Consider the following 115,343-nt stretch of genomic DNA (forward strand, 5'->3'; position numbering starts at 1 on the left):
ACCTCTTCCGCCACATCAACGGGCGGTGGATCGACGCGTTCACGATCCCCGACGACCGCGCCGGCGACGGAGCCATGCGCGAGCTCTTCGACACCGCGGAGACGAAGGTGCGCTCGATCATCCGCTCCGTCGTCGACGACCCGCAGGAGGCCGGCGGCGAGGGGCAGAAGGTCGCGGACCTCTTCTCCTCGTTCATGGACCTCGAGCGGATCAACGAGCTCGGCATCACCCCGCTCGAGGCGACGTTCGCCGCCATCGACTCAGCCGAGTCGAAGGCGGAGCTCGCGAACCTCCTCGGGCGGCTGGAGACCGAGGGCATCGGGGGGCTGCTCGGCGGGTACGTCACCGCCGACGCCAAGGACTCCGACATCTACGCCCTCTACCTCGTCCAAGCCGGGATCTCCCTGCCCGACGAGGACTACTACTTCAACGACGACTTCGCCGAGGTGCGGGAGAAGTTCCTCGCGCATGTGCAGAGGATGTCCGGATTCGCCGGCCTCGGTGAGGCTGCGGGGATCACCGACGCCGAGGTGGCCGCGAAGGTCATGGCGTTCGAGACCGCACTCGCCCGCCACCACTGGGACCGCGTGGCCACCCGTGATGCCGAGAAGACGTACAACAAGCACACGCTCGCGCAGCTGCGCGAGCTCGGCCCCGGGTTCGACTTCGATGCGTGGTTCGCCGCGGTCGCCGCCGACATCGACGGCGAACTCGAGACCGTCGTCGTCGGCCAGCCCTCGTACGTCGCCGGCATGGCCCAGGTGTGGGAGGACACCGACCTCGAGACGCTCAAGGTGTGGCTGCGATGGTCGGTGCTCACCTCGACGGCGTCCCTGCTCACCGACGAGATCGTCGAAGAGGACTTCGACTTCAACTCCCGCACGCTCTCGGGCACTCCGGCGCTGCGGGACCGCTGGAAGCGCGGGGTCGGGCTCGTCGAGTCCCTCCTCGGCGAGGCGGTCGGCAAGCTCTACGTCGAAGCCGAGTTCCCGCCTGCCGCGAAGGACGCGATCGACCACCTCGTCGACATGCTCATCAAGGCGTACGAGAAGTCGATCACCGAACTCGACTGGATGAGCGAGGAGACGAAGCAGCGGGCGCTCGTCAAGCTCTCGAAGTTCACGCCGAAGGTCGGCTACCCGGTCAAGTGGCGCGAGTACCCGGCAGAGATGGCCGCCGACGACCTCGTCGGCAACGTCCGCCGCGCCGCCCGAGCCGAGCACGCCCGCCAGATCACGCGCATCGGCGGGGAGATCGACCGCACCGAGTGGCTGATGACCCCGCAGACGGTCAACGCCTACTACCACCCGGTGATGAACGAGATCGTCTTCCCCGCCGCGATCCTCCAGCCTCCGTTCTTCGACGCCGAGGGTTCGGTGCCGGCGAACTTCGGGGCGATCGGCGCGGTCATCGGCCACGAGATCGGACACGGCTTCGACGATCAGGGCTCGCGCTACGACGGCGACGGCAACCTCGTCGACTGGTGGACGGCCGAGGATCGGGAGCGCTTCGAGGAGCGCACGAAGGCCCTCATCGACCAGTACGACGCGCTCGTTCCCGCCGGTCTCGAGGCCGGTCAGCACGTCAACGGGGCACTCACCGTGGGAGAGAACATCGGCGACCTCGGCGGACTGTCGATCGGGTGGAAGGCGCTCGAACTCGAACTCGGCCGCACCCCCACCGAAGCGGAGGCCGCGGAGTTCTTCGCCGCATGGGCGAAGGCGTGGCGGACGAAGATGCGCACCGAGGAGCGCGTCCGCAGGCTGAGCATCGACCCGCATTCGCCGGAGGAGTTCCGGTGCAACCAGGTCGTGAAGAACATGACGGCCTTCCACGACACCTTCGGCGTGAGCGAGTCCGATGCCATGTACCTCGCGCCCGAGGCCCGCGTGACCATCTGGTAGGTCTCGTCCCGACAACCCTCCGGGCGCTGGGCAACCCTGCGCGGGGTTGCCGAGCGCCGGAGGGTTGCCGGAATCGGGGTCGCCGCGCCTCTATCGGTGCCGGCGGACCATCGTGACGACGCGGAAGTCGAACTCCTCCCAGCTGCCGATCGGCGCCTTCGCCGCCAGCGCCGCCTCGAATTCGCCGATCTCGCGGTACGTCGATTCGAGCGGCAGCGTCATGTCCGCCTCCGCGTAGATGAGTCCGGTCGAGTCGGTGCCGACGACGTCGAGTCCCACCGAGGCAGGGTCGAGTTCGTTGTTCATGACGATCGGCACCCGACCGGGTGTCGTCGCGGGCGGTTCGGGGGTCGCCTCGGTGTGGCCCTGCTGGTCGCGCAGCTCCCGCTGGGCGGTGATGACGAACTCCGCGAACGCCCCGATCCCGATGACCGGCAGCCGTGAGGTGAGCGCATCGGTGGCGACCCTGACCAACCGCGAGCGCGCCTTGCGCGTGAGCGGGGCGAGATCGCCGCCGGACATCGCGACCCCGTCGAAGCCGACGAGCGACTGGTCGATCTCATCCTCGTTGGGGTTGAGGACGGTCATGTCGAGGCCGAAACGCGCGTACCACGGTCGGGTCGCCTCGGCGCTCGCCTCGTCCCACCAGCGGTAGAAGAGGAAGGGGACATTGATGCCGGCCTCCGAGTAGAAGAACGGGGGCCGCCGTTCTCCGGCGGTGACGGCGAAGGGCACGACGTTGCCCGGCACCGGAGCCGGGCACGTGGCGAACGCGGAGAACGCGAACGGGTAGTTCACCGCGCGGTTGAAGTCGACGACGAGCGATCCGTCGGCGTTGGGGATGCCCAGATCGAGGGTCCGCCACGCCGAGGTGGTCCTCCCGTTCGTGGCATCGTGGAAGTCGAGCTGGAGTCCGGTCGCCGGGCACCCGGAGGCGATGAGCGTGACCTCGCCGTCGGGGCCGGTGAACGTGACCTCGCCGACGACCGTCGTCGTCAGCTCGAGACCCTCCTGCGCGGTGGAGACCGGTTGTGCCTGCGGCTGCTCATAGGGGGTGAAGCGACCGAGGAAGACGAACTCACGGTTGGGGTCGTAGACGGGGACCTCGACGAATTTGCTCAGCAGCGGCGACTTCGCGTCGCGGATCCGCACACCGATCCGCCCACCGCGGTCGATGAGCTCGTAGAGCACGTGCCCGACGGTGAACCAGCCGAGCGAACCGCCCGGCGGCAGCTTCGCACTGAAACCGGTGTCCTCGACCCTGACCTGGGGCGAGTCGTCGGCGGGGGCCTCCCCTGCGGTAGCTCCGTCCTCGGCGGAAGCTCCGTCCTCAGCGGTAGCTCTGTCCTCGGCGGGGCGGGAGAGGAGGTCCAAAGTCTGTGCGGCGGGGCCGGCCTTCGTGCTCGGGTCGAGCGCGAGGCGCACCCAGCCGTCGTCGTCGACGGTGAAGGTGCCGGGGGCGTCGGGCCAGGTCGACTCCTCATCGAGCCAGTGCAGGCCGACGACGCTGAGCCAGCCGAAGGGGGTCGCCAACGACGAGTTCCGCGAGTCCCGCCAGGTGTTCCATTCGGCCACGAACTGGTTCACGTCGAAGTCCCCTCGCAATCTCATTCGTCGTCCCGCGTCTGCCGCTTCGGAGCTGTGATCAAAGCACCTGTGATCAAAGCTACCGCAAAGGATAGGCTGAGAAAATGAGCACTCCTCCCACCGACCAGACAGCAAACGCGCAGGTCGCAGCCGATCTCTCGGAATTCGTCTCTGCCTCTCCCTGCTCCTATCATGCCACCGCTGCCGCCGCCGACCGTCTCGGCGCCGCCGGCTTCCACCGGCTCGACGAACGCGACTCCTGGGCGCTAGAACCCGGCCGCGGATACTTCGTCGTCCGCGACGGTGCGATCATCGCGTGGATGACCCCGACAGAGACCACCTCGGTGATCCCGCCGTTCCGCGTCCTCGGGTCGCACACCGACTCCCCCGCCTTCAAGCTCAAGCCCGGTGAGGAGTTCACGACCGCCGGGGTGCGCCAGGTCGGCGTCGAGATCTACGGCGGGCCGCTGCTCAACTCGTGGCTCGACCGGGAGCTCGCGTTCGCCGGGCGCCTCAGCCTCGCCGACGGCACCGTCGTTCTCGCGCGCACCGGGGCGATCGCGCGCATCCCGCAGCTGGCCATCCACCTCGACCGGCAGGTCAACGAGGGCCTCACCCTCGACAAGCAGCGCCACACGACCCCGATCGTCGGTCTTGCTGATCTCGCCGAGGCCGACGTCCTCGAGCTCCTCGCCGCCTCCGCCGAGGTGGACCCCGAGCTCATCGTCGGCCACGACGTCTACACGATCCCCGTCCAGGAGCCTGCGCTCTTCGGTGCCGCGGACGAGTTCTTCGCCTCGCCGAGGCTGGACAACCTCCTCTCCGTCCACGCCGGGGTCACCGCGATGGTCGGGCTCGACGCCGAGGCGCTCGACCACCTCGCCCTCTTCGCCGGGTTCGACCACGAGGAGATCGGGTCGAACTCTCGGTCCGGGGCGAGCGGACCGTTCCTCGCCGACGTCGCCGAGCGCATCGTTGCCTCCCTCTACCCCGACGCGACGCGCAGCGACCACCTCGCCGCGCTGGCCGGGTCGGTGTGCGTGTCCTCGGACGCCGGTCATGCCGTCCACCCGAACTATCAGGAGCGGCACGACCCGCAGGTGCGGCCCCGACTCGGCGGAGGACCGCTGCTCAAGCACAATGCGCAGCAGCGGTATGCGACCGACGCCGTGGGCACCGCGGTGTGGGCTAAGGCGTGCACTGCGGCCGGGGTCGAGTACCAGGACTTCGTGTCGAACAACTCCGTGCCGTGCGGGTCGACGATCGGACCGCTGACGGCGACGCGGATGGGGATGACGACCGTCGACGTGGGACCGGCGCTCTACTCGATGCACTCGGCGCGGGAGATGTGCGCGATCAGCGACGTCGTCGCCCTCGGTGCCGCCGCCAAGGCCTTCCTCCAGGGAGCGTAGGGGCCGGCGCCGGCACTCCACGCGTCGGTCCGGGCGAGATCGGCGCTCTCTGGCGTCGGTCCGGGCGGGATCGGCGCCGCCACTCCGTACGCCGATCCACGCGCAGCCGACACTTCCAGCCTCGATCCACGCTGGGCCCGAATTCCGCGTCGCCCAAGACGCGGAATTCCGGCTGCGCGTTGATCGAGAGCGACCGACTTCGCGGGAGCATCGATTTTCTCCCGCCGCGTTGATCGAGCGCGACCGGGTACGCGGTGATCGAGGGCGATCGGCAGTCGCCGGGCGGTCGACGAGGTGGCCGCCGAACCGTCGACAAGGCGGTCGACGAGGCGGCCGCCGAACAGTCGACGAGGTGGTCGCCGAACGGTCGACGGGCGGTCGACGAGACGCGCTGTTTTGTGGCGACGCGCACACTGTGATAGTCGTTGTGTGACCCCACGGGGGCCTCCGGCAGGAGGCTGAGATCGGGCTAAGGCCGCTCGAGACCGTTGAACCTGATCCGGTTGATACCGGCGGAGGAAGAGAGGATCGCAGATGACTGCGCCTACCCCTGACACACCCGAAAACACCACGCCCGCCGAGGACTACTCCCTCGAGCAGTACCCCTCGCATTCGCTCGCCTGGGTCGAGGACAGCGAGCACGGCATCCGCGTCCCGGTCACCCGCATCGACCTCGAGGACACGAACGGCCGCCCCAACGAACCCGTCCACGTCTACCGCACCGTCGGCCCCGGCGCCGTTCCCGAACACGGGCTTCCGCCGCACCGCGCGCCCTGGATCGACGACCGCGACGACACCGAGACCTACGAGGCGCGCGGACACCTCATCGAAGACGACGGCCGAGCCGCCGTCCGTCGCGGGGCGCCCTCTCAGCAGTGGCAGGGTCCGGAACGGTCACCTCGGCGAGCGAAGAACGGACGCACCGTCACGCAGATGCACTACGCCAGGAAGGGCATCATCACTCCGGAGATGCGCTACGTCGCGATCCGCGAGCAGTGCGACGTCGAACTCGTCCGCTCCGAGGTCGCCGCAGGCCGGGCGATCATCCCGTCGAACATCAACCATCCCGAGTCCGAACCGATGATCATCGGCAAGGCGTTCCTCGTCAAGATCAACGCGAACATCGGCAATTCTGCGGTGACGAGCTCGATCGCCGAGGAGGTGGAGAAGCTCCAGTGGGCCGCGAAGTGGGGTGCCGACACCCTCATGGACCTCTCGACGGGCAACGACATCCACACCACCCGCGAATGGATCATCCGCAACTCCCCGATCCCCATCGGCACCGTCCCCATCTACCAGGCGCTTGAGAAGGTCGACGGCGACGCCGAAGCGCTCACCTGGGAGATCTACCGCGACACCGTCATCGAACAGTGCGAGCAGGGCGTCGACTACATGACCGTGCACGCCGGCGTGCTGCTCCGCTACGTCCCGCTCACCGCGGACCGGGTCACCGGCATGGTCTCTCGCGGGGGCTCGATCATGGCCGGCTGGTGCCTGGCCCACCACGAGGAGAACTTCCTCTACACCCACTTCGACGAGCTCTGCGAGATCTTCGCGGCCTACGATGTCGCGTTCTCCCTCGGCGACGGGCTGCGCCCCGGCTCGATCGCCGACGCCAACGACGCCGCCCAGTTCGCCGAACTCGACACCCTCGCCGAGCTGACGAAGCGGGCATGGGAGCACGACGTCCAGGTCATGGTCGAGGGCCCCGGCCACATTCCGCTCCATCTCGTGCGGGAGAACGTCGAGCGCCAGCAGGAGCTCTGCGACGGCGCCCCCTTCTACACCCTGGGTCCGCTCGTCACGGACATCGCGCCCGGCTACGACCACATCACCTCGGCGATCGGGGCGACGGAGATCGCCCGGTACGGCACGGCGATGCTCTGCTACGTCACCCCGAAGGAGCACCTGGGACTGCCCGACCTCGACGACGTCAAGACGGGGGTGATCACGTACAAGATCGCCGCCCACGCCGCGGACGTCGCGAAGGGCCACCCGGGGGCGACGGCCCGGGACGATGCGCTGTCGAAGGCGCGGTTCGAGTTCCGCTGGCGCGACCAGTTCGCGCTCGGCCTCGACCCGGAGACCGCCGAGTCCTTCCACGACGAGACGCTGCCGGCGGAACCGGCGAAGACCGCGCACTTCTGCTCGATGTGCGGGCCGAAGTTCTGCTCGATGCGCATCTCCCAGGACATCCGCGACACGTACGGCAGCGCCGAGGCGCAGGCCGCGATCGCCGGCATGCAGGCCAAGAGCCGGGAGTTCCTCGCCGCCGGCGGTGAGGTCTATCTGCCCGAACCGACGATCGGTCCGCGGCAGGGCTGAGGTCCGGGCAGGGCTGAGGTCCGGGCAGGACTGAGGTCCGGGCTGGGCTGGGGTCCGGTCAGCGGGTGTCGGCGGGGTGGGGTCGGCGTGCCTCACCCCGCCGAGGCGGTTGCCGGGGTGAGATCGGAGTGCCCCACCTCGCCGCGGTGCTCCCGGGCTGGGAGCGAAGTTCCCACCTCGCCGAGGTGGTCCCGGGCAGCGTCTCGTTCCCGGACTCTCGGGTCGGTGCTCGTCCACCGCTGGTAGGGTCGCTCTGTGTCCACTCAGCCCGCCGCGCCGCATGCTCCGAACCAGTCAGCGGAGCCCTCGTTCCGGGCGTCGTTCGACTGGTTCGCCCCGTACCTCATCGTCCTCGTGACGGGGCTGATCACCGTGGGCATCTACGCGCTGGCGTGGTGGAACGCGGGGTCGATCATTCCGCTGCCCGTCTTCGTCGCACTCTTCTGCATCCCGGTGCTGCTCGGCTGGTGGGTCTCCGGGGCCGCGTTCGCCACCGTCATCGGTCTCGCCCTGCGAGTCCACTGGGCGCTGCGCAGCGCGCTCACTCTCGTGATCTGCCTGTGTGCGACGATCGTCGTCCACTTCCTCATCATCGAGATGTTCAACACCGGCTTCTACGGAGTGCCGGCGATGATCATCCCCGGATGGATCTACTGACCGGCGCTGGCGAGCGGCCGCACACACCGCCCCGCACACACCGACCCATGGACACGCACAACCTCCCGCGCGCACGCCCGTGCCCTCGCCCACGCGCGTCCGCGCACTGACGCCCGCCCCGACCGCCTGTGTCCAGCAGCCGTCCGCATCGTGGATCACGGCGGAGTGCGGATAGCGGGTGGTGCACCACCCGCTATCCGCACTCCGCCGTGATCGGGAGCTGCCCGCCCCCTCAGCACTGGCCCCTCAGCACTCGCCCCTCTGCCCGCCAACTCAGCGCCGCCCCCTCTGCGCCGGGCTCGCTGACTTGGCGCCGGGGTCGTCCGCGTGGCGCGCCTACTTGTTGAGTTCGTCGAGCGCGGTCTGCGAACCCGGGGCGAGCGGGATCGGCTCCGGCGGCATCGCCGTGTCGAGCTTGATGTCCTTCGCCGCCGCGTGGACCTTCTCGAGGTCGGCCTTCTTGTCGAAGATCAGCTTCGTCAGGGCGCACTGGGTGCCCTCATCCATGTCGTTGCGGACCATGAGGACGTTGGGCGTGATGATCGTGTTGACCGCCCCGACGCCCTTGTACGTCTCGGCGGGGATCTCGGCGACCTCGTAGACGGGGTTGATCTCCTTCATCTGCCCCTCGAGGGCGGAGATGTCGAGGAACTCGACGTCGCCGCCGTTGGAGGTGAAGAGGTCGGTGACACCCGCTGTCGGCAGACCGCCGGACCACACCATGCCGTCGAGCGTGCCGTCCTTCATTCCGTCGACGGTCTTCGCGAGGTCGAGGCGCTGCTTCGTCACGTCGGCGTCGGCGAGTCCCGCGGATTCGATGAGGCGGTTGGCGATGACCTCGGTGCCGGACTTCGGTGAGCCCGTCGAGATCGTCTTGCCCTTGAAGTCCTCGATCGTCTTGATGTTCGCATCCTTGCGGACGATGACCTGGGTGTAGTTGTCGTAGATGCGCGACAGTGCGGAGATCTCCTCAGGCTGCTCGAAGTCCGCGTTGCCGGACACCGCGTCGGCGGCGGTGTCGGCGAGCGAGAACGCGATGTCGTAGTCGCCGGCCGCCAGCTGCTGGAGGTTCTGCACCGAGGCTCCGGTCTCGGCGGCGGTCGCCTTGAGGTCCGTGTTGTCGGAGATGAGCTGGGCGAGACCGCCGCCGAGCACATAGTACACGCCCGTCGAGTTGCCGGTTGCGATCGTGATCTGCCCGGATGCGGCCGTGCAGCCGTCTCCGCCGGAGGCGGCAGGCGTGTTCTCGCGTTTGCCGCCGCACGAACTCAGCGCGAGGACCGCGGCGACGGCGGCCGCGGTGACGGTGAACATCTTCGTTCTCTTCATGGGCTCTTCCCTTTCTCAGTGGTGGTCGGTGTGGGGGTGGTCGGTCGGGAGACCGAGGTCACGGGCGGGGTCACGGCAGAGCCGCCTCGGCGGGGGTGTGGTCCGTCTGCCGGGGACGGCGGCGAAGGATGAGGTGGACGATGACGGCGAGGATCAGAGCGGTGAAGCCGACGATCATCGACAGCGGCTGGAGGTAGAGGAGGGCGCCGGCGGCGATGAAGCAGAGGATGCGCTCGGGCCAGCCTGCGCGGCGGATGATCCACCCGCCGGCGCCGGCGGCGAGCGCGGCGACGGCGAACGCGGAGACCGCGCCGGTCCACAGCGCGCCGAGGAATCCGCCCTGGGCGACGAGCGACGCGCCCTCGGGGGTGAACGTGAAGGCCAGGGGCACGAGGAAGGCGGGGATCGCGTACTTGCACGCCTGCCACATCGTCGCGATGACACGGCCTCCGGTGATCGCGGCCGAGGCGACGGCGGCGAGCGCGGTCGGCGGGGACACCTCGGAGAGGACGGCGTAGTAGAAGATGAACATCGCGGCCGCCGCCTCGGGGATGCCGAGGGAGATGAGGGCGGGTCCGACGATCACCCAGCTGATGATGAACGACGCGGTCACGGGCACGGCGAGACCGAGGATCGTCACGGCGATCGCGGCGAAGATGCAGGTGAAGACGATGACGGCGGTGGGGTTCGACGAGATCGCCTGCGCGCCCTTGACGAGGATGTCGGAGATGACCTGGCCGAGTCCGGTCTTCGTGATCGTCGAGACGATGATGCCGGCGGCCGCGCACACGCTTGTGACCGGCAGGACCGAGCGGATGCCCGTCGACAGGGCGCCGAAGATGACATCCCAGATCGCGCGGAGGATCCTCTTCGGCTGCCCGCGGTGGGCGAGGACGATCTCGATGATGCCGAACCCGATGCCCACCAGGGTCGCGTAGACGACGGCTTTGAACGGGGCCATGCCGAGGGCGAGGAAGACGACGATGATGCCGAGCGAGATGAAGTGGTAGAAGCCGCGTTTGAGGATCGGCCACGAGCGCAGGCCGGTGGGCGGGCGGTAGTCGACGTCGATCTTGCGCGAGTCGATCTCGATGGCGAGGAAGATGCCGAGGTAGTAGAGCAGGGTGGGCACGACCGCCCAGAGGAGGACGAGGCCGTAGGAGACGTTGAGGAGTTCGGCGATGATGAAGGCGGCGGCACCGAGCGTCGGCGGGGAGAGGATCGCGCCGATGCCGGAGGCGGCGAGCATGCCGCCGGCGTTCTCCTTCGGGTAGCCGGCCTTCTTGAGCACCGGCCAGGTGACCGCGCCGAGGGAGACCGCCGTCGCCGTGCCCGATCCCGAGACCGTGCCGAGGAGGAAGCCGGAGAGGGCGACGGTGCGCCCGGGGGCGGCCTTCGACTTCTTGAACAGGGAGAAGGAGAGGTCGATGAAGAAGCTCGCCGCTCCCGTCTTGTCGAGGACGGCGCCGTAGATCGTGAAGAGGACGATGTAGGTCGCGGCGACGTCGAGCGGGATCCCGTAGAAGCCGGAGGCGTCGTTGTAGAGGGCGTTGATGATCTGGTCGAAGTTCTGGCCGGCGTGGGAGCCGGGCCAGCCGACGGGGATGTAGGCGCCGTAGTAGCTGTAGAGGAAGAAGACGACGCAGAAGATCGGGAGGATGAGGCCCGTCGTCCGCCGCGTCGCCTCGAGGATGAGGAGCATGAGGATGCCGCCCATCGTCACGTCGAGCGGGTCGAGGGAGCCCTGCCGGTTGAGGAACTCGTTGAACCCGCCGGAGAAGAACGGCAGCACCGGGTAGGCGCAGGTGAGGAACGTGAGGACGACGAGGATCCAGTCGATGACCGAGGGGTTGTCCGTCGTGCGGGCAGGTTTGGCTGTCCGCGCTGTACCCGGCGCCGAGGCGGTCGCCTCCGCGGCGGCGTCCGCTGCGTGCGCGCCCGCTTCCTTCCGCCGGCCGAACCCGGGGCGGTAGCAGATGAAGACGAGAGGCAGGACGAAGGCGAGGAACCACATGAGGTAGTACTGGTTGCCCTGCCGGAGCGGGAAGAACACCTGGTTGAGGACGTAGAGGGAGATGAGGAAGCAGACGATGCTCACACCCAGGTCGAGTCGACGCGTGAGTCTGCGCTGCGGGAGTTCCTCGTCGTACTGGGCGATGAGGTCGTCGACGTTCGCTTGGGGAAGCGGACTGGTGGCAGTCGCGGACGGACGCTCGGACATCGGTGTCCCTTCGGTCTCTCTGGTGTGGCGGCGGGGTGGTGTGGTTCGGTGTGTGGGCGGTGGGGTGGTCGGGTGATGTGTGATGGTCGGTCGGCACGGGTCGGCTCACCTCCTCGTGGAGTCGACCGGCGCTGGTCACCGCACTCGATAATGTGAGTTGACTCACAGTATACCGAGAGGACCGGCCGGTTCCGGCGGATCGGGACGATCGGGACGGGATTTAGCGTGATCGTTACGCAGGGTGCCGCTATTCGGGAACGCGCGAGGCGGCAAGAGGAAGCCGGGGCGCGTGCGGGGTGCACTGGTGGCATCCGCGGGCCGCGCAAGAGATGTCTGCCGGTGGGACGTCAGCGAGATCGGCCCGCCCACGCCGGCGCCGGGCCTCGTTCAACACGTGGCGCGAAAAAGTCGTCTTCGGGGACGACTTTTTCACGCCACGTGTTGAACGAGCAGCCACTGCTCGACGCAACCCGTCGATGTTCGCGCCACGTGTTGAACGAGCAGCCACTGCTCCACGCAATCCGTCGATGTTCGCGCCAAGTGTTGAACGAGCGGGGCAGATATCAGTCAGCGCCTGTGTAGGTTGGGACCATGGCCGAATCTCAGCGGGTCTTCGACGCGCACTTCCACATCATCGACCCAGCGCACCCACTCGTCGAGAACAACGGGTATCTGCCCGACCCGTTCACGGTCGCCGACTACGTCGCGCGCGTCGGTGGACTCAGTGACAGCGGACACAGAGGCGGAGTCAGCGACGATCGACGCGGCAGCCCTGACCCCGGAACCCGTGACCCCGGCGCTCCCGCCAGTGCCGAACCCGGCCCCAGCGATCCCGCCCCCGCCGGCACCGAGCCCACCCCCGCCGACGCCGAGCCCACTCCCGGCCTCAGCGACTCCGCTTTCACCGTCGTCGGCGGCGCGATCGTCTCCGGGTCGTTCCAGGCCTTCGACCAGTGCTACCTCGTCGAGGCGCTGCGGCGGCTCGGACCGACCTTCGCCGGAGTCACGCAGCTGCCGGCTGACACGAGCGACGAGCACATCCTCGCCCTCGATGCCGCCGGCGTGCGCGCCCTGCGCTTCAATGTCGCCCGCGGCGGCTCTGCGGATGTGGGCGACCTCGATCGCTTCGCCCGTCGCGTCCATGACCTGGCCGGCTGGCACACCGAGCTCTACATCGACGCGCGCACGATCGACGACGATCTTGCCGCGCGGATCGCGGCCCTGCCGGCCGTGGGCATCGACCACCTCGGAATGCACCGGGACGGCATCGACACTCTCCTCCGCCTCGTCGAACGCGGCGTCAAGGTCAAGGCGACCGGGTTCGGGCGGGTCGACCTCGATCCCGCCGAGGTGATCCGCCGCATCGTCGACACCGACCCATCCGCGCTCATGGTCGGCACCGACCTGCCGTCGACACGGGCTCGTCGCCCGTTCGCCGACACCGACCTCGACCTCGTCCGCGAGGTGCTCACGCCCGCCGAGGTCGACGCCGTCTTCTGGTCCAACGCCGCCGACTTCTACCTCGGACGACGCGCCCGCACGAGCTGATCCGGCGCCCGTCCGAAACGGTCTGCAAGCCGCCCGGGGAAGATCCCGCCGCCGACTCGCCCTACGCGGCGGCCCGTCTTACTGGGCGGACCGTCTTACTGGCCGACTCGCCCTATGCGGCGGCCCGTCTTACTGGGCGGCCCGCCTCTCATACGCGGTCCGGGCGAGCACATAGCCGAGCACGCCGAAGCCGACGATCCAGAGCAGCGAGATCCACCAGCTGCTGCCGAGCGGCGTGCCCATGAGCAGTCCGCGGATCGTCTCGATGATCGGCGTGAAGGATTGGACGTCCGCGAAGATCTGCATCCAGCGCGGCATCGTGTCCGTGGGCACGAATCCGGAGCCGACCATCGGCAGGAGCATGAAGAGCATCGGCACATTGCTCGCGGTCTCGACCGACTTCGCCATGACGCCGAGTGCCACCGACAGCCATCCGAGGGCGACGATGAGGAGGAGGCAGAAGCCGACGAGGCCCAGCCAGTCGAGCCCGTCCGCCGCCGGTCGGAAGCCGAGGAGGAGCGCCAGACCGAGGACGATGACGACGGCAGCGACCTGCTGCAGGCCATTGCTGATGACGTGGCCGGCCATGACCGCGCCGCGCGAGATCGACATCGACCGGAACCGGGTGACGATCCCCTCGTTCATGTCCTGCGACATCGACAGCGCCGTCAGCTGCATGCCGCCGACGAAGGTGAGCACGATGATGCCCGGCATGACGTAGGCGAGGTAGTCACCGGAATCACCGCCGAGCCCCCGGCCCAGGGTTCCCCCGAAGACGTAGACGAAGAGCAGGAGGATGACGATCGGGGCACCGACGAGGAACATGAACACCGGATAGCGCACAGCGTGGACGAACTGCCGCTTGACCATCGTCGCCGTGTCCGCCCATGCCCAGCGGATCGGGTGACGCGCCGGCTCGGGGGCTGCCGCGGTCAGCGGTGTCGTGGGGGTCTGAGTCATCGTTCGGTCCTTCCGTGTCGTGTCGCGATGTCGGTCGGGTGGGTGCCGTCATGTCTCTCGCCGAGGCTGTCCACCGGATCCGCGGTCGCATCGGCCTCGTCGTCGCCAGTGGCGTTCGAGCTCACATCGGTCGTGCGTGCCCCGTGCCCGGTGAGGGCGAAGAAGACATCGTCGAGGCTGGGCGTCTCCACGGTGAGTCCGCGCGGTTCGATGCCGGCGGACTCCAATCCGCCGAGGACCTCTCGCAGGTGTGCCGCTCCCCCATCACCGGGGATAAAGAGCGCAAGCGCCTCAGCCCGACCGGCGGCCTGCGGCCAGAGGCTCTGCGCTCGATCGAGATCGGCCGCCGAGGCGAACGCGAGGTCGATGCGACCGCCGGGGATGAGTCGCTTGAGCCCGGCCGGGGTGTCGTTCGCGACGATCTTCCCATCATCGAGGACGGCGATGCGATCCGCGAGTTCATCGGCTTCGTCGAGGTACTGCGTCGTGAGGAGGATCGTCACCCCGGAGGCGACGAGTTCGCCGATGATCTCCCACATCGTGCGGCGGCTGCGCGGGTCGAGGCCGGTCGTCGGCTCGTCGAGGAAGACGAGGCTGGGCCGGGCGATGAGTGTCATGGCGAGGTCGAGTCTGCGGCGCATGCCGCCGGAGTACGTCGATGCCTGCCGTCGGCTCGCGGGACTGAGGTCGAAGCGCTCGAGCATCTCGTCGACCCGCGCCTTCTGTTCCGCCCCCGGTAGGTGGGCGAGGGCAGCGACGAGGGCGAGGTTCTCTCGGCCGGTGAGCAGACCGTCGACGGCGGAGAACTGCCCGGTCAGCCCGATGAGCGGGCGCACTTCGGCCCCTGCGGTCACGACGTCACGACCGAACACCTCGGCGCGTCCGCTGTCGGGACGCTGCAGTGTGGAGAGGATGTTCACCGTCGTCGTCTTCCCGGCCCCGTTGGGACCGAGCAGGGCGAGGACCTCACCGCGGGCGACCTCGAGGTCGATGCCTGCCAGGACGGTCTTGTCGCCGTAGGCCTTCCGCAGGTCTCTGACGCTGATGGCCGGTCTGGTCGTCGGCGTGGTTCCGGATTCGGTGACGAGATCCGACATGGGATGCTCCTTGTTCTCGTGGTGATCTGTGGGCCGGCGGCGCTGCGCTGACCGGTTTTCGGGTGCACGAAGCCACGCCGGGTCGCCTGACCAGGTGGGCTGTGATGATGTGCCGCGACAGCGGCTGATGTGTCCGACCTCGGTGAGGTCGGTGGGTTACTGGGCGCGGTCGATGATGATGTCGCCGAACTTCGTATGGGCGTGGACTTCGACGGGCAGTTCGTCGCCGAGCGGTCCGGAGTCGGTGTCGAGGTCGGTGCGCACGACTCCGTTCTTCGAATCCGCGTCGATCCACACCGGCGCACCGGCGGCGACGCCGACTTCGATCGTGCCGAACGACGATTCGAGGTCGAGGCGGCCGCTGCCGGCTCGTCGCACCCGCACGGAGCCGTGCCCCGAGGCGGCCCTGACCTCGCCGTCGACATCGTCGAGGCTGATGGTGCCGGTCGCGGTGGCGAGCTCTCCCGTGCCGGCGAACTCGCCGATACGGATCGACCCGTGGGCCGACTTGATGTGAGTCTCCCCGCCGATCCGTCCGAGCTGGGCATCTCCGGAGGAGAGTCGGACATCGACGCCCTCGGTCACCTCGTCGACTGCGAGGCTTCCGGCGCTGACTTTCGCCGTGAGTGACACCATGGTGTCACCTGTGACGTCGCCGGCGGAGGCCTTCACGCTCACGGCGCCCACGTGGTTGCGCAGCCGGACGGATCCCGCGCCGATCGCCACGTCGAGGTCGGTCCCGGTGGGGACCTCGAGTCGGACGTCGGCCGAGCCCTTGCCGCCGAGGAGGAGTCGCTTCTCCCCGGCGATGTCGAGAGTGCCGTCGCCCTCGGTCACGGAGATCCGCTCGGCGGCCTCCTGGTCGACGGCGCGGTCGGGGTTCGTCGGTTCGATCGTGACGTCGACGCCGTCGCGCTCGCTCGCGGTGACGAGGAGGGTGGCGGCCGGGATGTCGACGGTGATCGCCGGTCGTGTCATGGTCGTGTACTGAGTCATCGCATCCATCCTGAGATTCTGCTGGTTCGGGTTCGCTCGGCGCCGCGAGCGTCGAGACCTGCGGCGACGGCACGGACGAGCCACGCATTGAGCGAGATGCCCTCGGCTTTGGCCGCCTGCTCCGCGCGGGCCTTGATCGAGTCGGGCAGCCGCAGCGTCGTCCGCGAGGTGCTTGCGTCGTCGAGGTCGACGGGGACATCGGCGCGGATGTGCTCCGCTTCCGGCTGCGTGATCTCCGCATCGCCCTCGTCTCCCCGGAGGGCGGGCAGCCCGTCGACGACGAAGTCGATGTCGCGCCCGCGGAGGCGGACATCGATGACGGCCGGGGCGATCGCCGAGGTCAGTTCCGCACTGGCATCGGTGAGCGCATCGAGGATCGTCACCCGCGCCGCGGGTTCGAGGGCGGTGACGAGTCGCTCGGCGACATCGCGGGTGGTGTCATCGCCGGCTGCGGCCGCGGCGGTGAGCTGGTTCTGGAGCTGCTCGACATGTCGCGTGATGTTCATGCATTCATGATGACACCATTGTGGTGTCATTCGCAAGACCGATGACACCAGAAATTTGTCGGTGCGCAACGACAGTTGTCGCGTAGCATGGCGAAGATGAGCCCCCAACGATCGCAGCTGGCAGACACCCTCCATCGTCTCGACGGCAAGAGCTACGGCAACTACAAGCAGATCACCGGGCAGTACACGTTCGGCCCGGTCACCCTCATCGTCGATCGCGTCCAGGTCGATCCCTTCGCCTCCCCGTCGAAGGTCCGCGTGCGCGTCAGACGTGCCGATGCCGGGTTCCCCGCCGATCTCACGACCGGCCGCCTCGATCGGATCGCCGCCTCCGACTACCTCCTGCGGGTGGGCAATGGTGTCATCCGGCGCGACCACGGGCGGTCGATCAATCTCGGGCGCCCGGGCCAGGAAGTGCTCGAACGGACGAACGTCATCATCGACGATGACGGCTTCGAGGCCCGTCTGCTCGTCAATCTGCCGGCCCGCGGACGGCGCATCCTCGGTCATCAGGCCGCCGACACCGTCACCCGCGACGTCATCGATCTCGCCCGGGCGATGTTCCTCTACGACAACATCGACGGCCAGGCGCTGGCCGACCATGTGCAGCTCCTCCGCGATCAGACTGAGCTGAGGGACCGCCTCGGCGAGGACGGCCTGGTCGGTTTCGTCGGCAACGGGGCGATCCTGCCCCGCCGCTCGGGTGATTCGGATCGGCCCATGGACGCTGCGGCCGCCGTGCCCTTCCGGAGCCCAACAAGTCTCGAGCGCACGTTCGACCTGACGAGCGGACGCCGGGTCACGGGCATGGCGATCCCCCGTGGTGTCACCGTCATCGTCGGCGGCGGCTACCACGGCAAGTCGACGATTCTGCGCGCGCTTGAGCGCGGTGTCTACCCGCACGTCACCGGTGACGGACGGGAATGGGTCATCACCGAGCCGACGGCCACCGCGATCCGGGCCGAGGACGGACGCGCAGTGACCGGTGACGACATCTCACCGTTCATCAACAATCTGCCATCCGGCACGGACACGAGATTCTTCTCGACGACGAACGCCAGCGGATCGACCTCACAGGCGGCGAACCTCGTCGAAGCCGTCGAGGCGAGCGCGCATTCCCTCCTCATCGACGAGGACACCTCGGCGACGAACTTCATGATCCGCGATGAGCGGATGCGCGCGCTCATCCCCGCCGACCGGGAGCCGATCACCCCGTTCGTCGACCGGGTCCGCCCCCTGTTCGGGGAGCGCGGGGTCTCAACTGTGCTCGTCGACCCCGAGCAGACGAACGGCATCGCCGAGTCGCTCGAGTACATGGCGAGGATCTTCGACGGGAAGGTCTCCGTCGTCGAGGCGCTCGCGGAGATCGAGGCGATGCTCGACGCGCAGGGCATCGACGGCCTCACCGGCCACCGGAAGCATCCCGGTCACGTCGCCCGGCCGCGCGCGCAGGAGATGGCCGCCGCCCTCAACCGCTACCGAGGACTCAGCCTCATCCCCGATTGAGACCACAGCCGTTCCAGGATCGGACGCTCGGCGATGCCGGTTCTCTGCGATTCCGCGAGGCGACTGCCCGTCAGCACTGTGCGAGCGGTTGCTCTCAGCGCACGGCTCGGAAGAACTCGCGGATATCCGTCGCCACGTCATCCGGTCGTTCCAGGGCCGCGAAATGGCCGCCTTCGTCGAATCGGGACCAGTGGACGATGTCGGCGTTGTCCCGCTCAGCGAAGACCCTGATCGTTTGGAAATCATCCTTGAACACAGCGACGCCGGTTCGTGCGCTGCTGACCTGAGGTTCCGTCTCGGCTCGGGCATTCTCAAGATAGCTGCGGCTCATCCCCGACGCAGCATTCGCGAACCAATTGACGCTGACCTCGAGGAGAATCTGGTCGAGGGAGACGAGCGAGGTGCCGTTGCCGAAGGAGTTGAAGAGTTCGCTGTAGGCGAGCAGCCCGAGCGGGGAGTCGCTGAGACCCACTGCGACAGTCTGCGGACGCGAGGCGTTCATCGTGTTGTAGCCGCCCACGGACTGGAACCACTTCATGTGCTCGAGACCTGCGTAATCAGCCGGTTCGAGCCGTTCGAACTCCGCCGGATCGCCGGAGGGAAACGAGAACAGCTGCAGCACATGCAGACCGAGGAAGCCTTCCGGGTCGAGCAGACCGAGCTCACGAGCGATCATCGCACCGGTATCCGATCCGTGGATGCCATAGCTCTCATAGCCGAGTTCGCGCATGAGGCGATCGTAGGCGCGCGCGATCTTCGCATTCGTCCACCCCCCAAGGCGCAGGGGCTGTGAGAAGCCGAACCCAGGAGCGTCGGGCACGACGACGTCGAAGGCATCCGCGGCATCTCCGCCGTGCGCAACGGGATCGACGAGGCGGTCGATGAGGTCGAGATAGTCAACAGCTGATCCCGGGTAGGTATGTGCGAGCAGCAGCGGCACGGCATTCTTGTGAGGTGAGCGCACGTGAACGAAGTGAACGGGCTGTCCGTCGATCTCGGCCATGTAGTGCGGGTGCGTATTGAGCCGGGCCTCTGCGGCGCCCCAATCGAACTCCTTCCACGCCGTGAGCGCTGTGTCGAGGTAGCTGTTCGGTGTGCCCGCGTCCCAGTCATCGACCGGCGAGGCCAGCGGCAGGCGGGTGCGGTCGAGCCGCTCGCGCAGATCGGCGACATCAGCCTCGGGCACGGAAATGGTGAATGGACGGATGGACAGGGACTCCTCAGTGCTGTTCATACCTCGACGCTAGATCGCAATTAGGTAGGATCTGTTCCTAATAGGGCAACTTCGTTCCGGAGAGCCGTGGAGGACGATGTGGTCGACCCGACGTCGCGACTGCTGTCACTGCTTGTGATCCTGCAATCCGGTTCGAAGCGCACCGGACGCGAGCTTGCCGAGACTCTGAATGTCTCTGCCCGGACGATCCGGCACGACGTGGACCGGTTGCGCGAACTCGGCTATCCCGTCGATGCGACGCGCGGCTCCGTCGGCGGCTACCGCCTCGGCGTGGGCGGCAGGCTGCCCCCGCTCCTGCTCGATGATGACGAAGCGGTTGCCGTCGCGGTGGGGCTTCGAGCGGCCGTCGGGGTGAGTGGGATCGAGGACGCCGGAGCCCGCGCTCTGATGAAGCTCGATCAGGTGCTTCCGGCACGACTTAGGCCCACTGTCGACGCTCTGCGTTCGACGATCGACCGGGCCCCGGAGAACACGGACACGGATGCTCCCGACCCAGAGGTCGATGCCGCTGTCCTGCGCTCGGTGGCGCGGGCGATCCGCGGCACCGAGCGGCTGACCATCGATTATCAGGGAGACGCGCGAAGCGTCGAACCCTACCGGCTCCTCAGCTGGCGACGACGGTGGCATCTCGTCGCACGCGACCCCGCAACCGGCGAATGGACCACCTTTCGCATGGATCTGGCAACGGTGCGACCACCGGCCGGCCGTCGTTTCACGCCGCAGCCGCTGCCGGGCGGCGACGGCATCGCCTTCGCAATGCACTCGATCGCTGCAAGCGGATGGAAGGTGCGAGCGCGACTTCGTGTTGAGGCATCGGCCGAGGCTGTGCTCGATCGCATCAATCCGACCGTCGGCATCGTCGAGCCGATCGACGACGAGAACTGCCTTCTCCTCACCGGTGCTGACAGCCTCGACACCGTTGCCGCCTATATCGGCATGCTCATGATGGATTTCACCGTCGAATCACCGCCTGAACTCATCCCCCGCCTCGCCACGATCGCTGACCGGTACCGCCGGTCCGTCGATCACTCACCGACCGAACGATTCGAGAACGGTGACCTCCGTGTTCACCGCGAGGTTGACGATCCCACAATCCCCGAATGACGGGCGCTCCCGCAGGTCGGGCAGCGTCTGGCCATGTTCTCCTGTCCCACTCAGCTGTATCCTGAACACATGAAGCGCTATCAGCGATTTGCACACCCCCGGCCGGGAATCGGCCGCGGGGTCGTCGTCGTGCACTGACAGCGCGCGTCTCCGCAGGCACGGTCGGGGGAAGAACTCCACCACCGACCAGCCACTCTCACATCGGAGACTCCTCATGTCACTGGATACCACCACCGACCTCGATTCCGGCTACCGCTATCTCACCCCTGACCAGCTGCACCGAGCCCTGAGCATCCGCGATCTCACGGATGCACGCCAAGGACAGCACGCCATTCAGACGCTGCTCGACGATGTCATTGCCGCACTGAGCTCATCGTGGCGGTCCTCGGTGCGCCGGGTCCGCTCGTCACCCATCGTGCCCGTCCGCGAGAACTACGACCGGTTGGGCTATCTTCTCAACGACGTCACCCGAGCACAGCGCTACACCCGGTACATCAGCTCGACCGTCATGCTCCGCAGCCACACCAGTGCCGCGATTCCCGCTGAATTGGATCGCTATGGGGCGCCGGACGCCGCGGACGTCCACGTCGACGAGCTGCTGGTGGCTCCGGGACTGGTCTATCGACGCGACGTCGTCGATCGCACTCACGTGGGTGAACCGCACCAGGTCGATCTCTGGCGCGTCCGCCGTGCTCGATCGACTGACGACGATGTGCTCGACATGGCACGAACCCTCGTCGAGGCGGTGCTGCCGGGCGCCGGTTGGCGGGTCACCGACGCGATCCACCCGTACACGGTGGGCGGCAAGCAGATCGATGTCCGCCACTCCGGCGAATGGCTCGAATTGGCGGAATGCGGCCGGATCCACCCCGACGTACTCCGGCGATCGGGTCTAGACCCGCGCACTTGGTCAGGTCTTGCTCTCGGGATGGGTCTCGAACGGGCGCTGATGCTGAGGAAGGGAATTCCCGACATCCGGTATCTGCGTGCGAGTGAGCCGAGAATCGCGGCGCAGATGCGCGACCTCGAACCGTGGCAGCACGTTTCCCTCCTCCCACCGGCTCGCCGAGACATCTCGATCGTGGTCAGCGACACGGATGACGAGGAGATACTCGGCGACCGCATCCGCAATGCTCTGGGCGACGATGTCGAGATGATCGAATCCGTCGAGGTCCTCAACAGCACCGCACATGATGATCTGCCAGAGGCCGTCCGCATGCGGTTGAAGACCCGCCCAGGGCAGGCGAATGCTCTGCTGCGCATCATTCTGCGTCCCATCGACCGGACTCTGACATCAGCGGAGGCCAATGCCCTCCGGAACAGGGTCTACCTGGCAGTGCATGAAGGACCGGTCAAGGAGCTCATCTGAGACAGGGCGGCCGCGCTGGATCCGTGCCATCGCGGCCGCCGCGCGCTCACTCTTCGCCCTCACCCGTCGAGCAGCGCGGCAAGTTCCGCTGTCGTCGTCACCGGCAGCGAGCAGACCGTGCCGCGACACACGATCGCCGCCCCTTCGGGCACGGGGATCTCGTCCCCGTCGGGCCCGGGCACACCGGTCGAGTCGGTGAGGAGGGTGACCGCGGGGTGCTTCGCGGCGAGCGTGAGCAGAGCATCGTCGCGACTGGCGACTCGGACCGGGGCGAGGGCGCGTTCGGCCTGCCACAGCGCATGCCCGGCACCGCGCGGCGCCCGACCGGCCAGCGCCCGGTAGACCCCGAGCAGACGATCGCGCACGTCGATCGCCTGACTGCTCGTGAGCGTTGCCTCGGACTGACCGACGGTCGGATCCTCCTCGCCGAGGCGGCCCCGAGCTGGAGTGCCGCCGTCGACTCCCAGCTCGCCGAGGAGCAGCATCGCCTCCGCAGCGGCCGCGCGCCCCGAGGGCGTGGCGTTGTCGACGGGGTCGGATCCGCGCACGCCGAGGATGTCGTCGGCTTCAGCGTCGAAGACCTCGAGGGTCTCGACCGCGTCGCCTCCGCCGCCCGAGGCACCTGCACCGGCCGTCGAAGACGTCCTCCCGGCCCCCGCCTCGGCGTCCCAATTCGTGAACCTCCGCAGCATTTCGGTGCCGAGTTCGGCGAGCCCAGCCGGAGTGAGCAGGGTGTCGTCGAGCGCGACAGCGGTGTCGGCTCGTTTGCCGACGCCCTCGCCAAGCCCCGCATTGCGCAGCTGCAGCACGGCGGCACCGGCGACGATCATCTGCGCCCAGTCCGTCAGACCCGCCGCCCCCGGGCCCGGATCGGCCCCGGTGAAGCTGCGCCGCACCGGCAGGTCGCCAACGCCGGGGATCACGACCTCGGCGGGCTCGGCGTCGATGTCGCCGGACCCGGTGATGAACCGGTTGACCATCGACTCCCAGAAGATCGCCGCGGTGCTCCCCCACGCCGCCGACGCCGCACTCGGATGGGAGTAGAGGGCCGCCTCGGCGAGCGCGGTGATGGCGAGCGCATTCCATTCGGTGATCGTCTTCTCATCCCTGGCCGGCTGGGGCCGCGCATCGAGGAGCGTGCGCAGAGCCGTGACCTGGGCCTGCGTCGCCTCGGTCGCCCACGGGGCGGGGTGCTCGGCGTCGAAGGGCACGTCGGCCATGCCGAGCCAATCGACGATCCGCGGGGCCGCGACGACGAGGCCGGGCAGGTCAGCGCCCGCCGGGGAATCGACGAGCTGGAGCACTCCGGCGCCGCCCACCTCGGCGAATTCGTCTTGCGTGACGACGTAGGCGGCACCCTCTTCGAGCCGCCCGTCGGCGCCGGGCGAATCGGCGTCGAGAGCAGCGACGAACCGATCCCCGGCAGAGAGGTCGGCAATCATGAAATCGGCGGTGTCAGCGAGCTCCCGCTCGGCGAGCGCAAGCCATTTCGAGGCCGGGTCGAGGGCGCGTTCGACCTCGGCCCAGCGCACGACCGCCCGCAGGTAGACGGCGTTGTCGTAGAGCATCTTCTCGAAGTGCGGGACGAACCACTGACGGTCGACGCTGTAGCGGGCGATGCCGCCGCGCACCTGGTCGCGCATGCCGCCGGAGGCGATGTGGGCGAAGGTGCTGCGGGCGGCGATGAGGCAGTCGAGGGTGAGGTCGCCGGTGAGATGGCCGTCCGCGCCGAGGACAGCGATCCCATCGGTCTCCTTCGCCGAGGTGGTTCCACCGTGGCGGACGAACGTCGCGAGCAGCTGCATGAGGTTCATCGACGGCGGGAACTTCGGGGCAGTGCCGAACCCGCCCCACGCCGGATCGTAGGAGTCGAGCAGCGCCGAGGCGGCGGCGTCGAGCTCCTCGGACGTCAAGGTCTCGGCAGCCGCCTCGGCGGGGATCGCATCGGTGACGGCGGTGGCCATGTCGGCCAGGCCGCGATCCATGCGCTGGGACATCTCGGTCACCTCGGCGCGGCGGTCCGTCCACGTCTGGGACACCGCGTCGAGGACCTGCGTGAACGAGGGAACGTTGCCGCGCGGGGACGGCGGGAAGTACGTGCCGGCGTAGAACGGGCTGCCGGTCGGGGTCGCGAAGATCGTCATCGGCCAGCCGCCCTGCCCGCGCATCGCCTGGAGGGCGTTCATGTAATGGGAGTCGATGTCGGGCAGCTCTTCGCGGTCGATCTTGATGGGGAGGAAGCCGGCGTTGATGATCTCGGCGACGGCGGGGTCCTCGAAGGACTCGTGGGCCATGACGTGGCACCAGTGGCAGGTCGAGTAGCCGATCGAGATGAGGAGGGGGATGTCGCGGTCGGCCGCCTCCGCGAGGGACTCCTTCGTCCACATCCGCCAGTCGACGGGATTGTCGGCGTGGGCGCGGAGGTACGGGCTCGTCGATGCGGCAAGTTCGTTGGCCATATCTCCACCCTCTCACTTCGCGCCGGAGACCGCGAGGGGGCGACTTCGAGACTCTCAAGGTCGCATCGCGGCATGCCCTGTCGCTCGGCGCCCAACTCTTCTACACTCTGTAGAAAAGCGCGGCGATGGCGAGCGATTCCGACGTCCCGCCGCCCGCGCCCGAGGGAAGGCAACGCGATGAACGCTGATCCGAACATGGTCCTCGACGCGGACGAAGCTTGGGAGAGCCTGCGCAGCACGACGATCGGCTGCCTCGCCGTCATCGTCGGCGAGGGTGAGGACCTCCACCCGGAGATCTTCCCCGTCAACTACGCTCTCGAGCATTCGTCGATCGTCTTCCGCTCCGGGGAGGGCACGAATATCGACGCGATCCACGACCATCCGCAGGTGGCCTTCGAGGTCGACGGCTTCGACCCCGAGGCCGGGGAGGCGTGGAGCGTCGTCGTCAAGGGCACGGCGAAGCCGATCAACCGCACCGATGAGCTGCTCGACACGATCTCCCTCGACGTCACCCCGTGGCAGGCGGGGAAGAAGAATCGCTTCGTGCGCATCCTCGCCGAGGAGGTCACCGGCCGCCGCTTCCCCGTGACCGAACCCGGGACCTGGGATTCCCCGCTCACGGGCACCCAGCGCGCCCCGCGGGAGTGAGGCGCCCTCGTCTCACGCGACGAATGCCCCCGGTGTCACGCCCAGAGTCCGCCGGAAATGTCTGGTGAGATGTGACTGGTCATGGAACCCCACCGCCGTGGCCACCTCGGTGGGCGTGAGGCCGGCGAGCAGGAGCCGGCGAGCGCGGTCGACCCGGCGCCCGAGGACGTACTGGTGCGGGGCGATGCCGTAGGCGTTCGTGAAGACACGGACGAGGTGACTGCGGTTGGCTCCGAACTCGGAAGCCGCCTCGGCGATGGTGACGGTCTCAGCCAGACGGTCATCGAGCATGTCACGGAGCCGCCGGGCGAGCGGAACGTCGGCGGGCACATCGGCCGGAGACCGCAGACGACCGAGCACGAGGTCACGCAGCGCGAGCACGCCGCATTCGGCGGCGAGCGCATCCGCCGGGTGGCCCAGGGCAGCGTGAATCTCCTCGACGGCGGAGAGGATATCAGCGCCGGTCAGCGTCGGTGAGTCCGCTGCAGCACCGACCGTGTCATCCGGAAGCCAGTCCGACTCCAGGTAGAGGACGCGCTTGCGAAACGGGCGCTCCGGTATCGCCGACCTCCCGTCGTGCGGCACCTGCGGCGGCAACAGGGTGATGGCGGCCGGAGTGGCGAGGTGGTCATGGCGGTCGAGATCATAGGTCACGGCGCCGTCGTCAACGAGCAGAACCGCCCACGAATCGTGGGTGTGCGACGGGTAGGCGTGGTGCTCGAACCGGGCATGGAGGACCTCCTGCACGAGCGGCACCGGCGGGTGCCAAGCGCGGATCACCTCGGCCATGCAACAAATGTACAAGACCGGGACATCGTCGACCGTGGAGTCTGGAGGCATGGACACCACCGATACCCTGCATCCGAGACCGACCGATTCCAGCACCGAGGCGACCGCACCCGAACCGTCGAACGCCTCGGAGACGGCGGTGCGCTTCGATACGAAGGTCATCGTCGTCCTCCGTGACGACCTGCTGCCCTGGCAGGAGCTCAACGTCACGGCGTTCCTCATCTCCGGAGTCGCGACGAGCACGGACGACCTCGTCGGAGACCGCTACCGAGACGCCGACGGCAACGACTATCTGCCCATGCTGCGCCAACCCGTCATGGTCATGACCGCGGACGCTTCACGGCTCGCCTCGATCCGCACCAAGGCCGTCAACCGCGGCATTCCGCTCGCCGTCTACACGGAAGAGCTGTTCGCCACCGGCCATGACGCCGCCAACCGCGCCGCCGTCGCTTCCGTCGCCGCCGTCGACCTCAACCTCGTCGGCGTTGCCCTGCACGGACCGAAGAACGCCGTCGACCGCACGGTCAAGGGCGCCCGCATGCACCCGTGACGTCGCCGCGGCGGCCACTCCGGGATGAGTGAATGCGCCGGTCTCGTCTCGACTCAGCCGGTCCAGTTCGCCAATGTCGGAGGCTCTTTCCAGATCTTGCTCATATCCAGCCTCCGATAATGCTCAAGAACTCGTTCGGCAAAGTCTGGAACCACTGCCTCGGCGTACTTCTCCGGGAAGTTCGGCAGCTCATTGCGGCCATCCCGCTTAGCCTTGAGCACGTGATAACCGAGATTCGTCAGCAGTGCCGCCCGAATACGGTCAGGCATCGATTGGTCGCATAGCACGAGGAACTCGTCGAGGTGATAGAACTCGTAAGTCGTTCGATCCGGATCCGGCACAAGAGCTTGGCGATCCATCGTCACCACATAGTCGACGTTTCCGTGTTCTGCCGCGGCATCAAGGTGGCTGTCGAACGGGTCGGTGTCGCCGGCCTGAGACAACTGTGCTTGCCGATCGACGGGTGCGTTGTGACGCAGCCGCGAGGCGCCGACCACGGCAACGATGATTGCCGATGTGGCACGATGGGTTCATGGACAGCGCACTACAGCCACCGTCGATGTCGATACGCTTCTCTGTCCTCGTCGTCGGTTTCGTCGTCCACCTCGCCGCATGGGTGGGTTTCTCAGCGCTCTTCTTCACCGCTCCGGACTATGGAACCGGTCACCCGCTCTGGGTGGGAATCCCTCTGCTCGTACTCGCTCTGATAGCAGCGGCCGCGGTGGGAGCCATCGCGCGGAGCCAACCGAGCAGCGCTGCCGGCGTCATCGCCGCAGCACTCGTCATCGCTTGGTGTCTCTCCGGAGTCGTGGCACTCGGTCTGCGGCTGGTGCCTTCGGCGGCCCTCGCTGAACCCCTCTCGGAGTTCGTGGGAGCACTCCCGTTTCTCACCATTCTCGCGGCGCCTGCCCTCCTGACACCGGTGACGATTCGCACTCTTCGCACAATGGCCTCGGCTGAGAACTCGGCGGACAGCGGTCGGCGGAAGCCGCACGAGGCAGCCATCACCCTGTTCGGTTCGGCAGCTCTTATCGTTGCAGCGGGCTTTCTCACCTCGCCGGCCGGCACGATCGTCGAGTTCTCGACAGGTACGTGGACGTGGATCCTGTCGCTGCTGGCTGCCGTCGGTGCTGTCGCAGGCATCTTCGCACTTCGACATGCATTCGATGTCCCACGAAAGTCGCTCGGGGACTGGCTTCTCGGAGCCTCAGGCTTCTTCACTCTGATCTTCGCGATGAACACGGTGATCATCGGAGCCCTGCTTCAGATCGGTGCTGAAGAATCACTGGTCGGCGATGGCGCCGCAATCCCCATTGTCGTCATCGGCTACCTTGCTGCGGCGAGCGTCCTCACCGCCACCAGCCTCGCACCGAGGCGGAAGTCGCCGATTCGGCGTCGCCGTGAAGCTCTCATCTGAGTCGTTCCGAACTCGCCAGATCTCCCGTTCGCAGTCCGTTTCCGCCGCCCCTGTCTTTCGCCAAAGCTCTGTTCTCGGCCATGTCAGAACCGCCCGATACATTGCACTCGTGCCTGTCGCGCTTGCTCCTGATGGATCCCGTCTCCGGTACTCGATTCGCCTGGGCGCTTTCCCGTCATTGCCGCCGCTTGTCCTCGTGCAGGGACGAGCGCTCGATCATCACGGGTGGGACTCGGCGCGGAGCGATTTCTCCGAGCGGACCACCATTGTCTTCGATCATCGCGGCACCGGCGACAGCACGTCCGAGTTCCCTCCGCGGTGGTCCACCAGGGATTTTGCTCTTGACGTCATGGCGATACTCGACAACGCCGGGATCGCTCGCGCGCACTTCTACGGCCATTCGATGGGTGGTCGGATCGTCCAGTGGATCGGCGCCGACCATGCCGAGCGAGCGGTATCGATCGTCATCGGCGCCACGAGCGTGGGCGACGAGACGGGACCGCCGCGCCCGGCAGAGGGAGCGAAGGCTTTGGCGACCCTCGATACGAAGACGCTGGCTTCCCTCTTCTACCCTGACTGGTGGATTGCAGAGAACCCACGTGAGGCATGCAAGGTCTTGATCGCTCCGCAATCACCTGAGGCTATGCGCGTTCACAGTGAGGCCTCCGACCTGCGCGATGGGCCGCACCCGGAGTCCATCAGTGTCCCGGCTCTCGTCCTCCAAGGAGCCGATGATCTCCTCGTCGACCCCGGCAATGCCGCGATCTTCGGTAGCAGAGTCCCCGACGTCGAGGTCAGCATCATCCCCGACGCCCGCCACAGCTACTGGGTCGGCCGCCCCGAAGTCCACAAACGCGTCGAAGAGTTCCTGGCCCGGCACGACTAGGCACATACGCCTGGGTCAGATGCCAGCACTAAGCCGCCGGCGCAGGCGGCTCCGACCTACAAGGGCTCGCCCAGCTCGTCTTCCAATTCCATGAGGTCGTGAATGGCACGAGCGCGTTCGGCGCGAAGTGCCTTCCTGAACTCCACAACGTCCGCCCTGCGCAGCCGGGTATGCGTCCCCACCGAATGAGATGGCAGCCGCCCTTCGCGCACATGCTTCATCAGCGTCGGACGAGAAAGTCCCAACATCGACGCCGCCGTTGTGGTCGTGACCACTTCGGGCACCTGGCCAATGGAGATCTCATCACCAGCGGCCACCGCCTGAAGAACGGTTTCGATGAGACCCGCGACCCGGGGATCCAGATCGGACCGGCGGATGGTCCAGCCGGCTCCGGAATCCGCGGCTGTTCTCAGCAGCTCGGACGCAGATTCCGACGTCTCGGAGTCGAACAGCACATGGTGAGAGCGAACAGTCATGATCATTCCTTTCAGATATAAGTGTAGCGCGTTGCTGTTATATCTGAAAGTGCGTTCCTTGCCGGGCTACAGCTCCTCGACGACCTCAACGAGGACGTCAGGCACATTCGTGATGATGCCGTCGGCACCGTTCTCGATCGCCGTCTCCATGTCGGGCACCGCGTCGATCGTCCACACGAGGCTCGACATGCCGAGTTCGTGGATGAGCGTGAGGTACTCGGCGTCGGCGTCGACGTACTCGGGGTTGATCTGATCGACCCACGCGGCGAAGTCGCGCAGCTGCTCGGGAGTCGGACGGCCGAGGAGTCCGACCGGCACCTCGGGGGCGAGCTCGTGGAACTCCCGGACGAAATCCCAGTCGGCAGACTGGACGACGAGCAGCCCCGCGGCAAGCGACCGGTCGAGGTAGTCGGGCACGTTGTCGCAGGCGGCCACGATCGCCTCGGCGATCCCGGGGTAGAGCTCGGGATGCTTGACCTCGAGGAGCAGCCCGGTGCGGGTCGCATGGACGAGGGCGAGCACCTCGGCGAGCGTCGGCACCTGCAGACCGACGAAGGCCTCATGCTTCCAGCTGCCCGCGTCGAGCCGGGCGATCTCGGCGGCGGTCATCTGGGAGACGTGGGTGTCGGCGCGGTCGGGGAAGACCGTGCGCACATCGGTCGTGCGATCGAACGTGATGTCGTGGACGACGACGAGTTCACCGTCGGCGCTCATGTGGACGTCGACCTCGATCATGTCCGCGCCCTGGTCAATGCCGGCGACGAACGCCGGGATCGTGTTCTCCGGCCACCCCAGCGACGCGCCGCGGTGCGCGATGACGAGCGGCGGGACCGGGGTCCTGACGCCGCCTGCGGGAGGATGGGTGAGAACGGTGATCGGCATGGTGGGTACTCCTTATGGGGATGGTCGCCGAGGCGGTGCCGGTGGAGCCGTCAACGTGGTACCTCAAGGGCGATTGCGGATTATCCTAGGCGCTGCGGGCAATGCCTGGGTGTTGTCAGGGTTGCGTTCCGGTGAATCCGGGATCGGAGTCGGCTGATGTTTCGCGGTGCGATCCGGCACCGGCCGCCGCGGCTCGGGACCAGGTGCGGAACGGCAGCAGGGCACAGGAGGGGAACTTGAGGAATACACGACGCGAAATCGTTGCCGTCTTCAATGACAACGGCTGGTCGGTAAGTGCGGATTCTCGCCGCATCACGTTCGTCGGGGACGACCCTCCACAGGTCATCATCTGGCACGTCGATGACAGCGACCTGGCGCACATGCAGGCCGCACGAGGGTCGAGCGCAAAAGGCGCCTACGGCTCGCGGAAATCGAACTTCGGCCTTCTCGTTCATATATCTGAAGCGATCGACACGTTCACCGGCACGCGCGGGGAGATGCGAGGCGACGATCTGACAGTCATCGAGCAGTGATCCCGTCGGAACTCCCGGGAACCTCGGTGCGAACGACGCACGCGCAGAGGTACGTGGGCGCACGAATGCTGGGCCGGCGAATCCGCGGCGCTCAGGCTCGGCGGCGAGCGCACGACGAACGGTCCTCAACGAGACTCCTCCACAGGGGAACGGGCGATGTGCAGCCCAGGGAGCAGGAATCCCAGTCAGCGTCGTCGGCACGGTACAGGTCTTTCGAAGTGCGGTAGATCACAGGAATAGTACCACGTCTGAAGTGGGGTGATCGCGGTCGCGGCGAACAGCCTCGGCGATGCAATCCCTCTTGCCGCGCTGCGCATGCCCCTGCCGCGCACCCGATGATGTGAGTGGTGGCACAATGAGTTGAGAAAACGCACAACACCGCACAAGCATTGGAACGATCGGCATGTCCCTCGAAGACCTCATCGCATTCGTCAATGACCGACTCGGGTGGGTGCTCATCGTCGTCCTCATCGGCGTCGCCCTCTACCTGAGCATCCGCACCAGCATGGTCCAGCTGCGGCTGCTGCCGGAGATGTTCCGCGTCATCGGCGAGAGCCCCGGCAACAACAAGGACGGCACGAAGTCGATCTCGTCGTTCAAGGCGTTCTGGATCTCCGCCGCCTCCCGCGTGGGCACCGGCAACATCGCCGGCATCGCCCTGGCGATCTCCATCGGCGGCCCGGGAGCCGTCTTCTGGATGTGGCTCATGGCGATCTTCGGCGCCGCCACCGCCTTCGTCGAGTCGACACTCGGCCAGCTCTACAAGGTCAAGGACAAGGACTCGTTCCGCGGCGGCCCCGCCTACTACATGAGCGTGGGACTGAAGAAGCCCCTGATGGGAGCGTTCTTCGCCGTCATCATCACGGTCACCTACGGCCTCGTCTTCAACTCGCTGCAGGCGAACTCGATCGTCGACGCCACGGCCACGAGCCTCAACATCGACACCACGCAGAGCTTCTGGCTGCCCGTCGGCCTCGGCATCTTCCTCGCGCTCGTCACCGGCGCGGTCTTCCTCGGCGGTGTGCAGCGGATCTCGGCCTGGTCCTCGGTCATCGTCCCGGTCATGGCCGTCGCGTACCTCTTCCTCGGTGTGCTCGTCGTCGCGATGAACATCACCGAGGTGCCCGACATGATCATGCTCATCATCAGGAACGCGTTCGGCATCGAATCCGTCGTCGGCGGCGGCATCGGCATCGTCATCCTCCAGGGCATCCGCCGCGGCCTCTTCTCCAACGAGGCCGGCATGGGCTCGGTGCCCAACGCCGCCGCCACCTCGTCGGTCTCCCACCCCGCCAAGCAGGGTCTCGTGCAGAGCCTCGGCGTCTACTTCGACACGATCCTCGTCTGCTCGATCACGGCGTTCATCGTCCTGCTCTCCAACCCCGTCTACGACGAGGCGCAGGGTGCGTCGCTGACGCAGACCGCGCTGGCCTCCCAGCTGGGGTCCTGGGCGGTCCACTTCCTCACCGTGGCGATCTTCCTCTTCGCGTTCTCCTCGATCCTCGGCAACTACTACTACGGCGAGGCGAACATCTCCTACCTGTTCAAGAGGAACGCGCGCCCGGCGATCATCATCTACCGGATCATCGTCATGGCCGCCGTGTTCACCGGCTCGGTCATCGCCCTGCCGCTCGCCTGGTCCGCCGCCGACGTGTTCATGTCGATCATGGCACTGACGAACCTCGTCGCCGTCTTCCTCCTCGGCGGGATCGCGCTCAAGGTGCTCAAGAACTACACCGCACAGCGCAAGCAGGGTCTCGAGCCGGTGTTCAACCGCGACGACCTGCCCGGCGTCGACGGCATCGACGCGTGGGACGGCTCCGACGAGGTCACCACCCGCGCCTACTGGGACGCGAAGAAGAACGCCAAGAAGGCAGCGAAGACCCAGTGAGGTGAGGGGCCGCGGGTTCGAGCAGAGGGTTCGGGCCACGGGTTCGAGCCACGGGTTCGAGCAGGGGGTCCCTGCTTAGGGCTCACTTCAGTTTGAGGGGCTCACGCCAAAACGTGAGCCCCTCAAACTGAAGTGAGCCGTAAACGGTCGGGACGCCGGGTACGCGGCCGGGACGCCGGGTACGCGGCCGGACGCAACCGGCCCGGAGGCCAGCAGGCCGTCCAGACCGGCCGGCTGCTCAGACCGCGGCGGTCTCCTCGATGATGAGCGGGTAGACGCCGTTCTCGTCGTGGACTTCGCGGCCGGTGACCGGCGGGTTGAACACGCACGCCATGCGCAGTTCGGTGTTCGCGACGACGGTGTGCTTCTCGCGCCCGTCGAGCAGGTACATCGTCCCGTCGGTGAGCGGGTACGTCTTGCCCGTCTCCTCGTCGGTGAGCGTGCCGTCGCCCTGCACGCAGTACACGGCTTCGATGTGGTTCTGGTAATGGAACGTCGAGCGCGTGCCCGCGTAGATGACGGTGTCGTGGAAGGAGAATCCGACTCCCTCCCGGCCGAGCACCATCCGCCGACTCCGCCACGTCTCCGACTGGACGTCCCGGTCGGTTCCGTTGAGGTCATCGCGATTGACTACGTACATATCGTGTCCCTTCGTTTCGTCAGTGTGGTCGTATCCCTGAACCCTCGCCGAGGCGGTCGGGCCACCTCTCGCTGCGGCAGGCGGGGCGCAGAGAAGTCCCGGCGAGGCTCAGGCCATCGCCGGCGTCGCGGCCGGGGCGACCTTGAGCACGGCGGCTTCGAGGATGTCGAGTCCGGCGGTGAGGTCGCGCTCGGTGATCGTCAGCGGCGGCATGATCTTCACGACCTCGTCACGCGGGCCCGAGGTCTCGATGAGGAGGCCGGTGGCGAACGCCTCGGCGGCGATCTTCCCTGCCGTCTCCGGGTCATCGAAGAGCAGCCCGGCGAGCAGACCGCGGCCGCGCACGGTGGCTCCCTCGGCCTTGGCTGCAATGGCGTCGAGGCGCTGGTGAAGGTGGGCGATCGTGTCGGCGAGTTCGTTCTGGAACGCATTGTCGGCCCAGAAGTTCTTCAGTGCCGCGGTCGCGGTGACGAAGGCCGGATTGTTCCCGCGGAACGTGCCGTTGTGCTCACCCGGCTCCCACGCGTCGAGTTCGGGGCGGAAGAGGGTGAGCGCCATCGGCAGACCCGATCCGGAGATCGACTTCGACAGGCACACGATGTCCGGTTCGATGCCGGCGTCTTCGAAGCTGAAGAACGTGCCGGTGCGACCGCAGCCGGCCTGAACGTCGTCGACGATGAGGAGGATGTCGTGCTTCTTGCACAGCGCCGAGAGCTCTCGCAGCCATTCGGCCCGCGCCGCCCGCACGCCGCCTTCGCCCTGGACGGTCTCGACGATGATCGCCGCCGGCTTGTCGACACCGGAGCCCGAGTCCTCGAGGACCTTCTCGAGCCAGAGGAAGTCGGGGGTCTCCCCGTCGAAGTAGTCGTCGTAGGGGATCTTCGAGCTGTTCGTCAGCGGAATGCCCGCGCCCTCGCGCTTCATCGAATTGCCGGTCACCGACAGCGACCCGAGGGTCATGCCGTGGAACGCGTTCGTGAACGAGAGCAGGTGCTGGCGGCCGGTGACCTTGCGGGCGAGCTTGAGCGCCGCCTCGACGGTGTTCGTTCCCGTCGGTCCGGGGAACATCACCGTGTAGTCGAGTCCCCGCGGCTCGAGGATGAGCTTCTCGAACGTCTCGAGGAACTCCCGCTTGGCCGGGGTCTTCATGTCGAGCGAATGGAGCACGGCACCGGACTGGAGGTATTCGACGAGCGGGTTCATCAGCGCCGGATTGTTGTGCCCGTAGTTGAGGGCACCGGCCCCGGAGAAGAAGTCGAGGTACTCATTGCCGTCCTCGTCCCACTGCCGCGGACCCTGGGCCTTGGCGAAGGTCGCCGGCCACGAACGGGAGTAGCCGCGCACTGCGGATTCGCGGGTCTCGAAGATGTCTGGGGTGGTCGTCGTGGTGTCAGTCATCGCATGATTCCTTTCGACAGCGTGCAGTTTCGACTGCGGGTGCAGGCTGGCCTGCGGATGCAGGGTTGAGCTGGTTCCCCTGCGGGTGCGGACCCGCCCGTGCGGGCCCGCGGGAGATCGTCCGTTGAGGGCTGAAGTCGAGCAGTCGCCGAGACCGCCCACCGGGGCCGTGCCGACCCGTGCTCCGAGCACAGGAAGAGCCGATCCCGACCCGCGCTCAGAGCGGGGCGATCTCGTAGAGGTATTCGGTGTCGTGGCCGTCCGGGTAGAGGTCCGGGGTGAACAGCGGGCGCCGGTCGAATCTGGCTCCGCGCTGCTCGGCGAACGCCTGGAACAGGCGGTTCGAGGCCGCGTTGTCGTCGGTGATCGTCGTCTCCAGCCGCAGCGCTCCGGTCCGGTCGGCGAGTGCGTGGAGCATCGTCGAGGCCAGGCCGCGCCCGCGGAACGCCTCGGAGACGGCGACCTGCCAGATCATCAGGGTGTCCGGATTGTCCGGACGCGTGTAACCCGTGACGAACCCCGCGGGTTCGCCGTCTATCCAGGCGATCGCCGAGGTGTCCGCGAAGTCACGACACCACAGCAGGTACGAGTAGGAGGAGTTGAGATCGAGCACGGCCGAGTCCTTCGCCAGCCGCCACAGATGCTGTCCGTCCTCGAGCGAGGGAGGGCGGACGTCGGTTTCCGTCTTCGGTTGAGCGAGTGCGTTTCTCACGCCCACAAACCTAACGAGATGAGCATGAGCGTCAATCTCACCTCGGCGATTTCACCCCGAATCCGCGCCCGCAGCGCGGGGGTGGGGATAAGAACCTCGCCGAGGTGGTCCCGGGGTTTCCCCATGGCATCTCTGGGGATCGTCGTGCTCGCCACTACGGCTGCCTGACGGAGGACCCTTCGTTATCCGTTCGTTACATTTCCCGAGACGTGGAACACGAGTTCCAAACGATGGAGGAACGGCGACCCGCTGACCGAGACATCGCAGTCCCGTCCCCGCTCACCCCGCCGAGGCAGTCGTCCACCGTCACAGCCTGTCCTCAGCACTCGACGACGTTGACGGCCAATCCGCCGAGCGCGGTCTCCTTGTACTTCGAGGACATGTCGGCACCGGTCTGGCGCATCGTCTCGATGACCTCGTCGAGGCTGACCCGGTGCTGGCCGTCGCCCCACAGCGCCATCCGGGAGGCGTTGATCGCCTTGCCTGCGGCGATCGCGTTGCGTTCGATGCACGGCACCTGGACGAGCCCGGCGATCGGGTCGCAGGTCAATCCGAGGTTGTGCTCCATCGCGATCTCCGCGGCGTTCTCGACCTGCTCAGGGGTGCCGCCCATGACCGCGGCCAGTCCGCCGGCGGCCATCGACGAGGCGGATCCGACCTCGCCCTGGCAGCCCACCTCGGCGCCGGAGATCGAGGCCCGCTCCTTGTAGAGGACGCCGATCGCGGCGGCCGTGAGGAGGAACGTCATGATCGCGTCGTGCTTGGCGGCCTCTCCCCCGGCGGTCACCTCATCGACGTAGTTGAGCGCGTAGTGGAGCACGGCGGGGATGATGCCGGCCGCGCCGTTCGTCGGGGCGGTGACGACCCGACCGCCCGAGGCGTTCTCCTCGTTGACGGCCATCGCGACGAGGTTGACCCACTCGAGGTAGAACTTCGGATCGCGGTCGGGATCCTCGGCCTTGAGCTTGAGGTACCAGTCGTGGGCACGTCGGCGCACCTTGAGCCCACCCGGCAGGTGACCCGACCGGTCGAGCGAGTTCGACGCGCACTCCTCCATGACGGAATAGATGTGGAGGAGGCCGTGACGGATCTCGTCCTCGTCGCGCATCGTCCGCTCGTTGGCGAGCATCACCTCGGCGATCGAGAGCTCATTGGTCCGGCACTGCTCAAGGAGTTCGACGCCGGAGTGGAACGGGAAGGGCAGCTCCTCGCTCGCGGCTTCGAGTTCCGCGTCGACGACCGCCTCGGCGACGGCGAACTCCTGGTCCTCATCGGCATTCGACGGGTCATCGGGTTCGTCGTCGAACCCCTCGTCGGCGTCGTCGGCGTCCTCGACGTAGAGCGAATCGTCGGTGAGCGCCGCGACGTCCTCGTCGGCAGCCGCCTCGGCGAGCGCGGTCTCGGTGGACACGAGCGCCTCGGCGGCCTGCTCCTTCTCGACGAACTCGGTCTCCGAGGTGACGAAGCCACCGCCGACGGAGTAGTAGGTCTCCTCGGCCAGGGTCGCACCCGCCTCGTCGAAGACGGCGAGCGTGAGCGCGTTCGTGTGACGCGGCAGCACGGTCAGCGGGCGTTTGACCATGTCAGCCTCGGTGAACTCGAGTTCGACCCCATTGCCGGTCGCGTCGCCGAGGATGATCTCACCGGTCTCGGCCATGCGGGTGCGGCGGGCGGTGAGCTCGTTGCCGTCGACGGCGTCGGGGCGGCAGCCCTCAAGGCCGAGGAGGATCGCGTCGAAGGTGCCGTGGCCGGCGCCGGTCGCGGCGAGCGAGCCGAAGACGTCGACGCGCAGGCTCGCGACGGAGTCGAGGTCATCGCCGATGAGATCGAGGAAGCTCACGGCCGCGCGCATCGGGCCGACGGTGTGCGAACTCGAGGGGCCGATGCCGACGGTGAAGAGATCGAAGACGCTCAGTGGCATGGTGGGTCCACCGTTTCTTGAGGAGGGAGCATTCGTGACAGGGAAGAAGGAGCGGGATGACGGGGTGAGGGGAGGGCGTTTCGGACAGACGACAGGGTCGGTCCCATCCGGACTTCTTCGGATATGACCGACCCCGTCGGTATGTCGCACTGCTGAGCCACCAACGCCGTCACCAGCGACGACGAGGCGGCGAGAACGCGTTACAGGGAGTTGTTCTTCGCGTAGCTGTCGGCGTCCATGACGACGCCGACCTCGTCGACGTTGACCTCGAAGAGCCAGCCCTCGCCGTAGGGATCGGAGTTGACGAGACCCGGGGAGTCGAGGACCTTCTCGTTGATCGAGGTGACCTCGCCGCCGACGGGCGAGTAGAGGTCGGAGACCGACTTCGTCGACTCGACCTCACCACAGGTCTCTCCGGCCTTGACGCCGTCACCGACGCTCGGCAGGTTGAGGTAGACGACCTCGCCGAGGGCGTCGGCGGCCACCGCGGTGATGCCGATCTTCACGGTCTGTCCGGCGATCGTGTCGGGACCCTGGTTGACCCATTCGTGTTCGGCGGAGTAGGAGAAGTCCTTCGGAAGTGCTGGCAGATCAGCCATGATCTTCCCTTTCTGCTGTGGGACAGCGGTTGTGGCGAGCAGGTGTGACCAGTGTACGAGTCATCGGGACAAGTCTCACTGGTCGATAAGCATCAGTTTCCCGAACGCTTGTAGAACGGCAGTTCGACCACGGTGAAATCGTGCGACTTGCCCCGGATGTCCACGGCCACCTCGGTGCCGGGAGCACTGAGCTCACGGTCGACGAACGCGAGCGCGATGGGATGGCCGAGCGTCGGCGAGGGCTGCCCCGAGGTCACGACACCCACCTCCGCGCCGTCGGAGATGATCGCCGACCCCGACCGCGCGGCACGCCTGCCGTCTGAGACGAGCCCGACGAGGACACGGCTGGGTTCGGTCTCCCCGAGCGCGGCGAGTGCCTCGCGGGCGACGAATTCGTCCTTGGACGTGAAGCCGATCATCCGGCCGAGTTCGACGTCGAACGGCGTCGTCGTGAGCGTCAGCTCGTTGCCGTAGAGCGGCATGCCCGCTTCCAGGCGGAGCGAATCGCGGGCGGCGAGGCCCGCGGGCACGAGCCCGTGGCCGGCACCGGCGGTCATCAGTGTGTCCCACAGGCGGGTCGCGGCGATGTTCGGGACGTAGAGCTCGAACCCGTCCTCGCCGGTGTAACCGGTGCGGGCGAGCACGAGGTCGATGCCGGCGATCGTGATCGGCATCCACGCGTAGTACCCGAGTTCGGCCACGGCCTCTCCGACCGTGCGGGTCTCGGCGTCATCGGCTGCATCCGCCGAGGTGGTCCGCGGTCCGAAGGTTCCGTCGGCACCCTTGTCGAGGGCGGTGAGGATGATGTCCTGCGAATTCGGTCCCTGCACGGCGATGAGGGAGGTGTCCCCGGATTCGTCGGCCATGCGCACATCCGCGCCGGGCTCGACCTCGGTGAGGAACGTCTCGAGACGCTCGGTGAGCGCGGCGACGACGACCGGCGTGTTCGAGGCGTTGGGGACGATGAGGAACTCCTCCTCACCGATCCGGTAGGTGATGAGGTCGTCGAGGAGGTACCCCTCCGCGTTGACGATGACCCCGTACTTCGCCTTGCCGACCTTCATCGTCGAGTACTTCGCGACGAGCGCGTAGTCGAGGAAGGCCGCGGCACCGGCACCGGTGACCCGCACCTCGCCCATGTGGGAGAGGTCGAAGATGCCCGCCGCTTCGCGCACAGCGCGGTGCTCGGCGAGTTCGGAGCCGTACTTCAAGGGCATGTCCCAGCCGCCGAAGTCGGTGAAGCTCGCGCCCAGCTTCGCATGCGCATCGTGCAGCGGCGTCTCCTTGATCTGGCCGGCTGCCTGGGTGTGCGTCTCTGTCATCAGTTCTCCTCGGTGTCGGTGGTCTCGAAGGCCTCCGGCGGAGGGCAGGAGCAGACGAGGTTGCGGTCGCCGTACGCGCCGTCGATGCGGCTGACCGGCGGGAAGTACTTCGTCAGGCGCAGGCCGGGCACGGGGAAGACCGCGGTCTCGCGCGAGTACTTGCCGTCCCAGTCGTCCATGACGACGGTCGCCGGGTGCGGGGCCGCCTTGAGCGGTGACTCCGCGTACGCGTAGTCGGTGCCGATCGCGTCGATCTCGGCGCGGATCGTCCGCATCGCCTCGATGAACCGGTCGAGTTCGACCTTGTCCTCGGACTCGGTCGGTTCGACCATGAGGGTGCCGGGCACGGGGAACGCGAGGGTCGGGGCGTGGAAGCCGAAGTCGATGAGGCGCTTGGCGACATCCTCGGCGGTCACACCGGTCTTCGCGGTGATCTCCCGGAGGTCGAGGATCGTCTCGTGGCCGACGAGCCCGTTCTCGCCCGAGTAGAGGACCGGGAAGACGTCGCCGAGCTTCTTCGCGATGTAATTCGCCCCGAGGAGAGCCGCCCGAGTCGCCTCGCGCAGGCCCTCGCCGCCCATGAGCTCGAGGTACGCGAAGCTGATCGGCAGGACTCCGGCCGAGCCGTAGAGCGAAGCGGAGACCGGGAGGTCGGTCGTCGAAATGTCACCGGAGACGAGGTCGGGGTTGACCGGATTGCCGGGCAGGTGCGGGGCGAGGTGCTCGCGGACCGCGACCGGACCGACGCCGGGACCGCCGCCGCCGTGCGGGATGCAGAAGGTCTTGTGGAGGTTGAGGTGGGAGACGTCGCCGCCGAACTCGCCGGGCTTGGCCAGTCCGACGAGGGCGTTGAGGTTCGCGCCGTCGACGTAGACCTGACCGCCGGCGGCGTGGACCTTGTCGCAGACCTCGCGGACCTCGGACTCGAAGACGCCGTGCGTCGACGGGTAGGTGATCATGATCGCGGCCAGGCGGTCGCCGTTCTTCTCGATCTTCGCGTCGAGGTCATCGAGGTCGATCGACCCGTCCTCGGCGGTCGCGACGACCTGGACCTCGAGTCCGGCGAGCACCGCGGAGGCGGCGTTCGTCCCGTGGGCCGACTGCGGGATGAGGCAGACGGTGCGCTGCGGGTTGCCGCTCTCACGGTGGTAGAGGCGGATCGCGAGCAGGCCGGCGAACTCGCCCTGGGAGCCGGCGTTGGGCTGGAGGGAGACCCGGTCGTAGCCGGTGACCTCGACGAGGGAGTCCTCGAGGCGGCCGATGAGCGTGCGCCATCCCTGGGTCTGCTCGATCGGGGCGAACGGGTGGATCGTCGCGAACTCCGGCCAGGTGATCGGCTCCATCTCGATGGCCGAGTTGAGCTTCATCGTGCACGAGCCCAGCGGGATCATCGTCCGGTCGAGTGCGAGGTCGCGGTCGGCCAGGGTGCGCAGGTAGCGCATCATCGACGTCTCGGAGCCGTGCGTGTTGAAGATCGGGTGCGTGAGGAACTCGGTGTCCCGGTGGAGGTCGGAGGCGAACTGCGGTGCCGGCACCTGGTTGGCTCCGAAGGTCCCCGCCGAGGCGGCCTCGAAGTCATCGGCATCGATCCGGGCGATGATGCCGAGGGCCTCGAGCAGGCCGTTGGCATCGGCGACGGTGTGGGATTCGCCGAAGGAGACGCCGATCGTCGTCGGGTCGATGACCCGGATGTTGTATCCGGCGGCCTCGGCGACGGTGCGGGCGGCCTCGGCGTCGGCCACCCGCAGGGCGACGGTGTCGAAGAACTCCCGGGAGACCACCTCGGCGCCGGGGGCGGTGTCGGCTGCGGTCGCGAACGCCTGCGCGAGGCGGTGGATGCGGGAGGCGATGCGGGTCAGGCCGATGGGGCCGTGGTAGACGGCGTACATCGAGGCGACGTTGGCGAGCAGGGCCTGGGCGGTGCAGATGTTGCTCGTCGCCTTCTCACGGCGGATGTGCTGCTCACGGGTCTGCAGGGCCAGGCGGTAGCCGGGCTTGCCCTGGGCGTCCTTCGAAACTCCGACGAGGCGGCCGGGCAGCTGGCGCTGCAGCGAGGACTTCACGGCCATGAACGCCGCGTGCGGTCCGCCGAAGAAGAGGGGGACGCCGAAGCGCTGGGCCGAGCCGACGGAGATGTCGGCGCCCTGCGAGGCGGGGTCCTTGAGCAGGGTGAGTGCGAGCAGGTCGGAGTCGAAGGTGACGAGGGCGCCGCGCTCGTGCGCGCCCGCCACGGCGGCGGAGAAGTCGCGGATGACACCGGTCGTGCCGGGCTGGGCGCAGACGATGCCGAAGATGTCCTCGCCGACGAGGCCCTGGGAGAGGTCGGCGACGGTGACGTTGAAGTCGAGCGCGCGGGCGCGGACGTGGACGTTGGCGATGACCTGCGGGTGGAGCTCGGAGTCGAGGACGACCGTCGAGCCCTTCTTCACGGAGCGGCGCATGAGGAGGACCGCCTCGACGACGGCGGTGGCCTCGTCGAGGAGGGAGGCGTTGGCGATGTCGAGGCCGGTGAGGTCCTCGACGACCTGCTGGAAGTTGAGCAGGGCTTCGAGTCGGCCCTGGGAGATCTCCGGCTGGTACGGGGTGTACGCCGTGTACCAGGCGGGGTTCTCGACGAGGTTGCGGCGGATGACGGCGGGGGTGACGGTGTCGTAGTAGCCCTGGCCGATCATCTGGGTGCGCATGACGTTCTGGGAGGCGAGGTCGCGGAGGTCGGCGAGCACCTCGGTCTCGGTCCTGCCGCCGGGCAGGTCGAGACCGTCGATCTGGATGGAGGCGGGGACGGCTGCCTCGGAGAGTGCTTCGAGGGAGTCATAGCCGAGTTCGGCGAGCATCTCCGCGGTGTCGTCGGCGCGGGGTCCGATGTGACGGTCGGAGAACGGACGCGCCGTGTCTCCGGTGGCCTGCGTGGTGTGGGCGAGTGAACTGGTCATGGCCGTTCTGGTCCTTCGGTCCGGCGCCCTCCGGTGGGAGGACGCACTCAGCGGTGCAGAGTCCTCCCCGATCTGTCGGATCTCCTCTGCAGCGACGCGCTCGCGGGGTGCGCGGCAGCGTGCGGCAGTCCTCCAGATATGCCTGCATTCGGTGGTACTGGGCCTGAGAGTTTCCCGGGGAGGGAATTGCACCTACGGCGCTGCCCTGGCGAGTTCCTTGCGGACCTCCGGCAGCTCTCCCACGTCATGTCGTAACGGCGTATGAAATTGTCCGCACCCATTGTATGACCCGGAGCACGCGGCGACAACCGGGGTGCGTGCTCGTGGCAGCGCCCACCCGCCCCAGCCGTCCCCCACGCCCGCCCATCCGCACGACGGCGTAGGCCCCTGGCAACCCGCAGGGTGCTCTGAGCCGCCGTGCCGGCACGCAGACCACCCCGCAGATGGACGGGTCAGACCTCGCCGAGGTCCTTGCCCTTCGTCTCGGGCAGGAGCGCGACCGCGATGATCGTGGCCAGGCACAGGAGGATGACCCAGCCGCTCGAGAGCCACCGGAGGTCGAGGGAGTTGAAGAGCCCGTTGAGGTAGGGTGCGGTGCCCCCGAAGACGGCGACGGACACGGAGTACGCGAAGCCGATCCCCTGCGTGCGGACCTTCGTCGGGAACGCTTCGGACAGCACCGCTGAGAGCAGGGCTCCGGCCATCGACACGATGAGCAGGGCGATCGCCGAAGCGGCGAAGAGCGTCCATCCCGCCGAGGTGATCATGCCCATGAGCGGGTACTGGAGGACCGCCATGAGGACTCCGAATCCGATGAGCACCGGACGCCTGCCGATCCGGTCGGACAGCGAACCCCAGAACGGCAGTGAGACGAGCGCGATGGCCTGCGCCCCGACCGTCGCCCAATAGGCCGCCTGCGGATCCATGCCGCGCTCGGTGATCGCGAGCGTCGAGGCGTAGGACGACCATGTGTAGTGGGCGGCGGTGATGCCGGAGGTCATGAGGACGACGAGGATGATCGCCCGGGTCACGCGCCCGCGATCGAGCGGAGCCGCCTCGGTGACGGAATGACCGGCGGCCCCCTCACCGGCACCCGCCTCGCCGGCATCTGCGGCCGCGAAGACGTCGCTTTCGATCATGCCGCGCCGCATGTAGAGGGCGACGAGGGCGAGCAGCGCGCCGAGGGCGAAGGGGATCCGCCACGCCCACTCGGACACGGCCGCCTCGGTGAAGAGGTTGGTCACGGCTCCGCCGACGGTGTAGGCGAGGACGGAGCCGCCGAAGATCGCGATGAACACGATGCTGCCCCAGCGGCCGCGGCGGTGGGCCGGGGCGATCTCGGCGATGTAGGAGTTCGCCGTCGCCGACTCCCCGCCGTGGGCGAAGCCCTGGGCGACGCGCACGAGGAGGAGGACGAAGGAGGCTGCGGCGCCGATCTGCGCGTACCCGGGCATGACGGCGATGATGAGCGATCCCGCGGCCATGATGAGCATCGTCGTGATGAGGACGAACTTGCGCCCCTTGCGGTCGGCGATGCGTCCGAAGACGATCCCGCCGAGGGGGCGCATGAGGAAGCCGACGGCGAAGACGCCGAGGGTCGCGAGCACCGCCGAGACGCTGTCCTCGCTGTTGAACATCGCGGCGGCGATGAACGGCGTGAAGACCGCGTAGGCGCTCCACTCGTACCATTCGAGGATGTTGCCGACGGTGCTCGCCGCCACGGATTTCCTCTTCTCGCGCAGGGACACCGTCGTCCCCGCCATCTGTGCGGTCATGTCTGTCCTTCCAATGGGTGTTCGGGCGCGAAGGGTCGCCGAGGTGGCACTCCGCAGATCTGGTGCGGGGGGGCGTCGGAATGGTGAGGCTGCGGTGGGGCGCGGGCTACGTCAGCGTCGCCGCCACCTCCGATGCCGCGTCGAGGAGGGCGGGCACCCCGTGTTCGAGCGTGCCCGTGAAGTCACCGGCGGCCGGGGCCTCACCGGCGAGCCAGCGCGTGTAGATCGCCTCGGAGAAGATCGCCGCCTTCCACAGGGCGAGTGCCTGGTACCACGGCAGGCTCGTGAGATCGAGACCCGTGAGGTCCCGATAGCGCGCCGTGAGGTCGGCCCGCGAGGGGAATCCGGGCTGCCCGGTCACCGGGGTGAGGTCCATGACCGTGCGCGGATGCCGCCCGTCGGAGTACGTTGCGAGGAAGTACCCGAGATCGGCGAGCGGGTCGCCGAGCGTCGACATCTCCCAGTCGAGGATCGCCGCGACGGCGACCGGCGCCTGGGCCGCGATCATCGCGTTGCCCGCCCGGTAGTCGCCGTGGACGACGGAATGACGCTGCGTGTCCGGTCGGTTCGCCTCGAGCCAGGCGCCGAGGCGGCCGACCGCGGGCAGCGACCGCCGGGTGTTCTTCTCCCACAGGGAGGAGAAGAGCGCGACCTGTCTCTCGAGGTAGCCCTCGGGTCGGCCGAGGGCGGCGACCGCGGGGACCGTGACATCGACGTCGTGGAGGGCCGCCAGCTGGTCGATGAGCGCCTCGCCGAATCGGCGGCGCTGGTCCGGGTTCTCGAGCACCGCCGGCCGGGTGTCGGTGACGACGGTCCCGGGCACGAAGTCCATGAGGTAGAACGGCACGCCGAGGACGGATTCGTCCTCACAGACGTCGACGATCGTCGGCACCGCGATCCCCTGCCCGCCGAGCACGGTCTGGATCCTCGCCTCGCGGACCATGTCATGGGTCGAGCGCGGGATCGGCGGCCGCGGTCCACGGCGGAGCACGATGTCGACGTCGTCGCGGCGGATCCGGAACGTCACGTTCGACTGGCCCTCCCCGATTCGCTCCCACCGCACGGGCCCGGTGCCGATGCCGCGCGCATCGAGGTGGTCGGTGACCGAGTCGAGAACGAGCAGCGGCGGGACGTCGAGTGCGGCGGCCTGGGCCGAGGTCTCGACGACATCGACGAGCTGCGCGGTCATCGTGCGACCTCCGGACCGGCGACGAGGTCCTGGCGCGGGGCGCCGGCGGCGACCTCCCGGCGCCGCCGTGAGGAGGCGCGGCGGGAGATCGCGAACTTGTGCGTCTCGGTCGACCCGTCGTAGATCCGGAACGGGCGCACCTCATTGAGGTATTGGATGAGCGGGAGTTCGTCGGAGACCCCGTCCCCGCCGGTCAGCTGCACAGCCCGGTCGATGACCCGGTAGACGGCTTCGGAGCAGTAGACCTTCGCGATCGACGACAGCGAGTTCGCCTCGGCCTGGTCGCCCTCGAGGACGAGGGCGGTCTTCGAGATCATCGCGTCCGCGGTCTCGATGTCGATGACCGACTGTGCGATGAGCTCCTGGGCGAGCCCCTGGCGGGCGAGGATGTCGCCGAACACCTCCCGGTGCTCCGCCCGGTCGAGGGCGATGTCGAGGGCGCGCCTTGCCAGGCCAAGCCAGCGCATGCAGTGGGTCAGACGCGCCGGGGCGAGGCGGACCTGCGCATACGCGAAGCCCTTGCCCGGTTCGCCGAGGACGGCGGAGGACGGCACCCGCACACCCTCGAAGCGGACATAGGGGTGCCCGCCGGCGATCGTGCGATCGACGGTGCGGATCGACCGTCCGACCTCGACGCCGGGGGTGTCGCGGTCGACGAGGAACATCGTCGCCGCCTGCCCGCGCCGCTCCTGGGCGGAACCGGACCCGGCGACTGCCTCGGCGGGGGTGCCTCCAGTCGGCGAATCGGGGTCGGTGACGGCCATGACGATGAAGAAGCCGGACACCTCGGCCCCGGAGATGAACCGCTTGTCGCCGGTGATCACCCAGTCGTCACCGTCTCTCACCGCCCGGGTCGACAGGGCCGAGGGATCGGACCCGGCACCGGGATGGGGTTCGGTCATCGCGAAACTCGAACGGATGTCTCCGGTCGCGAGCGGGCGCAGGTACCGCTCCTTCTGCGCGGACGTGCCGATGCGGGCGAGCATGTGCATGTTGCCCTCGTCGGGGGCCATGCAGCCGAGCACGGCGGGACCGATCGGCGAGTACCCGGCTTCCTGGAAGATCGGCGACCAGTGCTCGATCGGCACTCCCTGGCCGCCCCATTCGGTCGGCACATGCGGGGCGAAGACCCCGGCGGCCTTGGCCTGTGCCTGCAGGTCGGAAAGCACCTCCTCGGCGAGGTAGACGCCGGGTCGCGGTTCGGCGGGGATGACGACGTCGCGGATGAAGTCCCGTGTGCGCACCCGCAGCTCTTCGACGTCCGGGGGCAGCGCGCTCATGCCGTTCCCCCTGCCGTGACGAGTCCGCCGTCGGCGGTGAGCACCTGGGCGGTGATCCAGTTGGCGTCGGCGGAGGCGAGATAGGCGACGGCTGCGCCGATGTCCTCGGGTGTGCCGAGGCGACCGGCGGGATAGGTCTGGGCGACCTCGGCTTCGCGGCCTTCGTAGAGGGCGGCAGCGAACTGGGTCTTGACGACGGCCGGGGCCACGGCGTTGACGCGGATGTCGGGACCGAGTTCGACGGCGAGAGTCTGGGTGAGATGGGAGACCGCGGCCTTCGAGACCCCGTAGAACCCGATGCCGGGGCTCGGGACGATTCCGGCGACCGATGAGATGCTGACGATCCGGCCCCTGTTCTCCCGGAAGTGCAGTGCGGGGTGGTGGACGGCGCCCTGCACCCAGGCCAGGGTGCCGATGACGTTGACGTCGAGGATCTTCCGCGCCGCGTCGAGGTCGATGTCGATCGTCGGCCCGTAGACGGGGTTGATGCCGACGTTGGTGACGAGGACGTCGAGGCGGCCGAAGCGCTCGGCGATCGTGTCGAAGACCTCCGCCCGGTGGGCCGGGTCGTCGGACTTCCCGGCGATGCCGACCGCAGTGCCTTCCGGGAAGGCGGCGACCGCCTCGGCGAGGGGGTCCGGTTTGCGGGCGGTGAGGACGACGGTTGCGCCTTCGGCGGCCAGGCGCTGCGCGATGCCGAGTCCGATGCCGCGGCTGGCTCCGGTGACGAGCGCGACCTCACCGTCGAATCGGCGGCCGCTCGTGGGTTCGGTCATGATGTCTCCTCTGTCGTGGCGGTCGATGTCGGTGTGCTGGCTGGGTCGGCGGCCGGGTCCGATGGTGGGGCCGCCTCGGTGCCGGAATCGCGGAGCAGGCGCCGCTGGATCTTGCCGGTGTGGGTCTTCGGCAGGTCGCCGATGATGTGGACGCGGCGCGGATACTTGTAGGCGGCCAGGCGCTCCTTGGCGAAGGCGATGAGGTCGGCCGGGGTCGCCGTCTCCCCGGCCCGCAGCGAGACGAACGCGACGACGGTCTCGCCGCGGTAGTCGTCGGGCTGGCCGACGACGGCGGCTTCGAGCACGGCGGGATGTTCGTAGAGGACGTCCTCGACCTCGCGCGGCCACACCTTGTACCCGGACACGTTGATCTGGTCCTTGATCCGGTCGACGAGGTAGATCCACCCGGCGTCATCGATGACGGCGACGTCGCCGGTGCGCAGCCAGCCGTCGTCGAACGCCCGCGCGTTCGCTTCGGGGTTGTCCAGGTAGCCGGGGGTGACCTGGGGTCCGCGGAGTTCGAGTTCGCCGGCGGTCCCATCGGTGATGACGGCGCCGGTGGCGACGTCGACGACGCGGGCGCTCAGGCCCGGGAACGGCACCCCGATCGCGAGCGTGTCCGTGGCCGGGTCGACCGGCGCCGCGGTGTCGGGCGGGACCCCGATGACCGCCGAGGCGGTCTCCGTCATCCCGTAGATGTTGTGGATGTAGTGCCCGAACCGCTCCCGGAACCGCTCGACCGTCGCCGGTGGGACGGGTGCCCCGCCGGAGTAGAGGTACCGGACGGAGCCGAAATCGGCCGCGGTGGCATCCGGGTGTTCGAGGAGCGCGTTGAAGACGGTGATCGATCCGATCGTCACGGTGACGCCGTCGTCGCGGATGGCGGTGACGATCGATTCGGCGTCGGGACGGCCGATGAAGTCGAGGGCGACGGGGAAGACGAGCGAGGTCGCCGCGCACGCGACGGCGCCGGTGATGTGGAAGAGGGGTGCGACGGCGAGCATGACGTCACCGTCGGCAAGCCCCAGCCACTGCCCGTACCCGAGGGCGACGGAGAGGACGTTCCAGTGCGTGGCGACCGATCCCTTCGCCGGGCCCGTCGTCCCGGAGGTGTAGGTGAGCAGCGCGGGATCGTCGAGTCCGGGAAGAGCATCGGCCCGGTGTTCGGGTGGGGTCGCAGTGCTGGTCGACGAGGTGGTGGCAGAGTTGGCAACTCTGCCCGCCGAGGTGGTGGCAGGGTCGCCCGTGCCGCCCGTCGAGGCGGGGCGGTGGCGGTCGAGGAGGTCCGCCCAGGCGAGCACGGTGATCGCTGCCTCGCTCACTGCCGCGGCCGGCGGTGCGACTTCGGCCTGGGAAGCCTGTGCATACTCGTCATCGGTCGTCGTGAGCATCCACGACACGGAGCTGTCTGACAGGGTCGTCGTGACCGCCTCGGCGTCGGAGGCGTCGCAGATGAGACCGGCGGCACCGGAGTCGTCGATGAGCGCGCGCAGCTCACGTCCGCGGTACATCGGGTTGAGGACGAGGGGAACGGCGCCGATCTTCCACGCCGCGAGCAGCGCGATCGCGAACTGCGGAACGTTCTGCAGGTAGAGGCCGACGATCGTCCCGGCCCGGCAGCCGAGGTCGAACAGGCCTGCGGCGAGCGCCTCGGCGTCGGTGTCGATCTCCGTCGTCGTCATGGCCCGCCCCCGGTAGAGGACGGCAGTCTGGGCGGGAGCGGCGACGACCCGGGCGTTCCACGCGTGGGCCACCGACTCCCAGGGGACGTCGAGGTCGACGTCGACACGATCCGGGTAGAGCTGCGTCCACACGGGAGCGCTGAGGGCTGATCCGCTGTGCTGACTCGTCATAGAACTTCCACTTCGCCGTCTCGGGCATCTGCCCGACCGAGCGCTCGCTCGGTTACTGATGTAGCTTAGGTCACATTCCGGCACAGCACAAGGGTCGTTCTCGGATCCGTCGTCCCGCCTCGGCGACATTCCTGCTCCCCTGCCCTGCCGACCGGGCCGCGGGGACGTAGATTGGTGTCGGAGGCAGCACCGGCTTCGGGCTGCTTCGCGCACGCTCGCCGGCGCCCCACCCGCCGGCTCAAGACAAGGATGACGACGTGGCCGCCTGGAGAACCTACGACACTCCCCTCTTCCCGCCCCTCCTCACCGCTGCCCTCGACTGCTTCGTCCGCGGCGGCTTCCACGGCACCTCGATCCGCCAGGTCGCGCAGGCCGCGGGCCTCTCGGTGCCCGGGCTCTACCATCACTTCGCGTCGAAGCAGGCGATCCTCACGGAGATCGACCGCCTGGCGATGTCCGACCTGTGGGCGCGGAGCACTGCGGCGCTCGAGGACGGTCCGCAGGATCCGCTCGCGCGGTTCGATCGCCTCGTCGAGAATCTCCTCCTCTTCCACGCCCACCAGGCCGACATCGCGTTCATCGCATTCAGTGAGATCCGCAGCCTGCCCGCCGACGCGAGGGAGACCCACATCGCCGCCCGCGACCGCCAGCAGAAGCTCCTCGACGACGCCGTCGCCGACTGTGTGAGCGCGGGCGTGTTCACGACGCCGTTTCCGCGGGATGCCGCGCGGGCGATCACGACGATCTGCACGGGTGTGGCGCAGTGGTATCGCCCCGGCGGCGAGCTCGACGCCGAGGGGGTCGCCGCGCGCTACGGCGATATCTGCCGGGACGCGGCCGGGGTGGCGCCGTGAACGCGCTCGAGCACATCCGCGACATCGGTCCGGCCGCAGGCTTCCCCATCGCGCGCGAGGCGATCCTCTCGTGGCAGCTGCAGGCCGGGGCCGGGGTCATCGTCCGCCCCCAGCGGCCCGTCCGGCAGGGGATGATCGTCGACCTCTGGCTCAATCCGCTCTGGCCCGCCCCGCCGAGGCGGCTGCGCGGCGAGGACCTCATCGTGCCGGTCGGCTCGTGCATCGTTGAGGACGTCATCGACACCGACCGGCAGGCGGGTTTCGTCTACCGCACGCTGCCCGGACACCTCGAGACGGGCGTGCAGACGTTCCTCGTCTCGATCGATGACGACGAGCGTCTCATCGCGTCGATCACCTCACGGTCGGTGCCCGGCAACCCGCTGCTCCAGGCGGCCGAGCCCCTGTCCGTGGCCTCCCAGAAGATGATGGCCGCCCGCTACGCCGCCGGCCTCGAGCGACTGGTGGAGCGGGCGGCGGAGTGAGCGGGGGGTGGCGTCCACTGACGAACGTTCCGTTGTCCTCTCGCACGCGGAGCCGACTGTGAGTTCGGTGGACGTGCGTCAACCTCTGACAGAGGCAGTCGCCTCGGCAGAAGAGCTTCTCAACAGGCGCCTTGAGCTCGTGCGCGTGCTCGACGGCGGCCAGCATGCGAGCACCGCACGCGTCACCGACGGCAACGAGGATTACATCATTCGCGCTTTTCCGCGCGGCCATGATGCGGCCTTGCGTGAAGCCGAGGTGCTGCCTCGACTGTCAGCGCTCGGCGGATTCGTCCCGCAGCTTGTCACGGCGAGCACCTCGCCGGACAATCCGCTGGTCGTCACGACAGTCGTCCCGGGTGGACTTCCCAGCCCCGAGCTGCCTGTCGAGGTCATCGCTCGCCAGATGGCCGCTGCTCTCGTGCGGATCCATGCGCTTGACGGGGTTGGACTGCCTCCAGCGCCAGAGGCCCCACCTTCCGGAACAGCGCCGATCGCATTGCGAGCTCAGCGCGAATGGGCAGATCTCGATCGCACCGATCTGGTGCTCACCCATTTCGACTTCTGGGCGGGAAATGCTGTCTGGACAGGAGAGCGCCTCACCGGGGTCGTCGACTGGGCGGGAGCTCGTCGGGGTCCGCGAGGCATCGACCTGGCCTGGTGCCGTCAGGACCTCGCACTGCTGGGATCGACCTCGGCGCCCGATGTCTTTCTCGCCGAGTACGAACGGCTCCTCGGTCGTTCGGTATCCGACATCAACGCGTGGGACGTCCAGGCGGGCGCAATCGCCGACCGCCGTGTCGAAACGTGGCTGCCGAACTATCACGGCATCGGCCGCACTGATATCACCGCATCAGACCTGCGGCAGCGCCTGGACTCCTTGAACGCGCGACTGTAGCCGGCATTCGCCCGGCTTCCCGAGCGGCAGCGCGACGCGACACGCGGTGCCTGTCGGCCAGAAGTACACATGCGCCCAACCAGTCAGCGGGCAGTTTCACTTCTGGCCGACACGGGCCGGCGTGTCGCTCGTATAGCGCCCGTAGCGTCCCCGCGTCGCGTGTGCCGCCCCCGCGGTGCCCGAACCGCGGGCAACGCCGCCTCACGCGGAGTATTTGACCTCGCCGCCGACGACGGTGAGGGCGACACGGGTGTCGCGGATCGCCTCGGCGTGGGCGAAGAGCGCCGCCTCCGAGGCGTAGCCGAGCAGCCCGACGGGACCGGCCGGCGCCTCGGCGTCGATGAGGCCGTCGGCGACATACGGATCGGTGTCGACGACGATGAAGTCGGCGTCCATGCCCGGGGCCAGCCGGCCCCGTCGCTCGCCCAGGCCGGCGGCGACCGCCGGTGCCCGGCTGTGCAGGCGCAGCGCTTCGACAGCCGACATCCGGCGTTCGGGCTGGAACGTCGTCGTCGGATCACCGGCGATGTCGGCGCGCGTCATCGCCGCGTAGATCGCCGCGAACGGATTCGCGTGCTCGACCGGCCCGTCGGAGCCGAAGACCACCGCGGCATCGGCCCGCACGAGATCCGGCCACGCATACGCGGCGAGCTGCGCGGACTCGTCGATGAGATGGAGGAGATGGAGGTCGGAGATGCAGTGGCGCGGCTGCATCGACGCGGTGACGTCGAGAGCGGCGAACCGCGCGACATCGCTCGGCTGGATGAACTGCGCATGCTCGACCCGGTGCCGCAGGCGCCTGCCCAGACGCGCCTCGACTGAGAGCGTGATCGGTCGCAGCCGCTCGAAGACCCCGAGCACATGATGGTTCGCCTGATCGCCGATCGCATGGATCGCCACGGAGATCCCCGCCTCCGTCGCGATCCGCGCCTGTTCGAAGAGCTCGTCCTCGCTCATCTGCGCGATGCCGTAGTTGAGGTGGGTCTCGGCCACCGGTGCCGCGGACCCCGCACCCGATGACGCGACGGCCGCATCGGCTGCCGCCTCCCTCGCCTCGGCGCCGTGGACGCCCACCCCGGCCGGCTCCGGCGCGGGAAACGGTGAGGACATGTGACTCGTGTGCGAGCCGAGCGCCCCATCGGCGAAGAGCTTGAGCCCGCCGTGCTGCAGCCAGTCGTCCCCGCCGCCGGTCTGCCATCCGGTCTCGATCGCCCACGGCACCTCGGGCCCGCGGAGGAACTTCGTCACCCGCATGTCCTGCCGGCCGGCCTCCCGCAGATCGTTCCACCCCAGCGTCGAGGCGATGCCGTCGAAGTCGTGGATCCCGGTGAGACCGAGGGAGAGGAAGAGCCTCTGCGTTCGGTCGAGCATCTCGACCTGCTCCTCCCGGGAGACTTCCGGGATGAAGCGAATGAGCAGATCCGCCGCATCCTCCCTGATGAGACCCGTGGCAACACCCTCGGCGTCGCGGACGATCTCACCTCCGGACGGGTCGGGGGTCGCCTCGTCGATGCCGGCGATCTCGAGCGCATGCCCGTTCGCCCACACCGTGTGGAGGTCGATCGACCACATCGCCACGGGATGGTCGGGCACCTCGGCGTCGAGCAGCGCACGGTCGGGATACCGCGGGTCCGCCCAGCGGTTGAGATCCCAGCCGGAGCCGACCACCCAGGTGCCCACCGGCAGGGTCTGCGCGCGCTCGCGGATCGCTGCGACCGCCTCGGCCAGCGAGGTCGTCCCCGACAGATCGAGGTCGACGAGCGAGGCCGCGTAGGAGACGGAGTGCATGTGCGCGTCGACGAGTCCGGGGAGGATGACCCGTCCCCCGCAGTCGATCTCCTCGACCCCCGCAGCCGTCCCCGCCGAGGCGGTCGCGAGGGCGAGCAGCTCGTCCCTCGTCCCGACCGCGACGATCGTCTCCCCGTCGACGAGGATCGCGTCAGCCGGAGTCGGCGCCGGAGGGTCGAGAGTGCGCACGACGGCGTGGGAGAACAGACGCATGCGCTCAGTCTATGATGGGCCGATGACCGCACCTCCCCTCCCCATCCCCGCGGCCGCCTCCGATGCTCGGATCCCCCGCCGCGTGCTCGGCGTCACCGAGATCCTCATCATCGCCGCCGCCCTCTCCGTCTTCGGCTTCGCCTTCAATGCGATCGGCCTCATCCCCTTCCTCGCCGCCGGGGTCGTCGACCCGCTGCCGTGGTCGCTCACCGACGCCTCCGCCCGTGCGATCGGCTATCTCGTCGGCGTGCTCGGCACCGTCGCCGTCATCGCGATCTATCTGCGAGCGCGCCTGGGCGTCGGGCTCGCCTCGATCGGTCTGAGCCGACCGCGCTGGGGCGCTTTCGCCATCGGCCTCATTCTTGGGGCCGCGATCAGCGGACTCGGCACCGCGATCGCCTGGTCGAGCGGCCTCGTCCGGTCCACGCAGCCGGCGGTGATGCCCAGCGGCATCGTCCTCGCCCTCGTCGCCGTCCTCTACCTGCTCACCTACGTCCTCCAGGGCGCCGGCGAGGAGATCGTCTCCCGCGGCTTCCTCCTGCGCGGCACGTCGTGGTGGATCGGACTGTGGCCCGCCGTCGCCGTCCAGGCGCTCTTCTTCGTCGCCATCCACCTCGGCAACCCGACGATGACCCCGCTCTATGCGCTCTTCGTCATCGTCTTCGCGCTCTTCGCCGCCCTCCTCGTCATCGTCCAGGGGCACCTGTGGGGCGTGATCGGCGTGCACGGCGGCTACAACGTCGTCTTCTTCGCCGTCGGCCAGCGCGGCTTCGGCCTCCGCGACGTCGCCGACCCTGAGAACCTCTCGGTCCCCGATCTCGCGTCGACCCCGTTCTTCGCCCTCGGTGCCGTGATCCTCGGCGTCATCCTCTGGCGGCGCCGAGGCGGTTCGCCGACCGCTGCCGCCTGACCGTCCGCGCGCCGCTGAGACACCAGCGCGCCGCCGAGACACCAGCCGGCCTGTTTTCTACGCGGAGTAGAATCCTCTGCATGGTCAATGTTCTCGGTCCCCAGGATTCGCGGCTGTCCGCGGGTGCCCGCATCGTGCTGCCGGCCGTGTGGCTCGGCCTCATCATCGGCATCTCGCTCATCGAGGCGCCGCTGAAGTTCCAGGCACCGGGGATGACGATCCCGCTCGGGCTCGGCATCGGCCGCCTCGTCTTCACGGCGATGAACTGGGTGGAGATCGTCATCGCCGCCGTCCTGCTCTGGGCGATCCTCAAAGACGGCGTCGGCACCGTGTTCCGCGCGCTCACCTGCACCGTCATCGGCGTCCTCATCGTCAAGGTCGCGGCCGTCCGACCGCTGCTCAACGACCGCACCGATGCCGTCCTCGCCGGTGTCGACGACGGCGGGTCGGGGCTCCACCTCGCCTACATCGCCGCCGACGGACTCCTCATCGCCGGTCTCATCGCCCTCATCATCATCGCCGTGCGGAGATGGATCCGCATCCCCGCCGAGGCGACCGCACCGTCCCCGACCGCCGACCGCTGACCCAGCTGCGCTGAGTCAGAAGTACACGGCGAGCGGCCCTCGCGGACCGTCGACGACCTCGACGGGGGTGTCGAAGACGCGGCTGAGCACCTCGGTGGTCATGATCTCCTCCGGCGTCCCGAACTCGACGACCGCGCCGTTCTTCACCGCGCAGATGTGGTCGGCGTAGTGGCCGGCGAAGTTGATGTCGTGGATGACGATGACGATCGTGCGCCCCATCTCCGTGGCCGCCCGGCGCAGGTGCTGCATCATCTGCACCGAGTGCTTCATATCGAGGTTGTTGAGCGGTTCGTCGAGGAGGACGTAGTCGGTGTCCTGGGCGAGCACCATCGCGACGTAGGCCCGCTGCCGCTGCCCGCCGGAGAGCTCGTCGATGAACCGGTCCTCGAGGTCACCGAGCTCGAGGAAGTCGATCGCCCGGGACACGATCTCCTCGTCGGCGACGGTGAGCCTGCCCTTCGAGTACGGGAAGCGGCCGAAGCCGACGAGCTGGCGGATCGTCAGCCGGGTGATGAAGTGGTTCTCCTGGCGCAGGATCGAGACGATCTTCGCGAGGTCCTTCGACTTCGTCGCCGCGACGTCGAAGCCGGCGACCTCGATGGCTCCGGCGTCGAGGCCGAGGAGGCGCCCGATCATCGTCAGCAGCGTCGACTTCCCCGCCCCGTTCGGCCCGACGAGGGCGGTCACCCCGCCCGCGGGGATGTGCAGGTCGACGGGGCCGATCTGCGTGGCTTCGCTGTAGTTCTTGGCAACGCCGGACAGTGTGATCACAGTCGACCCTTCCGCATGATGACGAAGAGGAACACGCCTCCGCCGATGACTTCGATGATGATGGACACGACGCCCTCGGCGTAGAAGATGTTCTTGAGGATGAAGTACGCGCCGCCGAGGATGACGAACCCGAGCAGGGCCGCCATCGGCAGGACGTACCGGTGGTCGTAGGTGTCGGAGAACTGGTAGGCGAGCATCGCGACGAGGAACCCGAGGAAGATCATCGGCCCGATCATCGACACGGACACGGCCATGAGGATCGAGACGAAGAAGAGGATCGTGATGGTCTCGCGCGAATGGTTGAGCCCGAGATTGCCCGTCACGGACTTCCCGAGGGCGAGGACGTTGAGGCGCGGGGAGCGGAGATAGATCGCCGCGCACGCGAGCAGGCACAGCGGGACCGCGACCGGCAGGTACGAGGCATCGGAGTTCGCGATCGACCCGAAGAGGCGGGCGGAGAGGACGTCGAACTCGCTCGGTGTCAGGGTCCGCTGCATGAACGTCGCCACCGATCCCAGGCCGCCGCCGATGACGACCCCGACGAGGAGCATGACCTCGACGTTCGCGTACTTGCCCGAGAGCAGCCAGCCGTAGAGGGCGAGCGAGAGCCCGATCATGATGACGAGCTGGACGGTGAAGGGCACGAGGCCGCGGAGTTCGACGATGGCCGTGACCCCGAAGAAGTACATCGCCGCGGTCTGGATCGCGACGTAAAGCGACTCGAAGCCCATGATCGAGGGCGTGATGATCCGGTTGTTCGTCACCGTCTGGAAGGCGACGGTGGCGAAGGCCTGGCAGAGGGCGACGATGACGAGGACGACGAGGCTGCGCCCCCGCAGGCCTGCGATGAGCCAGAATCCCTCGTCGGTGATCGGCAGCGGGTTGTCCCACGCGAGGAGTCCGAAGGCGATCGCGACCGCGGCGACGGCGAGGACTGTGACGATCGTCCAGTACCGGCGGCGGGCCCGCGGGGTCGTCAGCGCACCGGAGTGCCGGGGTGTCGTCCTGGGCGCCGAGGCGGGACCCAGGGCCGTCGCACCGCGCAGCCGCGGACGGGGTTCGGGGGCGTTCATGCTCGTGTCTCTCATATCAGCCGCGCCTCCTCTGACGCAGGAGGAGGGCGATGAAGACGGCCGCGCCGACGATGCCGAGGATGAGCGAGACCGGAACCTCGAACGGGGCGATGATGATCCGGCCGATGAGGTCGCAGACGGTGACGATCGCGATGCCGAGGAGGCACACCCACGGCAGGTTCGAGCGCAGATCGTCGCCGCGGACCATCGAGACGACGTTGGGGACGATGAGCCCGAGGAACGGCAGGTAGCCGACGACGACGGTGACGACGCCGGTGGCGATCGCGACGAGGATCGTGCCGATGAGGATGACCTGGTTGTACTTGAGCCCGATGCTCGTCGAGATGTCCTTGCCGAGGCCGGCGACGGTGAAGCGGTCAGCGGTGATGAAGACGGCGACGACGACGAGGGCGACGACCCAGAGGACTTCGTACTGGCCGCGCAGGATCGAGGTGAAGCTGCCGGCGAACCAGATGCCGAGGCTCTGGAGCATATCGGTGCGCACGGCGATGAACGTCGAGACCGCCCCGACGACCGCGCCGAGCATGATCCCGACGATCGGGACGATGAGGGAGGACTTGAGCGAGACGCGGCGGAGGAAGAGGAAGAAGACGAGCGTGCCGATGAATGCGGCGAGGATCGCGCCGATCATCCGCTGCACGATCGACGCATCGGGGTAGATGATGACGGTGAGCATGAGGCCGAGGCCCGCCCACTCGGTCGTGCCGGTCGTCGTCGGTTCGACGAAGCGGTTCTGCGTGAGCAGCTGCATGACGAGGCCGCACATCGCCATCGCCGCGCCCGCGAGGATGAGGGCGATCGTGCGCGGCACCCGGGTGATCTGGAACATCTCCGCACCGTCGGCGGCGCCGAAGATGTCGTAGACCCCGGTGAGCAGGGACGCAGCGATGAGCCCGAGCACCCCGATCGTCGCAAGCGCGAGCTTCCAGCTCAGCAGCCGGTACCCGCCCGCGGTGCCGGTGGACCCGGCCGCGCGGCGAGCACGTGGACCGTCGGCGACGGCGACCGCCTCGGCGGGGGAATCCCCCTTCGCCGAGGCGGTCGCCGTCTCCCGTGGTCGGGAGGTGTTCTCTGGTGTCGTCATTCTGCCGATTTCCCGTTGTGCCGCAGCGGCTGACCTGCTTACTTCGCGGCTTCGAGCTTGTCGGCGAAGGAGTTGAAGAACTCGGTGTAGGTCTGGATGCCCTCGTTGAGGTAGGTGTCCTGCGGGAAGTAGACGATCTTGTCGTCCTTGATCGCCGGCACGTCCTTGAGCGCCTCGGACTTCTCGAGCACCTCGGCCGCCGGCGCCGAGCCCTTCTCGCGCTCGTCGGGGGCGAAGGAGGCGTCGCGGTCCATGACGAGCATGAGGTCGGGCTGCGACTTCGCGATCGCCTCGACGGAGATGTCGTCTCCCTGGTGATCCTCGCTGCCGTTCTCGACCTCGAGGGCCGGCTGGAGATCGAGGATGTCGAAGACCGGGCCGACGGTGCGTCCGACGGTCGGGGCGACGTAGCCGATGTCACCCGCCGAGGTGATGACGCCCATGGTCTTGTCGCTGCCGTTGTAGGCGGCCTTCGCGCGCTCGATCGAGGCGTCGAAGTCCTCGACGAGCTTGGTCGCTTCGTCCTGCTTGCCGAAGACCTCGCCGAGGGTCGTCGTCTGGCGGCGCAGCTCCTCGTCGAAGGGCTGGTCGTCACGCGGATCGAGTTCGAGGACGACGGCGTCGGGAGCGAGCTTCTGGAGGTCGTCGTGGAACTGCGCGAAGCGCTGTCCGTTGACGATGAGGTCGGGCTTCGCGGCCGCGACCTGCTCGAGGTCGGGTTCGCGGTGGCTGCCGAGGTTCTTGATGGTCTCGTTCGTCGTGTACGAGAGGCCTTCGGGCATGAGGCTGACGGCGGCGCCGCTGAGTTCGACGCCCCACGAGTCGAGGGTCTCGAACGTGCGGTTGTCCGTGGCCACGACCGAGGTCGGCGGGGTCGTCACGGTCTGTGTGCCGTTGTTATCCTCGACCTCGACGGTTCCAGCGGCACCCGAGGTGCTCTGTTCGCTGGACTCGGCGCTGGCAGCGCAACCGGACAGGGCCAGGGCCAGGGCGCCGACGGCGGCACCGAGGCGGAGGCGGGTCGAGATCATCGTGTTCTACTTCCTTCAGGGGACTGCGTATGTCGTCAGATGTGAACCATCTGCGCATTAGCTTAGCCTAAGCTTCAAGAAATAGACGACATCGATATTGCGTTATTCAGGTCACAGTTTCCCGCGCAGCGATCCTCAGAGCACGGCGAGGAGGCGGTCGAGCTCGGCGGGCGAATCCGCGGCGGCGGTCGCGCCCCGACTGCCGCCTCGGCGCACGGCAGCGCCGGACTCCTCGGCGATGAGCGCTCCCCCGGCGTAGTCGTAGATCCCGAGTCCGCGCTCGGCGTAGCTCGTCACCTTGCCTTCGGCGACCATGCAGAGGTCGATCGCCGCCGATCCGCACCTGCGGATGTCGTTGTAGCCGGCGAGGAGTTCGGGCAGCTTCGCCAGCTGCGCCGCCCGCCCCTCCTCCGTGTAGGCGAATCCCGTCGCGAGCAGTCTCCCGCTCAGTCCCGCAGGCTCACCGGTCAGACGGGTCGCGGGAATCGCGGCTGCCGAGTCGCCGAGTTCTGAAAGCCGATCGACGAGACGACCGTCGACTCGGTAGGCCCCGTGCCCGCGGCCGGCCAGCCAGGTCACCCCGAGACCCGGAGACGCCACCAGCCCGATCAGCCAGCCCTCGTCCTCACCTCCGGGCACAGCGGCTCCAGGGCCAGCGCCCTCGGAGTCGGTGCCCTCAGAGCCAGTGTCCTCAGAGTCGGCGCCCTCGAAGATCGCGTCGACACTCTGGCGCACCCCGACGGAGAACGCGAAGTGCTCGATACCGCGGACGAAGTTGACCGTGCCGTCGATGGGGTCGACATGCCACTCGAGCCGCTGACCGCCATCGAGGTCGGTGACATCGAGGTCAGCCGCCGCGACGAGCGCGCCCGCCCCGGGATCGAAGAGGCTCAGTCGCCCGAGCAGGGCGCGGTCGAAGAAGTCGACAGGGTCGATCGCCTCGGCGCCCTCCTCGCCGATCATCAGGTCACCCGGCCGCACGGCGCGCAGATATCCGCGCACGAGCGCTTCGATCTGGGCATCGGCGGCCGTGACGAGATCGTTCGGAGACGATTTCGTATCGACGACCGAGGCATCGAGATCGGCGCCGAGGACGGCACGCCACTGGGACATCTGTTCCCAGGCGATGATGGAGAGATCTGCCGCGATGCGGACGAGCGGGTGATCGGAGAGGCTGCGCGGCAGCGAACCGGATGCTGTCATGCGGCCACCTTAACGCGCGGTCGCACGCGCATGCCGGGCCGCCCGAGCCCGCCGAATGTCACACGATCATCACAATCGGAAATTCTCGGACGCGCGGAATCTCCACGACGGTATCGTTCACCTGCCGTGGATCGAACGCTCAGCTTCCGTCCACTGAAAGTCCAGCGGAACGGGTTAGTTTAACGCCGAGAATTAATCCCGCTTTACCGTGTAAATATCAATTCAAAACCCGCGGCGAGATTAGCCTCGGAAAATGCAATGGAACTGTCGATTTCCGAATCCCGCGGTGTCGCTCCCGCGCCGCACCGGGCGTCTGAGAGCGCGCGTGAGCGCAGGGCCACTTCCGGCGGCCCTGCGCTTCACACGGTCAGATGACTCACTCGGCGGCGACGGCCGATGTCTCAGCAGCCGGGACCGAGGCACCGGAGCCAGCCGCTCCGGCCTGCGATCCGGCCTTCTCACCAGAGTTCTCTGCGCGTTTGACGCGTCCATGGCGGCGGACGATCTCCTGCACCGCCTGAGACGAGGTGCCGGCGGCCTCGGCGATGGCGCCGAAGGTCGCCCCCTCCTCGCGAGCGCGGAGGATCGACATGACGTAATTCGTGTTGATCTTGGTCCGCTGTCGGGAAATTCTTCTCACAGCCGCAACCAGGGCTGTCTGATCTACTGTTAATTCACGAGCGCGACGTGACATTGTTCTTTCCTTGCCTGCACATGTGGCCCACCGCCACAGGAAAATGTCCTTCCATTAAATACCACGACGCCTATGCGACGCCAATTTTTCCCGAATACTGGAAGCGGGGGAGCTTATGCTCCACCGAATAGTTACAAAACGGTAACGGAGTGCAATTGCACTCTTTGGCAACGTTAATTGCCCATTCGGTGCACTCGATCGCCTGCGCTGACGGTGGCAGAATGCACACCATGACGACTTCGGAGCGCCCCCTCACCGGGCAGTCTGACGCTCTGCCCGCCGTCGCGGACATCGTCGCCGAGCTCGCCCAGGCCGGTCTCGAGGTCACCGCGGATCCCGCCGACCGGGCGGCCTACTCCTCCGACGCCTCGCTCTTCCGACTCGTGCCGGCGGCCATCGTCTTCCCGCGCGGCGCCGACGACGTCGCGGCGGTCCTCGCAGTGTCCCGCCGCCTCGGCGTGCCCGTGACGAGTCGCGGTGCCGGCACGTCGATCGCCGGCAATGCGATCGGCACCGGGATCGTCCTCGACTTCTCCCGCCATATGACAGCGGTCCTCGACCTCGATCCGGCCGCGCAGACGGCCTGGGTCGAGCCCGGCTGCGTCCACGCCACCCTGCAGGCCGCAGCCCGGGTCCACGGCCTGCGCTTCGGACCCGACCCCTCGACGCACACGCGCTGCACGATCGGCGGCATGATCGGCAACAATGCGTGCGGCCCGCGCGCGCTCGGCTACGGCCGGACGGGTGCGAACCTCCTCGCACTCACGGTCATGCTCGTCGACGGGACGATCGTCGACCTCGACGAGACGAACCCGGCAGCGCTCTTCCCGCGCCTCCACGCGCTCGTCGCCGACCACCTCGGCGTCATCCGCACCCATCTCGGCACGTTCTCCCGGCAGGTCTCCGGCTACGGACTCGAAGCCCTGCTGCCGGAGAACGGCTTCGACGTCCGCCGCGCCTTCGCCGGCTCCGAGGGCACGTGGGGCATCGTGCTCGCCGCGAAGATGCAGCTGGTCCAGGAGCCGGCCCACACCGCAGCGGTCGTCCTCGGGTACCCGGACATGGTCGTCGCCGCCCACGACGCGCCGCTGCTGAGCGACTTCCCCGTCGCCGCGTGCGAGGGGCTCGATTCGCGGATGCTCGATCGCGTCGTCGCGGCCAAGGGCGCCGAGGCGGTCCCCGCGCTGCCGGCCGGCGCAGGCTGGCTCGTCGTCGAGCTCACCGGCGACGACGAGGCCGTGCTCGCCGGTCAGACGCAGCGGCTCATCGCCGAGGCGCGCGCCGGCGATGCCGCGGTCCTCGATGCCGGCGCAGCCGCCGAGGTGTGGGCGATCCGCGCCGACGGCGCCGGACTCGTCTCCCGCACCCCCGACGGCCGGGACGCCCACGCGGGATGGGAGGATTCCGCGGTTCCGGTCGAGCACCTCGGCGACTATCTCCGGGATCTCATGGATCTGCTCGACGAGCACGGTCTGTGGGGCATCCCCTACGGGCACTTCGGCGACGGGTGCCTGCACATGCGCGTCGACTTCCCGCTCGATGCGGAGCGCGGGACGAGCGTGATGCGGGACTTCCTCGTTGCCGCGACACGGCTCGTCGCCCGCTACGGCGGGTCGGTCTCCGGCGAGCACGGCGACGGACGGGCCCGGTCGGAGCTGCTGCCGCTCCTCTATCCGCCCGAGGTCATGGACCTCTTTCGCGCGGTCAAGGAGCTCTTCGACCCGCGGCATCTCCTCGGCCCCGGCGTCATCGTCGATCCCGATCCGCTCGACGCATCGATCCGACTCGCGCAGCTGCCGGCCCGGGCACCGCTGTCCGCGGAGCTCGCGTTCGCCTATCCCGGGGACGCCGAGGGCTTCGCCTCCGCCGTCCACCGATGCACCGGGGTGGGCAAATGCCGCGCGGACTCCGCTGCGACCGGCGGGACCATGTGCCCGTCGTTCCAGGCCACACGGGATGAGAAGCATTCGACGCGCGGCCGGGCGCGAGTGCTCCAGGAGATGGTCTCCGGCGATCTGCTCGCCACCGCGTGGGACTCCCCCGCCGTCGCCGAGGCGCTCGACCTGTGCCTCTCATGCAAGGCGTGCGGCAGCGAATGCCCGACCGGCACGGACATGGCGACGTACAAGGCCGAGGTCCTCCACCAGTCCTACCGGGGACGACTGCGGCCGCGCTCGCACTACTCGCTCGGCTTCCTGCCGCAGCTCGCGCGGGCCGTGACCCCGCTCGCCTCGCTCGTCAACCGGGTGGCACGGCTGCCCGGGATCGGCACGGTCGGCAAGCGGCTGGCCGGCATCGACTCCCGCCGGACGATTCCCGTGTTCGCGCCGACGACGTTCCGTTCCTGGTGGTCACACCGCGACACGGCTCGTGCGGGCACCGCCGCGAGATCCCGCGCAGACCGCCTCGGCGAGGTCGTCCTCTTCGCGGACACATGGTCGAATCACTTCGCGCCGCGCATCCTCAGCGCCGCCGTCGCCGTCCTCGAGCACGCCGGCGTCACGGTCCGTATCGTCGAGCAGACGGTGTGCTGCGGTCTGCCGCTCATCTCCACCGGTCAGCTCGATGCCGCTCGGACCAACCTCGGTGAGACCGTTGCGGCCCTCGAGGCGACGGGCGACGTCCCCATCGTCGGGGTCGAGCCCTCGTGTCTGGCCACGCTGAGAGACGATGCGCAGAAGCTCCTCGGCGGGGAGGCCGCCGCCCGGGTCGGATCACGTGTGCAGACGCTCGCACAGTTCCTGCTCTCCGTCGGCGCCGAACTGCCGGATCTGCGCGGGGTGAGTGCGACCGTGCAGCCGCACTGCCACCAGTCGGCGGTGCTCGGCACCGCCGCCGATCGCGAGCTGCTCTCCCGGGCCGGGGCCACGGCGCGCTTCCTCGGCGGGTGCTGCGGGCTGGCCGGGAACTTCGGGGTCGAGGAGGGCCATTACGAGACCTCGGTCGCCGTCGCCGAGGTGGCCCTGCTTCCGGCGCTGCGTGACGTGCGTGGCGATGGAGCAGACCCCGAGCTGAGCGTCGTCCTCGCCGACGGCTATTCGTGCCGGACGCAGATCGCCGATCTCAGCGACGCCCGGGGAGTTTCGCTCGCCGAACTCCTCGCGTGGGGCCACGGCCTCGACACACCCCGCCCGTGAGAAGTGCCGGGCTGAGGCCTTCGCAGCCGGGCTCAGGCCTTCGCGGTGAGGACGGGGACTTCGGCTTCGAGGAGGATGCGCTGAGCCTGTGAGCCGAGGATGAACTTCCCGATCGCCGAGCGCTTCCGCAGTCCGATGACGATGAGCTGGGCGTCGTGTTCGGCGGCGAGGTCGTTGAGGGTGCCCGGCACGTCGTCCTCGTGGTCGGGCTGGAGGACGCTGACGGCAACACCCGACTCCTCGCCGAGGGCGACGATGCGATCGATGTCGTCCTGGTCGATCTCGGTGGGAGCGCCGCTGGCCCCGCGTCGCTGGGAGTTGACGACGACCGCGCTCGAGGAGCGCAGTGCCGCCTCCGCGAATCCCGCACGCAGTGCCGCTTCGCCCTCCGGGGCAGGAAGATAGCCGATGAGTATCGTCATGGGTTCAAGTATATGGATGACCGCACGGGCGGTTCACCGTGCGGTCACTTCCCGGACACCTCGGCGTTGCAGATCGCGTCGACGCGGCTCCGCAGTGCGCGCAGTTCGGCGATGAGCTCACCGGGGGCGATGACTCGGCAGGGAGCGGGGATGCGCGCGGTCACCGCGGCCGCCCACCGCAGGTCGGTGACCCCGAACTCGATGCGCACCCCACCGGGCACCTCGGTGATCGTCGCCGCCCGGGTCGTGAACCAGGACTCGGCCTCGCTCTTGACGGCATCGACGTCGAGGACGACCGTGTGCTCGTACGCGGCGGTGGTGACCGCGCGCCGGACGGCCGCCTCGGCGTCGGGGGCCGTGCGGGCCGGGATCGGGAACGTCGTCTCATGGACCGCGCTCATCCGGTCGAGCCGGAAGACGCGCCAGTCCTCGCGGTCGAGGTCCCAGCCGAAGAGGTACCAGTGGGCTCCGAGCACGACGAGCTGGACGGGTTCGACGGCACGCCGCTCCGCCTCGGCGTCGGTCCACGGCTTCGCATGCGCGAACGTCACGCGGCGGCGGGAGGAGATCGCCGAGGCGATCGCCACGACCGTCTCATGATCGACGTCGGGTTCGTGGCCGGGGGCGACGGTGACCGCGGTCTCGACGGCACGGACCGTCGCGGCCATCGTCGGCGGCAGCATCGTCGTCAGCTTCCGCCCGGCCGACTCGGCGGTCGCCGTGCTCAGCCCGGCCCCGCGCAGAAGGGCGAGCCCGATTCCGGTGGCCATCGCCTCCCCTGCCGCCAATTGCAGCGGCGGGAGCAGGGTCCGGCTGTGCGCGCGATAGCCGCCGGCGACGCCGGGGGCCGCGTCGATCCCGTACCCGAGGTCGCGCAGCGCCGTGATGTCCCGGCGCACCGTGCGTGTGGTGACGCCGAATTCGGCCGCGAGCTCGGCCGCGGTGAGACCGCGCCCCGAGCTCAGCAGGGCGAGCATCCGCAGCAGTCGGACCTCGGTTCTCATGCGGACATCATATGTCCGCAAGACCGCAGACGATTGTGGTGTCCCACCAGCACCACCCGCTCAACCGCCAAGGAGTCAGCCATGCCGTTCTTCGCCCCCTCCGTCACCACCGAAGCCGATGCCCTCTTCTCGTTCCTCGAGCAGCAGTGCGGGCAGCTGCGTCTCACCGCCCTCGACCTCACCGAGGAGCAGGCGCGCAGCACACCGACGGTCAGCGCCCTGTCGATCATCGGGCTGCTCGCCCACAGCGCCCAGGTCGTCTACAGCTGGCTGCAGCAGGTCCGCCACCCGGATCTCGTCCCCACCGAGGCCGACTATGCTGCCTTCAACGCGGAGCTCGGGCTCTCCGGCTCGTTCGACGGCGGGACTCTGCCGGACCAGACGCTCACCGAGGTGCTCGCCGCCTTCGACCGCGCCGTCGCCGAGATCGCCGCCGCCCGCGCCGACCTCGCGGACTCCGACATCGACCTTGCCACGCCGGTGACCGTGGCCAATCCGTGGATGCCGCCGGATTTCGACATGAGTCTGCGCTGGATCCTCAACCACCTGACGACGGAGATCGCCCGGCATGCCGGTCATGCCGACATCATCCGCGAATCCCTCGACGGCGCGGTCTCCTACCAGCTCAACGCCCAGGCCGAGGGCCTGCCGTGGCCGCCGGAGGGCTGGGGCGAGGACGGCAGCTGAGAACTGCCCGGCGATGCCTGAGCCCCGACGCACATCGGCACCCGCGCCCCGCCGACTCGCTGTGCAGGACGAGTCGGACGGGTTCAGGGTGCCGATGCGGATCGGGGCTGAGCTGTTCAGTTGTGCTGCGCCGGTTGAGCTGCGTCGTGCCGGTTGAGCTGCGCCGTCGTGCTCAGGCGGCGTGGACGGCGCCCTTGGCCACCCGGTCGACGAGGTGCTCGGTGTAGGCCGGGACCGTGAGGTACTCGGGGAACTCGTCAGTCAGGGCACTGGCACGGAAGATCTCGACCGCCTCGGCGAGGTGGTCAGCGGGCTGCTGCTCGAGGACGGCGAGCTCCTCACCGAGGTAGCGCTCGACGAGCTCACGGGTCACCTGCTGACCGTTGTCGAGGGTCACCTCGTGGTGGATCCACTGCCAGATCTGCGAACGGGAGATCTCCGCGGTCGAGACGTCCTCGAGGAGGTTCTCGAGCGCGACGTTGCCGTTGCCGCCGAGCCACTCGTTGAGGTAGCCGATGGCGACGCGGATGTTGACCCGCACCCCCTCCTCGGTGACGATCGGCTCGAGACCGGTGATGTCGAGGAGGTGCTCGGCGCACGCGCGGACGTCGGGTCGCAGGTTGTCCAGCTGGTGCGGACGCTCACCGAGGGCGGCATCGTAGACGGCGAGCGCGGCGGGCACGAGACCCGGATCGGCCACCCATGTGCCGTCGAATCCCTGCCAGGCCTCCCGGGCCTTGTCCTCGCGCATCCGCGCGAACTCGGAGGCGACGAAGGCCTCGTCCGGGTGGTCGGTCATGAGGTTGCTCATCGTGCCGATCGCGTGGGCTCCGCGGCGGTGGCACGTCCACACGAGGCGATCGGTGAACGCCTTCATCAGCGGCAGCGCGTTCGTCAGGCGCTCACGGTCGGGGAGGACGAACTCCGGGGAGTGGCGGAGGTTCTTGACGACGGAGAAGAGGTAGTCCCAGCCGGCGGCCTGGAGGCCGGCGCAGTGGTCGCGCAGCTCCCAGAGGATCTCCTCCATGTGGAACGCGGCGTCGATCGTCTCGATGTGGACGGTCGCGCGGATCGTGCCCTGGTCGATGCCGAGCGCGTCCTGGGCGAAGACGAAGATCTGGTTCCACAGGCGGGCCTCGAGCGAGGACTCGAGCTTCGGCAGGTTGAAGTACGGTCCCGATCCGGAGTCGATGAGCTGCTTCGCGTTGTGGAAGAAGTAGAGGCCGAAGTCGACGAGCGCCCCGATCGCCGGCGACTGCTCGCCGTTCTCAGCGGTGACGATGAGGTGCTTCTCCGGCAGGTGCCAGCCGCGGGGGCGCATGCCGATCGTCGGCTGGTTGCGGTTGCTCACCCCGGGCAGTCGGTCACGGATCGCGAGGTGGAGGGCGCGCTGGCCGCCGATCATGTTCGCCCACGTCGGGGACGTCGAGTCCTCGAAGTCCGCGAGCCACACCTTGGCCTGGGAGTTGAGCGCTGCGACGACCTCGGGTTCGGTGACCGGGCCGACGAGTTCGACGCGACGGTCCTCGAGTCCCGGGGCGCTCGTCGACCCGGCGACCTGCCAGGTGCGGTCGGCGCGGACGGCTGCGTAGTCCGGGGTGAACCGGGGCAGCGTGCCGTCGTTCATCACGGCGGCGCGGTTGTCGCGCTTGGCGAGCAGAGCGCCGAGGCGGTCACCGAACTTCTCGTGCAGGTCGGCGACGAAGTCGAGGGCGTCTGCGGTGAGGATGGTGTCGAAACCGGAGTCGAGAGGGGCGTTGATCGTGATGCGTGACATGGGACTTCTCCTCACTCGTCGTGAGTGCTGTGCGGGCCTGATGAGATGGTCATGGTGCGGGGCTGGGGAAGAGGGAGGTGCCGGCGCGGATCGGCGGTGCAAACCCCGTGAAAACACCGTCGATCCGCGCCGAGTCTGTGGGCCGGATCGGCTCAGTGGAACTGAGCCTCTTCGGTCGACCCGGACAGGGCCAGCGTCGAGCCCTCCGGGTTGACGGCGGTCGAGACGAGGTCGAAGTAGCCGGTGCCGACCTCGCGCTGGTGCTTGGTGGCGGTGTAGCCGCGGTCCTCGGCGGCGAACTCGCGCTCCTGCAGCTCGACGTAGGCCTTCATCTGCTCACGGGCGTAGCCGTGGGCGAGGTCGAACATCGAGTAGTTGAGGGCGTGGAAGCCGGCGAGGGTGATGAACTGGAACTTGTAGCCCATTGCGCCGAGTTCGCGCTGGAACTTCGCGATCGTGTCGTCGTCGAGGTGCTTCTTCCAGTTGAACGACGGCGAGCAGTTGTACGCGAGCATCTGGTCCGGGTGCTCGGCATGGATCGCCTCGGCGAACTGCTTCGCGATCTCGAGATCCGGCAGGGACGTCTCCATCCACAGCAGATCCGAGTACGGAGCGTAGGCGTTGCCGCGGGCGATGCAGGCCTCGAGGCCGTTGCGGACCTTGTAGTAGCCCTCCGCGGTGCGCTCCCCGGTGAGGAAGGGCTTGTCGCGCTCGTCGACATCGGTGGTGATCAGGGTCGCGGCGTCGGCGTCGGTGCGGGCGATGATGACCGAGGGGACGTTCTCGACGTCGGCGGCCAGGCGGGCCGACTGGAGGGTGCGGATGTGCTGCGAGGTCGGGATGAGGACCTTGCCGCCGAGGTGGCCGCACTTCTTCTCGCTCGCGAGCTGATCCTCCCAGTGGACACCGGCCGCACCCGCGTTGATCATGCCCTTCATCAGCTCGAAGGCGTTGAGCGGGCCGCCGAAGCCGGCCTCGGCGTCGGCGACGATCGGGACCATCCAGTCCTCGACGGTCTGCACGCCCTCGGCATGCTCGATCTGGTCGGCGCGCATCAGGGCGTTGTTGATGCGGCGGACGACTGCGGGCACCGAGTTCGCCGGGTAGATCGACTGGTCCGGGTAGGTGTGGCCGGAGAGGTTCGCGTCGGCGGCGACCTGCCAGCCGGAGAGGTAGATGGCCTTGAGCCCGGCCTTGACCTGCTGGACGGCCTGGTTGCCGGTGAGCGCGCCGAGGGCGTTGACGAAGTCGAGGTCATGGAGTTCCTCCCAGAGCTTCTCGGCTCCGCGACGAGCCAGCGTGTGCTCCTCGATGACGGATCCGCGCAGCTTGACGACATCCTCGGGCGAGTACTCGCGGGCGACTCCCTGCCAGCGGGGGTTGGTCGCCCAGTCGCGGCGGATCGCTTCGATGTCGTGCAGTTCGTTGGCGCTCATTGTTCTCACTCCTGGTTGCTTGCCGAGGTGGTTCGTGTCATCCATCTTGGTGGGGCCGCAAGGGGTGCGACAGAGGAAAGTGGCAAGAATATTCCGCGCTTTTCCCATTGGTGAAAATTCCCGGTTCTGTCATACTGGTCACACTCGCGCACCACCCGCCGATTCGACGCCTCGGAGGCCGTTGTGACAAGCACACAGACGCAGGGAACCGATCTCGACCAGCCCGTCGACAGCCTCAGCATCGGCAGAAGAATCCGATTTTTTCGCAAACAGGCGGGGATGACGCTGAGCGAGCTCGGGGAGAAGGTGGGGCGTGCGGCCTCGCAGATCTCGACGATCGAGAACGGCAAGCGAGAAACTTCTGTCACGCTCCTCGCCGCGATCGCCGCGGCGCTCGGCACCGAGGTCGCCGAACTCATCGACCCCACTCCCGTCGACGGTCGGCAGGCCCTCGAGCTCGAGGCCGAACGCAATCAGGCCTCGCCGATGTACTCCTCGCTCGGTCTGCCGCAGGTGCGCATCAAGTCGCTGCCGCAGGATGCGCTCGAGGCGATCGTCGGACTCCAGCGGCAGCTCGCCGAGGTGCTCACCCGCAGAGCGGCGACCCCGGAGGAGGCCCGGCGGGCCAACCGGGAGCTGCGGGAGATGATGCGCGAGAAGAACAACTACTTCGCCGATCTCGAGAAGCAGGCCGCCGAGCTGCTCAGTCTCGCCGGATACGAATCGGGGACGGTGTCGCAGCGGGAGACGGCGACGATCGCCGAGAAGCTCGGCTTCAGCCTCCACTACGTCTCGGACCTGCCGAGTTCGACCCGGTCGATCTCCGACACGGCCAACCGCCGCATCTATCTGCCCAACGCCGATGCCGCGTTCGATCCGCGCACGCACCTGCTCACGAGCCTCGCCCCGCATGTGCTCGGCCATGATTCGCCGAAGGACTTCCATGAGTTCCTCCAGCAGCGCGTCGAGGCGAACTACCTCGCCGCGGCGGTGCTGCTGCCGGAGAGTGCAGCCGTGCCCGTGCTCACCGAGGCCAAGCGCAAGCGGCAGCTGTCCGTCGAATACCTCCGCGACATGTTCGGCGTCGGCTACGAGACCGCGGCGCACCGGTTCACGAACCTCGCGACCGAGCACCTCGACCTGCCCGTCCACTTCATGAAGGTCCACACCTCGGGGACGATCCACAAGGCGTACTCGAACGACGGGCTGCCGTTCCCGACCGATCCGCTCGGGGCGATCGAAGGGCAGTTCGCGTGCAAGCGCTTCACCTCGCGCACGGTGTTCCGCGTCGCCGACCGCTTCAGCCCGTACTACCAGTACACCGACACCCCGCAGGGCTCGTTCTGGTGCACCGCGCGGGTGCTGCCCGGCGGTGACTTCGCGATCAGCGTCGGCGTCCCCTTCGCCCACGTCAAGTGGTTCGAGGGCCGGGAGTCGCCGATCCGCTCGCAGTCACGCTGCCCGGACCCCTCATGCTGCCGGACGGCCCCGGACGACCTCGCCGCGAAGTGGGAGGACAACTCGCTGCCGTCGGCGAAGATGCACGCCTCGCTGCTCGCCGCCGTCCCGCCCGGCGCGGTCCCCGGCGTCGACGACACCGAGGTCTTCGAGTTCCTCGAACGCCACTCGGGCTGAGCCACTCAGCGCCCGGCAGTGGCCTGCGCGCGCTCTGCGAGATCCTTGATCAGCCTCTGACCTGCAACTACACTGGTTGGCCCGAGCATTGAGGAGGTTGAGCGGTGTCCTCGCCCGAGAAAGGCGCGCTGCGCCGGTTCTTCACCGCACGGCCCGAACGCCCCATCGACTTCGTCCTCACCTGGATCGGGATCTGCCTGGTCCCCGTCGTGGCGTGGCCGATCATCGGCATGCTGACGGGCAGCATGAGCGAAGGCTTTCAGCGGGTTCTTCCCACGCTGATCGGCGCGCCGATCGGTTCCGGGATCGCCCTCGCCGGAATCTGGGCCCTGCGGTCGGCGAAGAAGCGCGATTCCGAGGGCTGAGCCCCCTCAGCGCCCGGCGGCCTGCGCCCGCTCGACGATGTGCTCGGCGATCGCGAGCGCCATCGTCGCTCCCGATGCGGGAACGCTGCGGACCTGGGTGAGTCGGCCGCGGGTGGTCACGGTCAGCCCGGTGACGAGGTCGCCCTTGGCATCGATCGTCGCAGCGCGGATCCCGCGGGGTCCTGCCGTCATCTCCGTCGTGTCGAGGTCGGGAGCGAAGCGTTTGATCCGCTCGACGAACGCCGAGGTGCTCGTCGCCGACCGCACCCCCTCGGCCGCGGAGCGCACATTGCGCTTCGCGAACTTCCAGAACCCGGAGAACCCGAACGAGGCACCGAGGTCACCGAAGTCGATGTCACGGGCCGACCCGGCATTGCGACCGAGCGCGATGTGCGTAGTCGGACCCAACAGCAGCGCGCCGTCGACGGTGCGCACGAGCATCGTCTCCTCGAGCGGATCAACCGGGTCGGGCACGGAGCCGATGATCCCGTGGACCGCCTCGGCGGCGGGCGGCACCAGCTGCGAATAGCTGCTGGCGAACGGCACGACCCGGGGTTCGGGGTCGAGCCCGGCCGCGGCGGCGAGCCGATCCGACTGCAGCCCGACGGCGACGAACACGAGGTCGAAGACACCGGCGTCGAACTCCGCGGGCGGGGTCGGCCGATTCCGGTCGACGGGCTTGGTGCCGGTCCATTCGTCGATCTTGTCCTCGGCGCTGCGGAACCAGTCCCGGTCGCCGAACCGGCGGTGCAGCTCCTCCCCGAGCCGGCCGCCGCGGCCGCCCCTGCCGGGCTCGACCTGCGGCTCCCCGTCGTCACCGCGATAGGTCCGCGGCCGGTCGACGACCTGATCATCGTCGGTGTGCGGCCGTTCGCCGGGCATGGTCTCGAGATCCGTCGAGTAGCCGGTCTCGCTCGACTCGGAGCCGTCCTCGTCGGTCGGGGCGTTGCGGGCGCGCACCCGCACCTCGTTGCTCATGACGTCGAGGCCGGTGACCTCCGTGCCGAAGCGGAAGCGGCCCCCGGCCTCGCGGACGTCGGCGGCGAGCGCCTCGGCGAGGGCGGAGTAGTCGGTGATCGCGGTATGGGGTGAGTAGAGGGCCTGCACGCCCCTGGCCTGCGGTTCGATCTCGCGCATCTCGGCCCGATCGACCATCCGCACCCCGGGCACGCCGGTCTTCTCGGCGCGGGTGAGGAGATCCTCGAGGCGGTCGACCTCATCGGTGTCCTGAGCGACGACGAGCTGCCCGCATTCGCGCAGCGCGATCCCCTGCCCGGCGGCGTACGGGATGAGGAGTTCGAGCCCGCGGCGGGCGAGCTTCGCCTCGAGCGTGCCCGGCTCCTCCGTCAGTCCCGCATGGACGATGCCCGCGGTGTGCCCGCTCTGGGCGGCCGCGACACGGTCGGCACGATCGAGGACCGTCACCTCGGCGTCCGGGAACCGGCGGGTGATCTCACGGGCGAGAGCCACACCGATGAGGCCTGCGCCGACGACTGCCACTCGTGAAATACTCATACAGCCATCTTGGCACCGTCGAGACGATCAAGCGAGGTGAAGACGACAGTGACCGCCCTGACCTGGCCCGGCAAAGAGGAGTCGTTCGCACTCGGTCGCCACCTCAGCCGCACGCCGGGGGCAGGGTTCACGGTTCCCAGCGGCCGCCTCGGCGAGGGACTGCCGAGGACCCCGCGCGCCCACGTGCCCGATGCGCACGAGAACCTCCTCGTCGTCGGGGACAATCTGCCGGCCCTGCAGTCGCTGCTCGCCACGCATCGGGGACAGGTCAAGGTCGTCTACATCGATCCGCCGTACAACACGGGCAACGCGCACGCGTACAAGGACGACGGCTACGATCACGGCAGCTGGCTCGACTTCATGGCGCCGCGGCTCATCCTCGCCCGTGAGCTGATGCGCGATGACGGTGTGCTCTACCTCCACCTCGACGACGGGGAGAGCGCGTGGGCGCAGCTGCTCGGGCACGAGGTCTTCGGGGAGGCGAACTCGCTCGGCACCCTCATCCACCAGCGCGCGAAGGGCGGCGGCAACTCCCCGTCGTTCGTCCGCGGGCACGACTACATCCACGTGTGGGGCAAGGACGCGCGCGCGGCGGGGGCGTTCCTTACGGAGAAGAAGGCCCCGGCGAAGGTCGAGGTCATCGACGGACGGAAGATGCTCGTCGAGACCGACGTGCTGCGGGCGAGCTTCGGCCGGTACGCGCGCGGGTCGGAGCGGCGGCTGATGTACGAGGACATCCGCGCGGTCAAGGGTGAGCGGAAGCTCGCCGAGGTGGACGCGAAGCTGGCCTCGGGCGAGTACATCCTCCGTCCCTGGGGTCCAGGCAAGCACGCGGTGGTCCGGGTGACGCCGTACGAGCTCGCGAGCTCGAAGCTCTACTCGATCATCAAGGCCCTCGGCGGGCAGAACGATCTCGAGGACCTCGGCCTGGGCGGGGTGTTCGGGTATCCGAAGCCCGTCGAACTCGTCAAGACGCTCATCACCGCGCAGACGTTCTTCGACCCCGAGGCGATCGTCCTCGACTTCTTCGCCGGTTCCGGGACGACGGCGCAGGCGGTCATGGAGGCCAACCGGCGCGACGAGGGACGACGGACATTCGTCCTCGTCCAGCTCCCGGAGAAGCTGCGCGGCAAATGCGGCGGCCGCGGCGTGCGCGCGGCGGGTGAGGTGGGTGCCGGTGCGGGAGATACCGAGGCGAAGGCTGCGAGCTCCGGGGCTGCGGGCGCCGGTGCCGGTGCTCCCGCGGGCGCCGGTGCCGGTGGTCCCGCGGGTGCTGGTGCCGGTGGCGGTGGGGCTGACGCCGGAGATGCAGTGGGGAAGGCTGCACGCGCGGGCAGATTCGCGACGATCAGCGACCTCACCGCTGAGCGCATCCGCCGCGCCGCCGACGAACTCGCCCCCGGCCTGACCTTCACCGAGGTCACCGTCGCCGACTCCTGACCTCCCGCCGCCTCTCGCACCGCTCCCGAGCCACGTTAGGATCTGAGCCAGATTGAAGGATCTGCGCCAGTTTGAGGGTGACCCTGAACATTCTGCGCCAAGTTGAGGGTGAAATCTGCGCGAAAATCGCCATGAACGTGGCGCACACTCGCTGTGGAGGTGGCGCAGATGCCTCCGCGCCCAGCCCCAGCCCCCGTCCCCGTCCCCGGACCCGGCACACGAGCGCCCGGGTCCTCCGCGCGAGAGTTCAGGTCGCGGAGTGTCGATTCGAGGCGCTGCCATCGACACTCTGCGTCCTCGACTTCAGCGAAACCGGTGAGCGTGTGTGCCGAGGCGGCCGCTCTCCCGCGCCGAGGCGGTCGCCCACTCGCGCTGCGAATGTCCCAACAGGGCTTCCCAGGCTCTCTCCCCGCTGTCAGAATGCTTGTACGGTCCGACAGCAGGCCCTCCACCAGCGAAGTCAGGGGTGATGCAGTGCCTACATACGTCTACCGCTGCGATGCGTGCGGCGACACCGAGCAGACCTTCCCCATGCTCGAGAAGCCGTCGACGATCGCCTGCCCCCGGTGCGCTGGGAGGGCACGGTCGGTGGTGAGTTCGCCCCACCTCGGCGCGGGGAACACCCCAGCCCACCGCCTCCTCGATGCGACCGCGGCCACCGCGGACGCCCCTCCCGTCGTCACCCGTCTGCCCGGTTCACCACGCGCGCCGAGGCGGGTGAGCCGAGATCCACGGCACCAGAGGCTCCCGCGCGCCTGACACCGCGCGCAACTCGCCGCTCTTCGCCTTACTGCTCCGCCGTCCTGCACCGCACAGCTGCTCCATCTGCACCGCCGCCAGTCACCGTCGACTCCACGCAAAGGACACGCCATGCCAGACGTCATCTTTCCCCTCGATTCGACCAAGCCGTTCACCGACCAGAAGATCACCGGACACAACCGCTGGCATCCGGACATTCCCGCGGCCGTCCACGTCAAGCCCGGGGAATCGTTCCGGCTCGACTGCCGGGAATGGTTCGACGGGTTCATCAAGAACGACGACAGCGCCGACGACGTCCGCGATGCGCCGGTCGACATCGTCCATGCCCTCTCCGGACCGGTCGGCGTCGAAGGGGCGAAGCCCGGTGACCTGCTCATCGTCGACATCCTCGACGTCGGACCGATCCCGCAGGAGGAGGGTCCGCTCGCCGGGCAGGGCTGGGGGTACACGGGGATCTTCGCGAAGGAGAACGGCGGCTCGTTCCTCGTCGACCAGTTCCCCGATGCCTACAAGGCGTGCTGGGACTTCTCCGGCGGCACGGCGACATCGCGCCACGTCCCGCACGTGTCCTTCACCGGAATCGTCCACCCGGGCCTCATGGGCACGGCCCCGAGCGCCGACCTGCTGGGGACCTGGAACACCCGCGAGGCCGCGCTCATCGCCACCGACCCCGATCGGGAACCACCGCTGGCCCTGCCGCCAGAGCCCAACGGCGCGATCCTCGGGTCGCTGACCGGGGAGGACTTCGACCGCGTCGCCGGCGAGGGCGCCCGCACGGCTCCGCCTCGGGAGAACGGCGGCAACCAGGACATCAAGAACCTCACGAAGGGCACCCGGGTGTTCTATCCGGTCTTCGTCGACGGTGCGAACTTCTCCGTCGGCGACCTCCACTTCAGTCAGGGCGACGGTGAGATCACGTTCTGCGGCGCCATCGAGATGGGCGGGTTCATCGACCTGCGCGTCGACCTCATCAAGGGCGGCATGGACACCTATGGGGTGAGTGAGAACGCGATCTTCCAGCCCGGCAACTCCGACCCGCAGTACTCGGAGTGGCTGGCGTTCTCCGGCACCTCGGTCACCCTCGACGGCGAGCAGCGCTACCTCGACTCGCAGCTGGCCTACCAGCGGGCCTGCCTCCACGCGATCGACTACCTCACGAAGTTCGGCTACAGCCCCGAGCAGGCGTATCTGCTGCTCGGCGCCGCCCCGATCGAGGGACGCTTCTCCGGCGTCGTCGACATCCCGAACTCGTGCGCCACGGTCTATCTGCCGACCACGATCTTCGACTTCGACGTCTCACCGAACTCCGTCGGCCCCGTGCAGATCGACCCGGGCATCGGAGCCGCGCGCACGACCCCGTGAAGTGTGGGTGTGCGGTGCGTCTCGCGGAGTCGCCGCGAGACGCGCCGCGACCGCATCCGGACAGCCCAGCGCCAGCCCAGGGTGCGGTCGTAGGGTCGGGAGGACAGCCACTCATCGTCGACCATCGAGGAGCAGATATGTCCGTCGTCGCCATCAACACCCTCACGGTTCCCGAGAACGCGGGACCTGAGCTCGAGAAGCGCTTCGCCGCCCGCAAGCACTCCGTCGACAGCGCGCCCGGCTTCGAGGGCTTCCAGCTGCTGCGTCCCACATCCGGCGGCGACCGCTACTTCGTCTACACGCAGTGGGCGACGAAGGAGGACTTCGAAAACTGGAAGGCCAACCGCTCCTCGGCCCACGAGTCGAACGGGCAGGCGCCCGTCTCGAGCGCAGCCGAGCTCCTCGAATTCGAGGTCGTCGACCTCGGCGACTGAGTTAATTCGGCTCAGTCCACCGCCGAGGCGGTGGCGATGCCGGCGATCTCGCGGTCGAGGAGCTCGTAGGCCGCCTCCGGGGTCCGCACCTCGAGCATGACGTCCTGAGCCAGCCCTTTCGCGAGCGCCACGAGCCGCACCGCCGCCTCGGCGGCCGACTCTGCCGACTCAGCGCCCGAAGCGACCTCGCCGGCCCAGGTCCCCTGCGCGAGCACCCGCGCCACCCGCCGGGTCGCCGCCTCCGCCGTCCGCCGATCGTTGTCGACGACGATCTCGGCGATGAGCGGGTCGCCCACGGCCTTCGCGACATACGTGAACCACACCGACGCCCCCACCCGCATCGCCTCACCAGCGGGGATGAAGGCGCGCACGAACGTCCGCAGGGCCTCGACCGGACCGGTCCCCAAGCCGACCTCGGCCTCGTCCTCGAGCTCAGCCCCGGCGACGAGCTGCCGGCACCCCTCGAGGACGAGCGCCTCCCGCGACGGGAAGTAGTGCTGGACGCGACCGATCGAGATCCCCGCGGCATCGGCGACGGCCCTGAAGGTCACCGCATCGATCCCCCGGGTGTAGATGACGAGCCACAGCGCATGGACGATCTCGGTGCGGCGGGCGGCATGATCGACGATCTTCGGCATCCCGCCACTTTACAATACGATCAACTTGTATCACTATTGCGGTATGAACGTATTGCAAAACGACGATGCGGGCGTCAGCGTCCGCGGTCTGACGAAGCGCTTCGGGACGGCGACCGCCGTCGACGATCTCAGCTTCGACGTCATGCCCGGCCACGTCACCGGCTTCCTCGGCCCCAACGGCGCCGGGAAGTCGACGACCCTGCAGATGATCCTCGGGCTGACGACTCCCGACGCGGGGACCGCGCTCGTCGCCGGTGCACCCTTGAGCGACCACCCCAACCTCGCCGCCGTCGTCGGCTCGCTGCTCGGCACCGAACGCCTCCTGCCCGGCCTCACCGTCCACGCGCACCTCGAGTGGGCGGCGCGGCTCTCGGGCCTCAACCCCGACGAGCGCACGACGAGAATCGCCGCCGTCCTCGCCGAGGTGGACCTCGAGTCCGCAGCGACCCGTCGCATCTCCGCGCTCTCGCTCGGCATGCGCCAGCGCCTCGGCCTCGCCGCCGCGATCCTCACCGACCCGCAGGTGCTCCTCCTCGACGAGCCGCTCAACGGCCTCGACCCCGAGGGGATCACATGGATGCGGACGTTCCTCAAGCGCTTCGCCGCCTCGGGGCGCACCGTCCTCTTCTCCAGCCACCTGCTCACCGAGATGGCGCTCACGGCCGACCACGTCGTCATCATCCGCGCTGGTCGCCTCGTCGCCGACCTCCCGCTCGCCGACCTCGTCTCCCATGCGCAGGCCGGGGTGGTCGTCCGCGGTCCCGATCTCTCTGCCCTGCTGGCGAGCCAGGCGGCGGCGGGCCGGCCGAGCACGCCGACCCCGGACGGGACCGGCGCGGTCATCGCCGACGCCGAACCGCGCGAGATCTTCCGCGACAGCGTCCGCCTCGGCGTCGACCTCGATGAGCTCCGCCTCGACGAACCCGGCCTCGAAGAGGTCTTCCTCCGTCTCACCACCTCCCGGAAGGCACGCTGAATGTCGACAACCCCTCACATCCGCGCCGCATCGGCAGAATGGGCCAAGCTGCGGTCCCTGCGCGCCCCGCGCATGCTCGGCGGCACGGCCGTCGTGCTCGCTGCGCTCTCCTCCGCCGTCTTCATCCTCAGCTTCCCCGTCACGCAGAGGACCGCGCTCGACCGTGCCCCACTGACCGATGTCCTCACCGCAAGCGTCCTCGGTGTCGATGTCGCGGCGATCGTCCTCGTCGTCTTCGCCGCGTGGTTCGTCGGCATCGAGTTCCGCACCGGCGCGATCACCGAGGCGCTCCTGCGCCTGCCCCGTCGCTCCGCGGTCATCACCGCCAAGGCCCTCGTCATCGCCGCAGTCACCGTGCTCACCGCGGTGGTCGCGGCGGTCGCCCTCACCGTCGTCGCCGTCGCCCTCGCGGCAGCGCTGACCGGGACGAGCTGGTCGGCGGCCCTGACTGCGGCCGTCTCACCCGAGCACCTCCGGCTGCTCTTCGGCAGTGCGCTCATGCCCGTGGTCTTCGCGTTGCTCGCCGCGTTCGCCGCGTTCGCCTTCGGGTCGATGGCGGCGGGCGTCCTCGGCGCGCTCGGCCTCATCGTCGCCTCGATGCTCGCCGGCTGGCTGCCCGCGGGTGCTGCCGCGGTCGTTGCGCCCGTGCTGCCATTGGCCGCCGTCCACACGATCAGCGGTGCCGCCGAGGCGGGGTCGACGGAGTTCCTCGGCATCGTCCCAGCGGTGATCGTCCTCGCGGCCTGGGTGGCGATCGGCTGGATCCTCGCCGCGTGGCGGCTGCGGCGACGGGACTTCTAACCACCGCACGCCAAATTTCAGCTGTCCGTGTCCTTGTCGAGTTCGCTGAACCGCTCGACCTCGCGGGGGTGGCCGGCGATGAGGATCTCGTCGTCGGCGTAGAGGGTCATGTCGCGGTCGGCGATGTCCCACTGCCTGCTGCCGGACCGTTTGACCGCGACGATCGTCACCCCGTACGTGGCCCGGACGCCGAGGCTCGCAAGCGGCACATCGGCGACGCGCACCGGCGGAGTGGTGCGGGCGAGGACGAAGTCGTCGTCGATGGGCAGGAAGTCGGAGATGTGGCCGCGGATGAGGTGCGCGAGCCGGCGCCCCATGTCGTTCTCGGGGCGGATGACGTTCTTGATCCCGAGCTGGTGGAGGATCTCGCCATGGGTCTCGCTGATCGCCTTGGCCCAGATGTGCTGGCAGCCGATCTTGAGGATGCGGGAGGCGGCGAGGATGCTCGCCTCGAGGTCGCTGCCGATCGCGATGACGACCCGGCTGACCTCGTCGATGCCGAGCTGACGGAGGACCACCTCGTCGGTGGCATCGGCTCGCGTCGCGAACGCGAGCTTGTCCGCGTACTCGGCGACGACCGCCTCGTCGTTGTCGATGCCGATGACGTCGACTCCGTGCTTGGCGAGCTCGAGGGCGAGCGAGCCGCCGAAGCGACCGAGGCCGATGACGGCGACAGCCCCGGCCTCGGCCATCGGCTCGGCGTCGCCGGCGAAGAAGGCGGCGGAGCGGGCCAGCCAGGATTTCTCATTCATTGCGGTGTCCTTTCCTTGCGATGCGGACGTGCCAGTGGCGGCGTCTCAGCGGAGACGAGCGCGCTCAGCCGATGAGCGGGCGCTCCTTCGGCAGTTCGTAGCGGATGGGGCGGTTGCGCAGGGCCAGCGCCGAGGCGACCGTGACGGGCCCGAGGCGACCGAAGATCATCGTGACGATGAGGACGGCCTGGCTGAACGGCGGCAGCTGTGCCGTGATCCCGGTCGACAGCCCCACGGTGCCGAACGCCGAGACGACCTCGAAGAGGATCCGGTCGAACCCGAGCTCCTGCGCATCGAGCATGACCGCCATCGTCGAGACGACGATGAGGCCGAGACCGAGGACGATGACGGTCGTGGCCTGGCGGTGGACCGAGCGGGAGACCCGGCGGCCGAAGAGGTTGACGGCGCGCCCGCCGCTGATCTCCGTCCACGTCATCGCCGCGAGCACGACGAAGTCGTGATCTTCACACCACCCGCGGTGCCGGCAGGACCGCCGCCGATGAACATGAGGATGTCCATCCCGAACCACGTCGCCGGGTGCATCTGCCCGATGTCGATGGTGTTGAAGCCTGCGGTGCGGGTGATCGTCGACTGGAAGGCCGCGGCCTGGATCTTGCCCCACCAGTCGAGGGGGCCGAGCGTGCCGGGGTTGTTCCACTCGATCGCGCCGATGAAGATCGTGCCGGAGATGAGCAGGATGGGGGTGACGACGACGACCGCGCGCGTCGTCATGCTCCACGTCAGCGGGAAGCGGTACTTGCGGAAGAGTTCGATGAGCACGGGGTAGCCCAGGCCACCGAGGATGACGGACAGCGCGATGGGACCGGTGATGAAGGGATCGGCGACGTAGGCCATGAGGTTGTCGCGGTTGAGTCCGAAGCCGGCGTTGTTGAACGCGGAGACGGCGTGGAAGATCGCGTTCCACACCGCGTCGCCGTTCGCCTCGCCGTAGAAGAACCGCAGCCGGAGGTAGAGGAGGACGGCGACGACGAACTCGGTGCTCAGCGTCAGCCCGGTGATGCGCAGGACCATCGGCATGATGCCGCCGATGTCGGCGCTCTTCGTCTCCGAGGCCACCGACTGGCGCAGCTTGAGTCCCGCGCGCCCGGCGACGACGAGGGCGAGCAGCGTGGTGAGCAGGATGACGCCGAGCCCACCGGCCTGGATGAGGATGAGGATGACGAGCTGGCCGAAGAAGGTGAAGTCCTGTCCGGTGTCGAGGACGACGAGGCCGGTGACGCTGAGCGCCGAGGTGGCCGTGAAGAGTCCGGACAGCAGGGAGATCCCGCCCGGCGCCACGGTCGCGGCGGGAGTCATGAGGAGACCGGCCCCGACGATCAGCGCGGACAGGTACCCCGTGACCACTCGGACGATCGCATTTCGATGTGTGCTGTGCACAGAGGAAATCTAGCACCCGCCTCGGCGGGCGTGGGAAATCCCTGTCATACCGCCGGGTAAACGCTCCCTGTCCTGTTACTGTGCAGATACCCACGGGATCGGCGCTGCTGCCGGCCACCTCGGTGGGACAGTGATCGACGATGAGGAAGGCCAGTCATGAGCACTCAGCACACAGAGACCGAGGACCGGGGGCACGGCTTCGTCAAGGCGCTGGGCACGGTGGATGCGCTGTTCATCGGGTTCGGGGCGATGATCGGGTTCGGCTGGGTCGTCCTCACCGGCGAATGGCTGACCGGCGCGGGCACCCTGGGGGCGATCCTCGCGTTCGCCGTCGGCGGCATCATCATGTGCTTCGTCGGCACCGTCTACTCCGAGCTCGTCGCCGCGATGCCCCATGCCGGCGGTGAGCACAACTACCTCATCCGGGCGATGGGTCCGAAGATCTCGCTGTTCGGGTCGTGGGCGATCACCGGCGGCTACATCAGCGTCGTCATGTTCGAGGCCGTCGCCGTCCCGCGGACCGCGCTCTATCTCTTCCCCGACCTCGAGCACATCAAGCTGTGGACGATCGCCGACACCGACGTCTACCTCACGTGGGCGCTCGTCGGCACGGTCACGGCGATCATCATCGCGTGGATCAACATCCGCGGCGTCCGCCTGGCCTCCCTCGTCCAGACGTTCGTCGTCTCGTTCCTCATCATCGTCGCCCTCCTTCTGCTCACCGGCGGCATCGTCGGCGGGGATCCGGCGAACACGGAACCGCTGTTCACCGGTGGGGCGGCCGGGTTCATCGGCGTCGTCGCCGTCGTCCCGTTCCTCTTCGTCGGCTTCGACGTCATCCCCCAGTCGGCCGAGGAGATCAAGCTGCCGGCGGCGAAGATCGGCAAGCTCGTCGTCATCTCCGTGCTCATGGCGATCGTCTTCTACATCGTCATCATCTGGATGACGTCGCTGGCGATCCCCGCCTCCGAGCTGACCGCCCACGACCTCGTCACCGCCGATGCGCTCTCGGCGATGTTCGGATCCCCGGTCTGGGGCAAGATCGTCATCGCCGGCGGCCTGGCCGGGATCATCACCTCGTGGAACGCGTTCCTCATGGGCTCCTCGCGACTGATGTGGGCGATGGCCGTGGCGGGGATGATCCCCGCCTGGTTCGGTCGGCTCCACCCGAAGTACCGGACCCCGGTCAACGCGATCATCTTCATCGGCGTCCTCTCCGCCCTTGCCCCGTTCCTCGGGGCGGCGGCGCTCGGCTGGATCGTCGACGCCGGTTCCCCGGCGATCGTCATCGCCTATTTCCTCGTCAGCCTCGCCTTCATCGTGCTGCGGCGCAACGAACCAGAGATGGCCCGACCACTGCGCATCGGCGGGCGCGGCAGCGGCGGCATGGTCATCGGGGTGATCTCGGCGATCCTCACCCTCGTCCTCTTCGTCCTCTACCTCCCGATCACCCCGTTCTCCGCGCAGCTGGCCTGGCAGTCGTGGGTGATGTTCGCCGCGTGGCTCATCGTCGGCGTCTTCTACATGTTCCGTCTGCCCGGCGGGGTCAAGGCCGGGCCCAACGCCGAGGCGGAGCTGCTGTCGAAGGTCAAGGCGCGGATGCGGCGGTGACTCCGTTCGCCCGGACGATGCGCCGGCTCAACGACCGGTTCCCGTGGAGCCACAACGACCACTTCCACCCGTGGATCGTTGCCGGCCTGCCTGCTCGCAGACGCGGTGCGATCGAGGTCGGCTGCGGTCAGGGCGCACTCCTGGCCCGACTCGCCGGTGAGTTCCGGCACGTCCACGGCACCGACACCTCGGCGGCGATGCGCGCTGATTCGCGCAGGCGCTGCGCCGGCCTGGGCAACGTCACCATCGACGCCGCTCAGCTGCGCGACCTCGAGCCCGACACCGAACCGGAGCCGATCGATCTCATCACGATGGTCGCCGCGCTCCATCACCTCGACGTCGAGGAGACCTTCGCCGAGGCGGCCCGCCTCCTCTCCCCCGGCGGTCGGCTCCTCGTCGTCGGACTCGCGCTCTCGGCGACTCCGCGGGACTTCCTCTGGGAGGGGATCTCGGTCGTGACGAACCCGCTCATTGGGATGATGAAGAACGCCCCACCTCGGCGAGGGGGCGAGCGGGTCGGCGGACCGGACGTGGACCCTCCCCCGTCCGAGCGTCCACGCGACCCGTTCCCGGTAACGGATCCGACGATGACGTTCGATGAGATCGCCGAGGCGGCCCGCCGTCACCTGCCCGGCGCGCGGCTCCGGCACAGAGTCGGGTTCAGGTACACGCTCGAGTGGACCAAGCCGGGCCGGTGAGCGCCTCCGCCGCGTCCCACAGGTGCGCCCCTGCCGTCCGGACGTGCGAACGCGGCCACCGGCTTCTCGCACAGTGACCGCGCCCGGATCGGTGGGACAGCCTTCCGGACTGTCCGGGTGCGCCGGCTCAGATCGCGGCGTCGAGTCCCCTGACCTTGAGGCGTTCGCGCTGGTTGGGGTTGACGCTCGGACGGAACGGCATCTCGACCACCTCGGCGCGCACCGGCACTCCGGGGGTGTCCGCATACGGTTCGGGCAGGTGCACCCAGAATTCGGTGCCCAGCTCCGCCTTGCCGACGGGCACGTGGGCCATCGCGATGTTCGACTCGAGCTCCGGCGAGTACCACGGCGAGGTCACGTAGCCGACGGGATCGGACTCGGGGTCCTCGCTGACGAGCCAGAAGTCCGGGGCGTAGTCCGTGATCGGGTTGCCGCCGAGGACGAGTCCGACGAGCTGCGTCCGATACGGCGGGTTGCCCGCCTCGATCTGCTCACGGACCTCTTCGAGGCGTGCCTTGCCGATGTAGTCGGCTTCCTTCTTCCGCGGCACCTGGTAGCCGAGGTTGACCTGGAACGGCAGCGTCTCGAAGTCCATGTCCTGGCCCCACGAGAGGATGCCCGCGGCGATCCGCCGGTGGTGGCTGGGGGCGACGACGCGGAGGTTGTAGGGGACACCCGCGGCGAGCACGGCATTCCACATGTCCTCGGCGTACTTCGTCGCGTCCTTGAGGTAGATCTCGTACCCCTTCTCCCCGGTGAACCCCGTCTGGGAGATGATGACGTCGTGGCCGCCGACCTGGGCCTCCATGAGGCCGTAGCTCGGCAGGTCGCGCCCCTCCTCGCCGACGAGATCGGCGATGACGTCGACGGACTTCGGACCTTGGACCTGCACGGGCGCGACGTCGATCTCCTGGATCGTGACGTCGAACTTCTTCCCGACGTTGACGCCCTGGAGCCAGAGCATGAGGTCGGTGTCGGAGAGGCTGAACCAGAACTCGTCGATCGCCACGCGGAGGAGGATCGGGTCGTTGAGGATGCCGCCCTCCTCATTGCAGAGGATGACGTAGCGGGCCCGCATCACCGGGATCTTCGTCGCGTCGCGGGTGATGACGTAGTTGACGAACGCCTCGGCGTCGGGACCCTTGACTTGGATCTGCCGTTCCACGGCGACGTTCCACAGGGTGACGTCGTTGACGAGGGGCTGGTACTCGGCCATCATCCCGCCGTCCTCACGGGAGATGTAGCCGCGCGGGTGGTACATGCGGTTGTAGATCGATGCCCGCCAGCACCCCTGCTCCATCGACAGCTCCCAGTACGGGGACTTCCGCACGCGGGTGTCGATGAGCATCTCCACTGGGGTCGGGCCGGACTGCCTCAGGTTGATCGGGACGCCTCTGTCGCTCTGATCAACGGTCGGAACATTGTTGTCCATGGGTTTCCCCCTGCTTCCACAGTTTTATATTATGGAACTCAATTCCCATATTATGGGTGGTTTGAGTGTAGAATCGTCGGCACAGCAGAAGCAAGGACTTCCGACCGGTAATTTGGCCGGCGCGTGAGACGGCGTATCGGCTGCAGCCGCGATCGGGTCCCTGCCCCCGCCGGAAGGAGACAATGGTGTCCGTGTCCGCTCTTCGCACACTTCTCAAGTCCGCCCGCTACGAGGTCCTCCCCACTGCCGGGATCGTCGATCGCATCAGCGACCACGTCGCCCCAGGTCGGACGATCACGGTGACCGCCTCGACGGGAATGGGCCTTGAGGCGACCCTGTCCACCGCCGAGGCGCTCCAGGCCCGCGGCTACACCGCCGTGCCGCACATCGCCGCCCGCATGGTCCAGGGCCGGACCGAACTCGAGGAGATCATCGACCGCCTCGGGCGCGCCGGGATCGCCACGATCTTCGTTCCCGCCGGTGACGCCACGCCGCCGGCCGGGGGCTATGCGAGCGCACTCGACCTCCTCGTCGACCTCACGAGCCTCGCCCCGCCGATCACGCAGATCGGAGTGGCCGCCTACCCCGAGTCGCATCCGCTCATCCCCGACGACGTCACCGTCCAGGCGATGTGGGACAAACGCGACTACGCCACGCACATCGTCTCGAACCTCTGCTTCGACCCCGGCATCGTCAGCACGTGGCTGGCCCGCGTCCGGGCGCGCGGGATCGAGATGCCCCTCATCCTCGGCATCGCCGGCAAGGTCGAGCTCGCGAAGCTCGCCAAGGTCGCGACGAAGATCGGCGTCGGCGAATCGACGCGGTTCCTGCGCAAGAACACGGCGACGTTCACGCGGATGGCCAAGCCCGGCGGCTACAACCCGCGGAGGTTCCTCGACCGCCTCTCCCCCGTCCTCGCCGACCCGTATATGGGGGTCTCGGGACTGCACATCTACACGTTCAACCAGGTCAAGGACACCGAGGCGTGGCGACGCAGGCAGCTCGAGCTCCTCGGCGACCCCGATCCCGCCTCGGTGACGTCCTGAGTCGACTCGCTCACGCGCCGGTGTCACACTTCCCTCCGCCCATCCGACATCACTGTTGACGGGCGCTGCGGTGCGCCCGTCTCCAGACGGGGTTCGGGACACGAACCGGAGAGAGGGGAACACCCATGACACGCATGAGCATCGGCGAGATCAACAGGACGGCCTACGCCAACGTCGCCCGCATGGACACGTACTGCCGGGAGGCGCTCGGCGCCGAACTCTACGACCTCATCAAGCTGCGCGCCTCGATCGTCAACGGCTGCGGATTCTGCGTCGACATGCACTCGACCGATCTCGCCGCCATGGGCATGCCGTGGCGGAAGATCATCGCCGTCTCGGCCTGGCAGCATGCGGGCGCGCTCTTCGACGACCGCGAACGCAGCGTCTTCGCCCTCACCGATGCGGTGACGCGGATCGGACCCGACAGCGTCACCGATGAGATCTGGGACGCCGTCGCCGCCCACTTCGACGCCGAGGCGATCGGGGACCTGCTCGTGGCGATCTCGACGATCAATGTGTGGAACCGGCTGGCGATCTCCACCGAGACCGTGCCGGTCGTCGACGGCTCCGGGGATGCGGGAGAGTCGGGGGATTCCGGGGGCGCCCCCGCGACACCCGCTCCGTGATCTGGAGTGGGAACTGTGATCTAGATTGGGGACTGTGGATGTCACGCACTCCGAGTCACCGGCGGCCCGCGCCTGGGACGAGAGCCGGGGCCGGCTCTTCGGCATCGCGTATCGGATGCTCGGGGACGTCGGGCACGCCGAGGATGTCGTCTCCGAGGTCGGCATCGCCGCGGTCGTCGCCGAACGGGAGGCGGCCTCCGAGATTCGGTCGTGGCCGGCGTGGCTGACGACGGTCGGCACCCGGAAGGCGATCGATCGCGCCCGGCACCTCGCGAGCATCAAGGAGGACTACCCGGGCCCGTGGCTGCCCGAGCCGATCGCCACCGAGGCGCTGCCCGAGGAGGCCCTGGCCAACCGTGAGCTCCTCTCACTCACCCTCCTCCACCTCGCCGATCAGCTCAGCCCCGAATCCCGCGCTGCGCTCGTCCTCTCCCGCGCCTTCGACCTGCCCGCCGAGGAGATCGGCGAGATCCTCGGCAAGTCAGCGGCCGCGGTGCGGCAGCTCGTCTCGCGTGCCGCTCGCCGGCTCGACCTCGACCGGGACGTCTCCCGGCCCGCTGACCCGGCCGCGTTGGGCCGCCTCGCCGAGGCGATCCACAGCGGCGACCTCGCAGCCGCCCTGCCGCTCCTGCTCGCCGAGGACGCCGTCTACTGGAGCGACGGCGGCGGAAAGGTGAGAAGTGCCGTCAACCCGGTCTTCGGGTCAGCGCGGATCGCCCGCTTCTTCGCCGGCGTGCTCACCCCTGTCGACCTCGACGGCGCGCACATCGGGGCGATCCTCGAGATCAACGGGGGTCTGGCCATGGCGATCCGCCGCGACGGCGACACCCGAGTGCTCGAGATCGACCTCGGCGCCGACGGACTCATCCACGGGCTGCGGCAGGTCAACAATCCGGACAAGCTCACCCGCCTCGGTGGGGGAGGACGCCGACCTACCGGTGGCTGACCTTGCGTTTGAGGCTGCGGGACAGCAGCCCCGCCTCGGCGATGAGGAGCTCACCGAACCGGTCATGGTGCTCAGCGATGCGCATCGTCGGGCCGGAGATGCCGACGGCGGCGATGACCTGGTCATCGGTGCCGAGCACGGGGGCGGCGAGGGCGTCGAGGCCCGGCTCGAACTCCTCGTGAACGATCGCGAACCCGCGGTCGCGCACCTCGGCGAGGTCGGCCAGCAGCTCCTTCCGCGATCCGAGCGTGCGCGGGGTGAGGCGTTCGAGACGCCCGGTCGGCACGGGGATCGCGCGGAACGCGAACATCACCTTCCCCAGCGCCGAGGCGTGGGAGGGCACCTTGACGTCGACCCAGTTCGTCGCCCCGAGGACGTACGTCGAGTCGACCTGCGCGATCTGGACGACGGCGTTCGAGCTGGGCACCGCGAGGTTGACGGTCTCGCCGGTCTCCTCGCTCAGGCGCTGGAGGATGGGGTCGGCGGCGGCGACGAGCGTCTCGACCCGGTCGAAGCGGGAGGCGTACGTCGCGAAGAGGGAGCCGCCGCGGAAGTGACCCTCGGCGTTGCGTTCGACGAGGCCGTTGCGCTCGAGCGCGGAGAGCAGGCGGGAGACTGTCGATCGGGCGAGATCCGTGGCCTCGACCACCTCGGTGAACGAGATCGGATCGTCGGCCTTGACGACCAGCGACAAGATCTCTGCGGCTCGATCGATCGACTGGGTCCCATTGCTCATACTGCTTCGCTCCGTCGGGGAAAGGGGCGCCGGGCGGTTCTCGACCCTCCGGCGCCATTCACACTACCGCACCCGATTTGGACCGCAGGTCACGATTGGCACACGGTTGCGTTGCAGGTCACGTGCGGTCTGCGCTGAGTTCCGCAACGACCGCGGCGGTGTCGTCCCCGATCTGCGGAGCGCGCCGAGGCGGCTCCGGGGCACCCGTGCCACCGAACCTCGGCGCGGGGCTGGGCTGGTCGACACCGGCGGCATCGGCGGCGGCGTCGGTGGCGGTGGCGAAGAGGCCGCGGGCCCGGTTGTGCTCGTCGCGTTTCGCCTCGGCCATCGTCAGCACGGGTTCGACGCATGCGTCGACGCCGGCGAAGAGGCCGTCGAGCTCGGCGAGGGTGCGGGCGGCGATCGCTGGGGCGATGAGGGCGCGCAGGGCCGGCCAGTGCTGCGGGTTCCAATGGTCGAGGGTGCCCAGCGGCTCGGGGAGATCATCCTCGAGATCGAGGGCGCGGACGAACGCGGCGAAGAACGGCGGCTCGATGCAGGCGATGGCGAGGTGTCGGCCGTCGGCAGTCGGGTAGACGTCGTAGAACGGCGCCCCGGAGTCGAGGAGGTTGCGGCCGCGGGCGTCGTGGCGCCACAGGCCCATCGCGGCGAACCCGTGCATCATCGCGTAGAGGAGGTTGGCGCCGTCGACCATCGCGGCGTCGACGACGGTGCCCTCGCCGGTGGCGCGGGCATGCGTGAGGCCGGCGAGTACGCCGACGACGAGGAGCATGCCCCCTCCCCCGAAGTCGCCGAGGAGGTTGGCCGGGAACTGCGGCGGTCCGTCGGCGCGGCCGAGTTGGCTAAGGAGTCCCGTCGAAGCAATGTAGCCGAGGTCGTGGCCGGCCTTCTGGGACTTCGGGCCGTCCTGTCCGTAGCCGGTGATCCGGCCGTAGACGAGGGCGGGATTGAGAGCGCGCAGGTCGTCGGGCCCGAGTCCGAGCCGCTCGGCAGCGCCGGGGCGGAAGCCTTCGACGACGATGTCGCTGCCGGCGGCGATCGCCTTGGCCAGGGCGATTCCTTCGGCGGTCTTGAAGTCCGCGGTCACCGAGCGCTTGCCCCGGTCGAGGACGGGATTCATCGGCTGACCGGTGCTCGTCGGCGGGTCGAGACGGATCACCTCGGCGCCGAGGTCGGCGAGCATCATCGTCGCGAACGGACCCGGCCCGATGCCGCCGAGGTCGAGGACGCGCACCCCGTCGAGCATGCCGGGGGCTGAGGCAGTGGGGGCAGACTCCATTGATCTCCCTTTCGTCGATTTCACCTTCGCCGACAGATCCTGATTTACTGTAGAACGTTCGATCAGTTTCGACAATGACGCCCAGCTGGCGGAATCGTCGTACCCGACAGACGAAGTTTCGTGCCCGACAGACGAAGTGTCGTGCCTGACAGGCGAAGTGTCGTGCCCGACAGACGGAGTCCGGGAATGGAAGGAGTGGCCGTGAAGACGTTCGAGTACTCTCCCGAGGTGCGCTGGTCCGATCAGGATCTGCTCGGCCACGTCAACAATGCCCGGATGATCACGCTCATCGAGGAGTGCCGGGTCCGCTGGATGCATCACGTCAGGGCGTCGCACATCACCTCGGGCGGACTGCTCGTCGCCCACCAGTCGATCGACTACCTCGTGCCCGTCATGTACGGACCGGAGCTCAAACTCACCGCCGTGGTCACGAAGATCGGAAACTCGTCGTTCACGATCAACACGCGCGGCGACCAGAGCGGGCGGAAGGTCTTCGACTCCGACGTCGTCCTCGTCCACATCGACCGCGAGACCGGCCGGCCCACCCCCCTCACCGACGAGGTCCGCGCCGTCTTCGAGCCCTACCTCGCGGAGTAGGGCAGCGCGGCACGGCACGGCAAGTGCGCGGAGCTGAACTACGCAGGCGCGGAGCGGTGAAGCGGCCGCGCGGAGCAGAGCTGCGGCTTTGTCGAGCGGCTCCGCGCCCGCGCGGAGCAGCAGACCAGAACTGCTGCCGCGAGGGACCGATAGGCTCGGCCGTCGACAAGCTGACGCGAAGCACCGCGTGCGGAGTGACCACGAGCAGGGCGCCCGAATCGAGTGCGCACCTTCGGCCGGCGCATTGAGGGATCCCCTGCTCCAGGAGGAGTCCGCCGCCCTTGGTCACCCCCGCCCGCATTCTCATCAGGCGCGACTGTGAGGCCTCGCAATTGCGGCACAGCCCCCGGACCGGCTCGCACGCCCCCACACCCTCACGTCGCCACACGCGACCGCTGAGCACACCCTCGCAGCACCTCACCACGCCGATCCCTCATCCATCGATAATCACTGAGCACGACGAAACGAATGAATCTTCCGTTCGAACAAATTTCGAAATATTCATTGACATCGAATGTGACGTGAACTACACTGTTGTCATCAGCCACGCTGACGTGGGAAGACAGGTGAAACCCAGTGACCGACACAATCGCATCCGCTCCTTCCGGGGACACACCTGGCGCTCTTCCGGCCCGTGTCGACATCGACGCCTCCTCTCCCTACGCCGCGGCGTTCACCGTCTACGCCGCCTGCGACCAGGCTCAACTCGCCGCGCTCGAGACCACTGCCGGCCTCTTCCTCTCCGACACGATCACCCACCTCAATCTCCTCAATCCCCGCCCCGGCACCCCCTACCAACACGCCACCTTCACCGAGACCGTCCGCCGCTTCGCCCGAGCCCAGGGCTGCACCGCCGACTGGGTCACCGACGGCGAGACCGACAGCGACACTGGCACCGGTATCGGGGGAGCCGCTCTCGGTGGTGGGGTTGATGCTCCCGACGACGCCTCCGAGTCCTCCAGCGGCCTACCCGGCGCTGACGACCGGTTCGCAACCGACGCTCCCTCTGTCGCCGGCGCACCTTCTGACCCCGATGCGCCCGCGACGTCCAGCCCCGATGACGCGGCCGAGCTCGGCTTCGATTGCGCAGGTGAGGCCGGCACCGGCAGCACGGGCCAGGCCGGCAGTGATTCAGAGTTCGGTTCGACAAACGACTCAGCCCCGGACCCGCAGGCCAAACAGCCCGCATCGCCGGCGCTGCCCGGGTTCCCCCGCTTCTCCCCCGACCGCACCTTCAACGCCTGGGTCCACACTTACTCCCACGCCGAAGACATCGCCGAACTCACCGCGATACGCGGCACCACCATCGCGCACACCTACTCCCATGTCATCGACGCCATGACCCTCATCCACGGCCTCCCGAAATTCCACGCTCGATGCCAAGCCGGAGACTTCACCATCGAACACGCCCTGGCAGCCACCCGCCTCTGCAGTAACGTCGCGTTCCGCCACCTGCCTCTCATCGACGACTACCTGTGCCACCGCCGCCCCGATGTGACCATCCAAACGTTCAAGAAGTCACTGGCCTTGAAGATCAACGTCATAGAACCGGCAGACGACCGCACCCACACCGCCCACGAACGCCGACGGGTATCACTGACCACCCACGACGACGGCTCCGCATGCCTGATGCTCACCGGATCCGCCCTTGAACTCCACGCCTGCTACCTGCGCATCGAAGCCTTCGCCAAAGCTATCCGCGCTGGCAACACCGCGGCCTTCGCCGACCAACTCCCCGCAGATGCCGTCATCGAGGACGTCCGCAGCATCGATGCCCTCATGTTCGACATCCTCACCAGCACCACCCCTCGCCTGACTCTGACCATCCGCGCCCATGACACCGACACCGGCGCCACCGCGGACCGCAGCATTCCCCTCGACCTCGACACTTCCGCCACGATGGACGACATCGCCACCGCCATCACCACGGCCGCCGACACTGCAGGCCCTCCCCACCACGAGGCACGCCCCGCCGACGCCGGCCCGACGGACGACACCACCGCCGAGGCTGTCACCGCCGACGCGGTCGCCGCCGACGCTGAGACAGCGCCCACCGACGATGCAGAGACCGGATCGAGTCACTCGGACGAGTCCGCAGCCGCATCAGCACCAACAATCCCCGCGATAGCCGGCAACGACGACAGCGAATCCAAAGACGAGGAGTCGCCACTCCCACCGCCACGGTCACCGGGTGCCGCGCTGCGGGCGGTTCTGACCCGCATCGCCGACGCCGGACTCGACGACCAGGGCCGATCCCAGTACTCCCTTACCCTCGAAGCGCCGACCAGCCCCTACTGGATGGCCATGCAAGCACGGATGCTCATCACCGTGCCCTGTACCACCCTCACCGGCCACAGCAACCTGCCCGGCACCCTTCCCGACGGCACCCCTCTGCCCGCTGACCAAGCCCGGCTCATCGCCGGGAGCTGCCGCACCTGGACCAGGATCCTCACCGATCCCGCCACCGGCACCCCCATCGATGCGAAAGCCAAGACTTACCACATCCCCACACCAGTGAGAACCACACTGGCCGCGCAGTGGCAATGGTGCACTGTGCCCGGATGCCGCCGCCGGGCCGCGACCGCGGAAATCGACCACATCGACCCGTTCAATCACGACAACCCCGACTTCGGGGGCTTGACCGTCTTCGGCAATCTCCACCCCCTCTGCAAGCAGCACCACCAGCAGAAGACCGACCGCCTCCTCACCGTGAGAATGAGAACTCCGGGGATCGCCGAATACACTTTCGCCCACGGCACCCGCGTCACCACACACCCCGGGGACAACCCTGTCAACGTCGAGAACGCACGCCTCATCAACGCCCGCACCGTCAGCGGCACCGACGACGATTCCGACGAGAACAGCCCCGCCCCAGTCTCCGTCAGCAGCACCGATGATTCCGACCCGGGCAGCCGTGCCCCCGACGCGGACGAGCCATTCACAAGCAGTCCCCGCACGAGCAGTCCCAGCACAAGCAACCCGGATGACGATCTTGATGCTCCCGGCATTCCACCACTGGTCGCTGAACCACCCGATTCGACGCCGGCCCCTGGCCCAGTGCGCACCGGACCCGAATGTCCAGGACCGGCCTGCGGGGAGACCGGAACCCCGGGGTGGATGCCACGGGCAGGCGGCATCCGATGGAAGAACCCCGCACAACAGGAATGGGTCTGGGACAACGGCGAGCCCCCACCCTTCTGAACCGCTGCCCTGAACCTGGTTCACCCCCGAACATGGCCGAATCATTCATGCCCGGCCAGACGCCTCGGCCCTAGCGTTGACGGTATGAAAGTTGACGGTATGAAACTCGACGCCATCTCCATCGTGACAGCAGACATGGCCAAGGCACTGGCCTTCTATCAGGCTCTCGGCCTCAACCTGGTCGACGGAAGTCCGGAAGCACCGCACTCCGAGCTCTCGACTGGCGGCCTCCGAGTCCTCCTCGACACCGAAGAGGTCATGCTCGGAATCGACCCCCAGTGGACGTGGCCCACCGGCGGCCACAAGATGTCACTCGCCTTCGACTGCTCCACCGCCGAGGCCGTCGATGCGACATTCGCCCAGCTCACCGAGGGCAGCGACGACGACGACCCCGTGGCCGCAGTCGTCAAGGGACCCTGGGATGCCTTCTGGGGACAGCGCTACGCCGTGATCTCCGACCCCGACGGGAACACCATCGACCTCTTCGCAGCGCAGAACTGAATCCCACGCACTGACCTGAACTCAGGCTCTCACCGACCCAGCAGCGAGCGCTCATCCCGCCAGAAGTGGGAGGCATCGGCATAACCGGCACGGGCCGCCGCGCTCGTGCGAGTGTGGCCCGCATCCAGGAGTTTGCGGGCAGTCCTCCACCGCAGGATCTTCGCGAGATGCTTCGGCCCATACCCGAACCACGCTCCTGAGAGCCGCCGCAGCTGCCGCGGGGAATAGGCGAAGTCGGCGGCCACCTCGGCGATCGTCGATGCCGGCGACTCCGGAGCGAAGGCGAGGGCACTCGCCAACTCGAGTGGGCGCCGATCGATCTCCGTGCCGCGGACGAGTGCTTCGCCTATTCGGACGAGCCTCTCCACGCTCTCTCCGAACACCGCAGCCTGCGTGCCCCCGTCGCCACCCGGCAACCCGCGGTCATCCCAGAGACCTGACGCACCGTCGACCCACGTTCGAACCACCTCGGCGAGAGTGCTCGACGTGGGCGCGGCGGACATCATCGGACCGGCACCGTGCGATCCCGATATCAACGGCCGCAGACGGACGACGTCTCCGAGCGGGGTGACGCGGTCGGCGAGTTCCGCGGCCGACGTCGTCAGCAGCTGCGGCAGAATGCCGGAATCGAAGCGCAGACCAACCGCGGGGTTCAGCGCAGGAGCGATTCGGCGAGCGGTGGAATCAGCACCTGCGATGACGACTCCGGAGTCGAGGACGATGAGATCCATGCACCCATCGGGGACGATGACATCAGCAGTGGCGCCGTCCTCGCCGTGGTCCGACGCCGTTGTCCCGGCAGCCACCACCGATCGGTGAATCCCACCGGACGTCGAAAGTCGCCTTCCCACGTCAGGGACGGACACCCACAGCGCAGCACGGAGTCGCGGGATCCTCACCTCGCGATACATGCCAACGCCTCTCGGTGCATGACGCCCCGACTTCCTCAGTCCTCAGCTTCGAACGGTATTCTGAAACACATCACAGACCTGCCGCCAGGCTACCGGGTCGCCCTCGACACAGGAAGGAACGATGGCAGCTGCATCATCGTCGCCGGTCTCGGCGCGTCGGCAGGCCCGCCACGTCACCGTTTTCCTCGATGTCGACGGAGTACTCAACTCCTACCCCGTTCCGGCGCTGCGTCTCATGACCGAAGGGCGCAAGAAGCTCCAAGCGTGGCACTACGAACTCCACTACCGACCGTCGGTCATCGCCTTCTTCGATCGCCTCGTCGAGACCCACGAGGTCGACATCGTCTGGCTCTCGACGTGGTCACAGCGGTGCAAGACCGAGCTCGAACCGAAGTTCGGAATGCGCAACTCCTTCGACGTCATCGAGATGCCCGACGACACCCACAACCGCTATGCCAACGACCCGCAGCTGTGGTGGAAGGCGCGGGCGATGGAGGACTGGCTCGACACCCACGAACCGCAGAAGGCCGTGTGGGTCGACGACGATCTCGCCGCCCCGACGACGCGGCAGTACTTCGTCGACCGCTACTCCTCCGACCGCCTGAAGATCATCGCTCCCGAGTTCGCCCACGGGCTCACCCGCGCCCACCTCAAGGAGATCAAGGACTTCGCGCACCCCCGCTCGCAGCCGATCGTCCGCGAGGACTCGGACGTCCGCGACGATCAGTGCGAGGACGACAACGCCGCCGAGGCGAACGCTCCCTTCCGCAGCGATGTCCCCACTGGTCCCGCCGCGAACGAGGAATCATGACGCGCATCGGACTGCTCGACTCAGGTCTCGGACTCCTCGGAACCGCTGACGCCCTCTTCAGCCTCGCCCCGCAGGCCGACCTCGTCCTCGCCATGGACCCCGATTTCACCCCCTACGGCAGCCTCAGCCGGCAGGACCTCGAGGAGCGGGCCCTCGCCTCGGCGGCGGTGCTCGCCGACTGGGAACCCGACGCGATCGTCATCGCCTGCAACACCGCCTCGGTGCAGGCCCTCGACGCGGTCCGGGCCCGCTACGAACCGACGATTCCCGTCATCGGAACCGTGCCCGCCGTGAAGATGGCGGCCGGCACCGGCGAGGACTTCGCCATCTGGGCGACCCCGGCCACGACCGGCAGCGCCTATCAGCAGGACCTCATCGACTCGTTCGCCGGCGACCTCACGGTGGCGAAGATCGCCTGCCCCGGACTCGCCGAGGCGATCAACGACGCGGACATGCCGACGATCGACGCCGCCATCGACGCGGCTCTGGCCCAGATGGACCCCGGCACCGAGGCGGTCGTCCTCGGGTGCACGCACTACGGACTCGTCGCCGACCGGATCATGGCCGCCCGCGCCGGCATCACCCTCTTCGACTCCCCCGTGCCCGTGGCCAAGCAGACGCTGCGCCGCCTCGGCGTCGAGACCGCCACGGCACAGATCCCCATCGTCACCGCCGACGGTCAGGTGGGCGCGGAAGCCGAGGACCACCTCGGCGAGATCATCGCCACCTACGCCTCGGGACGGCGCATCCGCCTCCCCGACACCCTGGCCGCCTACCCCGCAGGGCGTCGTCTCCTCGCCCGCGAAGCCGATGACTGACACCATCCCCGCACGCTGACACCTTCCCCGCTGCGCGTCACCGCCGAATCTTCGCACCTGTCGACAATCCGCCGGGCATTATAGATGAGATGGGTTCATCTGACCAGAGCGGTGCTACCGTTGAAAGGACCAGCAAGCGTCGCAAGGGGGCGATGACGATGTTGTTCCTCTACATCCTTCTCGGACTGGTCGCCGTCGGAGCCATCACGCTCGGCAACAGCCTCAAGATCGTCAAACAGTACGAACGCGGCGTGGTCTTCCGCTTCGGCCGCGTCACCAGCGATGCGCGGGATCCCGGGCTCACCGCGATCATCCCGTTCGTCGATCATCTGCAGAAGGTCAGCCTGCAGATCATCACGATGCCGATCCCCGCGCAGGACGGCATCACCCGCGACAACGTCACCGTCCGCGTCGACGCCGTCATCTACTTCAAAGTGGTCGACCCGCGCCGCGCGATCGTCGACGTCGAGGACTACCGGCTCGCCGTCGGTCAGGTCGCCCAGACCTCGCTGCGGTCGATCATCGGCCAGAGCGAACTCGACGACCTGCTGACGAACCGCGAACGCCTCAACCAGGGTCTGGCGATCATGATCGACAGCCCCGCCGTCGATTGGGGCATCCACATCGATCGCGTCGAGATCAAGGACGTCGCTCTGCCCGAGGCGATGAAGCGCTCGATGTCCCGGCAGGCCGAAGCCGAACGCGAACGCCGCTCGCGCATCATCGTCGCCGACGGCGAACTCCAGGCGTCGAACAAGCTCGCCCAGGCCGCGAGCGCGATGTCGGAGACGCCCTCAGCCCTCCAGCTGCGGCTCCTGCAGACGATCGTCGAAGTCGCCTCGGAGCGGAACTCGACACTCGTCCTGCCATTCCCCGTCGAACTGCTCCGCTTCCTCGAGTCGAACTCGCCGAAGTCAGGCGGCGACGACCGCCGCAGCCGTGCCGACGACAGCGCGGACGGCTCGGACCACTCGGACGACGCGGACGCACCGGTCGTTGAGCGCGTCCGCGAGGCGATCGACACCGCAGCGGGCGGCCACGACCAGCTCACCGGCACCCGCGACATCACCATCGCCGAGTTCATGAAGACGACCGGCTACTCGCTCGAGGAGCTCGACAGCATGGTCCGCGCACTGTCGCAGTCGGTGCGCTCCGACGACGGCGACGTGGACAGGCAGGATCGCGCAGCACAGAGCGCGGACAAGGCCGTCACCTCGGCGGACACACCCGCACCTCCCGCCCAGTCACCGTGCTTCGGTCCGGCCTTCGGCTCCGAACCCACACCGCCGCCCGTCGTCGGCTGGGACTCGGTGACGAGGGATCACCGCCAGCCGACGTGACCCCGTCCGGGCCAGGCTTCGCGGCGCGTTCAGGCTCCTTCCATCCCCGCTGACTACGCTTGGTCCATGGACCTCAAACGCACCGGAACCGCCGTCATCGTCAATGGCGTCATCGCCCTCGCCGTCGGAGTCCTCATGATGGTCTGGCCCGGCGCGACCGCCGAGGTGGTCGCCCGGATCTTCGCCTGCTGGGTCGCGCTCATCGCCATCACCTCGCTCGTCCTCGCCCCGCGCGGCACCCGCGGCGGCGGCCGCATCCTGCGAACGATACTCATGCTCGCCTTCGCCGTCATCGTCTTCCTCGCCCCGATGCTCTTCGCCGCCGTCGTCACCGTGCTCGCGGGCCTGACGATCATCGCCGTGAGCACCTTCGGCATCGGCATCTCCGTCTTCGTGCGCCAGCTCGGCGTGCGCGCATGGTGGCTGCTGACGATCATCAGCGTCGTCGGCATCGTCATCGGCGGCTTCTTCCTCTTCGCCCCCGAGGCCGGCATCGCCGCCCTCGTCGTCACCCTCTCGATCTTCATCGCTCTCGTCGGCATCGCCCTCGTCTGGCTCGGCTGGCGCCTGCGGAAACTCGAAGCCCGCATCGCCGCCGACCCGCGCATCAACCGCCGAGGCGACGGCGGCGGTGAGATCATCAGCGGCGAAGTCATCGAATGACTGCCTCGGCGATGACCCTGGCTCCCGTGCGCGGACCTGTGCTAGCTTGATGACCATGGGTACATTGATTCGCTGCGCAGTGACTGCGTCCAGCATCGCCTACATCCGTGACCGTCGCGCCTGACAGCGCGCACGTTCCTCACCTCCTCCGGTCGCTGATCCGAGTCCGCCGCTGAGCCCCGCTCAGGGCCTGACAGGAACTCCCGCTCGACCGGATCGTCACTGATAACGCAGCTGCGCGCTGTCCTCCCGGAAGACCATCGGCATCCGGGCCTCCGCTGAACCGCTGTCACCAGCGACGACGCAGTGCGCAGCCTTGGGTGCTCTCCATTCCACTTCTGGAGCGCCACATCATGCGACCCCATTCCCAGGCAGGCGGCCGACACGAACTCGGCCAGAACTTCCTGCACTCACGCCAGACCATCGCCACGATCGCGGGCCTCGCCCGAGCCACCAGCGGTTCGATCCTCGAGATCGGACCCGGGGCCGGAGCGGTCACCGCGGAACTCGACCGGCTCGGCCGACCGCTCACGCTCGTGGAGATCGACGAAACGAGGATCGAAACCCTTGCCCACCGTTTCCCCCGCGCCCGCATCAGGCACGCCGATGCTCTGAGCACCGACCTCGACGCCGAGGTGGTCGTCGGCAACCTGCCCTTCCACCTCACGACGCCCATCCTCCGGCGCCTGCTCCGTGCTCGCACGTGGCAGTCGGCCATCCTGCTCACGCAGTGGGAGGTCGCGCGCAAGCGCGCCGGGGTCGGCGGATCGACGATGATGACCGCGCAGTGGAGTCCGTGGTTCGACTTCCGCCTCATCACCCGCGTGCCCGCCCACGCGTTCACCCCCAAACCGAGCGTCGACGGCGGCCTGCTCACCGTCGAACGCCTCTCAACCGGACTGGTCCCGCACCGGGATCGGGCCTCGTACCAGCAGTTCGTCCGAGCGGCCTTCACCGGTCGCGGACGCGGAATGAAAGGGATCCTCACGCACATGAAGCTCACCGATCAGCCCCACCTGCAATCGACCATGGACCGCAACGACATCGGAGGAGACGCCTTGCCACGCGAACTCACCCCCGCACAGTGGGCCGGACTCTATACGGCACTGGCCGCCGACCAGACCACCACGCCGACGACGGCACGAGGAAAGGAAGAGACAATGCAGAAGAAGAACGGCAGCGGAGCGAAGAAGCCCGCAGACCAGAAATCCCTCGCCGAGGCGGTCGCAGAGTCCGCCCCGATCACCGGATCCCAGCCGGTGATCACCGGGGAGATGCCCATCGTCGGTGCCGAGGCGCCGGCTCGACTCGAGGCTCCGATCCCCGGTGCCGACACCTCGGCGAAGAGCCATGACAAGGCTCATCTCCAGGCCGAGCGCGGCTACATGCCCCAGCACGGCAAGAGGTCCCAGCCGCAGCCGCGCTGGAATCTGCCGCGCCGCCAGGGGTGAGCCGACCCTGCGGGTCCACTCAGATCGGGTGGACCCGCAGGGCTGCTCCACCCCTCACAGCAGCTTGATGTTGTCCTTCGCCTCGTCCCACAGTTCGGGGATCTCTCCGTGGAGGGCCCGCTTGAAGACGCTGAGCGTGAACTTGCCGATGAGGTCGGCGTCGACGGTCGAGGGCAGCGCGAGCGCGCGCTTGTTGACGACGACATCGACGACGACCGGCCCGTCCTTGTAGGCGAGCGCCTCGGCGATCTGGTCACGCAGGCGCGCAGGGTCCTCGCAGCGGATGCCCTTGACGCCGAATCCCTCGGCGATCGCCGCATAGTTCGCGGCCGGGAACTCGGTGCCCCAGGGACGGAACCCGGCCTCCTGCTGTTCGATGTTGACGAAGTCGAGCTCCTCGTTGTTGAGGATGACGTGGACGATCGGCGACTTGTGCTGGCGTTCGGTGAGCAGGTCGCCGAGACCGAGCATCGAGAACCCGCCGTCCCCGCAGAGGGCGACGACCTGCCGTCCGGGCAGCGCCTTGGTCGCCCCGAACGCATACGGCGAGGCGTCGGCCATCGACGCCCACGAGTACGACCCGAACTGGAACCGATCACCGCCGAAGCTCATCTGGTGAGCGACCCAGATCACCGAGGTGCCGGTGTCGGCGGTGACGATCGCGTCGTCGTCGAGGAGGTCGTCGAGCACGGACGCGAGGTATTCGGGTCGGATCGGCGAGCGCTTCTCACCCCCGTCGACGTAGTGGCGCAGGCGCTTCCGCCAGCTCTCGGTGACGTGCTGTGCGGTGCGGAGGAACTCGTCGTTCCTCTTCGGCTCGATGAGCGGGAGGAGCTTCTCGAGGAAGACGCCGACGTCGGCGGGGATCGCGAGCTCGAGAGCCACCCGACGTCCCAGGTGGGAGGGGGTGTTGTCGACCTGGACGATCGTCGCGTGGCCGCGGTCGAGGAAGTCGGGGAACGGGAAGTCGGCCCCGAGCATGAGCATGACATCGGCATGCTTGATACAGTCGGCCGCCGCCCCGTATCCGAGCAGACCGGTCATGCCGACGGCATTGGGATTGTCGGCCTCCAGCCAGTTCTTGCCCTTGAGCGTGTAGCCGACGGGTGCCTTAGCTCTGTCGGAGAGCTGCTTGACGAGGTCGACGGCGTCGACGGTGCCGTTGCCGCCGAAGAGGAAGACCCGGTCGTGGCCGTTGATGAGATCGGCGACGGCCTGGACGTCCTCGTAGTGCGGGGTCAGGACGGAACCGCGGGAGGAGGCGTAGACCGCGCGCTCCTCGAGCGGCGACTTCGCATGGGCGACGTCACCGGGCAGGGCGATGACCGTGGGGCCGTGCTCCTCGGTGGCGACGGTGATCGCCTGCTGGAAGACCGCGCGCGCCTGGGTCGGGTTGACGACGCGACCGGTGTAGAGCGAGGCGGTGCGGAACAGGTCGTACGGGCTGACCTCTTCGATCGCCTCGGTGTCGATGATGTTCGTCTCGACGTCGCCGGCGATCGCGATGACCGGTGCCATCTCATGGAAGGCGTCGAGCAGGCCGTTGAGAAGGTGGGTGACGCCGGGACCGGCCGTGCCGCAGACGACGACGGGACCATCACTGAGCTGGGCGTCGGCCGAGGCGGCGAACGTGCCCCACTCCTCGTGTCGGACGTGGATGAACTCGATCTCCGGGTGTCGGGCGAGCGCGTCGATCGTCGGATTGAGTGCATCCCCGACGATTCCGTAGCATCGCTTCACGCCCGCCTGGATGAGCATGTCCCATAGGTCGTCGGCCACTGTTCGCGCCATGATGTGTCCCTCACTTTCGACGTTGTCTTCGACCCTAGTCCTGATTTTCGAACTTCTGAAGAGGGTTGGCTGTGAGTGACCCGACCGTGACCGCGCTCAGCCCAGATACACCGCCGAGGCGGCCGCTTCGTCGATGACGGACGTGCCGGCGGCGCCGATGACGGCGATCTCGACCGTCCCTCCCGAGGCCGCGCGTCTGACGACGACGGTCGACCCGGGCCGCACGCGCGCCTCGGCGAGGGTCGCGAGCACCTCGGGGTCGGCGTCGGAGACCCGCAGCACCTCGTACGACCCGGGGGCCGCCTCGGCGAGGAGAAGCGAGGAGTCATGGGACTGCACAGCTCCGTCGGATCCTGGGATCGGATCGCCGTGGGGGTCGGCGGCGGGATGGCCGAGGAACCCGTCGATCCGGTCGATGAGCAGATCGGACGCGGCATGCTCGAGCGCCTCGGCCTCATCGTGGACCTCGTCCCAGCTGTAGCCGAGCGACTCGACGAGGAACGTCTCGATGAGTCGGTGCCGCCGCACCATCGCCAGCGCGATGCTCTCTCCCGCCGCCGTCAGCTCCGGCGGACGGTAGGGCACCCGGTTGACGAGGCCGAGGTCGTCGAGGCGTTTGAGCACCTCGGTGACGTTGGCCTTCGTCGTCCCGAACCGCTGCGCGAGCGCAGTCGCCGTCATCGGATCCCCGCCCCACTCGCGCGCCGACCAGATCGCCTTGAGATAGTCCTGACTGACCTCCGACACTTCCCCTGCACGCATGTCGTCAGCGTAGTCGATCGTCAGCCGGGAGGACGGGAGCCGCGGTCACCGCGGTGACGGTGAAGACGTTGGCGACAGCGCGCTCGACTCCGCGGCACGTGAGGAAGTGCGGGTCCGACCGGGACACCGTGATGTCGACGTCGAAGGCCGCCGAGGCGGTCCGCCGATCGATGACCCGCACCGTCCACACCCCGTCGGCCGAATCGACGCCGCCGATCTCGTAGGCGAAGCGCCCGGCTGGTCCCCGCTCCTTGAGCACCGCGGCGACGGCGACCTGTTCGAGCGAGTTGAGGTCCGTGTAGCCGCGCAGATGGAAGCCGTCGATCTCATCGGCGAGGTGCCCGGCGATGACGTCGACCGCGGTGTCCTCATCGAGATCCCCGTAGTAGACGCCGTCGGGCACGACGAGGATGTTCGCCGCGAATCGATCACCGCCGACGTGCGTGCACTCCCACACGAGATCCGGCCACCGCTCTGCGAGCGCCGCGGCCACGGGACGCCCGCGCACCGCACAGCAGACATCGTGCTGCCCGTGGGCGCAGACGAGGACGACGGGCGGCAGAAGTCCCGTCTCGGACTGTGAGGTCTCGGACTGCGCGGCACACGCTTTGAGCGCCTCGACGATGGCGAGGAGATCGGAGTCGTCCTCCCACTCTCCCCACATCTGGTGGAGGCGGCCGGGACCTTCGAGGTGCATGACACCCCAGACACCGGGCCCGCCGCGCGTGCGCCGGCCGGGTCGGCGGATGAGAAGAATCCTCGCCCGCAGCGTCTGCGCGGCGTAGAAGACCTCGGACCGCACACGCCAGTCGATGTCGAGGCCCTCGAAGCCGTTGATCGGCCACCCGCCTCGGTGTTCGATGAGCACCCAGTACGTCCCGCGCGGGGCGGTGCCGACGATGCTGTCGCCGCGGTCACGGGCGGCGTTCGAACAGCGGAAGCCCCGGACCTCGCTCATCGTCACCTCACCGCCTGCCTCAGCCGAGGGCGGGCACGAGCGCACCGGCGGCGAGCAGCCGTTCGGCAAGCGGCCGACCGATGTCGGCCACCGACACCGGATCGCCGTCGAGGAGGGTGCGGACGTCGGGCAGCTCGGCGTCGGTGAAGTCGAACCAGCCGATCCGGGTGCGCAGGCGGTTCCCCTCAAGCGTCGCGTCGAGACCGGCGCGCAGTGTCAGCGGTGACGCGTCGTCGAGGTGCTTCATCGCCGCGTGCTGAGCGAGAGGACCCAACGGCGCCGGGCGCGCCTGCGACCGGCTGATGCGGTCGATGCTCGGATTCGGGTCGGCGGCGGTGAGGGCCGAGACCATGGCCTCCCTGATCGCCTCAAGCGTCTCGGCGTCCGGACGGCTCTGACCCAGCGGCAGGCTCGCGCGCATCTGCGGATCGTCCTGGAGCCGAGCGAGTGCCGCCTGCGCGAGCTGCTCGGCGACTCCGTACCGCGTCCAATTGTGGATGCCGAGGGTGAGGTGGATCGAGACATCACCCTGGGCGGTCGCGGCGTGGAGCCAGCCGCGCGGCAGATAGAGGGCGTCGCCGGGTTCGAGCACGGCGTCGATGACGGGCTCGGTCGTCGCCGCCCGGCCCACGGCCTCGCGTCGGTCGGTCCACGGCTGGTCACGCAGGGGAGCATCGAAGACGGGTTCGTGGATGACCCACCGCTTCGCGCCTTCGATCTGGAGGACGAAGACGTCGTGGACGTCGTAGTGGTCGTCGAAGCCCTGGTTCTGCGGCGGGGTGATGTAGGCGTTCGCCTGGACCGGGTTGCCGAGTTCGCGGCTGAGCGCGCTGGAGAACGCACCGATGGGCTCCCAGGTGCGCTGGAGCGCCTGGAGGACGAGGGTCGCTCCGGCATGGAACTGCTTCCACAGCTTCGTGTCATCGAGCTGGTCGCCGATCGTCGCGCCGACCCCGGCCGGGGAGGTGAACGACGCCGTCGGCAGGGTCGCGCCGTCCTTGGCGACCCGCAGGAACGGGGAGCGCAGACCGCGCGCGGAGATGAGCTCGTCGACGGCGCGGGAGGAGAAGAGGTCGGAGAAGTCGGAGACTCCGCGACTGAGCAGCGCTCGCCTGCCCCAATAGTCCTGGGCGAAGGTTCCGCGCGAGCAGTCGATGAGCCGGGATTCCAGCACCCCGGCGCCTGCAGCGGCGCCGGGGTGCTGGATCTCAGTGGTGGGGGTGCTCAAGGTCGGTCGGCTCCACCGTCGGCACCGCCGTCGTGAACACCGGGTTCACCCGATGCGCCGCCATCGGCAGGGCCTTCTGCTCCGCCGTCGGCACCGCCGTCCTGGACACCCGGGGTGCCCGCGGCACCGCCGTCGGCCGGACCCTCGGCGCCACCGTCAGCACCGCCGTCGTGGACACCGGGGGTGCCCGATGCGCCGCCGTCCGCGGGACCTTCGGCGCCGCCGTCGGCGCCACCGTCATGAACGCCAGGCGTGCCCGCGGCACCGCCGTCGGCCGGGCCCTCGGTTTCGTTAGGATCGAAGTTGGATTCCGTCATGATTCCTCCTTGATATCGCGTGGCAGCGGCGGCACCCGGTCAGCCGTCGATCCTGGCCGCGCTCGGGCCTGCGTCGTCCCCGGTTGGGACGAGCCGCCTTGCTGACAGGCTACGTGTCAAACCGTCCGTTGTGAACAGGGCTGACGAGGATTTTCGTCGAGTTCACCCGGCCCGGTCCGATGCCGTCCGCGCAGCGGTGAGACGAAGTCCGCGCAGCGCCGAGGCGGGCCGAGCGGACATAGAGTGGATTGAGCGCTGGCCGGTGCCGACGCCAGGCCACCGAGCGGAGAGGAGAGACACGACGATGCGCGAGAAGCTCCTCGACCTCGTCTTCCTCATCGGCGTGTTCGGCAAGGGGATCGACGGACTCGCCGAGGTGGTCGGCGGGGTCGTGCTCCTCCTCACCACACCCGCACAGCTGACTGGCGCCGCCCGGGCCCTCACCGCCGAGGAGCTCACCGAAGATCCCCACGACCTGCTGGCCACCCTCCTCCTGCACGGCACCGCCCACCTCGACGGACGGACGACGACCTTCGCGGCGCTCTATCTTCTCGTCCACGGCGTGGTCAAACTCGCCATCATTGCCGCGCTGCTCTTCGGCACCACACGCCTCTACCCGTGGGCCATCCTCGCCCTCACCGGGTTCCTCGTCTTCCAGATCTATCAGCTCGTCGTCTCGCCGGGGATCGGCCTCGTCGTCCTCAGCGTGCTCGACGCCCTCATCATCTGGCTGACATGGCGAGAATGGCGCCGCGGACGCACCGTCCGCGACGCCATCGCCGAAGTCCGCGCGTGGCGTCGCCCCCGACGCGGGACCGCCGACTGAACCGCAGGCCGTCCGCGCAGCGCCGAGGCGAAGTCCGCACAGCTCACCGTCCGGCGAGTTCCTGCGCCTTCTTCTCGATCTCCGGTTCGCCGGCGGCACTGAGGTCGATGACGCCTGCGGCGATGATGTGCTCGTGCAGCGGCTCGTGGCGGTGGGCGAGGAACTTCTCGAAGTCCTCGGCGGCGTTCGAGGTTCCCGTGCCGTGGCCGAGGAGGACGAAGTCGCGTCCCGCCGCGGCCTTGTCGATCTCCGTGACGAGGTCGTCGAAGAACCGGTCGAGGTCCTTCTTGTCGTCACGGCCGGTCTTCTTCTCCACCGTGCGCATGTGGTGGCCGCGCGAGTCCGGGTTCTTCTCGTGCTCGTGCTGGTCGACTTCGACATCGTGGGCGCTCAAGTCGAAGTCGTAGAAGCGCGCGTCCTCGTCGGTGAGCGTGACGACGAACAGGTGCCCCTCGCCCTCGGTCGACTCGTGCGCGGCGAAGAGGTGACGGGCGCGTTCGACGTCCTCGATGCTCACGAGCCCGTCGTGCTGACGGCGGAAGACGACACGGTGGCCGTTCATGTTCACCGCGAGGCGATCGCCCGACTCCTGTTCGACCCGGTCGGCGTAGTTCTCCCACATCGTGATGAAGTGCTTCCACTCGATGTCGCGCGGAGCGGGATGGCCGAGGATGGACTCCTTGGTCTTCTGGGGATGATCGCTCATGATGCCTCCTGGGGTGAGATGAGCGCGGGGATCGCGCCTCAGCCCCGACAATAGCCGCTTTTCGCTGTTGCCCCCATCCCCTATTCGCGCGATAGTCGAGTGCAAGGGCACCTGCGAGGCGAGGAGGACCGCGTGGACGTCACCGCTCTGCTTCCCCTGCTCGACGCGGGCGACTACACGATCGCCCGCGAGATCCTCCAACGCGGCTTCGCGGTCCTCTTCCTCATCGCCTTCGTCAACGCGTGGAACCAGTTTCCGCCCCTCCTCGGCGAGCACGGCCTCCTCCCCGCGCCGCGCTTCATCGCCCTGACGACGGCACGGCAGGCCCCGAGCCTCTTCCGCTGGAGACGCACCCCCTACTCCGATCGCAACCTCCGCATCGTCTGCGCCGTCGGCATCCTCCTCGCCCTCACCGTCATCGTCGGCCTCCCCCAGGCGGGACCCGCGTGGGCGCCGATTCCCGTGTTCCTCCTCATGTGGTGGCTCTACTTCTCGATCTCGGCGATCGGGCAGCGCTTCTACGGCTTCGGCTGGGAGAGCCTGCTCCTCGAGGCAGGATTCCTCGTCGGATTCCTCGGCTCCCACGCGGTCGCCCCGCCGCTGCTCATGATCCTCCTGCTGCGGTGGTTCACCGTCCGCGTCGAGTTCGGCGCCGGGATGATCAAGATGCGCGGGGACAGCTCGTGGCGTGATCTCACGGCGATGAACTACCACCACCAGACGCAGCCGATGCCCGGCCCGCTCAGCCGCACCGCCCACCTCAAACCGGCATGGTGGCACAAGGGCGAGACGCTCGGCAGTCACATCGTCCAGCTCATCGCCCCGTGGCTGCTCTTCCTCCCCCAGCCCATCGCCTCATTCGCCGCGGCCGCGATCATCATCACCCAGCTCGCACTCGTCATCACCGGCAACTACGCGTGGCTCAATTGGGCGACGATCCTGCTCGCGTGTGCGGGCATCAGCGACTCCTTCCTCCGCTGGATCATCGGCGGTCCGTGGCCGGAGTGGGGCATCGACGCCGTTGTCCGCACTGTCCAGGATCCCCTCGCCGAGGCGGCCGGCAGTTCCGCTGCCTATCCGCCGTCCCCGCTGTGGTGGGTGCTCCTCATCACCGCGTTCGTCATCTGGCAGGCCATCCTCAACATCCCGGCGCTGCGCAACCTCTTCTCTCCGCGGCAGCTGATGAACGCCCACTTCAACCGCTGGGGCCTCGGCAACGCCTATGGGGCGTTCGGGTCGATGTCGGAGACCCGTCACGAGATCGCCATCGAGGGCACGCTCGACCCCTCGGGCACGGCCGGGTGGAAGGAGTACGTCTTCAAGGGCAAGCCCGGTGACGTCACCCGGCGCGGACCCGTCGTCGCGCCCTACCATCTGCGGCTCGACTGGCTCATGTGGTTCGCCGCGCTCGGCGACTACCGGGACTCCTGGTTCCTCGCGCTCCTCGAACGCCTCGCGACCGGGGATCGGCTCATCCGTCGGCTGCTCGGCCCCGACCCGTTCGACGGGGAGGCTCCCGCCCTCATCCGCGCCCGGATGTTCACCTACCGGTATGCGACACGGGAGGAGCGTCGCGCGGCGCGGGCCGCGGGCGAGCCCGTGCCGTGGTGGGTCCGCTCCGACCCTGTGACGATCGTCCGTCCCGTCTCCCTGCGCGGCCGCTGAGTCCCGCGCAGGCCGCCCCGAGCAGGGCGAAGGCGACGGCGACCACGACGAACCCGACCGACCCGATGGCGAAGGCTCCGAGCACGGCGGTGCCGACGGCGACCCCGGCGTTGAGACCGGCGTTGTTCCAGCTCACCGCCGAGGCCCGATGCTCGGCGAACTCGACGCTCACGGTCGCCTGCGCGGTGCTGAAACACGCCCCACCGGCCGCGCACCAGACGAGCAGTGCCGCGATCGCCACCCCCACCTCGGCGACGGTGAAGACGACGACGATCATCCCGGCGAGGACGATCGCCCACCCCGCGAGCAGGCCCATGAGCGGCCATCCTCGCTGTCGCCACCGATCGACGAGGAGTCCGGAGGCATACGACCCGGCCATCGACCCCACTCCCACGGCACCGCCGAGGAGGCCCAGGTCGATGACGCTGAAGTCGAACCGGGAGGCGAAGACGACGCCGATGTACCCGTACGTCCCGATCCGCGCCGCCTGCGTGAGCGCGGTCGCGACGATGACCCCGGCGAAGCCGCGCCGGACCCACAACCCGAGCGAACTCCGCCACGCCTGCCGCGGCGTCCGGCGCACGCGGGTGCTCGCCTCCGGCTCGCGCAGTCGACCGGCGATGAGGAGACCCGCGACGAGCATCCCTGCGGCGACGGCAGCGAAGGCGAACCGCCAGCCCCACGTGGCGGCGAGCAGGCTCCCGATCGGCACCCCGACGATCTGCCCGGCCCCGTAGACCGCCGCACCCAGTGAGATCGCCCGGCCGCGTTCGTGATCAGCGGCGGTCTCTCCGAAGACGGCCCACATCGCCGGGGCCGCGAGGCCGCCGCCGATGCCGACGATCCCGTGGCAGAGAGCGAGCATCGGCTCGCTCACCGCGAGAGCGCACCCGATGTCACCGGCGACGAAGATCGCCAGGCCGGCGAGGATCGCCGTGCGCCGGTCCCACCGGTCGGTCAGCGCCGCGAGAACCGGACTGGAGACGGCGTACCCGAGGACGTACCCGGTCATCGTCCACGCGGCCGCAGCGTGTGAGACCCCGAGGTCGGTCGCGATCGCATCGAGCAGCGGCGGAACGAGGAAGAGCTGGGCACCCATGAGGAGGAAGACCGCGTGGAGGAGCCGGTGCTGGCTCCACGGTGTTGCGGTGGGCGCTGCGGTGGGAGCTGGGGATTCAGCGTCGTGACGTCGAGGGGTCATGACTCCACCCTGCGCCGGTGCAGGCGTCGGCATCCAAGACCGTTTCCCTCTCGGACGATAAGCAGGGGTTATCCTCGACTCGTGCAGCTCGAGCGCCTCGACTACTTCGTCGCCGTCGCCGAAGAACTCCACTTCGGTCGCGCCGCCGCACGTCTGCATCTCAGCCAGCCGGCCCTGTCCCAGCAGATCAAACGCCTCGAGTCCGACCTCGGCGTGACCCTGTGCGTGCGCTCCGCCCACGGCGTCGAGCTCACCCCGGCCGGTGCGGTCCTCGCCGACTCCGCCCGGGATCTCCTCACCCGCTACGCCCTGCTGCGCTCCGACGTCCGTGCCGTCGCCGACGGATCCGGCGGCACGCTCCGGCTCGCCCTCACGCGCTCCGACGGCGAGGGTATGGCCCGCAGCCTCCTCACGGCGCTGACCGACCGGTACCCGGAGATGACGGTCGAGGCCGAGTCGGGATGGACCGCGTGGAATCTTGCGTCCCTCGATGCCGGGGACATCGACGCCGCGATCGTGCGCACGCCCCTGGGACGCGCCGACCTCGAGCAGGCGACGCTCGGCACCTCGGAGATCGTCGCCGTCCTGCCGTCGTCGCATCCGCTCGCCCGACACCGCCGACTCCAGCGAGGCGACCTCCTCGCCTCACCCGTGATCTTCTGGCCGAGGCGCCAGGCGCCGGCCGCATACGATTCGGTCATCAGCGACCTCTTCGGTGCCGCGGCCGACTCCGTCCGGATCGCCCACGAGCCCGACGGTGAGAGCATCCTCGCCGCAGTCGCCGCCGGTCGCGGCATCGGCCTGCTCGACCGGGGACGCACCACGCGGCGCCGGGGTCTCGTCACCCGCCGGTTCACCGGCACTCCGCCGCACCTCGGCGTCGCGCTGGCCTGGAAATCCGGGCGGCGCAGCCCCGCGCTCAGGCGGCTCGTCGAGCTAGTCGATGCCGGCGACGAGGAGGGCGATGAGGACGACGTTGAGGACGATGATGAGGCTCGCGGCGGCGAGCGCGGCGACCGTGATCGCCCGCCCGTTGGCGAACTCGCCCATGACCGTCCGCATCCTCGTCAGCCGCACGAGCGGAACCATCGCAAAGGGGATCCCGAGGCTGAGGACGACCTGGCTGAGCACGAGCGCCCACGTCGGGTCGATGCCGATCGCGAGAACCGCGAGGGCCGGGAGCATCGTCACCGCCCGCTGCCACACGATCGGCACATCGACGCGCAGGAGGCCCTGCATGATCGAGGCCCCCGCATAGGATCCGACCGCCGAGGAGGCGAGCCCTGAGGCGAGCAGGCCGATGCCGAAGAGGAGGCCGACGACCTCGCCGAGGTTGGCCGTGACGACCGCGTGGGCGCCTTCGATCGTGTCCGTGCCCGACTCCCCGCGCAGCGCAGCCGCGGCGAGCAGGAGCATCGCGATGTTGACGGAGCCGGCGACGACGAGGGAGAGCGCGACATCCCACCGGCTCGCCCGCAGCAGGCGCGGAATCTCAGCCCGCGGCACCGTCCCGTGCCGGTCGACGGCGAGGGCCGAGTGGAGGTAGATCGCATGCGGCATCACCGTGGCCCCGAGCATCGAGGCGGCGAGCACGAGCGAGTTCGTGCCCTCGAGCTGCGGGACGAGGCCCCCGGCGGCCTGCCCCCAGTCGACGTCGCCGACGACGAGTCCGGCGAGGAAGCCGATCGCGATGATCGCGAGGAAGCCGATGATGACGAACTCGAAGGGCCGCTGCCCGCGCGTCGACTGGATGGAGAGGAGGACGAGGGAGACGACGCCGACGATGACCCCGCCGAGGAGGAGCGGCACGTCGAAGAGGATCTTCAGGGCGATGGCACCGCCGACCACCTCGGCGAGATCGGTGGCGACCGCGACGATCTCCGCCTGGCCCCAGTACGCGAGCCGTGACCTCCGGCCGAGGCGATCGCCGAGGAGGGCCGGCAGCGACTGTCCGGAGACGAGTCCGAGCTTCGCCGACAGGTACTGGACGAGGACGGCGATGAGGTTCGCGGCGACGAGCACCCAGACGAGGAGGTAGCCGTACTGCGCGCCGGCTGTGAGGTTAGCCGCGACGTTGCCGGGGTCGACATAGGCGACGGCCGCGACGAAGGCAGGACCGAGGAGGAGCACGAGCGAGGCGCGGGGCCGTGCCCGTGGGGTCGTGGGGCTCGCAGTGTGAGCCGTCGGGGAGTTCCTGCGCATGAAGTTAAGGTACATTAACTTTAATCGCCCGGCAACACGGGCGGCAGCACAGACATCGTCACCGAGCATTCACCTCGGCGCCTTGGCACCCGCACCGAGGCGGCGTATCGTTAAGCCATGCCCAGTGAACGTGTTCACTCAAATCCACCGCACCCCCAGGAATCCGCGCGCTCGCTCCAGCGCCGACGGACCGAGGATCGGATCATCACGGCCGCCGCCGACCTCTTCCTCGCCGCGGGATACCGGGCGACGACCATCCGCCGGGTCGCCGAGGCGGCGGGGGTGTCTGTGGGCCGGGTGATGGCGGTCGGGGACAAGGATGCTCTCCTCGTCGCGTGCTACGACCGGTGGATCGGGCAGCTCCAGGACGGCACCGCGGAGGTCCCGGCGACGATCGCGCGGACGGGCACCACCTCGGCGGTGCAGGACCATCTGCTCGGGATCTTCCTGCCGTTCCTCGAGTTCTTCGCCGCTCATGAGGACCTCTCCCGGGACTACGCGGCCGCGCTCATCCGCATCCACGGTCGGCCGCAGGTCTTCGACGGCCTCGCCCGGGATCTCCAGGCAGCCCTGCGGGACAACCTCGTGTCGATCGGGATCAGTGAGGACAATGCGCGGGCGAGCGCCGCGGCCCTCTACGACTCCTACATGGGCGTGATCTTCCGCTGGGCGGCCAGCGACATGAGTGCCGCCGACGCGGTCACAGCGCTTGCCGACATCATCGCCTTCCACACCCGCTTCCGCAGGACGCCATGACACTGCTGCCCGATCCGTGGTGGGTGCTCGCCCTCACCGTCCTCGTCCTCATCGGGTGCTTCCTCGTGTGAGCTCGTCGCCGGCGGGACGGTCGTGAACCGATTGCAACATTGCGGTGCTTCGGATCGCACGAGGACTCGGCTAGGCTCGAAGTGACGGCCGCCACGCCAGACGAAGGAGTGTGGAAATGCCCGAATTCGCCGACAGCAGCCGCGCTCGCGCCGAATCCCCGGCCGAACGCCATTCCCGGTGGACCTGGATCCACGAGACCGCCGCCATGACCGGGTGGAACTTCACCGCCCTCGAGGGCCGCCTCGTCGCCGACGACCCCCCGTGGGACTTCGACACGATGTGCCTCGAGGCCTGGGACGACGCGAGCACCGTCCTCGACATGGGCACGGGAGGCGGCGAGCGCCTCATCGCCCTCGTCAAGCGCTTCCGCGGCCGCCACCCCGGGACCGCGCCCGACCTCTCGATCGTCGCCACCGAAGGCTGGGCGCCGAACGTGCCGGTGGCCGCCGCCGCGCTCGAACCCTTCGGGATCGAGGTCAGCGACTACGACAGCGGCGACGGCGAGCCGCTGCCGTGGTCCGATGCGTCCTTCGACGTCGTGATGAACCGGCATGAGAGCTATGACATCGCCGAGGTGGCCCGTGTCCTCTCCCCCGGCGGACTCTTCCTCACCCAGCAGGTCGACGGCACCGAGGCGATCGAGTTCCGCAACTGGTTCGGCGGGGAACCCGAGCATCCGGAGATCCAGCTCGAACCGTGCGTCGACGCCGTCGAGGAGCAGGGACTGCGCGTCGAAGCGGCCCGCCGCTGGCAGGGGACGATGCGCTTCACCGACGTCGAGGCCGTCATCGAGTACCTCGCCTACGTGCCGTGGGACGTGCCCGACTTCGTCGTCGGCGACCACCTCGGCGGTCTGGAGCGCCTCGCCGCCGAGCGCCGCCCGATCGAGGTGACGCAGAAGCGCTTCCTCATCGCCGCGATCAAGGAGTGAGGTTATCCCGACCCCACCCATCGGGAAGCCGTCTGTGCCCCGGGAACGCGGTTCCGTAGCGTCGGGGACATGACCTCGCCGAACTTCTCGTATCCGCAGCCCACCGATGACGAACTGGCCGCGCAGATGCCGGCCGGCCCCTCCGCTCTCCGCACGCCCGCACCCCCAGTGCCCGGGCCTGTCGACCCCGTGACCGGGCTTGTCGACCCAGTGCCCGGATCCGCTGTGGCGGGTGCGCCGTCGCCGCGGCTCGGGAAGTGGGCGCTCGGGCTCACCCTCGGTGCTGCGGCACTGTCCCTCATCGCCTCGATGATCCTCGGGGCCACCGCGGGACCCGCCGAAGCCGCGAACGGACGCTACTTCTCCGACGCACCGGCGTGGCTGACGGTGCTCGGCACGACGCTCTTCGCTCTCCAGGGCCTGTGCACGCTGGCCGGGCTCAGCGGCCTCGTCATGGGCATCATCGCGACCGCCACCGACCGCGGCCGCACGCAGGGGATCATCGCCACGGCCGTCGCGATCTTCACCCCCGTCATCTCCTTCGCCCTCTTCCTCGTCCTCAGCTTCGCCCTGGTCTGAGACGGGTCGACCGGTCGCTCTGCGTGGTCTGCGACAGTGCGATAATCCCTGTCATGGCCTCCCACCCCCTCACCCTCGTCTGGTTCCGCGACGATCTGCGCGTCGCCGACCACGAGGCGCTCACCGCCGCCCGTGAAGCCGGCGATGTCGTGGCGATCTGGATCCGTGAGACCCGGGATGCCGAGGGCCGCGGACCGCGCCCGCTCGGGGCGGCAGCGCGCTGGTGGGCCCACGAATCCCTCGAGGTCCTCGAGGGGGAACTCGAGTCGCTCGGCATCCCGCTGCTCCTCGCTGCGGGGACTGCCGCCGACATCATCCCCGACGTCGCCGAGGGTCTTGGGGCGACGACGGTGCGCTGGTCGCGCCGCTATGCCCCGGCCTCCCACGCCCTCGACGAGGTCGTCGCCGGCACGCTGAGCGCACGCGGCATCGCGGCGGAGGGCTCGCGGGGCGCGCTTCTCGTCGAACCATGGGAGGTCACACCGTCCTCGGCGAGTGAGCACTACAAGGTCTTCACCCCGTTCTGGAACGCCGCCCGGGAGGTCCCCGTCGACCTGCCGCTGCCGGTCATCGAGGCGCAGTCACTGAGTGCGGCGACCGCCGTGCGCCTCGCCCGCGTCCGGCAGGACAGTCCCCACCTCCTCACCGCCATCACCGACCTTGGTCTGCTCGACGTCGTGGCCGGTGATCCGGCCTCCAACACCGGGTCGGGCGGGTTTCTGTGGTGGACGGACACGGTGGCCGCCCACTGGACACCGGGAGTCGTCGCTGCCGCGGAGGCGCTCGACCGCCTCGGCGAGCGCATCGACGGCTACGCCGAAGACCGGGACGTGCCCGGGGATCCTCAGGGGACATCGGCACTGTCGCCGCGCCTGCGGTTCGGTGAGGTCTCGCCGCGGCAGCTCCTCACCGCCGTCGCGGACCTCGCCGAGGTGGGGGCGGCGGATCGGCAGGCGTGGGTGCGGCAGCTGTACTGGCGGGAGTTCGCATGGCACCTCACCCACCATGTGCCCGACCTCGACTGGCAGCCGATGCGGCCGGAGTTCGCGCACTTCCCCTACGAGGACGATGACGAGGCGCTGCACGCGTGGCAGGCGGGACGGACGGGGATCGCACTCGTCGACGCAGGGATGCGGCAGCTGTGGGAGACCGGGTGGATGCACAACCGGGTCCGGATGGTCGTGGCGAGCCTGCTGACGAAGAACCTGCTGCTGGCCTGGCAGTCCGGGGAGCAGTGGTTCTGGGACACCCTCGTCGACGCCGATGAGGCGAACAATCCCGTGTCCTGGCAGTGGGTCGCCGGGTGCGGTGCCGACGCCTCCCCCTTCTTCCGGGTCTTCAATCCCGAGCGGCAGCGGGTCCGCTTCGACCCCGACGGGGTGTACGTGAGGCGGTGGCTCGGTGAGTCGGGGGACGCGGGCGAGCCGCTCGTCGACCTCGGCGAGTCCCGTCATGCCGCGCTCGCCGCCTACGATGCGATGAAGAGTGCGACCGCGGAGGGCTGAGCCCACTCCCGCCGGGGGCCGGCGACGCTGCCGCGTAAAATGGCAGGCATGACCACGCTGCCGCTCACTCCTGCCACGACCGTGGACGGACGCCTGGTCTGCCACTACTTCGAGGCCGACCGGTGCCGGTCGTGCGCCCTGCTCGGCACCCCGCACGACGAGCAGATCACGGATAAGGAGGCCTGGTGCCGCGAGGTCCTCGCCGCCCAAGCCCCCGCTGAGTGGCTGCCGGCCGCCTCGGGTCCCGACCATGACTTCCGCAACCGGGCGAAACTCGCCGTCGGCGGGGCTGCGGGTGCGGTGACGCTCGGCATCCTCGATGGGGACTTCCACGGCGTCGACCTGCGCGACT

General features: G+C 68.5%; 100 protein-coding genes, 3 pseudogenes and 2 riboswitches (2 of these 105 running past the window's edge). Of the genes and pseudogenes, 50 read left to right on the plus strand and 53 right to left on the minus strand.

The genetic code is table 11. The annotated features are described in order from the left end of the window. Nucleotides 1–1,904 carry the 3' portion of a M13 family metallopeptidase gene (locus FJ887_RS10075; RefSeq protein ID WP_162909101.1) on the plus strand. Its footprint begins 94 nt before the window's first position, so the window shows 1,904 of its 1,998 coding nt (coding positions 95–1,998); the start codon falls outside the window, past its left edge; it ends in the stop codon at nt 1,902–1,904. 90 nt (nt 1,905–1,994) lie between these two features. Here the strand turns inward: FJ887_RS10075 and FJ887_RS10080 are convergent, their stop codons facing one another. Then, nucleotides 1,995–3,491 carry a DUF1684 domain-containing protein gene (locus FJ887_RS10080; RefSeq protein WP_223289976.1) on the minus strand — a complete coding sequence of 499 codons (1,497 nt, stop codon included), beginning with the start codon at nt 3,489–3,491 and terminating at the stop codon, nt 1,995–1,997. A gap of 104 nt (nt 3,492–3,595) precedes the next feature. Between FJ887_RS10080 and FJ887_RS10085 the strand changes: the two genes are divergently transcribed. From FJ887_RS10085 to FJ887_RS10095, 3 genes are all read left to right on the plus strand, one after another. After that, complete coding sequence (locus tag FJ887_RS10085; RefSeq protein WP_063250393.1) at nt 3,596–4,903, plus strand: M18 family aminopeptidase; 1,308 nt, start codon at nt 3,596–3,598, stop codon at nt 4,901–4,903. 427 nt (nt 4,904–5,330) lie between these two features. Next, nucleotides 5,331–5,441: riboswitch (TPP riboswitch) on the plus strand. Then, nucleotides 5,438–7,228, plus strand: coding sequence for a phosphomethylpyrimidine synthase ThiC (gene thiC / locus FJ887_RS10090; protein ID WP_140955346.1), 1,791 nt, complete (start codon nt 5,438–5,440; stop codon nt 7,226–7,228). (Overlaps the previous riboswitch by 4 nt.) A gap of 255 nt (nt 7,229–7,483) precedes the next feature. Next, nucleotides 7,484–7,885: a hypothetical protein gene (locus FJ887_RS10095; RefSeq protein WP_140955347.1), complete on the plus strand. Its 402-nt coding sequence runs from the start codon at nt 7,484–7,486 to the stop codon at nt 7,883–7,885. A gap of 336 nt (nt 7,886–8,221) precedes the next feature. Here the strand turns inward: FJ887_RS10095 and FJ887_RS10100 are convergent, their stop codons facing one another. Both FJ887_RS10100 and FJ887_RS10105 read right to left on the minus strand, forming a co-directional pair. After that, nucleotides 8,222–9,214 (minus strand): TAXI family TRAP transporter solute-binding subunit, encoded by a 993-nt coding sequence (locus FJ887_RS10100; protein WP_137827087.1) that lies wholly within the window; start codon nt 9,212–9,214, stop codon nt 8,222–8,224. Between the two features lie 70 nt (nt 9,215–9,284). After that, nucleotides 9,285–11,435 carry a TRAP transporter permease gene (locus FJ887_RS10105; RefSeq protein WP_137827086.1) on the minus strand — a complete coding sequence of 717 codons (2,151 nt, stop codon included), beginning with the start codon at nt 11,433–11,435 and terminating at the stop codon, nt 9,285–9,287. Between the two features lie 591 nt (nt 11,436–12,026). On the opposite strand from FJ887_RS10105, the gene FJ887_RS10110 reads away from it, so the two are divergent. Continuing rightward, a complete protein-coding gene (locus FJ887_RS10110; protein WP_140955348.1) occupies nt 12,027–12,983 on the plus strand; it encodes an amidohydrolase family protein in 957 nt (318 codons plus the stop codon). A gap of 129 nt (nt 12,984–13,112) precedes the next feature. Here the strand turns inward: FJ887_RS10110 and FJ887_RS10115 are convergent, their stop codons facing one another. From FJ887_RS10115 to FJ887_RS10130, 4 genes are all read right to left on the minus strand, one after another. Further along, the gene (locus tag FJ887_RS10115) at nt 13,113–13,943 is read right to left on the minus strand and encodes an ABC transporter permease (protein WP_140955349.1); all 831 of its coding nucleotides are present in this window, start codon (nt 13,941–13,943) and stop codon (nt 13,113–13,115) included. Continuing rightward, nucleotides 13,940–15,040, minus strand: coding sequence for an ABC transporter ATP-binding protein (locus FJ887_RS10120; protein ID WP_137826244.1), 1,101 nt, complete (start codon nt 15,038–15,040; stop codon nt 13,940–13,942). Before FJ887_RS10120 ends, FJ887_RS10115 begins: the two co-directional genes overlap by 4 nt. Nucleotides 15,041–15,196: 156 nt before the next feature. After that, nucleotides 15,197–16,045, minus strand: a complete 849-nt coding sequence (locus FJ887_RS10125) for a DUF4097 family beta strand repeat-containing protein (protein ID WP_137826243.1) — start codon at nt 16,043–16,045, stop codon at nt 15,197–15,199. After that, on the minus strand, nt 16,033–16,542 hold the full coding sequence (locus FJ887_RS10130; RefSeq protein ID WP_137826242.1) for a toxin-antitoxin system HicB family antitoxin: 510 nt from the start codon (nt 16,540–16,542) through the stop codon (nt 16,033–16,035). Before FJ887_RS10130 ends, FJ887_RS10125 begins: the two co-directional genes overlap by 13 nt. 96 nt (nt 16,543–16,638) lie before the next feature. Between FJ887_RS10130 and FJ887_RS10135 the strand changes: the two genes are divergently transcribed. Next, complete coding sequence (locus FJ887_RS10135; protein ID WP_137826241.1) at nt 16,639–18,048, plus strand: ABC-ATPase domain-containing protein; 1,410 nt, start codon at nt 16,639–16,641, stop codon at nt 18,046–18,048. A 94-nt stretch (nt 18,049–18,142) separates the two neighbouring features. Here the strand turns inward: FJ887_RS10135 and FJ887_RS10140 are convergent, their stop codons facing one another. Further along, nucleotides 18,143–19,282 carry an epoxide hydrolase family protein gene (locus tag FJ887_RS10140; RefSeq protein WP_137826240.1) on the minus strand — a complete coding sequence of 380 codons (1,140 nt, stop codon included), beginning with the start codon at nt 19,280–19,282 and terminating at the stop codon, nt 18,143–18,145. 78 nt (nt 19,283–19,360) lie between these two features. On the opposite strand from FJ887_RS10140, the gene FJ887_RS10145 reads away from it, so the two are divergent. Next, nucleotides 19,361–20,386, plus strand: a complete 1,026-nt coding sequence (locus FJ887_RS10145) for a helix-turn-helix transcriptional regulator (RefSeq protein ID WP_137826239.1) — start codon at nt 19,361–19,363, stop codon at nt 20,384–20,386. 214 nt (nt 20,387–20,600) lie between these two features. Then, nucleotides 20,601–21,755, plus strand: a complete 1,155-nt coding sequence (srmL, locus tag FJ887_RS10150; protein ID WP_137826238.1) for a PheS-related mystery ligase SrmL — start codon at nt 20,601–20,603, stop codon at nt 21,753–21,755. A 59-nt stretch (nt 21,756–21,814) separates the two neighbouring features. On the opposite strand, the gene FJ887_RS10155 is transcribed toward srmL, so the two are convergent. Next, on the minus strand, nt 21,815–24,214 hold the full coding sequence (locus tag FJ887_RS10155) for a thioredoxin domain-containing protein (protein ID WP_137826237.1): 2,400 nt from the start codon (nt 24,212–24,214) through the stop codon (nt 21,815–21,817). A 177-nt stretch (nt 24,215–24,391) separates the two neighbouring features. On the opposite strand from FJ887_RS10155, the gene FJ887_RS10160 reads away from it, so the two are divergent. Continuing rightward, nucleotides 24,392–24,862 carry a pyridoxamine 5'-phosphate oxidase family protein gene (locus tag FJ887_RS10160; protein ID WP_137826236.1) on the plus strand — a complete coding sequence of 157 codons (471 nt, stop codon included), beginning with the start codon at nt 24,392–24,394 and terminating at the stop codon, nt 24,860–24,862. Between the two features lie 12 nt (nt 24,863–24,874). On the opposite strand, the gene FJ887_RS10165 is transcribed toward FJ887_RS10160, so the two are convergent. Then, entirely contained in the window at nt 24,875–25,651 is a 777-nt protein-coding gene (locus tag FJ887_RS10165; RefSeq protein ID WP_137826235.1) for a helix-turn-helix transcriptional regulator, read from the minus strand. A 49-nt stretch (nt 25,652–25,700) separates the two neighbouring features. Here FJ887_RS10165 and FJ887_RS10170 point away from each other — a divergent pair, with 49 nt between their 5' ends. After that, on the plus strand, nt 25,701–26,201 hold the full coding sequence (locus FJ887_RS10170) for a DUF2000 family protein (RefSeq protein WP_137826234.1): 501 nt from the start codon (nt 25,701–25,703) through the stop codon (nt 26,199–26,201). A 53-nt stretch (nt 26,202–26,254) separates the two neighbouring features. On the opposite strand, the gene FJ887_RS10175 is transcribed toward FJ887_RS10170, so the two are convergent. Beyond that, a complete protein-coding gene (locus FJ887_RS10175; protein WP_137826233.1) occupies nt 26,255–26,698 on the minus strand; it encodes a hypothetical protein in 444 nt (147 codons plus the stop codon). Nucleotides 26,699–27,147: 449 nt separating this feature from the next. On the opposite strand from FJ887_RS10175, the gene FJ887_RS10180 reads away from it, so the two are divergent. Beyond that, a complete protein-coding gene (locus FJ887_RS10180) occupies nt 27,148–27,618 on the plus strand; it encodes a hypothetical protein (RefSeq protein WP_181365641.1) in 471 nt (156 codons plus the stop codon). A 109-nt stretch (nt 27,619–27,727) separates the two neighbouring features. Next, nucleotides 27,728–28,504: an alpha/beta fold hydrolase gene (locus FJ887_RS10185; protein ID WP_171007079.1), complete on the plus strand. Its 777-nt coding sequence runs from the start codon at nt 27,728–27,730 to the stop codon at nt 28,502–28,504. Between the two features lie 56 nt (nt 28,505–28,560). On the opposite strand, the gene FJ887_RS10190 is transcribed toward FJ887_RS10185, so the two are convergent. After that, nucleotides 28,561–28,980, minus strand: coding sequence for a helix-turn-helix domain-containing protein (locus tag FJ887_RS10190; protein WP_249356839.1), 420 nt, complete (start codon nt 28,978–28,980; stop codon nt 28,561–28,563). 66 nt (nt 28,981–29,046) lie between these two features. Continuing rightward, nucleotides 29,047–29,862 carry a glycerophosphodiester phosphodiesterase gene (locus tag FJ887_RS10195; protein ID WP_137826231.1) on the minus strand — a complete coding sequence of 272 codons (816 nt, stop codon included), beginning with the start codon at nt 29,860–29,862 and terminating at the stop codon, nt 29,047–29,049. Between the two features lie 131 nt (nt 29,863–29,993). On the opposite strand from FJ887_RS10195, the gene FJ887_RS10200 reads away from it, so the two are divergent. Together FJ887_RS10200 and FJ887_RS10205 are read left to right on the plus strand one after the other, a co-directional pair. Next, entirely contained in the window at nt 29,994–30,395 is a 402-nt protein-coding gene (locus FJ887_RS10200) for a hypothetical protein (RefSeq protein WP_250786211.1), read from the plus strand. A gap of 403 nt (nt 30,396–30,798) precedes the next feature. Further along, complete coding sequence (locus FJ887_RS10205; RefSeq protein WP_137826229.1) at nt 30,799–32,286, plus strand: alanine/glycine:cation symporter family protein; 1,488 nt, start codon at nt 30,799–30,801, stop codon at nt 32,284–32,286. A 238-nt stretch (nt 32,287–32,524) separates the two neighbouring features. Here the strand turns inward: FJ887_RS10205 and FJ887_RS10210 are convergent, their stop codons facing one another. From FJ887_RS10210 to FJ887_RS10265, 12 genes are all read right to left on the minus strand, one after another. Beyond that, on the minus strand, nt 32,525–32,926 hold the full coding sequence (locus FJ887_RS10210) for an ectoine synthase (protein ID WP_137826228.1): 402 nt from the start codon (nt 32,924–32,926) through the stop codon (nt 32,525–32,527). Between the two features lie 108 nt (nt 32,927–33,034). Then, nucleotides 33,035–34,324 (minus strand): diaminobutyrate--2-oxoglutarate transaminase, encoded by a 1,290-nt coding sequence (gene ectB, locus FJ887_RS10215; protein WP_137826227.1) that lies wholly within the window; start codon nt 34,322–34,324, stop codon nt 33,035–33,037. A 217-nt stretch (nt 34,325–34,541) separates the two neighbouring features. Next, nucleotides 34,542–35,036 (minus strand): diaminobutyrate acetyltransferase, encoded by a 495-nt coding sequence (gene ectA / locus FJ887_RS10220; RefSeq protein WP_349290523.1) that lies wholly within the window; start codon nt 35,034–35,036, stop codon nt 34,542–34,544. Between the two features lie 319 nt (nt 35,037–35,355). Then, entirely contained in the window at nt 35,356–36,957 is a 1,602-nt protein-coding gene (locus tag FJ887_RS10225) for an L-serine ammonia-lyase (protein ID WP_137826225.1), read from the minus strand. A gap of 200 nt (nt 36,958–37,157) precedes the next feature. Beyond that, nucleotides 37,158–37,547 (minus strand): glycine cleavage system protein GcvH, encoded by a 390-nt coding sequence (gene gcvH, locus FJ887_RS10230; protein ID WP_137826247.1) that lies wholly within the window; start codon nt 37,545–37,547, stop codon nt 37,158–37,160. 101 nt (nt 37,548–37,648) lie between these two features. After that, on the minus strand, nt 37,649–38,878 hold the full coding sequence (gene gcvT / locus FJ887_RS10235) for a glycine cleavage system aminomethyltransferase GcvT (RefSeq protein WP_137826224.1): 1,230 nt from the start codon (nt 38,876–38,878) through the stop codon (nt 37,649–37,651). Then, nucleotides 38,878–41,811, minus strand: a complete 2,934-nt coding sequence (gene gcvP / locus FJ887_RS10240; RefSeq protein WP_140955350.1) for an aminomethyl-transferring glycine dehydrogenase — start codon at nt 41,809–41,811, stop codon at nt 38,878–38,880. Before gcvP ends, gcvT begins: the two co-directional genes overlap by 1 nt. Before the next feature lie 142 nt (nt 41,812–41,953). After that, nucleotides 41,954–42,063: riboswitch (glycine riboswitch) on the minus strand. A gap of 200 nt (nt 42,064–42,263) precedes the next feature. After that, nucleotides 42,264–43,586, minus strand: a complete 1,323-nt coding sequence (locus tag FJ887_RS10245) for an MFS transporter (RefSeq protein WP_140955351.1) — start codon at nt 43,584–43,586, stop codon at nt 42,264–42,266. Nucleotides 43,587–43,692: 106 nt separating this feature from the next. Next, entirely contained in the window at nt 43,693–44,775 is a 1,083-nt protein-coding gene (locus tag FJ887_RS10250) for a phosphotransferase family protein (protein ID WP_140955352.1), read from the minus strand. Then, on the minus strand, nt 44,772–46,055 hold the full coding sequence (locus FJ887_RS10255) for an acyl-CoA dehydrogenase family protein (protein WP_140955353.1): 1,284 nt from the start codon (nt 46,053–46,055) through the stop codon (nt 44,772–44,774). The genes FJ887_RS10250 and FJ887_RS10255 overlap by 4 nt, the downstream gene beginning before the upstream one ends. Beyond that, entirely contained in the window at nt 46,052–46,831 is a 780-nt protein-coding gene (locus tag FJ887_RS10260) for an SDR family oxidoreductase (protein ID WP_140955354.1), read from the minus strand. The genes FJ887_RS10255 and FJ887_RS10260 overlap by 4 nt, the downstream gene beginning before the upstream one ends. After that, nucleotides 46,828–48,684 (minus strand): class I adenylate-forming enzyme family protein, encoded by a 1,857-nt coding sequence (locus tag FJ887_RS10265; protein WP_140955355.1) that lies wholly within the window; start codon nt 48,682–48,684, stop codon nt 46,828–46,830. The genes FJ887_RS10260 and FJ887_RS10265 overlap by 4 nt, the downstream gene beginning before the upstream one ends. Nucleotides 48,685–48,941: 257 nt before the next feature. On the opposite strand from FJ887_RS10265, the gene FJ887_RS10270 reads away from it, so the two are divergent. Genes FJ887_RS10270 through FJ887_RS10280 form a run of 3 tightly spaced genes read left to right on the plus strand, consistent with a single transcriptional unit; the run spans nt 48,942 to nt 50,915 of the window. After that, nucleotides 48,942–49,538: a TetR/AcrR family transcriptional regulator gene (locus FJ887_RS10270; protein ID WP_140955356.1), complete on the plus strand. Its 597-nt coding sequence runs from the start codon at nt 48,942–48,944 to the stop codon at nt 49,536–49,538. Next, nucleotides 49,535–50,020 (plus strand): DUF1990 family protein, encoded by a 486-nt coding sequence (locus FJ887_RS10275; RefSeq protein WP_181365642.1) that lies wholly within the window; start codon nt 49,535–49,537, stop codon nt 50,018–50,020. Before FJ887_RS10270 ends, FJ887_RS10275 begins: the two co-directional genes overlap by 4 nt. 58 nt (nt 50,021–50,078) lie before the next feature. Beyond that, a complete protein-coding gene (locus FJ887_RS10280; protein WP_250786212.1) occupies nt 50,079–50,915 on the plus strand; it encodes a phosphotransferase family protein in 837 nt (278 codons plus the stop codon). Nucleotides 50,916–51,116: 201 nt separating this feature from the next. Here FJ887_RS10280 and FJ887_RS10285 read toward each other — a convergent pair whose 3' ends face one another. Beyond that, nucleotides 51,117–52,916, minus strand: coding sequence for an amidohydrolase (locus FJ887_RS10285; RefSeq protein ID WP_140955358.1), 1,800 nt, complete (start codon nt 52,914–52,916; stop codon nt 51,117–51,119). 22 nt (nt 52,917–52,938) lie between these two features. On the opposite strand from FJ887_RS10285, the gene FJ887_RS10290 reads away from it, so the two are divergent. Further along, entirely contained in the window at nt 52,939–53,826 is an 888-nt protein-coding gene (locus FJ887_RS10290) for a CPBP family intramembrane glutamic endopeptidase (RefSeq protein WP_140955359.1), read from the plus strand. Between the two features lie 80 nt (nt 53,827–53,906). Beyond that, the gene (locus FJ887_RS10295; protein ID WP_140955360.1) at nt 53,907–54,410 is read left to right on the plus strand and encodes a hypothetical protein; all 504 of its coding nucleotides are present in this window, start codon (nt 53,907–53,909) and stop codon (nt 54,408–54,410) included. 15 nt (nt 54,411–54,425) lie between these two features. Here the strand turns inward: FJ887_RS10295 and FJ887_RS10300 are convergent, their stop codons facing one another. The 6 genes from FJ887_RS10300 to FJ887_RS10325 form a co-directional block, all read right to left on the minus strand. Continuing rightward, the gene (locus FJ887_RS10300; protein WP_140955361.1) at nt 54,426–55,181 is read right to left on the minus strand and encodes an iron ABC transporter ATP-binding protein; all 756 of its coding nucleotides are present in this window, start codon (nt 55,179–55,181) and stop codon (nt 54,426–54,428) included. Beyond that, nucleotides 55,178–56,269 carry an iron chelate uptake ABC transporter family permease subunit gene (locus FJ887_RS10305; RefSeq protein WP_250786213.1) on the minus strand — a complete coding sequence of 364 codons (1,092 nt, stop codon included), beginning with the start codon at nt 56,267–56,269 and terminating at the stop codon, nt 55,178–55,180. Before FJ887_RS10305 ends, FJ887_RS10300 begins: the two co-directional genes overlap by 4 nt. Nucleotide 56,270: 1 nt before the next feature. Beyond that, complete coding sequence (locus FJ887_RS10310) at nt 56,271–57,359, minus strand: ABC transporter permease (RefSeq protein ID WP_250786214.1); 1,089 nt, start codon at nt 57,357–57,359, stop codon at nt 56,271–56,273. A 38-nt stretch (nt 57,360–57,397) separates the two neighbouring features. Beyond that, entirely contained in the window at nt 57,398–58,390 is a 993-nt protein-coding gene (locus tag FJ887_RS10315; RefSeq protein WP_140955362.1) for a siderophore ABC transporter substrate-binding protein, read from the minus strand. Nucleotides 58,391–58,525: 135 nt separating this feature from the next. After that, nucleotides 58,526–59,593 (minus strand): inositol monophosphatase family protein, encoded by a 1,068-nt coding sequence (locus tag FJ887_RS10320; protein ID WP_140955363.1) that lies wholly within the window; start codon nt 59,591–59,593, stop codon nt 58,526–58,528. 376 nt (nt 59,594–59,969) lie between these two features. After that, nucleotides 59,970–60,185, minus strand: a complete 216-nt coding sequence (locus FJ887_RS10325; protein ID WP_140955364.1) for a hypothetical protein — start codon at nt 60,183–60,185, stop codon at nt 59,970–59,972. A gap of 332 nt (nt 60,186–60,517) precedes the next feature. Here FJ887_RS10325 and FJ887_RS10330 point away from each other — a divergent pair, with 332 nt between their 5' ends. Beyond that, nucleotides 60,518–63,424 carry an FAD-binding and (Fe-S)-binding domain-containing protein gene (locus FJ887_RS10330; RefSeq protein ID WP_140955365.1) on the plus strand — a complete coding sequence of 969 codons (2,907 nt, stop codon included), beginning with the start codon at nt 60,518–60,520 and terminating at the stop codon, nt 63,422–63,424. Nucleotides 63,425–63,456: 32 nt separating this feature from the next. Here FJ887_RS10330 and FJ887_RS10335 read toward each other — a convergent pair whose 3' ends face one another. Together FJ887_RS10335 and FJ887_RS10340 are read right to left on the minus strand one after the other, a co-directional pair. Continuing rightward, nucleotides 63,457–63,846 carry a universal stress protein gene (locus FJ887_RS10335; protein WP_140955366.1) on the minus strand — a complete coding sequence of 130 codons (390 nt, stop codon included), beginning with the start codon at nt 63,844–63,846 and terminating at the stop codon, nt 63,457–63,459. Nucleotides 63,847–63,890: 44 nt separating this feature from the next. After that, entirely contained in the window at nt 63,891–64,850 is a 960-nt protein-coding gene (locus tag FJ887_RS10340; protein WP_140955367.1) for a helix-turn-helix transcriptional regulator, read from the minus strand. 81 nt (nt 64,851–64,931) lie between these two features. Between FJ887_RS10340 and FJ887_RS10345 the strand changes: the two genes are divergently transcribed. After that, nucleotides 64,932–65,537, plus strand: coding sequence for a mycothiol transferase (locus FJ887_RS10345; protein WP_140955368.1), 606 nt, complete (start codon nt 64,932–64,934; stop codon nt 65,535–65,537). Between the two features lie 172 nt (nt 65,538–65,709). On the opposite strand, the gene FJ887_RS10350 is transcribed toward FJ887_RS10345, so the two are convergent. Then, a complete protein-coding gene (locus tag FJ887_RS10350) occupies nt 65,710–67,314 on the minus strand; it encodes a malate synthase (RefSeq protein WP_140955369.1) in 1,605 nt (534 codons plus the stop codon). 152 nt (nt 67,315–67,466) lie between these two features. Then, nucleotides 67,467–68,750: an isocitrate lyase gene (gene aceA, locus FJ887_RS10355; protein ID WP_140955370.1), complete on the minus strand. Its 1,284-nt coding sequence runs from the start codon at nt 68,748–68,750 to the stop codon at nt 67,467–67,469. A gap of 183 nt (nt 68,751–68,933) precedes the next feature. Here aceA and FJ887_RS10360 point away from each other — a divergent pair, with 183 nt between their 5' ends. Further along, entirely contained in the window at nt 68,934–70,385 is a 1,452-nt protein-coding gene (locus FJ887_RS10360) for a helix-turn-helix domain-containing protein (RefSeq protein ID WP_140955371.1), read from the plus strand. A 104-nt stretch (nt 70,386–70,489) separates the two neighbouring features. Continuing rightward, nucleotides 70,490–70,750 carry a hypothetical protein gene (locus FJ887_RS10365; protein WP_140955372.1) on the plus strand — a complete coding sequence of 87 codons (261 nt, stop codon included), beginning with the start codon at nt 70,490–70,492 and terminating at the stop codon, nt 70,748–70,750. A gap of 6 nt (nt 70,751–70,756) precedes the next feature. On the opposite strand, the gene FJ887_RS10370 is transcribed toward FJ887_RS10365, so the two are convergent. After that, nucleotides 70,757–72,265, minus strand: coding sequence for an FAD-dependent oxidoreductase (locus FJ887_RS10370; RefSeq protein ID WP_250786215.1), 1,509 nt, complete (start codon nt 72,263–72,265; stop codon nt 70,757–70,759). 36 nt (nt 72,266–72,301) lie between these two features. Between FJ887_RS10370 and FJ887_RS10375 the strand changes: the two genes are divergently transcribed. The 4 genes from FJ887_RS10375 (at nt 72,302) to FJ887_RS10385 (ending at nt 76,260) form a co-directional block, all read left to right on the plus strand. Further along, nucleotides 72,302–73,705, plus strand: coding sequence for a site-specific DNA-methyltransferase (locus FJ887_RS10375; protein WP_250786216.1), 1,404 nt, complete (start codon nt 72,302–72,304; stop codon nt 73,703–73,705). Between the two features lie 420 nt (nt 73,706–74,125). Then, on the plus strand, nt 74,126–74,464 hold the full coding sequence (locus tag FJ887_RS18530; protein ID WP_140955373.1) for an FmdB family zinc ribbon protein: 339 nt from the start codon (nt 74,126–74,128) through the stop codon (nt 74,462–74,464). A 111-nt stretch (nt 74,465–74,575) separates the two neighbouring features. Then, the gene (fmdA, locus tag FJ887_RS10380) at nt 74,576–75,826 is read left to right on the plus strand and encodes a formamidase (protein WP_140955374.1); all 1,251 of its coding nucleotides are present in this window, start codon (nt 74,576–74,578) and stop codon (nt 75,824–75,826) included. Between the two features lie 137 nt (nt 75,827–75,963). Continuing rightward, a complete protein-coding gene (locus FJ887_RS10385; protein WP_140955375.1) occupies nt 75,964–76,260 on the plus strand; it encodes an antibiotic biosynthesis monooxygenase family protein in 297 nt (98 codons plus the stop codon). An 11-nt stretch (nt 76,261–76,271) separates the two neighbouring features. On the opposite strand, the gene FJ887_RS10390 is transcribed toward FJ887_RS10385, so the two are convergent. After that, complete coding sequence (locus tag FJ887_RS10390) at nt 76,272–76,898, minus strand: TetR/AcrR family transcriptional regulator (protein WP_140955376.1); 627 nt, start codon at nt 76,896–76,898, stop codon at nt 76,272–76,274. 43 nt (nt 76,899–76,941) lie between these two features. Between FJ887_RS10390 and FJ887_RS10395 the strand changes: the two genes are divergently transcribed. Together FJ887_RS10395 and FJ887_RS10400 are read left to right on the plus strand one after the other, a co-directional pair. Next, a complete protein-coding gene (locus tag FJ887_RS10395; RefSeq protein ID WP_140955377.1) occupies nt 76,942–77,874 on the plus strand; it encodes an ABC transporter ATP-binding protein in 933 nt (310 codons plus the stop codon). After that, complete coding sequence (locus FJ887_RS10400; protein ID WP_140955378.1) at nt 77,875–78,675, plus strand: DUF2705 family protein; 801 nt, start codon at nt 77,875–77,877, stop codon at nt 78,673–78,675. A gap of 17 nt (nt 78,676–78,692) precedes the next feature. Here the strand turns inward: FJ887_RS10400 and FJ887_RS10405 are convergent, their stop codons facing one another. The 3 genes from FJ887_RS10405 to FJ887_RS10415 form a co-directional block, all read right to left on the minus strand. Continuing rightward, on the minus strand, nt 78,693–79,427 hold the full coding sequence (locus FJ887_RS10405) for a potassium channel family protein (protein ID WP_140955379.1): 735 nt from the start codon (nt 79,425–79,427) through the stop codon (nt 78,693–78,695). Between the two features lie 64 nt (nt 79,428–79,491). Next, nucleotides 79,492–79,863 (minus strand): potassium transporter TrkG, encoded by a 372-nt coding sequence (locus FJ887_RS10410; protein WP_250786217.1) that lies wholly within the window; start codon nt 79,861–79,863, stop codon nt 79,492–79,494. Beyond that, nucleotides 79,860–80,792 (minus strand): potassium transporter TrkG, encoded by a 933-nt coding sequence (locus tag FJ887_RS10415; protein WP_250786218.1) that lies wholly within the window; start codon nt 80,790–80,792, stop codon nt 79,860–79,862. Before FJ887_RS10415 ends, FJ887_RS10410 begins: the two co-directional genes overlap by 4 nt. Before the next feature lie 189 nt (nt 80,793–80,981). On the opposite strand from FJ887_RS10415, the gene FJ887_RS10420 reads away from it, so the two are divergent. Both FJ887_RS10420 and FJ887_RS10425 read left to right on the plus strand, forming a co-directional pair. Continuing rightward, entirely contained in the window at nt 80,982–82,436 is a 1,455-nt protein-coding gene (locus FJ887_RS10420; protein WP_140955380.1) for an APC family permease, read from the plus strand. Next, nucleotides 82,433–83,134 carry a class I SAM-dependent methyltransferase gene (locus tag FJ887_RS10425; protein ID WP_249356696.1) on the plus strand — a complete coding sequence of 234 codons (702 nt, stop codon included), beginning with the start codon at nt 82,433–82,435 and terminating at the stop codon, nt 83,132–83,134. Before FJ887_RS10420 ends, FJ887_RS10425 begins: the two co-directional genes overlap by 4 nt. A gap of 127 nt (nt 83,135–83,261) precedes the next feature. Here the strand turns inward: FJ887_RS10425 and FJ887_RS10430 are convergent, their stop codons facing one another. After that, nucleotides 83,262–84,566 (minus strand): glycine cleavage T C-terminal barrel domain-containing protein, encoded by a 1,305-nt coding sequence (locus FJ887_RS10430; RefSeq protein ID WP_137824993.1) that lies wholly within the window; start codon nt 84,564–84,566, stop codon nt 83,262–83,264. Nucleotides 84,567–84,748: 182 nt separating this feature from the next. On the opposite strand from FJ887_RS10430, the gene FJ887_RS10435 reads away from it, so the two are divergent. The 3 genes from FJ887_RS10435 (at nt 84,749) to FJ887_RS10445 (ending at nt 87,184) form a co-directional block, all read left to right on the plus strand. Beyond that, on the plus strand, nt 84,749–85,612 hold the full coding sequence (locus FJ887_RS10435; RefSeq protein ID WP_212743294.1) for a methylenetetrahydrofolate reductase: 864 nt from the start codon (nt 84,749–84,751) through the stop codon (nt 85,610–85,612). Nucleotides 85,613–85,737: 125 nt separating this feature from the next. After that, the gene (locus tag FJ887_RS10440) at nt 85,738–86,238 is read left to right on the plus strand and encodes a carboxymuconolactone decarboxylase family protein (RefSeq protein WP_137824994.1); all 501 of its coding nucleotides are present in this window, start codon (nt 85,738–85,740) and stop codon (nt 86,236–86,238) included. A 34-nt stretch (nt 86,239–86,272) separates the two neighbouring features. Beyond that, nucleotides 86,273–87,184: a sigma-70 family RNA polymerase sigma factor gene (locus FJ887_RS10445; RefSeq protein WP_249356697.1), complete on the plus strand. Its 912-nt coding sequence runs from the start codon at nt 86,273–86,275 to the stop codon at nt 87,182–87,184. On the opposite strand, the gene FJ887_RS10450 is transcribed toward FJ887_RS10445, so the two are convergent. Continuing rightward, nucleotides 87,171–87,920, minus strand: a complete 750-nt coding sequence (locus FJ887_RS10450; RefSeq protein ID WP_137824995.1) for an IclR family transcriptional regulator — start codon at nt 87,918–87,920, stop codon at nt 87,171–87,173. The genes FJ887_RS10445 and FJ887_RS10450 overlap by 14 nt on opposite strands. A gap of 118 nt (nt 87,921–88,038) precedes the next feature. Continuing rightward, the gene (locus FJ887_RS10455) at nt 88,039–89,199 is read right to left on the minus strand and encodes a CaiB/BaiF CoA transferase family protein (RefSeq protein WP_137824996.1); all 1,161 of its coding nucleotides are present in this window, start codon (nt 89,197–89,199) and stop codon (nt 88,039–88,041) included. A gap of 201 nt (nt 89,200–89,400) precedes the next feature. On the opposite strand from FJ887_RS10455, the gene FJ887_RS10460 reads away from it, so the two are divergent. The 3 genes from FJ887_RS10460 (at nt 89,401) to FJ887_RS10470 (ending at nt 93,498) form a co-directional block, all read left to right on the plus strand. Next, nucleotides 89,401–89,796 (plus strand): acyl-CoA thioesterase, encoded by a 396-nt coding sequence (locus tag FJ887_RS10460; RefSeq protein ID WP_137824997.1) that lies wholly within the window; start codon nt 89,401–89,403, stop codon nt 89,794–89,796. 576 nt (nt 89,797–90,372) lie between these two features. Beyond that, complete coding sequence (locus tag FJ887_RS18535; protein ID WP_140955381.1) at nt 90,373–92,997, plus strand: HNH endonuclease signature motif containing protein; 2,625 nt, start codon at nt 90,373–90,375, stop codon at nt 92,995–92,997. 99 nt (nt 92,998–93,096) lie between these two features. Further along, the gene (locus FJ887_RS10470) at nt 93,097–93,498 is read left to right on the plus strand and encodes a VOC family protein (protein WP_137824999.1); all 402 of its coding nucleotides are present in this window, start codon (nt 93,097–93,099) and stop codon (nt 93,496–93,498) included. Between the two features lie 29 nt (nt 93,499–93,527). Here FJ887_RS10470 and FJ887_RS18540 read toward each other — a convergent pair whose 3' ends face one another. Continuing rightward, nucleotides 93,528–94,304, minus strand: a complete 777-nt coding sequence (locus FJ887_RS18540) for a helix-turn-helix domain-containing protein (RefSeq protein WP_171007007.1) — start codon at nt 94,302–94,304, stop codon at nt 93,528–93,530. A 226-nt stretch (nt 94,305–94,530) separates the two neighbouring features. Between FJ887_RS18540 and FJ887_RS10480 the strand changes: the two genes are divergently transcribed. The 5 genes and pseudogenes from FJ887_RS10480 to erm form a co-directional block, all read left to right on the plus strand. Continuing rightward, entirely contained in the window at nt 94,531–95,220 is a 690-nt protein-coding gene (locus tag FJ887_RS10480) for an HAD domain-containing protein (protein WP_171007008.1), read from the plus strand. Next, a complete protein-coding gene (locus FJ887_RS10485) occupies nt 95,217–96,038 on the plus strand; it encodes a glutamate racemase (protein WP_137825001.1) in 822 nt (273 codons plus the stop codon). Before FJ887_RS10480 ends, FJ887_RS10485 begins: the two co-directional genes overlap by 4 nt. Before the next feature lie 152 nt (nt 96,039–96,190). Next, nucleotides 96,191–97,378, plus strand: coding sequence for a slipin family protein (locus FJ887_RS10490; RefSeq protein ID WP_249356698.1), 1,188 nt, complete (start codon nt 96,191–96,193; stop codon nt 97,376–97,378). Nucleotides 97,379–97,444: 66 nt separating this feature from the next. Beyond that, the gene (locus FJ887_RS10495) at nt 97,445–98,041 is read left to right on the plus strand and encodes an HdeD family acid-resistance protein (protein ID WP_137825002.1); all 597 of its coding nucleotides are present in this window, start codon (nt 97,445–97,447) and stop codon (nt 98,039–98,041) included. Between the two features lie 353 nt (nt 98,042–98,394). Next, nucleotides 98,395–99,147, plus strand: a pseudogene (gene erm / locus FJ887_RS10500) (23S ribosomal RNA methyltransferase Erm); the annotation flags it as partial. Nucleotides 99,148–99,546: 399 nt separating this feature from the next. Here the strand turns inward: erm and FJ887_RS10505 are convergent. From FJ887_RS10505 to FJ887_RS10525, 5 genes are all read right to left on the minus strand, one after another. Continuing rightward, entirely contained in the window at nt 99,547–101,283 is a 1,737-nt protein-coding gene (locus FJ887_RS10505; protein WP_249356699.1) for a thiamine pyrophosphate-dependent enzyme, read from the minus strand. 96 nt (nt 101,284–101,379) lie between these two features. After that, nucleotides 101,380–102,045: a metal-dependent transcriptional regulator gene (locus FJ887_RS10510; protein ID WP_137825004.1), complete on the minus strand. Its 666-nt coding sequence runs from the start codon at nt 102,043–102,045 to the stop codon at nt 101,380–101,382. Between the two features lie 4 nt (nt 102,046–102,049). After that, the gene (locus FJ887_RS10515) at nt 102,050–103,003 is read right to left on the minus strand and encodes a sucrase ferredoxin (protein ID WP_137825005.1); all 954 of its coding nucleotides are present in this window, start codon (nt 103,001–103,003) and stop codon (nt 102,050–102,052) included. A 19-nt stretch (nt 103,004–103,022) separates the two neighbouring features. Continuing rightward, the gene (locus FJ887_RS10520; RefSeq protein WP_137825006.1) at nt 103,023–104,231 is read right to left on the minus strand and encodes a cupin domain-containing protein; all 1,209 of its coding nucleotides are present in this window, start codon (nt 104,229–104,231) and stop codon (nt 103,023–103,025) included. Then, on the minus strand, nt 104,228–104,548 hold the full coding sequence (locus tag FJ887_RS10525; protein WP_137825007.1) for a hypothetical protein: 321 nt from the start codon (nt 104,546–104,548) through the stop codon (nt 104,228–104,230). The genes FJ887_RS10520 and FJ887_RS10525 overlap by 4 nt, the downstream gene beginning before the upstream one ends. Nucleotides 104,549–104,852: 304 nt before the next feature. On the opposite strand from FJ887_RS10525, the gene FJ887_RS10530 reads away from it, so the two are divergent. Then, nucleotides 104,853–105,374 (plus strand): DUF2127 domain-containing protein, encoded by a 522-nt coding sequence (locus tag FJ887_RS10530; protein WP_137825008.1) that lies wholly within the window; start codon nt 104,853–104,855, stop codon nt 105,372–105,374. A 43-nt stretch (nt 105,375–105,417) separates the two neighbouring features. Here FJ887_RS10530 and FJ887_RS10535 read toward each other — a convergent pair whose 3' ends face one another. Further along, nucleotides 105,418–106,080 (minus strand): hypothetical protein, encoded by a 663-nt coding sequence (locus FJ887_RS10535; RefSeq protein WP_137825009.1) that lies wholly within the window; start codon nt 106,078–106,080, stop codon nt 105,418–105,420. 132 nt (nt 106,081–106,212) lie between these two features. Here FJ887_RS10535 and FJ887_RS10540 point away from each other — a divergent pair, with 132 nt between their 5' ends. Next, nucleotides 106,213–107,745: a lipase maturation factor family protein gene (locus FJ887_RS10540; RefSeq protein ID WP_249356700.1), complete on the plus strand. Its 1,533-nt coding sequence runs from the start codon at nt 106,213–106,215 to the stop codon at nt 107,743–107,745. Between the two features lie 160 nt (nt 107,746–107,905). Here FJ887_RS10540 and FJ887_RS10545 read toward each other — a convergent pair. Further along, nucleotides 107,906–109,105 (minus strand): annotated as a pseudogene (locus FJ887_RS10545) (MFS transporter); the annotation flags it as partial. Here FJ887_RS10545 and FJ887_RS10550 point away from each other — a divergent pair. After that, nucleotides 109,028–109,828, plus strand: a pseudogene (locus FJ887_RS10550) (LysR family transcriptional regulator); the annotation flags it as partial. The pseudogenes FJ887_RS10545 and FJ887_RS10550 sit on opposite strands and share 78 nt — an antisense overlap. Before the next feature lie 54 nt (nt 109,829–109,882). Here the strand turns inward: FJ887_RS10550 and FJ887_RS10555 are convergent. Further along, a complete protein-coding gene (locus FJ887_RS10555; RefSeq protein WP_249356701.1) occupies nt 109,883–111,148 on the minus strand; it encodes an Nramp family divalent metal transporter in 1,266 nt (421 codons plus the stop codon). 117 nt (nt 111,149–111,265) lie between these two features. Between FJ887_RS10555 and FJ887_RS10560 the strand changes: the two genes are divergently transcribed. The 5 genes from FJ887_RS10560 to FJ887_RS10580 all read left to right on the plus strand — a co-directional run. Then, nucleotides 111,266–111,904, plus strand: a complete 639-nt coding sequence (locus tag FJ887_RS10560; RefSeq protein WP_137825013.1) for a TetR/AcrR family transcriptional regulator — start codon at nt 111,266–111,268, stop codon at nt 111,902–111,904. A gap of 187 nt (nt 111,905–112,091) precedes the next feature. Next, a complete protein-coding gene (locus FJ887_RS10565) occupies nt 112,092–112,907 on the plus strand; it encodes a class I SAM-dependent methyltransferase (protein WP_137825014.1) in 816 nt (271 codons plus the stop codon). Between the two features lie 69 nt (nt 112,908–112,976). Beyond that, complete coding sequence (locus tag FJ887_RS10570) at nt 112,977–113,486, plus strand: hypothetical protein (RefSeq protein WP_137825015.1); 510 nt, start codon at nt 112,977–112,979, stop codon at nt 113,484–113,486. Between the two features lie 53 nt (nt 113,487–113,539). Continuing rightward, complete coding sequence (locus FJ887_RS10575) at nt 113,540–114,991, plus strand: cryptochrome/photolyase family protein (RefSeq protein WP_137825016.1); 1,452 nt, start codon at nt 113,540–113,542, stop codon at nt 114,989–114,991. Between the two features lie 48 nt (nt 114,992–115,039). Continuing rightward, nucleotides 115,040–115,343: the 5' portion of a methyltransferase domain-containing protein gene (locus FJ887_RS10580; protein WP_137825017.1), read on the plus strand. 929 nt of this gene lie beyond the right edge of the window; only the first 304 of its 1,233 coding nucleotides appear in the window; it begins with the start codon at nt 115,040–115,042; the stop codon falls past the right edge of the window.

The organism is Brevibacterium sp. XM4083 (genome assembly GCF_006489205.2).
Lineage (GTDB): Bacteria > Actinomycetota > Actinomycetes > Actinomycetales > Brevibacteriaceae > Brevibacterium.

Coding starts and splice junctions, on each gene's coding strand:
- FJ887_RS10085 (WP_063250393.1), top strand. CDS start 3,596: ATGAGCACTCCTCCCACCGACCAGACAGCAAACGCGCAGGTCGCAGCC.
- thiC (WP_140955346.1), top strand. CDS start 5,438: ATGACTGCGCCTACCCCTGACACACCCGAAAACACCACGCCCGCCGAG.
- FJ887_RS10100 (WP_137827087.1), bottom strand. CDS start 9,214: ATGAAGAGAACGAAGATGTTCACCGTCACCGCGGCCGCCGTCGCCGCG.
- FJ887_RS10105 (WP_137827086.1), bottom strand. CDS start 11,435: ATGTCCGAGCGTCCGTCCGCGACTGCCACCAGTCCGCTTCCCCAAGCG.
- FJ887_RS10110 (WP_140955348.1), top strand. CDS start 12,027: ATGGCCGAATCTCAGCGGGTCTTCGACGCGCACTTCCACATCATCGAC.
- FJ887_RS10115 (WP_140955349.1), bottom strand. CDS start 13,943: ATGACTCAGACCCCCACGACACCGCTGACCGCGGCAGCCCCCGAGCCG.
- FJ887_RS10120 (WP_137826244.1), bottom strand. CDS start 15,040: ATGTCGGATCTCGTCACCGAATCCGGAACCACGCCGACGACCAGACCG.
- FJ887_RS10125 (WP_137826243.1), bottom strand. CDS start 16,045: ATGGATGCGATGACTCAGTACACGACCATGACACGACCGGCGATCACC.
- FJ887_RS10130 (WP_137826242.1), bottom strand. CDS start 16,542: ATGAACATCACGCGACATGTCGAGCAGCTCCAGAACCAGCTCACCGCC.
- FJ887_RS10135 (WP_137826241.1), top strand. CDS start 16,639: ATGAGCCCCCAACGATCGCAGCTGGCAGACACCCTCCATCGTCTCGAC.
- FJ887_RS10140 (WP_137826240.1), bottom strand. CDS start 19,282: ATGAACAGCACTGAGGAGTCCCTGTCCATCCGTCCATTCACCATTTCC.
- srmL (WP_137826238.1), top strand. CDS start 20,601: ATGTCACTGGATACCACCACCGACCTCGATTCCGGCTACCGCTATCTC.
- FJ887_RS10155 (WP_137826237.1), bottom strand. CDS start 24,214: ATGGCCAACGAACTTGCCGCATCGACGAGCCCGTACCTCCGCGCCCAC.
- FJ887_RS10160 (WP_137826236.1), top strand. CDS start 24,392: ATGAACGCTGATCCGAACATGGTCCTCGACGCGGACGAAGCTTGGGAG.
- FJ887_RS10165 (WP_137826235.1), bottom strand. CDS start 25,651: ATGGCCGAGGTGATCCGCGCTTGGCACCCGCCGGTGCCGCTCGTGCAG.
- FJ887_RS10170 (WP_137826234.1), top strand. CDS start 25,701: ATGGACACCACCGATACCCTGCATCCGAGACCGACCGATTCCAGCACC.
- FJ887_RS10180 (WP_181365641.1), top strand. CDS start 27,148: ATGGCCTCGGCTGAGAACTCGGCGGACAGCGGTCGGCGGAAGCCGCAC.
- FJ887_RS10190 (WP_249356839.1), bottom strand. CDS start 28,980: ATGACTGTTCGCTCTCACCATGTGCTGTTCGACTCCGAGACGTCGGAA.
- FJ887_RS10195 (WP_137826231.1), bottom strand. CDS start 29,862: ATGCCGATCACCGTTCTCACCCATCCTCCCGCAGGCGGCGTCAGGACC.
- FJ887_RS10205 (WP_137826229.1), top strand. CDS start 30,799: ATGTCCCTCGAAGACCTCATCGCATTCGTCAATGACCGACTCGGGTGG.
- FJ887_RS10210 (WP_137826228.1), bottom strand. CDS start 32,926: ATGTACGTAGTCAATCGCGATGACCTCAACGGAACCGACCGGGACGTC.
- ectB (WP_137826227.1), bottom strand. CDS start 34,324: ATGACTGACACCACGACGACCACCCCAGACATCTTCGAGACCCGCGAA.
- FJ887_RS10225 (WP_137826225.1), bottom strand. CDS start 36,957: ATGCCACTGAGCGTCTTCGATCTCTTCACCGTCGGCATCGGCCCCTCG.
- gcvT (WP_137826224.1), bottom strand. CDS start 38,878: ATGACAGAGACGCACACCCAGGCAGCCGGCCAGATCAAGGAGACGCCG.
- gcvP (WP_140955350.1), bottom strand. CDS start 41,811: ATGACCAGTTCACTCGCCCACACCACGCAGGCCACCGGAGACACGGCG.
- FJ887_RS10245 (WP_140955351.1), bottom strand. CDS start 43,586: ATGACCGCACAGATGGCGGGGACGACGGTGTCCCTGCGCGAGAAGAGG.
- FJ887_RS10250 (WP_140955352.1), bottom strand. CDS start 44,775: ATGACCGCGCAGCTCGTCGATGTCGTCGAGACCTCGGCCCAGGCCGCC.
- FJ887_RS10255 (WP_140955353.1), bottom strand. CDS start 46,055: ATGAGCGCGCTGCCCCCGGACGTCGAAGAGCTGCGGGTGCGCACACGG.
- FJ887_RS10260 (WP_140955354.1), bottom strand. CDS start 46,831: ATGACCGAACCCACGAGCGGCCGCCGATTCGACGGTGAGGTCGCGCTC.
- FJ887_RS10265 (WP_140955355.1), bottom strand. CDS start 48,684: ATGACGAGTCAGCACAGCGGATCAGCCCTCAGCGCTCCCGTGTGGACG.
- FJ887_RS10285 (WP_140955358.1), bottom strand. CDS start 52,916: ATGCGTCTGTTCTCCCACGCCGTCGTGCGCACTCTCGACCCTCCGGCG.
- FJ887_RS10290 (WP_140955359.1), top strand. CDS start 52,939: ATGACCGCACCTCCCCTCCCCATCCCCGCGGCCGCCTCCGATGCTCGG.
- FJ887_RS10295 (WP_140955360.1), top strand. CDS start 53,907: ATGGTCAATGTTCTCGGTCCCCAGGATTCGCGGCTGTCCGCGGGTGCC.
- FJ887_RS10305 (WP_250786213.1), bottom strand. CDS start 56,269: ATGAGAGACACGAGCATGAACGCCCCCGAACCCCGTCCGCGGCTGCGC.
- FJ887_RS10310 (WP_250786214.1), bottom strand. CDS start 57,359: ATGACGACACCAGAGAACACCTCCCGACCACGGGAGACGGCGACCGCC.
- FJ887_RS10315 (WP_140955362.1), bottom strand. CDS start 58,390: ATGATCTCGACCCGCCTCCGCCTCGGTGCCGCCGTCGGCGCCCTGGCC.
- FJ887_RS10320 (WP_140955363.1), bottom strand. CDS start 59,593: ATGACAGCATCCGGTTCGCTGCCGCGCAGCCTCTCCGATCACCCGCTC.
- FJ887_RS10325 (WP_140955364.1), bottom strand. CDS start 60,185: ATGTCGATCCTCCGCGCTCGCGAGGAGGGGGCGACCTTCGGCGCCATC.
- FJ887_RS10330 (WP_140955365.1), top strand. CDS start 60,518: ATGACGACTTCGGAGCGCCCCCTCACCGGGCAGTCTGACGCTCTGCCC.
- FJ887_RS10335 (WP_140955366.1), bottom strand. CDS start 63,846: ATGACGATACTCATCGGCTATCTTCCTGCCCCGGAGGGCGAAGCGGCA.
- FJ887_RS10340 (WP_140955367.1), bottom strand. CDS start 64,850: ATGAGAACCGAGGTCCGACTGCTGCGGATGCTCGCCCTGCTGAGCTCG.
- FJ887_RS10345 (WP_140955368.1), top strand. CDS start 64,932: ATGCCGTTCTTCGCCCCCTCCGTCACCACCGAAGCCGATGCCCTCTTC.
- FJ887_RS10350 (WP_140955369.1), bottom strand. CDS start 67,314: ATGTCACGCATCACGATCAACGCCCCTCTCGACTCCGGTTTCGACACC.
- aceA (WP_140955370.1), bottom strand. CDS start 68,750: ATGAGCGCCAACGAACTGCACGACATCGAAGCGATCCGCCGCGACTGG.
- FJ887_RS10370 (WP_250786215.1), bottom strand. CDS start 72,265: ATGAGTATTTCACGAGTGGCAGTCGTCGGCGCAGGCCTCATCGGTGTG.
- FJ887_RS18530 (WP_140955373.1), top strand. CDS start 74,126: ATGCTTGTACGGTCCGACAGCAGGCCCTCCACCAGCGAAGTCAGGGGT.
- fmdA (WP_140955374.1), top strand. CDS start 74,576: ATGCCAGACGTCATCTTTCCCCTCGATTCGACCAAGCCGTTCACCGAC.
- FJ887_RS10385 (WP_140955375.1), top strand. CDS start 75,964: ATGTCCGTCGTCGCCATCAACACCCTCACGGTTCCCGAGAACGCGGGA.
- FJ887_RS10390 (WP_140955376.1), bottom strand. CDS start 76,898: ATGCCGAAGATCGTCGATCATGCCGCCCGCCGCACCGAGATCGTCCAT.
- FJ887_RS10395 (WP_140955377.1), top strand. CDS start 76,942: ATGAACGTATTGCAAAACGACGATGCGGGCGTCAGCGTCCGCGGTCTG.
- FJ887_RS10400 (WP_140955378.1), top strand. CDS start 77,875: ATGTCGACAACCCCTCACATCCGCGCCGCATCGGCAGAATGGGCCAAG.
- FJ887_RS10405 (WP_140955379.1), bottom strand. CDS start 79,427: ATGAATGAGAAATCCTGGCTGGCCCGCTCCGCCGCCTTCTTCGCCGGC.
- FJ887_RS10410 (WP_250786217.1), bottom strand. CDS start 79,863: ATGACGTGGACGGAGATCAGCGGCGGGCGCGCCGTCAACCTCTTCGGC.
- FJ887_RS10420 (WP_140955380.1), top strand. CDS start 80,982: ATGAGCACTCAGCACACAGAGACCGAGGACCGGGGGCACGGCTTCGTC.
- FJ887_RS10430 (WP_137824993.1), bottom strand. CDS start 84,566: ATGGACAACAATGTTCCGACCGTTGATCAGAGCGACAGAGGCGTCCCG.
- FJ887_RS10435 (WP_212743294.1), top strand. CDS start 84,749: ATGGTGTCCGTGTCCGCTCTTCGCACACTTCTCAAGTCCGCCCGCTAC.
- FJ887_RS10440 (WP_137824994.1), top strand. CDS start 85,738: ATGACACGCATGAGCATCGGCGAGATCAACAGGACGGCCTACGCCAAC.
- FJ887_RS10450 (WP_137824995.1), bottom strand. CDS start 87,920: ATGAGCAATGGGACCCAGTCGATCGATCGAGCCGCAGAGATCTTGTCG.
- FJ887_RS10455 (WP_137824996.1), bottom strand. CDS start 89,199: ATGGAGTCTGCCCCCACTGCCTCAGCCCCCGGCATGCTCGACGGGGTG.
- FJ887_RS10470 (WP_137824999.1), top strand. CDS start 93,097: ATGAAACTCGACGCCATCTCCATCGTGACAGCAGACATGGCCAAGGCA.
- FJ887_RS10480 (WP_171007008.1), top strand. CDS start 94,531: ATGGCAGCTGCATCATCGTCGCCGGTCTCGGCGCGTCGGCAGGCCCGC.
- FJ887_RS10485 (WP_137825001.1), top strand. CDS start 95,217: ATGACGCGCATCGGACTGCTCGACTCAGGTCTCGGACTCCTCGGAACC.
- FJ887_RS10490 (WP_249356698.1), top strand. CDS start 96,191: ATGACGATGTTGTTCCTCTACATCCTTCTCGGACTGGTCGCCGTCGGA.
- FJ887_RS10495 (WP_137825002.1), top strand. CDS start 97,445: ATGGACCTCAAACGCACCGGAACCGCCGTCATCGTCAATGGCGTCATC.
- FJ887_RS10505 (WP_249356699.1), bottom strand. CDS start 101,283: ATGGCGCGAACAGTGGCCGACGACCTATGGGACATGCTCATCCAGGCG.
- FJ887_RS10510 (WP_137825004.1), bottom strand. CDS start 102,045: ATGCGTGCAGGGGAAGTGTCGGAGGTCAGTCAGGACTATCTCAAGGCG.
- FJ887_RS10515 (WP_137825005.1), bottom strand. CDS start 103,003: ATGAGCGAGGTCCGGGGCTTCCGCTGTTCGAACGCCGCCCGTGACCGC.
- FJ887_RS10525 (WP_137825007.1), bottom strand. CDS start 104,548: ATGACGGAATCCAACTTCGATCCTAACGAAACCGAGGGCCCGGCCGAC.
- FJ887_RS10530 (WP_137825008.1), top strand. CDS start 104,853: ATGCGCGAGAAGCTCCTCGACCTCGTCTTCCTCATCGGCGTGTTCGGC.
- FJ887_RS10535 (WP_137825009.1), bottom strand. CDS start 106,080: ATGAGCGATCATCCCCAGAAGACCAAGGAGTCCATCCTCGGCCATCCC.
- FJ887_RS10555 (WP_249356701.1), bottom strand. CDS start 111,148: ATGCGCAGGAACTCCCCGACGGCTCACACTGCGAGCCCCACGACCCCA.
- FJ887_RS10560 (WP_137825013.1), top strand. CDS start 111,266: ATGCCCAGTGAACGTGTTCACTCAAATCCACCGCACCCCCAGGAATCC.
- FJ887_RS10565 (WP_137825014.1), top strand. CDS start 112,092: ATGCCCGAATTCGCCGACAGCAGCCGCGCTCGCGCCGAATCCCCGGCC.
- FJ887_RS10570 (WP_137825015.1), top strand. CDS start 112,977: ATGACCTCGCCGAACTTCTCGTATCCGCAGCCCACCGATGACGAACTG.
- FJ887_RS10575 (WP_137825016.1), top strand. CDS start 113,540: ATGGCCTCCCACCCCCTCACCCTCGTCTGGTTCCGCGACGATCTGCGC.